Source organism: Candidatus Protochlamydia sp. W-9 (genome assembly GCF_001950615.1).
GTDB classification, from domain to species: Bacteria; Chlamydiota; Chlamydiia; order Chlamydiales; family Parachlamydiaceae; genus Protochlamydia; species Protochlamydia amoebophila.
Window position 1 is genome coordinate 1 of sequence record NZ_BCPZ01000086.1, and the last position, 92,817, is coordinate 92,817.

Consider the following 92,817-nt stretch of genomic DNA (forward strand, 5'->3'; position numbering starts at 1 on the left):
ATAATTACAGAAAGAATGATTAATATTGATTTGCTTGGTGTGCACAATTGAGTAAAATAAAAGTAAAAATAACAAAATTTGGATTATTTTTTATTTACTTTTAAAGAACAGTCAAGCATCTTAAGATTATTCATTCAGACTCTTTATCCGGATTTCCGTTATAAAGCGCCAACCTAGAAGAAGAATAGGTAAAGCTTTGCTTTTGTCATTAATATTCATCAAAAATCTAGCAATAGATGACGTGATGATTATTTAATCTGATGAACATTGTTGTAAATGGTTGTGAATTTAATATAATAAAGAGTCAAATAGTAAGTTAAAATTAGATAACCCGTAGAAAAAATCGGTGTGTTATCTAACCTGAGGAGGTTATTATGTCGTTTGAAAATGCAAAAGAAAATCTTAAAGAATTCGGGAAAGAACTTGGCTTAGAGGGGTTAGAATTTGATGAAAATAATACGTGTATTTTGGGAATCGATGATGAGTTTTCGCTACACTTAACTTATGAGCCAAATTCTAAACGTCTATATCTTTACTCCCCTCTTCTAGATGGTCTCCCAAGAGATGAAAAAACGAAATTAAGGCTATATGAGCGTTTATTAGAAGGTTCTATGCTAGGTGGTCAAATGGCTGGTGGCGGAGTTGGAGTAGCAGTAAAAGAAGAACTCATTCTTATGCACTGCACATTGGATATGGAACATGCAGTTTCTTCTGCATTAAGAGCTTTTGCTCCCCTTTATGTTGAAACAGTCGAAAAATGGCGCAAAATTTGTAGCGAAGTTTCTGAAGGTCGTGATGAGGGTGCAAATGCTTCCAAAGCCCTCCCTCCACAAATTACAGGTGGCGGAAAACAAGGTCAAGGATTTATCAAGATTTAATCCTAAAAGGGGTACTTACTCCAAATGACATGAAACCTCGAGGAGTTGCTATTAACTATTTAGTTAAAAGCAGCTCTTTTTTTTAAGAAGGGTTTATTTTAAATTTATTCCTAAGAATTTTTCTTTCCAACACCCTTTGATACTTGACCGCAGTGCGTTAGTAAACTTAGATTATTCTCTATTTTCTTATTTTATCCCTATTTTCTCATTTAAAGTTTTGAGTTTTTAAATACTCAAAATTAAGATTTGTGATATCTTTATTATCTCAAGGACGAAGTCTATTATTTGAACATATAAATAATGAGGGAATGAGATATGTTTATTGTAAATATTGCCGGTCGTTTAGGTAAAGATCCTGAAGCACGTTTTACGCCTAGTGGACAAAAAGTGACTGCTTTTACCATTGCAACCAATCATAGAAAGGGAAAAGAGGACATTACTATCTGGGTACGTGTTACTGTTTGGGGAGATCGTTTAGATAAAATCATTTCTTATTTGAAAAAAGGAAGTGCTGTTATTGTTGTTGGTAAAATGAATCCTCCTTCTAGCTATACAGATAAAGAGGGCCGTACACAAATTAGCTTAGAAGTAACAGCTGATATGATTGAGTTTAGTCCTTTTGGAAATCCTGATCGTGCTGAACAAGGTAATGTTGCTACGCAAGGCTCTGAGCAAATGCCTTATGATCAAAATACTTATAACCGCCCACAACCTAATTATGGATCTTACTCAGCTACAGGGCAAGGACATAGTCAACACACGACTATTGATGATGATGCTTTACCTTTTTAAAAGGTTTTTGCAAACATTGCGAATGATGACAAAAAAATTTGTATCATTCGCATATAATCTATAAATAAAATTCATCTTACTGATTTTCTCATTAATAAAAATAAATTTTAAAGTTGAGCTAGTTTGTTTTTTAAGATCATTTTGCGGGCAGATTGTTAAGAAATGATACAAGAAAATTTACCTTATGAACGGTTCGAGTTTGCAAATTTACTTTTGGTATGCGATATAGATTTTTCTTTAACCTTTGGAGTATTTCATGGAATTTGCCTCAACTTTACACATTGAAAAAAGAAAAAAAGCTGATGTTTTAGTACTTCCTTTTTGGAAAGGCACATCTCAGCCGGAAGCAGCGATTGCTTTGCATCCTTTAAAACTTTCATTAGATTCTGTGTTTAACACAGGAGATTTTAAGGGAAAGGAAGGGGAGACCTTATTTTTATATGTAGAAGGATTAGTAGAAATGCGAGTGGCTTTGCTCGGTCTTGGGGAAAAAAATAAAATATCAACCGAAGCTTTAAGAAAAAGCTATGGATGTCTAGCAAAAGCTTGTTTGGGAAAGAAGTTAAAAACGCTTAATATTTTAATGCCTGAGTTTAATAAAACAGAAGAAGATGCATTTATTAAAGCGATAACAGAAGGTCTTTTATTACCTAACTATGTTTACGATCGACTGAAAAGTAAGCAAGAAGAGGATGATGAAGTGACTTTATTACAGAAAATTAACTTTATCAGTTCCAATAAACACGTTTTAGCTCTTGCTGAAGAAGTTGCTGCAATTTGTGATGGCGTTTATTATACAAGAGATTTAATCAATGGGAATGCAGATGAAATTACTCCTCAATACTTGGCTAAATGTGCCCAGGGTTTATCTCAAGAGTATTCCCAAATTAAGACCACCGTGTTTGATAAGAAACGATTGGAAAAAGAGCAAATGGGCCTTCTCCTTGCTGTTAATCGGGGATCAAATTTAGATCCAGCTTTGATTATTATGGAGTATAAAGGAAATCCTAAATCAAAAGATCATACCGTAATTATTGGAAAAGGAGTTACTTATGATACTGGTGGGCTTAATATTAAGCCAACCGGAGGAATAGAAACCATGAAATGCGATATGTCGGGCGGTGCTGCTTGTTTTGGAACTATGCTAGCTGCCTGTCATTTAGATTTAAAGGTGAATTTAACAGCCATTATTCCAGCAACAGAAAATAGCGTGGATGCTGCGAGTTTTAAACCTGGTGATGTTTATCGAAGCTATTTAGGTAAAACTGTTGAAATGACCAATTCAGATGCGGAAGGACGTTTAATACTAGCTGACGCCTTAGCTTATGCGAGCCAAAATTTGAAGCCTTCTCGTTTAATTGATATCGCTACATTAACAGGTGCTATTGAAATTTCGCTAGGCTCAGAAGCTTCGGGATTAATGAGTACAGATGACCAGTTAGCGAAAAATTTGATTCAGGCAGGAGAAAATACACATGAGCGTCTCTGGCGTATGCCTCTTTATGAAGGATATCAAGAAAAACTTAAATCAGATATTGCCGATCTTAAAAGTTGGAATGGCCGTTCAGGAAGTTCCTGCGTAGCAGCAATGTTTCTCAAAAATTTTGTTGGAAAAGATATTCCTTGGGCACACTTGGATATTGCAGGAACAGCTTATGTGACAGAACCTAAAAAATACATGCCGAAATATGCATCTGGAGTTGGTGTGAGATTACTTGTGGAATTTTTAAAGCAGCTTTCAATGGTAAAAAATTAATTTTTATGATGAGCGGAGATTTCTTCTTTCGTAACAAAATTCCTGTTGCGATTTTAGGGGCCACAGGTTGTGTAGGGCAAAAGTTCGTGCAACTTTTAAGCAGGCATCCATGGTTTGAAATTTTTGCTCTATGTGCTTCTGAAAAATCAGCTGGAAAAACTTATCAAGAAGCTGTTCATTGGACTTTGCCTACTCCAATTCCAGACGAAGTCAAACAAATGCAGGTGCTTACTTGCGAAACTCCTTTAGATTGTCAGCTAGTTTTTTCTGCTCTAGACTCATCGATTGCCGGATTTATTGAAACGCGCTTTGCTGAAGCTGGCCATCTTGTCATTTCTAATTCTCGCAATCATCGAATGGAAGCGAATGTGCCTCTAGTGATTGGAGAAGTCAACGCAGAACATCTAGAACTAGCCAAATCCCAATCTTTTCAACGAGGCATGATCATTACCAACCCTAATTGCTCCGTTATTGGAATGGTTATGGCTTTAAAACCTTTAATGCCTTTGGGGATAGACGCTGTTCATGTTGTCACCATGCAAGCAATTTCTGGGGCTGGCTATCCTGGTGTGGCAAGTTTGGATATTAATGATAATATTATTCCTTTTATTAAGGGGGAGGAAGGCAAGCTTGAAAGCGAACCTTTAAAAATTTTAGGGGATTTACAGGGCACTACTCTTCAGCCTGCTTCGATTAAAATTAGTGCTCAATGTAATCGTGTACCTATCATAGATGGGCATGTTGCATGCTTATCTATCAAATTAAATGGCTCGGCATCTCCTGAAACTATCATTCAAGCGTGGCGTGAATTTTCTGGTGAGCCACAAAAATTTCAGTTGCCTTCAGCTCCCTTACATCCCATTTATTATTTTGATGATCCTTTTTATCCTCAACCCAAATTTCATCGACTTTTAGATAAAGAAATGGCTGTTTCTATTGGTCGTTTACGTCCTTGTTCTCTAATGGATTATAAATTTACCCTGCTTTCTCACAATATGACTCGAGGAGCAGCAGGATCGGCTCTACTCAATGCCGAGCTTCTTGTTAAAAAAGGCTGGGTTTACTGGTCTTAACTCATAATCTTTTTATTTTTAAATACATATAAATTACTTTTTTTACGTTGCTTTTGTTGGCACACGTTTTGCATTGCTATATCCAGATCCTTGAGTTTCTTTTAAAACCTAAGTTTTAGATATCGCACAAGGAGGTGCTAGATGGCTAAAAGAAAACTAGGTTGAAAAGATTACTTAAAAGGTAAGTGGAAAACAGGAGTCAGAAAAATTTAAGAAAGAGAAATTAGAAAGCTAGTTAATTTTTTTATCTGACTCACCTTCAACAATTGTCCATCAGTAAGATGAGCTCATTCAGGAGGTGTATGATGGTTGTCAAAAATTTTGTTCAGGTATCAACAGAAAATAAACAGATCATAAAACTTACTTCCAAAAATGAAATAGACATAGAAGCGCCTATTGAAGAACAAGTGAATGAAGTTTTGGAAATAAAAGAACAAGTCGCTTCAAAAAATCTTTCTAGATCCCATCGCATTCAAACAGCTGAAGGATGGAAAAGAGAGCAACTTCGCCGACGATTAGAAAAGCGAAAGGTCTGAGGTTGAAAGTTTTTCTCCAATGAGCTATCCTTATTCTTCTTAATTTGTTAACAGATCAGCTATTGTAAATTTATAGATAGCGTAGAGTAAGGATCTCTCATTTATTGTGAAATACGATAATAGCCGTGCTTTTGAAAAACATTTAGAAGGAGCGGCTCCCCACCATTTTAGTCGATTATACTTTATTTTAAGCAAAGATCCTATTGAGCAGCAGGAAGCCATTGAACATACTCTTCATGCCTTACACCCCTCTCCAAATGTCTTAGAAGAGTCAATTGAGATAATAGATGGAACGCAAGCTACGTTAGATATGTTGCTTTCAGAGCTCTACTCGCATAATTTATTCGCAGATAAACGCCTTTTTTGGATTCAAAACGCAGATAAGTTAAAGAAAAATCTTATTGAGGCTTTAGAAAAATATTTTCCCCAAATCCCTTCCTCACAATATTTAATTTTGAGTGCTCCTAGCTGGAATAAGCAAACTAGTTTTTATAAGGCTGCGGAAAAAGAAGGGATTATTTTAGAATTAACGGAACCAAAACCCTGGGAAAAAGAGAAGAAATTAATCGAATGGGCGTCTAAACAATTATCAGCTAAACGAAAAATTATTCCTTATCAGGTCTGCCAGCTTTTGGTTAAACAAACAGGCTTAGATTCCTCTCTTCTCATACAAGAAATAGAAAAATTGCTTTGCTATATTGGAGATCGAAATGAAATTACTCAGCAAGATATCATTAAAATCTGCAATTATCAACCTTCCGATACTATTTGGCAGTTAGGAGAAGCTCTTTTTAAACGGGATGGTTTGGCAGCGATTTTGATTGCACAATCGCTTTTGACAGAGGGACAATCACTTTTACCTTTACTTCGACAAATTCGCTCTCAGTTTCAAACGCAATTTCATATTTGCGTTATGTTAGCTAATGGGAAAGCTGCCCAGGAAATCTCTCACGAATTTCCTTATTTAAAAGGAAATCTTTTAGACCGAACCATTCAGCAAGCTCAAAGATATGGATTGGATTCACTGAGACAAGGAATTTTATCTATTGATAATACCGAAATGCGTGTAAAAAATTCGCATGCTGATGAAAAATTATTGATGGAACTATTAATGATTCAATTAACCCGCACAATTTAGTGATATTTATGAGCGATAAACCTGCTTTACTTCTATTACCTAACCTTTTAGGTGATCATCGTCATGCTGAAGTTTTTTTACCAGCTAGTGTTTCGAAAGCTGTTCAATCCATTGATGGCTTAATTGCTGAAAGCGAAACAGAGGGAAGACGTTATTTAAAACGATTTGCAACCAAAAAACCAGCAGTCGAAATTCCGATTGCTTTGTTTAATGAACATACTCCCGATGAACATATAGACTTTTTCTTAGAACCAATTCTAAAAGGGGAGCGATGGGGATTAGTTTCTGATGCAGGACTTCCTTGTATTGCAGATCCTGGTTCAAAATTGGTGCATCGTGCCCGCCAACAAGGAATACACATTCAAACATTTGTAGGGCCTTCTTCTTTATTAATGGCGCTTATGCTATCTGGTTTACCAGGTCAAAAGTTTTTCTTTCATGGTTATTTAGACAAAGAACCTACGAAGAGGCAAATTCAGTTAAAAAACCTTGTTCACAGAGCACAACAAGATCAGGCGACTCAGATTTTTATGGAAGCCCCTTATCGAAATGCCCATACACTAGAATCGACTTTAAAATCCTTGCCTGATCAGGCTTGGTTATGTATTGCCTGGGATTTAACTATGCCTACACAAGGAGTCATTTGCCAAACGATTGAAAGTTGGAAAAAAAGCACTCTTCCTAATCTAGAAAAAAAACCAGCAATTTTTCTTGTGCATGTTTAATCTATTTTTGATTTTTTAATAAACTGACTAATCGACTATAGGTAGGTTTGAGAGAAAAAGAAAAGTTGCGATTTTAAAACTTTTTAGTGTCAATCATAGCATGCCTTATTTATTCAATATGGCCGTGCTTTTTGTTACCCATGATTTTTCAAAACCTTTGATTTTTTCTCTTTTTCCTTTATGGAAAATAATTATGAAAACCCATATTGATCTATGTACAAATGCTACTATTTAATAACCCTTGTTTCGTTTTTTTTAAGTATTCATTCAAAAAAACTTGTCAACAAAGTAAAGCTATTATTCTTCATGCATTTTTTTAGAAAATTTTTCTAAATAATAATTTTGAATTTCACTATCCTGTGAAAAATTGAGGGAGCCTCCAACTTTGTCAGCAACTTTTTCTTTGAATAATTTTGTTGTGAGGTAAGTAAAAGTAATCTCTTCTTCATTTTCTCCAATCAATTTAAATTGTCGAGGAGGAACTTTTTCAGAATTTTCGTCTATAAAATTGGCTGTTTCATAATAAAAATAAGCTCCGCGATCTGTATCAAGCCATTCGCAACGTTGCTCAGAATAGTTTCTAGTTTTATAGGAAAAAAACTTAGGTTGAATGGCAACAAGATTATAGGCTTTTCCAAGATCGGAAGACTCTACATAATAGACAGCATCAAATATTTTATTCATAAAGCATCATTCCTTATTTATTTCCACATTTCACTGGTAAAATATTTTCCCACAACAAATAATTCCTCAATACTTTTACTCTTATAACCTTTTATATAATGTTTTCCTTTTTCTTCTATAATAAGATTTTTATCTTTTAAGTCATCTATAAGTATTTGTTTTTTACTTTCGCTTGAAAAAAGTATTTTACAAAGTTTATCAGGAGGAAGCCGATCTCGAATCATCACCTCATTTTTTATACTGTTTTCATCTAATGATTTTGTAAATTCAATGAGGTTATTTCGTTTACCATAGTGTTCTATAGACTTACTTCCATAGCGATCTTGATTATAGGCATAAGATCCAGTATTAATAACTGAAAGATCATAAAGTAACTGATATTCTCCGTAATGTGGATAGCGTTGGACAAGACTGCTAGGCCTTTTTTCATAACTTTCAGACGATTCTATCCATTGTTCTTGCAGTGTATTTACCATTTTTTGATTAATTAACCGACTAAAAACAAAACCTGCTCCTCCATGTCTATGATCTTGCCCAGCACTTGTTCCATCAAAGTTATGGCCTTTCTCAAATCTTTCCTGAGAGCATAAAGAGCCTTGGGTCAGCACAGATACTAAAACTTCTGGATCCCCTGTAAAACCAGCCATTAAGCCAATTGCTCCTTCGTGGCGCATTAAATCTGCTAAATTAGATACGCTCCATACAGAAGCATTTGGAGCAATTTCTACTTTTTTCATTTTTCCTTCACCTGATAAATAATCTTTAAAAACTTCCTTCATATCTGGTTGTCGGTCAATTATCATTTGTTTAAGGCTTTCGATAGAAATTTCGTATGTGTCTTGCAAATTCTCTAATGGATAGGCTTCTTGAGGATAAAATGTACGAAAGAGCAACATAATTTTTTTTCTTTCTTCTTCTTCTAAACTTTCAACTCCAAAAATAGGTCCTAATCCCATCATGGTAGAGATTTCGCTCATTTGTTCTAATCCTGAAGAGGTGTTTTTATTAACTTCAATTACAATACGATCACGCATAGAGTGAAATTCATTATCTGCAGCAACGCGAATCACTCCAATATCTTTGAATTCAATTTCTATTGCTTTTCCTAGCCTCATCCCTTGACTGATGTCACTGCTGTAGACATCGCTTATTTTTTTAAAATATCCATTATCAACATCACGTATCGTTAACTGGCTTTTCAAATGTTCTGGCAAGTTTTTAATAAATTCTTCTTTATTTTCGCGAATAGCTTTTATCGTGCTGAGTAGTTTTTCCTTAGCAAAATGACTGATATGGAAATTAGCCACTAATTTTTCTTTTCCATCCAAATTACGTTTTCTAATGGATAACATTCCACGCTTTAATATACCTGAATCTAAATGATCAAATTTAGCCCCATCATCCGGATTAATATTAGCGTTTTTTACATAGTCATCAACTTTAGATTCTAATTCGTAAAGAGGGTGGGTATGGGGGATTGTTATTTCGTTTGCAATTTTTGCGCGAATTTCAAAAGCTTGGCTATAATTTTTATTTTTTTCGTATAATTCAGCAGCTTTTTCCCAGCATTGATGCGCTCTAGTGAGAAGCTCTAGCTGGGTAGGATTTTTTTGATATAATTCAACTAAAGATTGGCCCATTTCTAAAAAAGATTCAGGAAGGACGTTCTCTTTTTGCCATAGTTTATCAAAAAGAACATAGCTATTGCTGAATTCGTTTTTTGGTTCAGTTGTATGCAATAAAGAAGGCATATGGTTTTGAAGAATTTGTAGAGATAATTGATAGCTTTCTTGTGCATTTTGAATGAGTAACCTGCTAGAATCTAATGCTGTGAAAATATCTTGAGAATTCGCAGTATTCCAAACTTTTTTAGATAATTCGTCATCTTTAGAGATTATTTTAATTTTTTCGATATCTTCTTTAAGTTTTGCCATGCTATGGTCTAAATTTGTTAATGCATCATGCATGATAACAAATTCTTTACTGTTTTTTGATGTTTTAAGTTGTTCGTAAATCTTGTCGAGTTGAATTTTATTTTGAATCACATGCTCGCGGTTAGTCTGATAGCTACGAGGAACATCTGAAAAGCTAGAATCATTTTTTATCATGGTTGTTTGCCTCTTTTATTTCTTATTCAGAAATGCAAGTTGCATGCCATTGTAAAATTTGCTGATACTAGAATAAGCAGGGATTTTTTCTTTTACATTTTTAACTTAAAAATCGATTGAATTGAAGTTAGTGAAAATGATTTAGACGCTCTTTATTGAGTTCTAAATTGGTAAATTGCCCTTAAGTAAAACAGCAAATTTTCATAAATCTTAAATTAATTCAGAAGCCACGGTGTCATAAAAAAGGACACCTTTTTTTGTTAAGCTTAAAATTTGATTCGATTGGGTGAGAAAACCATCCAAAATGAATTGTTCTATTGTTTCTAACGTTTCTTGTGATAGTTTCCCGTGTCTTTGCTCGAAATCTGCGATAGAAATTCCTTGGCATAGCCGAATTTGAATGACAAACAATTCCTTTAAATGGGCAATGGGATCTAATTGCTCATTAAAATCAATCGGGGATTGATTAAGAGTTAATGATTGATGATATTTTTTTAAGTTAGCGACATTGCGAAAGCGTTTTCCTTCCCAATAACTAAATGCAGAGGGACCAAATCCTATGAAGGGGCGCGCTAACCAGTAGCCTGTATTGTGTTTAGAATAGAATCCTGGCTTTGCAAAAGCGGAGATTTCATATTGTTCTAATCCAAAACTAGTTAAGTGCTCGATGGCAGCATTATACATGGCTAAACTGGTCTCTTCATCGGGTAATAGGGGGCGTACAAAATTTTGTTTTTTAAAAAAGACGGTAAAAGGTTCAATTGTGAGATTGTACAAAGAGAGATGAGTTAGGGGGAGGGTGCCAATCTCTTGTAAAGTCGTTTCCCAATTTTTGAGGGACTGACGTGGTAAATCGTACATGAGGTCAATAGAAAGATTGGTGATGCCTGCTTCATATGTTTCTAAAACGGATCGTTTTGCTAAGGAAGGACTATGCAAGCGGCCTAATAGATGAAGAAGTTCTTGATCTAGAGTTTGAATGCCAATGCTGACTCGATTAATTCCCGCCTGAGCGTAAGCTCGCATAAGGGAGAAACAACCATTTTCAGGGTTTACCTCCAAAGTAATTTCAGTTGTTGAGTAGTCAAAGGGGAGATCTTGATGTATCGTTTCTAGTACAGCCTGAATGCGATCTGGGCTGAATAAGGAAGGAGTTCCCCCACCAAAATAAATAGAGATAATACATTTATTTATTAAGAGAGGAAGCATACGCTTCCACTCTAATTTTAAAGCAATCAGTAATTGATTTTTTAAAGGCTCTTGATCAGGAAGGACATAAAAGTGGCAGTAATTACACTTTTTTGTACAAAAAGGGATATGAAAATAAAGACTGATTTCCGATGAAGTGGGGTTACCAATCGTTAGCATCTGGGTCTACGATTCCTCCACGCCGCCATCGATTGCGATCACTGAAATAGGATTCGTCATCTTCATCATCCTCTTCCTCATTTTCGCCATCTTCATCATCTTCTCTTGCACCAATTGTATTTTCAACTTCAATGGCATCTGTTTCCATATCGAAGCCAGTTTCATTTCCACCCATCGTTTCCCCAATGTCAATATCTGGGATTGTAGGCATATCATTGTAACCGGCTCGACCAGGGATTCGCTTGGGAGTGATATATTCTTCCGCTTCTCCACTTTCTTTAAGAAACTGCAGCCTTTCTTTTTCTTCTTCGATTTTTGTCCTAACAGCTAAAATTTCTTCTTTGTGTTTATCTACATCTTTTTTGGGAACTAGTCCAAGTTTTAACCATTGTTCGAGATCATTAAGCTCTGTCTCGAGTTTTTTTAATCTTTCACTTTTGATATGTTTCATGATACTTCCATTAATTAAAATCTGTCCACGTTTCTACATTATTTAAAGAGATAGCCATTAATCTCAAAAAACCAATTTATGCAGATAACGAAATGACGTGGAACGGAAATAGTAGGGTTTTTGGCAACTTTTTTCAATCTTTTTAAATAAATAATGAAGGAATTAAAAGAAAGGCTTCTCTTTTTAAAATAAAATTCCAGGGGAAACTAGAGAGGAAAAAAATCAAGGCTTATCCTCCTTTTTATTTGAATAAATTGATCTAACTTTGAGAATGGATAGTGAAATTAAGAAAAGAATTTCACTTAGCAAGAAACTGTAGTAATATTTCTCTCCTCCAGAACCAAATCCATAGCTATGAAGTCCTGTTCCTAAAATGTAATTGACTCCATACCAAGTAAAGCTAATCGCTAAAAATCCAATGACAGCCCCAAACGCTAGACCAAACTCTCTAATCTGATGAAAACGATAGGCATGAATACAGATGAGATATAAACAAATCGAAATAAATGCCCAAGATTCTTTGGGATCCCAGTCCCAAAAACGGCCCCAACTCTCAGCTGCCCAAACACCTCCTAAAATTGTACCTGTAATTAAAAACGCTGTTCCCACATATAAAGTTTGTAAAATTAACTGTGCTAAAGTGCGCATGGTTGAAGTTTTGGATGAATGCATCAAAGCTAAACAGAGATAAAAATGGCCTAATACAGAACCTAAAATAAAGATACCGTAACTTCCTACAACAATTAAAACATGAATAAGAAGCCAAAACTGTGAGTCTAAAACAGCTTGTACTTGGTCCAAACTTTGATTGAGATCGGTAACTTCAAGGATAACTAATAAAACAAATGAGGAAAGTGAAGCGCTAAATAAAACAAACGTATTTCGTCGTAAAAAAGCTAAAGTAAGGCTAAAGAGAGTCGCCACCCAAGGGATGTAAATGACTGTTTCAAACATATTTGTCACGGGAGGGCGATTTAGAATATAGCAACGACATAGTAGTAAGCCCGTATGAAGCATAAAAGTAACAATTAAAAGCATAAGAATGCTTTGTTTTACTTTTGGATTTAAAATATTTTTAAAGCACATCAAAAAAATAGCTGAAAAACCGTACAAAACAATGAGCAGTTTGATCCAGGGGAATTGGTAATACGCATATTCAGCATAAAGTTGATTCAATGTCGGATAACAGAGCGCCTTACCCATAGCTTCCTGATAAGGGTGTCCTGCAATTGTTGCATACGCTTTTTTTAAAGAAAAGCCAAGATAATGATATGTTTTTTTTTGATCATCGAGATTTTCATGGCTGACGGCTTTTTCCCATGCAAAATAGGCATCGCGAATTCTCTCAAAGTTTTCGTTAGAATAAAGAGTAAAATTACCAATAGGTTTTAAGCAGTTGGTTCGTTTGTCAAAAATTTTAATTTTAAAAGCTTTTAAAGAGATCCAGTCTCCCTCTCCATATTTTCCTGGAAGGGCTTTAAATAGCGTTCCTGCTTGTTTTAAACGTTCAACCAATGGAAATTCTTGTTCTAAAGTAGCTTCAATTTGTTGAGAGGATAACTTTTGTACTTGCAAAGACTTTAATCGTTCTTGAAATAGCTGTTCTTGTGGGTTTTCTTGCTCAATCAAACTAAATTGTTTGAGCTTTTGAGCTAGTTGAGAAAACTCTGCCCCTTCTTTATTTGTCAGATTTAAAGAGAGAGTAGGAGTAAGAGAGTTCAGTTCTTGATAATTAAATCGATTACTTAAGATATCTAAATTCGCTAGTTGTTTAATTTCTGCTGAAGAAACCCAAAAAAGAGGGGTGCAAATAAACGATTGATGTCCTAAGCGGTCTAACCGCCAAAGAAAAGGTAATGCGGAAGAACAAGGAGTGCGAAAAGTTTTTAGATCTTCATTTTTAATCGATTGCGAATGATAAAAATCGTATAACCACAGCCTGGCGTAAACATCAGCAGGCCGAAAACGCCCTTTATAAAGGACTGGAAAATCTTCTATTTCCCCTTTAAGATCTCCATATAGGCTCATTCCACTCATTAGAATTAGCCACAATAAGCCTATTTTTAGCGAGTTAGGAAAATTTTGAAAAAAAATTATAAATTTATTTTTAATAATCGAAATATACAAACTTATCCTTATCATATTGCTAATTTTTGATCCAAGACTTGATAAAGCTCGTGGAGAAAAATAAAAATTTATTTCTGTTTAAATTTTTGGATTCTAGTTAGAAAAAGAGCTTCGAAAATAATTTTAAAATATATTTAAACAAGTATTGCTGAAATAGCAATAAAAAGTGAATATTTAAAGAGCTTAAGAAAGCTAATTCTCTTTAGGTACATTAAAAAAATAACAAGTATTAATTTTTATTTAATGAGAAAGGGTTTGCCATGAAAGATCGTGAAATCGTCTATGAGGTAGATAATCAAATATTCAAAGGATATTTTGTTAATTTTTCTGAAACAAAACAAAAAAAACCGGCTATTTTAATTGCACATACATGGATGGGAAGAAATGCGTTTGTGTGCGAAAAAGCTCAAGAATTAGCTAAATTAGGATATATCGGTTTTGCAGCGGATTTATATGGTGAGGGAAGAGTAGCGCAAAATGGGGAAGAAGCTGGCGCATTGATGAAGCCTCTTTTCATGGATCGGCAACTTCTGCAAAAGCGTATTTTTGGTGCTATGCAGGCTTTAGTCCAACAACCGGAAGTTGATGCAGGAAAGATTGGCGCAATTGGTTTTTGTTTTGGAGGGTTGACAGTGATAGAACTATTACGTAGTGGGGCTGATGTGAAGGGTGTTGTCAGTTTTCATGGTATATTAGGAAGTCAAAAAGAGGGGAATAATGTGAAAACCGTTTCGATTGCAAAATCTATAAAAGGTTCCTTATTAGTGTTGCATGGATACCACGATCCCTATGTACCTGTAGATAATGTGCTCCATTTGCAAAAGGAAATGACCGATGCCAATGTAGACTGGCAATTTAATACTTATGGAAATGCTGGGCATTCTTTTACAAATCCTGAAGAGAACGATAAAAAAGGTGGAAAGTTTTATGAGCCTAAAACGTGTGATCGAGCTTGGCTTGCCATGAAAATTTTTTTTGAGGAAATCTTTTAATCCCTTTTCCGGTAAGGTTTCAGCCAAAATAAAAGAATTGTCCCTATGGTCACGATTAATCCACCTGGATAAGTTAAAAGATATTTAGCTGGATCTTGATTGACAATGACTTGTACATGATTAGCCGTTTGTGAAGAAGCTGTTGTCATTCCCGCTAGGTAAAAGCGAAATCCGTCCCAGGTTTCATAAACTTTATTCATGCTCAAGGTTAAGGCTATTTCTTCTTGATTATTATTAGTGATTAAAACATCCCCCTCATAACTATAAGTTTGTTGCGTATGAGGATAATTAATTTGCCTTGCTTGTCGAAGCCTTAAGCGATAAGGAAGCGAAATTTGTTGAGGTTGAAAACGAATAAGGTACTGTCCATTTAAAATGGGCCATTTCAATCCAGTTGCTGACTCATCGTAGGCGAGGGAAACAATTTGTTTTTTATCATTTTCTATAGCCTCTAAGAAAAGAGCTGGGCGATTATTCTCTTTTTTTTGCAGGGGTTCTTTTGTTTGATGATAGTAAGTCAAAGGTGTCTCTAATAAAATTTTTTCTTTCGCTGTAGGATGCATCGCGTGTAAACGTTCATAATTCTCTTCACCAACTTCTCCTCTTTGAATTAAAGTATGATAATCAATGTCATAGGCTTTAAAATAAGCTGAGAGTAGTTGGGCTTGATAGAGCACATTTTTTTCTTCAATGAGGGGAAGGGGTAAATAAGAGGAAGCAGAAAAAATTTGTTGGATAAGATGAGTTAATAAAATTTCATTTTTGCTTTCTTCTGTCGCTAAAGTTTTCAAACCAGGCCATGATTTTTCATGCAGAATAACAAGCAAATCTTGATCAGCTTGTAAAGTTTTTTGAAGATCTTCAAAAAAAAGGCACGTCCATTGACATCCATGATAATCCTCTTTTGGAATTAATTCCCAATTTAAATGAGAAAGTGATTCCTGTAAAGTGGGAGACGCTAGCGATAAAGAGGAAAAAAGAGGGGTGTGGTTGTCATTCCAGACATGCAAAAATTCCACAAAGGCATCAACAAAGTTATACCCAGACCGCTGGCAAGCTTGTTGAAATAATTTTAAAGGAGGAATAAGCGTGGTTGTTGAAGAAAAAACTTGTTGAAGTTGATTCTGTAAAAAATATTCATCAGCTTTTTCTTTGTCTAGGCGACTTGCCGGGAAAGAAGGAAATGGAATTTCTGCTTGAACAACATATCCTCCATGCCCTTGTGCATAAGCAATCAAGTTATAAAATTGATTTTGTTTAAACGATTCTTCATGAACTCTCCCGTATTTATCAAATGCAAATAAATAAGTATTTTTTTGCCAATCTTCTACGATGAGAAGGGCAGGGGTTGGGCGAATCAAGTCAACATTGAAAGGAGCGGAAAGAGTCCATGAGTTTTTATATTGCATATAAAGTGAGTGATTGCCTTGAAGCGCAATTTGAATAGATTGTTCTATATCGGAAGGTGTTTTCCAAGATAAATTAAGCGTTGGAGGCGCCAATCCTTGAATGGAAGAAAAGTTCAAATTCAAATCAAAGTGAATCTTTCTTTGTTCAAATAAAATTCCTTTTTCTAAAGCAAGTTGCAAAGGAATCTCTAATTCAATGTCTGGTTGGGTTTTGGAAGTAAGTCGAACTGTTAAATTTTCCAAATAAAAATTCTGTAAACTTTCTTTTAAATGATCTGTTCGTAAAGCTAAGGCTAGCCAAGCAGAACTAGAGGTTGATAAAGGAAGGAGAATCCCTTTGGGAAAAGGAATGTCTGTCTGCCAGCTTTGAATAGGAAAAGGAGGAATACCTGAAAAATAAGCTTTTTCTCCTTTAATCCAGGTTTCCCATTGTTCATTGACATGAGGAGCATGTCCTAAAATTTTTAATTTTAAAGTGGGAAATTGCTCGAATTGATGGAGATGAGGTCCTCCTTCTAAAGCCACTTTGCGAATCTCTTGACGAGATATTTCAAAAGGAGGATTTAATTGTTCTACTTTCAGTGCAAAAGTATGGGGAATCAAAAGCGTTTGACTTCCACTTCCTTCTGTTAAACTTAGATTTCCTTGTATTCCCATTTGTTGTTTAATTATTGTTCCTCCAATGACCATCAATAATCCAAGATGCGTAATGAGAAAAGGAATATGCTTTTTTTGAAAAGGCCATCGGCGAAGAGCAGAAATAAGGATATTGACAAACATCAAACCAAGTAAACTTAAAAAGAAAGGGCTATGATAAGTCCATTCAGCGGCGAAGAGGTGAGAATTAGTATAAGATTCTAAAAATGTACCGGCAATCACAATTAAGGCGAGAGCACTAATCAAAAAAATCGCCAGATAGACGCCGCCTAAAAAATGAAAACAACGTCTAGTCCAATTGTTCATGGGGAAGGAAGTTCTTCAATAAGTTCAAAACTATTAGCAAACTGAAGAAAAACTTTACGTTGTTTATTAATCAAAGAAGCCGGGCCAACAATTTTTATGGTATAATCTGCTCTCATCAAACGGTATTTTAATTGATCTTTTCGATTATTTAATTGCCTGTCATATTCAGGAGATAAATGCATACTCCAAGCCAACATTTTTTGCAATTGTCCTTGATAAGTTCCTTCTGCTTCTAAGCAAAGTCCAATAAATCCTCCATGTGATTGAGTTGTCACTTTGACAGACAAAAGATCTAAATCTTCAAATTGCTTTTTCCAGCGTTCAATTTGGGCCAGGGGTGAAATTCTTAATTTTTGTTCATTAATAGGAAATGTATGAATTGTGATACGTGCTTGATCAGTGCCTTCTTTAGCATAAAACTCACAAATAGGCAAAGTCGTATCGATTAAGGAGTCTTTTAAAGAAGGGTCTTGACGTATCCAAGATTGAGGAATAAGCGCTCTATAAAGAAGAATTCTTTTTTTGTCTTTCATCTCTTCACGGGCACAAAACGTTTGCCAAAAGTAAGAAGGAGGCAAATGCGAAGTTGATCGAGAACAACTACAAAAGAAAATTAAAAAAAATAAAATCCAAGTGTGTGGTTGAAAAAAGTTAGCCATTGTTTTTAATCGTTATATTTAGGACTCAGAGTTTATTCTTTCAAAATATTTATCACTAAGCTAAATCTTTAAATAATCAGAAATATTTCAAAAAATTGATCAGATTGAGCGAATATAAGGATTTAGATAGAGGGGATGATGAATGGATGGCCATCCAATCGTTGAAGGGGAGCTTGCAAATATAGAGCTGCTTGAAAATTTATATCAAGATTATCAAAAAAAATATGACAGCTTAGATCCTTCTTGGCATTGTTATTTTCAGGAATTAGAAACAGCTTCTTCTTTCACAACTACTAATAAACAATCCTCTTCTTCCAATCATGTTGAGCATGTAATGGATGTATTGCGCCGGGATGGTCACTTAATATCTTCAGTAAATCCCATATCATTAAATCCTTCTTCATTTACATTTTTTCTAACAGAATATCTAAAGCCATGTGTTGATACACAAGCTATTATTCAAACTGCCAAGATTGAATATTTACGTAAGATTTATTGCGACCGCATCGGATTCGAGTATAAACATCTTAATGATAAAAAAATGGAAGTATGGATACAAGACTTTATAGAACAGCAATTTTTTAAGCAAACTTTGACCAAAGAGCAAAAACAACATGTTTTAGCGTGTTTAAGTCGATCCGAACTTTTTGAAACTTTTCTACACACTAAATATATTGGGCAAAAACGTTTTTCTTTGGAAGGGGCAGAGACCTTAATTCCTATGCTAGATCTGTTGATCGAAGCAGGAGCTGAACAAGGGGTTCAAGAGTTTCTAGTTGGAATGGCCCATCGAGGACGATTAAACGTTTTGGCGAATATTCTTAACAAATCTTTAGATACTATTTTTTCCGAATTTGGGGAAGAATACATTCCGACTTCTTTAGAAGGAATGGGAGATGTGAAATATCACAAAGGATATACTGGGGAAAAAATAAAAACTCGGTTGGGTAAATCCGTCAAGATTTCTTTAAGTCCAAATCCTAGCCATTTAGAGTCTGTCAATGCAGTTGTTGAAGGAAAAACACGAGCTAAACAATTTTTAGCTGGTGGTGAAAAAGCTCGGAAGAAAATTATTCCCATTTTAATTCATGGAGATGCTGCCGTATCTGGGCAAGGTGTCGTTTATGAGACTCTACAGCTCTCCCAGTTAAAAGGCTATGAAACGGGTGGAACCATTCATTTTGTGATTAATAACCAGATTGGATTTACCACTATCCCACGCGATTTGCGTTCAACAAGATATTGTACAGATATTGCTCGTGCATTCGGCTTGCCTATTTTTCATGTAAATGCCGAGGATCCCGATAGCTGCGTTCAGGTAACTTTGCTAGCCTTAGAAGTTCGGCAACGATTTCATTGTGACGTTTTCATTGATTTAAATGGATATCGAAAATATGGGCATAATGAAGGAGATGAACCTGCTTATACCCAGCCTCTAGAATGTCGTTTAATCAAAGGTAAACAATCGATTCGGAAAATCTATTACGATCAACTATTAGCTCAGGGAATTTTGGATCCTCAAATGATGGATCAGCTGGAAGCAGCTTATAAAGCAGGATTGCGAGAAATGCATGAAAAAATAAATCAGCCACAGGCAATTTTTTCTGTCGTTAAACAGCCCTTCTCAATTCCCCAAAGTTTTTTTCAATCTGTTGAAACGGGTGTTAACTTGGGAAAACTTATCTCATTGGCAGAGCGTTTTAGCCAAATTCCTCAAGAATTTACCCTTCACCCCAAAGTTGACTATTTGGTAAAAGAAAGGCTTCGTCAAGTGAAAGAAAATAAACTTATTGACTGGGGACTTGCTGAGCATTTAGCTTATGCTTCTCTTTTAGAAGAAGGAGTATCAATACGTATATCTGGCCAAGATTGTTGTCGCGGCACTTTCAGTCATCGCCATGCGATTTGGGTCGATCAACATACAGAAAAGGATTATTATCCACTTGCTCATCTAAAACAAGGACAAGGAAAGTTTGAGATCGTTAATTCACCTCTCTCGGAAATGGCAGTCTTGGGCTTCGAATATGGATATAGTGTCATTTGTGTAAAAGGTCTAAATATATGGGAAGCTCAATTTGGCGACTTTAATAATGGAGCACAAATAATTATTGATCAATTTATTGCAAGTGCCGAACAAAAATGGGGACAAAAGTCAGGATTAATTCTCTTTCTACCTCATGGGCTTGAAGGGCAAGGACCTGAGCATTCTTCAGGGCGACTTGAGCGATTTTTAACTCTTGCAGGACATGACAATCTTCAAATCGTTAATACAACAACTCCCGCTCAGTTCTTTCACTTACTTCGTAGACAGGTGAAACATCAATTTGAAAAACCTTTGATTGTATTTACCCCTAAAGGTCTCCTTCGCTATCCGAAATGTGTCAGTACATTACACGAATTCACACAAGGTACATTTCGAGAAATTATTGATGATGGTTTTGTCAATCAATCAGAAATCAAACGTCTGGTTTTATGTTCGGGAAGAATTTTTTATGATTTATTAGCTGAAAGAGAGAAATTGAATCGAAAAGAGATAGGTTTTATCCGCATTGAGCAATTGTATCCTTTGCATATGGAAGAGCTAAAAAAATTAGTTTTTCAATATCCTCATATTCAAGAGGTTGTTTGGGCTCAAGAAGAACCTCAAAATATGGGGGCATGGAGTTTTATGTTTCCTTATCTTAACGAGTTAATTTCATCTTCTATTCAGCCATCTTCTATTCAGCTAAGTTACGTAGGTCGGGAGCGAAGTGCCACTCCAGCAACCGGATCTTATTGCCTTCACAATCAGGAATATGCAAACATTTTAAAACAGGTCTTCAAAACATGAGAACTGACATTAAAGTCCCTTCTATGGGCGAGTCGATTACAGAAGTAATGATTGGTCAAATTTTAGTGATTAATGAAACTTTCGTTAAAACTGACGCCGAAATTTTAGAGCTAGAAACCGATAAGGTTAACCAAGTGTTATTTGCCCCAAAAACGGGAGTAATAACCTTATCTGTACAAACTGGAGATCGCGTTAAAATTGGAGCTTTGATTGGATTTATTGAGGAAGAGTCTCAAATAGAAAAGAACGTCCCTCAAAAAGAGAACAAAGAAATTTCTGCTGAAATTCATGAACAAAAAGATAGTATAACATCTAGTAAACCTTCTTTTGAAACTGTAGAAAAGGATGCGTTGGGAACTTTGCGGCTGACGAAAGAAACTTATCTTTCTGATTTACAAATAGAAGAGCTTTCACCCTCGCAAATATCTCAAGATTTAGAGCAAACTGCAAAAACTTTTGAACGTCAAGAAACAAGGCAACCATTGTCTAAAATTCGACAAGTGATTGCCAATCGTTTAATAGAAGCTCAGCAAACTATGGCGATGTTGACAACGTTTAATGAAGTAGATTTGTCAGAAATCATTTGTCTAAGAGAAAAGCATCAAGAGATGTTTATAAAAAAATATGGAATAAAATTAGGCTTTATGTCTTTTTTTGTAAAAGCCGTTGTTTCTGCTTTAAAAGCTTTTCCTACAGTTAATTCCTATCTCGATCATCAGGACATTGTAGAAAGACATTACTACGATATAGGAATTGCAGTTGGAACAGACCGAGGAACATTTGTGCCTGTGGTCAGACAATGTGATCAACAAAGCTTTGCTCAAATTGAATTAGCGATTGACCTTTTTGCTAAAAAGGCAAGAGATGGAAAAATTGCTATGGATGACCTTCAAGGAGGTGGTTTTACGATTACGAATGGAGGTATATATGGTTCCCTTCTTTCCACTCCCATTTTAAATCCACCTCAGTGCGCAATTTTAGGCATGCATAAGATTGAAAAAAGGCCGGTTGTCATGGAAGATCAAATTGTGATTCGGCCGATGATGTATCTTGCTTTAAGCTATGATCATCGTTTGATTGATGGAAAAGAGTCTGTTGCATTTTTAGTTCATATTAAAAATGCTTTAGAAGATCCTTCTCGCTTATTGTTAAATCTTTAAAATGTAAGGAAATCACAAATATGGTTGAACACTATGATTTAGCAGTTGTTGGAGCTGGGCCAGGTGGGTATGTGGCAGCTATTCGAGCCGCTCAAATGGGTTTAAAAACGATTTGTATTGATAAACGAGAAACGCTTGGAGGAACGTGTTTAAATGTGGGATGTATTCCCTCTAAAACCCTTCTTCATTCTACAGAACTTTACTCAACATTGAAACTACATGGACTCGAACAAGCCATTGAAGTATCTAATTTAAAAGTCAATTTTACAAAATTGATGGAACGTAAAAGAAATGTTGTCAAAGGATTGATTGAAGGGATTGCTTTACTTTTTAAAAAAAATGGAGTGATTTATTTAAAAGGAGAAGCGCAATTTTTGGATGCTCATACACTTCAAGTGAAAAATGGAACTCATATAGATGAAATTAAAGCTAATTATATTTTATTGGCAACAGGATCGGAGTCTACTTCATTACCTCATTTGCCTTTTGACGAAAAAAATATTGTTTCTTCAACAGGGGCTTTAAATCTCTCTACTGTCCCTCCACGTTTGCTCGTCATTGGAGGAGGGGTGATTGGGGTAGAACTCGCTTCTGTTTATAATCGTCTGGGGTCTTTAGTGACAATTATTGAAATGTCAGATCGCCTTTGTCCTGCCATGGACATCGCATTATCAAAATACCTATTCCAAATTCTCAAAAAGCAAGGGATTGAAATTAAGTTGTCGACGAAAATGATGACAGCTGTTTTGCAACCTAATGAAACGATTTTAACCATTGAACAAAACGAACAATTGCAAAATATTAGCGGGGAAGTGGTATTAGTTGCTGTTGGTCGAAGACCCTATACCCAAGGATTATCTTTAGATAAAGTTGGAATTCAAATAGATAAAAAAGGATTTATTCCCGTTGATGGATTTTTTCGTACATCTCAACCACATATTTTTGCGATTGGAGACCTTATTGAAGGTGTGATGCTTGCTCATCGAGCTTCTCAAGAAGGAATCACTGTTGTGGAGTGGTTAAAAGGGGAAAGGCAAAGCATTAATTATCTAGCTATTCCAAATGTAGTCTATACGAATCCAGAAGTTGCTTCTGTGGGACTGACAGAGCAAGAAGCTAGCGAATCAGGACTCACTCTTTTAACAGGAACAACCTATTTTAGAGGTAATTCTCGGGCTCGTTGCACGGATGAAATAGAAGGATTTGTGAAATTGATTGGCGAAAAAAAATCGGGCCGTCTATTGGGAATGCATATCATAGGGGCTCATGCATCTGAGCTCATCGCAGTAGGAACTCTTGCCATTCAAAAGCAAATCAATTTAAAAGATTTAGCCGAAACCGTGCAAGCTCATCCGACTCTCAGTGAAACTATCAAAGAGGCTGCTCTGCAAGCTCTGGGAAAAGCCGTTCATGGGTAATATTTGAAAATTATTAAACCCTGTCTGTTGAAAAGTTAATAATCTGGGATGACGGACTTTGAAAATTAAGGTTTTTTAAGAAGTTTTATAGTTGCATAAAAAAACAGCCAAGGTGTTTCACCTTGGCATTAGTTATTACTAAATAGCTAACCCAGTTCTTTAGAATCAACTGACATCGGGATTTTTCTTGCCCAGATATTCGAAGCCCAGATATTTGAAGTACGACGAAATAAATGGTGATGGTTAAAGTGATTTAAACAAATTATCTTGAAGATATTCCATTTAAATAGAGACCGAAAAAAACTAAAAGTTAAAATATTTTTTGAATTTGACTGATCAAAAGAACTCTCTGAAATTTGAGGTAGGCTCGTTGGCTGTACAAGTTTGTCCTTATTCATCTGAGCTGCAAGTTGATCAAACGCAACTTGCATTTTTTCTAATCGATCCGCAATAGCTTTGTTGCTAATATCTTCTCGGCGGTCCAATTCTTCTATTTCGGCTCTAATTACTCGAAAATCTTGAGTTAAGCTGTTCATCTTTTCTTTAAGACGTTTAAAATCTTGTCTAATGTCTTCAAGATCCTTTCTCATGTAGTCTAATTGATTTTTAATAAGTTCTAAATCTTTGCGAATTTGGCCAAATTGTTGCCTAAGAAGTTGAAAGTCTTTGAAGTGTTGCTTATATTCTTGTCCAAGAAAGTGAAAGGATTCTTTTATTTTTTGGACCTGTTCATTGAGTTGACCAAGTAATTGCATATCCTGCTTATGTAATAATTGTAAGTCATCACATTGCTGTTGCATTCTTTTGAGTTCCTGAAGTTGTTTAGCATCATTTTCGCGCAACTTAGCAAAAGATTGGGAGATAGAAGCTACTTTTTGATCTGCTTCTTTCTTAAACTGCGCATGTTCTTCGCACTCCTTTTTACACGCAGCTAATAACTTTTCGCTTATTTTTATGATTTGTTGTAATTCCTGCTGATTTTTGTTTTCCAATTCCTTATTTTCAATTTGCTTGCTAGTTATATTACACTTGATATCTGTCAATTGCTGAGTAAGTTTTTCTTGGTCTTTTTTTAAGAAAAAATTTTCCAAAACTAATTCTAGTTGTCGTTGTCTTTGTTGAGTAAGAACTGCATTAGGTCTTAAAAAAGTATCTATACTTCCTTGTAGATCGGTTAGAGCAAAAAAATAATCTTTTGGCTTGGGAATCATAATAATACCTCTTAATTGGTAAATTATTGGTTCACTTAATTTTAAACTTTTATTTTTAAAAAAACCAGCCTTGGTTTATAAGTTGGCTTTTTCCAATTGCAATAAAATTATTTTCGCAAATAACCTAATACTGTTATACCACCGCCAACTATACCAAGTATAAAACTTAAAGCATTGAGAGTCTCAGTTCGCATGCCAAAAATATTAGGATTTTTAGCACTTTGCTTTAATTGGCTGACAATTTTTATAATTTCGGGATTAATTTTTTTTAGTTTTTCTTCTGGGAGATTTAATAAGCTTACAGTTTCTAATAAACATTGTTGATATTTGTCTAAATTTTGTGGAGTTAAGGGTAAAGTAAAAATCTCCAACAATTTGGTTTTTAAATTATTCAGTTGAAGTTGACTGTTGGCATTAACGGCAGAAAGCTCGTCAAATTGCTTTTGCAATTGATTTAGCTGCTGATTAAATTTAATTTCATTATCTACAAGAGCATTTTGCTTATGACATACTTGCTGTGTCAAGTTGTTTTTTTCTTCTTGAAGTTGGCTGAAGTTTTGTTCTAGCTCATTTTTTGACTCTCGAAGTTGCCAATTGTCACGATTAAGAAGTTGATTTTGTTCCAAAAGTTGCAAATTATCGTTAGTAGTTTGATCTTTCTCTTGTTTAAATCGCTGTTTTTCAGCAGTAAGTTGAACTTTTTCTCTCTCTTTTTTTTCATTTTCATTTGTTAATCTGATAATTTCTTTTTGTAATTCATCAATCGTTCTTTGTTTTGCATCTCTTTCATGTGTGACATCCCTTAATTGCCCATTGAGCTTATTGATGACTTCATCCTTTTGATGATTACTTCCTTCCAATGTCTTTTTTTCTTTCGATAACTTTTCAATCGTTGCATTTAGTTCATCACGTTCTTCATAAAATCTGACAAACATATTCTCCATTTCTCGCAATTGAGTTTGGACCTCTTCATACTTATCCTTTAATGTCTGATATTCTGTAGAAATTTGTCGATTCTCTTTTACTACTTCTTGCTGACCTTCTGTTAAATGAATAATTTGCGAATGTAAATGTTCATTATTGGTTCTCAATATGCCATTCTCTTTTAATATTTTCTCTATAACTTCACTTTGAGCGGTAATTATTTTATCTTGTTGTTGGGTTTTATCTGACAAAGAATTTAATCGAGCGTAAACGTCTTGCATTTGTTCCTGAGGAGACATGATATGCCAGTCATTTCCTAAATCCCAATTAGAGGTTGTAGTAGGGCTGCTTAAATTCATAAAAATTCTCCTAAATTTAATCTAAAAATTGCCTATTTTTAGATTTGTTAAAACTAAAACGTGTTTAAATAAATCAAACAACTTTCATTTCTTTTTGGAAAAATATATTTTTAATTTTGCGCCTCCTTACTAAATTTTATGTGTTTTATTTAAAATTCATTTTAACCTTTTTCTTTATTTAAACTTAAAAATAGCTTAACCATTTCTTAATTTAATTGACTAGTTATTTTCTTTATTTTTTAGGAAAATTAATCATAAATGTTTGATTATAAATCGATTAAAAAATAGTTGAGCGACTGGTAAAAGGGGGAAATAAATTATTTAAATTATATTTAATATTTAGTTTTATACATTTTGATATGAAAAAACAAATTTTTTTGAATACATTTGAAAGGCCACTCAGAACAGAGTGGCCTTAAGAATTTTAATAGTTGTGAGAACTTCCACATCCGCAAGAAGAGCGAACATTGGGATTAGAAATTTTAAAGCCTGATCCGCGAAGACCGTCAACAAAATCAATTTCTGACCCTAAAAGTCGGGGAACCATTGCTTTTTTCACATGAATTTCAATTCCGTTGGAAGAAAAAATTTCATCTTCAGCGTCTGCTTTTTCAGAAAAGTCGAGCACATATTCAAAGCCATTGCAGCCAGCCATTTCTTCAGCAAAGCGCATGCCCCAGCCTTGCTTATTTTCATCCGCTAAAATTTCTAAAAATTTAGAAGCTCCCCGTGGTGTGATGCAAATAGAGGATTGATCGACAGGTTCTTGTAATAAAGCATTTAAGCGCCGAACGAGCTCATCAATTTGCGCATCTGTTTTACCATGAGTCATCATTCCAGCTTCTAACGTTTCCCATACGGCCGCGTGACAACCTACACAATGAAGCCCAGCATTCGTAATTTCTTGGGAAAGTTTTTGAGCTTTGTAAGGAAACATGCCTAAAATATCTTCAATAGTCATAGAGCGAGAAATTTCAGTTGCTGCTTTTTTCGGTTGTTGAGAGCAGCATCCTCCAGAATGTTGATGCTCTTGCGGGGAAGGAGCAGGCGAACAACAACCTCCAGAGTGCGAATGGGAATGAGAGTGAGAATGATGATCATCTTGGTGGGGTTTTGAACAACAAGACATAGTATTAACCTCTTTGATAACAGTTAAAGTGTCTTCAGATTCTAAATTAAGACAGGCAAAATCTGAATCGGCACTTAAATAATTTTAACCTGAGTTTTTTAAATAGAAGAATCCTATGTTCTTCTAAAATGCTTAATTAAAAAATAATACGCACGCGACCTTGTTTAATGCGACATTGGCAAGCTAAACGTTCATGGCAAGTCCCTTCTCCAAGGAAATCTTCTTCTTCTTTGGTGGGAGGAGAAAGATTTTCTTTTCCCTCTTTAACTTCTATTACACAAGTTCCACAAACACCTTCTGTGCAAGCAAAAGGGACTCCGGCTTCTTCGCAAATTTCAGCTATCGGTGAATCATCTGGTAATTCGATTTCTTCTTCATTATGATCAAAGACTAGCGTCGCCATGCTTGTTTACTCCTAACAACAATTAAAACTTAATGAATTCGTAATTAGTTATTTAATATAAAAATTATCGTTTAATTTAGTTATAAAATCAAGGGGTTTATGAATCATGCTCAGTTTAAATTTACACCTAACTATCTGTGACAGCAAAATAAATTTTGCCAGTTTTGTTTTCTCCAAACAAGACAAATCCCAAATAATATGAAAGGGATGCTAAGCAATTGTCCCATTTGCAAGATAGGGTTTGTTAAAATGGAATCTAAGTTGGCTTTCCAAAATTCTAAAAGGAAACGACTAGAAAAGTTAAAGATAAATAGAAAACCGGCATAGGTGCCTGCCGCGAGACAAGTGTTGCATTTTTTCCAAAGAGTAAATAATAAGAAAAAAGTCATTAAGTAAGCAAAAGCTTCATATAATTGTACAGGATGTCTAGGGATGGGTAAGCTGCCATCAGCTGGTTGAGCAAATAACACAGCCCAAGGATAGTCAGAAGGAGTTCCTATAATTTCTTGATTAAAAAAATTTCCTATTCGAATAAATACAGCCGTTAATGCACTTGGAATAGCGACAAAATCTAACACCCTAAGGAATGATAAAGTTGGCGCCCATTTTTTTATATAACTAGTATAAAAAAAGAGGGCTAACATCACTCCCAAGGCTCCACCATGGCTTGCTAATCCCCCTTTCCAAACTTCAAAAATTTCTAAAGGATGACTTTTAAAATAGTTCCAATCATAAAAAAAAACAGCGCCTAAACGAGCTCCAATCAATGTTCCGAAAACAATGAACCAGCAAAGACGATCTGCTAAAAAATAACTTATTTGTTTGGCAGAAGTTATGGCTCCTTGAAAGGTTTGTTCTAAATCTTTTCGTTGAATTGAGTTTTCTTTTAAAACGGTATTTAATTTGTTTAACAAAGCATTTTTGAGATCGGAAGAGATGTTTAATGGCTGAATTTCAGAGTTTAAATTTTGTCTCTCTTGTCTATTTAATGCATTTTGACATTTTTGAATTAAGGGTGAGGAAGAAGTTTTTAACTGGTTAACTAATAATTTCCAATCTTGAATATCCATGGAGCTTAGATGTTTTGATTGATTGACAAACAGAGCAATAATGGGGACAATAATAAAATAGCCTAAGATAAAACCAGTAATAAAACAGATGCCATACCACATGACAGGATGATCAATAAAAGGTAGAGTAAATGCTTCTCGAGGAGGATTCCAATAAAGCCAAGCAAGCCAGTGTTCAGTTAACATGAACATCCTTGAAATAAAAGAGTCAAAAAAAAGCCCTATCTTTGTTTCCAAAGATAGGGTGGAATCGGAGTAGAGGGATTCGAACCCCCGACCTACTGCTCCCAAAGCAGCCGCGCTAGCCAAGCTGCGCTATACTCCGAATTTTCTCAAAGAGAATAAAAAATTAGCATAAGATTGAATTTTTTGACAAACGAAATTGTATTTTTTTTTAAGGATCTTTTTACATAAAAGTAAATTTTTTTTTAGCCAGTTTATGTTTTTTTGAGAAAGTGAACTATCCTTGTAGTTTTTTCAAAATGATATGACAAATTCCTGAGATTTCTCGATCATCTTGCTCTAATGATTTTTGTATACTCTTCACACTTGACATTACGGTGGAATGATCTCGAGAAAAAAGATCTCCAATTTTCATGAAAGGCATTTTTAGTTGTTCACGACATAAATGCATAGCTAGTTGACGAGGAAGTGCGCATTCTCTTGTTTGAGCCTTACCTAAAATATCTTCTGTACGAATGCCGTATTGTTCAGCGACTGCTTGAATAATTTTTTGAGGGGTAATCGCAGTTTTCTGTTCTTCTTCGATTAAGTCGATTAATAGTGCTTTAGTTGCTGTTACAGATAGAGCTGTTATGGAATGTTTTGCGTCCAGATGCAGTCGGAGAACGAGGGCTTCCAAACCTTTTATTAATGCTTTGGCATTGCTTTTGAACGTGTCGATAAGATAATCGGCAATCTTTAAGGGAAGTTCAAAATGTAAAGCTTTAGCTTTAGCTATAAGAAGATTGCGCATTTCCCCAGGCCTTAACGGTTTTAAAGGAAGAACAATTCCCCATTCAAAACGACTGACCAAGCGCGGTTCAATGAGCTGTAGATCTTGAGGGGAACATTCAGAAGCTAAAATAATTTGCTTACCTTCTAAATGCAATGTATTAAATGTGTGGAAAAATTCTTCTTGCGTGGCGCCTTTTCTAGAAAAAACATGAACATCGTCCACTAGCAAGACATCGATATTGCGATATGCTTGTCTAAATACACTCATTTCTCCTGCACGGATGGCGGTAACGACGTGATCAGTAAATGTTTCTGCTCGAACATAAATAACCTTTAGCCCCTGTGCCTTTAAAGCATGAGCTAAGCTCATCAATAAGTGAGTTTTACCCGACCCTCCGCTCCCATACAAATAAATGGGGTTAAACGTACCAAGTTGGGTTGAATGAATTTGCGGAGAAAGACCGGCAATTTCTAGAAGTAATTGATGAGAGAGGAGATTTTCTTCAGTTGAAATGAAATAGGGAAATAAGCAAAGAGGATCTAATTCATCGAAGGTTAGTTCAAAAGGAGCTTTAAAATCTTTTTCTTTATTGATCGTTTTAGTTTTTTTTGCTTTTTGGGGGGCATTAGCAACGGAAAGATGAATTTTAATTCGCTTATTATTTCCATTAATAAATTTTTGTTGAGCTTTATTGCGAATGTGTTCCTCAAACCAGAGTGCTTGAAAGGAATCTTTGGCTTCTAAATAAAGATTACAAGCATCAAAACGTTGTATTTTCAACGTTCTGAGCCATTTTTGAACCGTTTCTAAACCAAGTTCAACTTCTTGTGCCTTTAGAAATTCTTCCCATGCTTGCATAGTTTTTACTCTTGTCAATCTCTCAAAATTAATTAGAGGAAGAGTTTTCTTCCTCTAAAATTGTTTTAACGAGACCGAGCTTTTTTAGGAACAGTTTTCACTGCAATAGGGTTAGGCGTTTTTTGTATTTGTTTAGATACAAACCATTGTTGTACCATTCCTAATAACATAGAAGAAAGCCAATAAATATTTAATCCTGATGGGAAGTTATAAAACATGACAGCAAAAACGACTGTCATCATGGTTCCCATTGCTCGTTGTTGTCTTTGCTGATCTGTCATCTGACTTAGGTCTTTAGGACCAGAAGACATAAAACGCTGTTGAAGAAACATGACTAAACCTAGCAATATGGGCAGCAGATGAAATTCTGTTCCAATAAAAAAAATAGGCTTGCTCCAGCTAAATAAAACATCGGGAGCTGTCAAGTCGTCAATCCATCCAGAAATAAATGGAGCACCGCGAAGAGCGAAACTAGATTTTAAAAGATCAAACATTCCAATCAAAAAAGGCATTTGAATCAAAAGAGGTAAGCATCCAGAAGCTGGATTGACTCCTCTTTCTCGATAAAGAGACATGATTTCTAATTGAGCTTTTTTTGGATCTTTCTTATATTTTTCTTGAATAGCAGTAACTTGTGGTGCTATTTGTTGCATGCGAACCATAGATTTAGTGGACCACGTATTCAATGGGTAGAGCATCAAACGCAAGCTAACCGTAAGGAGAACAATGGATAGTGCCCAAGAGTTCGTTAAATAATGAAAAAATTTCATTAAAATTAGAAGAAACTTGGCAAACGGTTCAGAAATAAAAGTAAACCATCCGTGCATCGTTTGACAAGCAATATAGTCGGGGTTATAACCTGTTTCAGAATTGGAGTACTTAGCATCGATCGTTTTTAAAGTTTCATCATCAAATGGCCCTGCAAAAAACCGGAAATTCATCAACCCACCTTGAGATTTTAAGGGAAGATAAGCCATGTAGCCCGGTAAATTAGCAGCTTGATAAAGATTGTATTCTTGATCAATTTCTATTAATCGAGATGGGACATTTGTTCCTGAAACAGCTTGAATTTTAAATCCGGGATCGATTTCTTTGAGAGGATCTAAAATCATTCCTAAAAATCCATTCGAATTGCAAATCCAATCAGGATAGATGGAAGTGATTGTTGACGCATCTTTAGGTAGATCAATCTTTTCCACTTCAGATTTTTGATTACGAGTGATGCGATATTTTAAAGAGGGGGCGGGTCCACCAGAAATCCATTCTACCTCTGGAACCCCTGACGTTAACCATAAACCCCTCGCATCCCCATCAATTTGAACGGCAAGATTAAGGCAATAAGGCCCTTCTTGTAAGGAATCACCAAAAGAATAAGTTTTAGTAATGCGACGTTGATTTTGAACAGCTTCAAAAGTAATGGATCGATTGTTAAAATGAATAACTTCGTAGATAAGCTCAGCTAATTCTGGATATTCAGATACAATATTCAAAGCATAGTGTTGAGGTTTAATTTGAACACTTTTTCGAGGAGGAATTTGGATAAGATCGCGTCTAAGTAGGGGATAGTATCCTCCTAATTCTCCTTTTTCATGAAAAATAAAATCTTTTCCTTGATCTTTTGCGTGGGTATAATAAGCGTGGCTAGGGAACAAGGCGTTATAAGGGTGATGTTTAACCATATTGCGATCAAATTCAATTTCTCTGACAACACTTGCTTGATTTTTGTCTGTTCTAAAAGGAAGGTTAATCTCTGCTAGTGCCCCTCCATAGTTTGAAAAAACCAGTTGTTGGTAATTATTTTCTAGGACGTAAAATTTTTGTTCTCTTTTACCATTGGTTGCAGAATTGATTTGAGTGTCTTGAGTCGGAGCGATAAAGGAAGACAATTCTTGTATTTTATTAAAGCGAACAAGTGATTGACTAGTGAAATCATAAAATCCAACTGGTAAATAGCCTTGAGAAGTTTTTAATAAAGCAATTGCGGCATAGTAATTTTGTTGAGAATTTTTATTTTCTTTATCAATTTGTAAATTTTGCGGATTTAAAATAGAAAGGTGTCCGTCTGTATACTCTCCAAGTGCAATGTGTGCAGGATATTGACTATCAGAAGAATTAAATGAAACGAGTTGTAAATCATAATGTCCAAAATCGAGAATGGTTGCAATGGGTAAAAAACTTGAGCTTGTCTTCGTTTTATAAATAGCAGGAGTTTGTTGTTCCGATTCATTATAGATTAATTCATAAGCTTGCATTTCATTCGAGGGACTAGTACGAATGTAAATTTCCATCGGAAGATTTTCACTCCAGCGGAAAGTTAAAAGGTAATTATCTTTCACTAATCCACGTGCAATCGCTTCTTTTTGCTCTCCATCATAAATAGTTGTTAAAGAAAAGGACTCAGGATTAGCTGTCCGTGATTTAATTTCTTCTTCTAATTTTTTACTTTTTTGAATTTGTTTGGCTTGTTGCTGTGTAACCCATTCTTGCTTTTGCTGAGTATTTTGATGCTGAAAGAAAAGATTCATTCCAAATAACGTTAAAGAAAGAGCTATCACGAACAAGGTGGTGCGTTTATCCATGAACAAATAACCTGTAAATTTTTTAAATAAAATTGTAAAACGAAAGTTTAAAAGGAGGAGGTTAGCATACCTGACTGAAAGAGACAAGAAAAACTCAAGTTTAGTGTGTTAGTACGGTCGCTCAAATTATCATTTTTTATTAGCTGCCAACTTATTTGGTCACGAAATTTAAATAATTTGAAGCGATTTTGCTTATGTCATTATTAATAGACAAGAATCATCAAAAGTTATTGTTTAAATTTTTTTGATGAGAGCTGTTTTCAAGAGGTTTGAAATTAATTTAAAGAGAGGTTATCTTTTATAACTTATGTAAGATTTAAATAAGACCAAAACTTTAAATTAAAACTTACACATCTAAGAGTTAAGATAAAAGGATTTAGCATGGAACAGCGTATTTTAGGCGATTACATAATCATAAAATCGATTGGGCATGGAACTTTGGGGGAAGTTTATTTAGCTGAACACCGTTTTATGAAAACTCAATATATCCTTAAGATCCTTCCGGAAGAATTATCTACAGATCGTAGTTTTATTCAACGCTTCCAAGAAGATATTAATTTTTTATCTACGCTAGATCATCCCAATATTGTTAAAACACATAATATTTCTTTTGCTCAAGGGGTTTATTTTCTAGTCACTGATTGTGTTGTAGATCAAATGGGAGAAATGACAAATCTTGCTCAATACTTAATAGGGCTTGGCCGGAGATTAGAAGAGGATGAAATTATTAATATTCTCATGCAAATTGCAGAAGCTTTAGATTACGCTCATAATAAAAAAATGGGAAATAGAGAACTGATTCATCGAGGGTTAAAGCCTAACAATATATTAATTGGGAAAAGGCGTCAAAACTTAGAAGTTCATTTGTCTGATTTTGGTTTGTCTTGGATAATTGGACCAGGCGCAGTTTTGACCAGAACTTATAAAAATGTGGCAGAAGCCCTTGAGATTGGTTCCCAAAATTTATGGCAAAAAATGGGCCAAGATCGCTATCCTAGTCCCTCTATCGATTCTCAAAAATTAATTCCTTTACATACTTCTTTTTTACAAACGCATGCTTTTTTTGCTCCAGAACAAAAAAGGCTGGATTTTCCCCATTCGATCAGCATGAAGACAGATGTGTTTGCATTTGGTGTGTTAGTGTACTATTTATTGATGAACGAGCTACCGGAAGGAATTTTTGAAATGCCTTCCAACTCTTCACGCTATCGTTATCAATGGGATACTTTATTAGAAAAATGTTTACAAAATCAACCTGCTAAACGAACAGATTCTTTAGTAACTGCTTTAAAAGAAACTCTTCAAGAGCCAAAATCAAAAAATGCCAAAATTGAAGAATTAACTCTTGGTAAAGAAGAACTTTTTTCCAATAATGAACCATCAATTATTTTTGAAGAGGTAAAATGCAATGTTCAAAAAGGTGTTAGCGAGTCTCTAGTTGCATTAAAAATAGAAGAAGCTCCACCTGCGATTGAAGAGGCTGTTTCAACTTTAAGACCAGTATTACAAAATCCATTACTCGAACGCCCTCAAACTGATCACGATCCTGCAGCAATTTTTCAAATTAGTTCAGCTGTAAAAGTTTATAACCCCGAAAGAAAAGATGTGACCAATGTTAAACCGATTTTAACTGATATGGTTATCATTAAAGGGGGGGATTTTTACCGAGGAAGTCAAGATGGAAATCGCGACGAAATGCCAAGGCATCAAATCACTCTTTCAAGTTTTGCTCTGGATGTCCATCCTGTGACTAATGAGCAATTTGTTCGTTTTCTAGAAGTAATGGGAGGAGAAAAAGACAGCAACCATAATGACATTATTCGTTTACGTGACTCACGTATTAAAAGAAGTGGAGGTAAGCTTAGTATTGAATCTGGATATGCGAAACATCCAGTTGTTGGGGTGACTTGGTATGGAGCGATTGCTTATGCTAAATGGATAGGGAAACGCCTTCCAACTGAAGCTGAATGGGAAATTGCAGCTAGGGGTGGACAAGAAAATGTTCTTTATCCGACGGGTGAGGAGATTGAAAAAACACAGGCCAATTTCTTTAGTTCAGATACCACGACTGTGATGAGTTATGCTCCAAATAATTGTGGCCTTTATGATATGGCAGGTAATGTTTATGAGTGGTGCCACGATTGGTATGGCTATAATTATTATGAATTATCCATGCAAGAACCAGATTTTCCTCAAGGACCTTTACAAGGCGTTTATCGTGTTTTAAGGGGAGGTTGTTGGAAGAGTTTAAAAGAAGATCTTCGATGTTCTAGAAGACATCGCAATAATCCCGGCACCGTAAATGGAACCTATGGCTTTCGCTGTGCGGCTGATGTGCAAATTTCTTAATAATTTGATTGTAAAGAAAAAAACCAAAGCTACAGCGATACTTTTAGTAAATTTTAATTAGGAATAGATGAATGATGGAAACAATAAATGTACTCTTTGTCTGCATGGGCAATATTTGTAGGTCTCCTGCTGCGGAAGGAATTTTACGTCATTTTGCAAAGAAAGAGCCTGATCTAGCCTTCCATATCGAAAGTTGTGGAATGGGAGATTGGCATGTTGGTCATAGTCCTGACGTGCGGATGCAAGAAGCTGCGAAATCAAGAGGAATCATTTTGACTAGTCAAGCTCAGCAATTTCAAAAAGAATTTTTTAATCGATTTGATTACATTTTAGTGGCAGATAAAGAAGTTCTTGAATCACTTTATCAACATGCTAAATCTACTGAGCAAAAATCTAAAATTATGTTCATGACAGAGTACAGTCAATTTTATCAAGGACAGGAAGTCCCAGACCCTTATTATCAACCCGGTGGTGCTTTTGAATTAGTCCTTGATATTTTAGAAGATTCTTGTGTGGGTCTATTAAATCATATTCGAGTGAAAAAAGAAAAAAAATGATAAGGATTGTCAAATACTCCCATTTTCTTTATGATTCCCCTTCTAATTTCAAGAGATGTTTAGGTTGAAAATGAAACTGTTGTTATCTAAGCCCCGCGGTTTTTGTGCTGGAGTCGAGCGAGCGATTGAAACAGTTGAAAAAGCTCTTCTTCTTTGGGGATCTCCTATTTATGTCAAGCATGAGATTGTTCATAATCGACATGTTGTTCAAGGTTTAAAGACGAAAGGAGCTATTTTTATTGAAGATGTAGAAGATGTACCAGTGGGAGCTAGGTTAATTTATTCAGCACATGGTGTATCGCCTGCGGTTAGAGAACAAGCTAAAAAAAGGCAACTGGTAGAAATAGACGCCACATGTGGCTTAGTAACTAGAGTTCATTCTGCAGTAAAACGATATGCTTTACAAGGCTATCAAATTATCTTGATTGGCCATCATAACCATGTCGAAATTATTGGAACCGCAGGTGAAGCACCTGATGTAACAACAATCATAGAGTCTGTGGAAGATGTCAAAAATTTAGATTTCTCTTCTCAGGACAAGCTTTTTTATATTACACAAACAACTTTGAGTTTGGATGATGTGAAAGAGATTACGCAAGCTCTAATTGTTAAATATCCTCATGTAGAAACATTACCGAGTTCTTCCATTTGCTATGCGACAACAAACCGCCAAATGGCCCTTAGGGAAATCACTGACCTAACAGATCTTGTGTTAGTCGTGGGTGATCCGCAAAGTTCTAATTCAAATCGATTGAGAGAAGCCGCTTCGACAAGAGGAATAGAATCTTATTTAATTAATGATGAAAAAGAAATTCATCCTGAATGGTTGTTAGGAAAGCAAGTCATAGGCTTGACTGCTGGTGCATCAACTCCTGAAGAAATTGTTCAAAAATGCATCCAGTGTTTGATAGAATTAGGTGTAAATGAGGTGGAAGACATCGTTTATACTCACGAAGATGTTGTCTTCCAATTACCAAAACCTATTGTTAACGCACGTTTTAGTGTTGATTAATTCTAGAATTTATTGTTAAAGTGTATTTTTTTAAGATCCCTGAACCATTAAAAACCATTAAGAGGACATATATGCGCAAAATCCTTTTGACAATTATGGCATCCCTTTTAAGTTGTTCTGCTGCTCAAGCATTTTGGCCTGAAGCAACAGATTCATCTTTAGAAGTTGGCTTTGGCTATCGTAGAGATGAACTTAAGTGGAAAACCCGTACTGGTCTCGACAGCTCAGATAGTGGCTATTCGGCAGCATCACCATTTGGAGCTCAATCGACATTAAAATGGAAAAATTTAAATATCTGGCAAATCGAAGCTAGAGGTGAGTATGTCACTTGTGACAATGTTTACTTGCGTGCTAGTGGAGATTACGGTTGGATCGTGAGTGGTAAGAATAGAGATTCTGACTACATTAATGCAGGTGAAGAGTCTCAATTAGAAATTTCTCGCACGCATGCTAAAACAAGAGGTCATGTTTACGATGTAGACGTTGCTCTTGGATATCAATTTAAATTGGGTGACGATAGCTTTTCTGTTACACCAGTCGTTGGTTATTCTTGGAAAGGCCAACACTTGAAAGATCGTCATTTAAGATTTGCAACTAACTCTATAGGTGAAAGCAGCAGTAGCAGCAGCCTTCTTCGTGCTTCTAGCGACTACTACGATTACAGCTCTTCTTCTTCTTCTTCTTCTAGTTCAAATTTCCATAACCGTTATAACACACGTTGGAATGGACCATTTGTTGGAGTTGATTTTGACTATCGTATTAGCTGTGATTTAGAATTGTTCTTAGATTATGAATTTCATTTTGCAAAATATCATGCAAAAGCTGATTGGAAATTACGTAATGATCTTCCAAACGGTTTTCACCACCGCTCAAAAAGTTCTCAGGGGCATGTGCTTGACTTTGGTGTGAAATGGGATTTGGATGAGTGCTGGACGCTTGCTTTAAAAGGTGGAATTCAGTATTTCCATGCAAGACGTGGACATGATCGTTCTTTAGTTACTAAAACTGAAGTGGGTAATGTTGACACAAAATGTTTCGTATCAATCCCACTTAGAGATGTTAAGTGGTGCTCTGGTAGCGTTACATTTGATGTAGGAATGGCATTCTAATTCCTTTTTTCTCTTTGTTTCTGAGCCTCATTAAGTTTTCTTGGTGAGGCTCTTTTTTTTATGTTCAAAATTTAGCAATTTTTTTTAAATTTAAAAAAAATTTAATCAATTTAATAGTGCTAAGAAGGGGTTGGACTTTGACAGAATTGAATAAAAATTTTTTGGGTTTTGCTTTACTTCAGCTCTATTTACATATAAGTATGAGTTAAAAAGTTTGTTTATTCGATAATAATAGAAATTAATCATAAAAATGTTGTTTCAGACAGGGTTTTATGATATTATTTGGCTTTAATTTTTCTCTTAAGAGCTTTCAAATCAAGGCGGAAATAAAGCTGTGAGCAAGCCCTATTCTCGCACATCTAGAAGTTATGATGGAACAGAGGTGACGAGTCATCATATCAACGATTTACTGCCAAATGTTCTATCAAAAATTGGTAAAGCTTACGAACAACGATCTGATTTGATTTTGGCGATGTGGCCTATCATTATAGGCCCCAAGCTTTCTGCGTTGACACAAGCCGTTTCTTTTTCATCTGGAGTGCTTGTTGTTAAGGTGAAAAATTCAACCCTTTATAGTTTGCTAAGTCAAAATGATAAGCCGCGCCTCTTAAGCCAGCTTAGACAAAAGTTTCCTCGAGTAGAGATCAAAACGATTTTATTTCGAATTGGTTGATACAGAGATAAAGTTTCAATATTTAAGGTAATCGAATGTCTCAAGATACACTTAGTTCAGATAAACCCAAGATTCAACTCAAAGAGTACGATGCTAGCTCCATCACTGTTTTAGAAGGACTTCAGGCTGTTCGAGAACGCCCTGGTATGTATATTGGTGATACAGGTGTCAATGGTCTTCATCATCTTGTCTATGAAGTAATAGACAATTGTATAGACGAAGCAATGGCTGGTTACTGTACAGCTATCGACGTTGTTTTACATAAAGATAATTCTATTAGTATTGAAGACGATGGACGAGGGATTCCAGTTGAACGCCATGAGAATGAGTCTCGCAAGCAAGGAAGAGAAGTGTCTGCCATAGAAGTTGTTATGACTATTCTGCACGCCGGGGGTAAGTTTGATAAAGATACTTATAAGGTTTCAGGGGGCTTGCATGGCGTCGGTGTTTCTTGTGTGAATGCTCTTTCAAAAAAAATGATCGTGCAAGTTTGTAAAAATGGCCTTATGCACGAAATTGAATTTTCTCAAGGGAAGGTTGTTAAACCAGTTCAAGTAATTGGAGAAACGACAAAACGAGGAACTAAAGTTTGGTTTTGGCCTGATTCTGAAGTGATGACAACAATTGACTTCGACTATGACATTTTAGCTAAGCGATTCAGAGAATTAGCTTTTTTGAATAAAGGAATTAATATTTTCTTTAGAGATGAAAAACATGCTGAAAAAGAAGATGTCAATTTTTGCTATCAAGGGGGGTTAAGCTCATTTGTTTCTTACCTCAATGAAAATAAAGAACCTCTTTTTCCTAATCCTATTTATTTTCATGGGGTAAAACCTGGGGATGATGCTCCGATTGAATTTGAAGTTGCAATGCAATGGAATGATGGATATTCCGAAACCATTTTTTCTTATGTAAATAACATTCCAACAAGGCAAGGTGGATCCCATTTAACTGGTTTTTCTACAGCTCTTACCCGTGTTTTGAATAATTACATTAAAAATCATAACCTATTGAAGTCGGATAAAATCTCCATTAACGGAGAAGATATGAGAGAAGGATTGACAGCTGTAATTTCTGTCAAGGTCGCTAATCCTCAATTTGAAGGGCAAACAAAACAAAGACTTGGTAATAGTGATGTAGGTTCTGTTGTTCAGCAAATTGTCGGAGAAGAGTTAGCGATATTTCTCGATGAAAATCCTTCCATGGCTAAATTAATTACAGATAAAGCTATCATAGCGGCGCAGGCACGTGAAGCTGCTCGCAAAGCAAGGGAATTAACTTTACGTAAATCAGCTTTGGATAGTGCGCGGCTTCCTGGAAAATTGACTGACTGCCAAGAAAAAAATCCAGCTCTCTGTGAAATTTATATTGTTGAGGGGGATTCTGCGGGTGGTTCTGCTAAATCTGGAAGAGATAGGCGTTTTCAAGCAATCTTACCGATTCGAGGAAAAATTCTAAATGTTGAAAAAGCACGTTTAGAAAAAGTATTACAAAACACTGAAGTAGGAACCATGGTGGCTGCTCTTGGTTGCGGGATTGGGAAAGACGGTTTTAATCTGGAAAAACTTCGTTATCATAAAGTCATTATCATGACGGATGCGGATGTAGACGGATCTCACATTCGTACACTCCTTTTAACTTTTTTTTATCGTCATATGCCGGCGTTGGTAGAAAACAATTTTATTTATATTGCTCAACCTCCTCTTTATCGTGTGTCCCGTAAAAAAACGAGTCGTTACATACACTCGGAAAGAGAAATGGATGATTATTTACTAGAGCTTGGATTAAGCGATATACAAATAAAGCTAGCTTCCCGAGAAAATATTTTAAGTCTGGAAGAAACTAAAAAACTAGTTTCTACAATTTTGAATGTTGAGATTTTTATAGATCGCATAGAAAAAAAAGGAATTCCTTTTAGAGAATTTTTAGCTTTAAAAAATGAGAATGGTCTACTTCCTCGTTTTCAAATGAATTTAATGGAGGGAGCTCGTTTTGCTTATTCAGAAGATGAATTTGTAGCTTTGAGACAGTCTGAAGAAGAAAGTCAACGTCAAAGACATCAAGAGACGCTAGCTTCCATTCCAGCAGATGAAATTACTCCTGAAATGCGTACTTTTAAACCTAGCCGACTTCATTTTATTGAGCTTTATGAAGAAGGTGGAATTGAAGATATTCAAGAACCTTTACAAGAATATGGACTGGATTTTAGTTACTACATGTGTGCAAATGGAGTGATCTTGGATATTGTGGAAGAAGGGGGGAAAACTTACACTTATTACACACTACGCGAAGTCATTGATTTTTTGCGAAATAATGGACGTAAAGGAATTGAAATTCAACGTTACAAAGGTCTTGGCGAGATGAATGCGGACCAGCTTTGGGAAACCACAATGGATCCTGTTAAGAGAACTCTTATTAAAGTGACATTACCGGATGTAATTGCAGCCGATCACATGTTTACGATGTTAATGGGAGAAGATGTTCCTCCGCGACGTGCTTTTATTGAACAACATGCTCTGTCAGTTAAAAATTTAGATGTTTAATCGTGAATCAGTTCACTTTCTTTTAGTCACAAAACTTGTTGATGCGAGTGATAAAAGAATTTTGCAACTGGCCTAAATAGAGGTTATATGTCCTACACTAAAGACGAAGTCATCGTTTCTCGAAACGTAGAAGATGAAATGAAAGATAGCTATTTACGCTATTCAATGTCAGTCATCATTTCTCGCGCTCTTCCGGATGCACGTGATGGTTTAAAACCCTCTCAGCGTCGAATTCTCTATGCTATGCGACAACTTAATCTAGGTCCTAATGGAAAGCATAGAAAATGTGCCAAAATTTCGGGTGACACGTCGGGTGACTACCATCCACATGGAGAAATGGTCATTTACCCAACTCTCGTTAGAATGGCTCAGAAGTGGATTATGCGATACAATTTGGTAGATGGACAAGGAAACTTTGGTTCTGTTGATGGAGATCCTCCGGCTGCGATGCGTTATACTGAAGCTCGTTTGACAACAGCAGCTGTCCAACTGATGGACGATTTGGATAAAGACACTGTCGAAATGGTTCCTAACTATGATGAGACTAAGAAAGAACCTACTGTTTTTCCTTCTAAATTTCCTAATCTTCTTTGCAACGGTTCATCTGGAATTGCGGTGGGGATGGCTACGAATATTCCTCCTCACAATTTAAATGAGTTGATCAAAGCAACATTACTCTTGTTAGAAAATCCTACAACCTCAATTGATGACATTATGAAGGTGATGCCCGGCCCAGATTTTCCGACAGGAGGGATGATTTGCGGTTATCGAGGGATTAAAGAAGCTTTCCATACAGGAAGGGGAAAGCTCATTTTAAGAGGAGTCATTCGAGTTGAGGAAAACGAAGATAATCCGGATCGTTCTCGTTTAGCCATCGATGAAATTCCCTACAATGTAAATAAATCCCGTTTAATCGAACACATTGCAGAACTCATCAATAATAAAACAATTACAGGGATTTCAGATTTACGCGATGAGTCCGATAAAGATGGAATGCGTATTGTTATCGAATTAAAGCGTGGAGAAGTTCCAGAAGTCATTATCAATCAGCTTTATAAGTTTAGTGATTTGCAAATTACTTTTGGATGCAACATGCTTGCATTAGATAAAGGTTTACCTCGTACCATGAATGTTAAACAGTTAATTTCTGTTTGGATTGAACATCGCATTGATGTGGTACGTCGACGTACTCGATTTGAGCTTAATAAAGCAGAAGCGCGAGCTCATATTCTAGAAGGATATTTAAAAGCAATTGATCATTTAGATGAAGTTGTTCGTCTGATTCGTGCAAGTAGTAATCGGGATGAGGCTCGCATTGAATTAATAAAACACTTTGAATTCACTGAACGTCAAGCCAATGCAATTTTAGATTTAAGACTATATCAGTTAACTGGGCTTGAAAGAGATAAAATTAATGATGAATATCAAGAATTGTTAAAAAAGATTGATTATTTACGAGCCGTTTTAGCAAGCGAAGCAATGGTTAAAGAGATTATTCGTGAGGAGCTATTAGATATTCAAAAGCATCATAAATCTGAGAGACAGACACAAATCATTGCGGCAGAAAGTGAAGTCAATATGGAAGACTTAATCGCGAATGAGCCTGTGATTATTACAATTTCTCAAGATGATTATATTAAGCGTATGCCTGTCAATACATTTCGTGAGCAACGAAGAGGTGGCCAAGGCGTGACAGGAATGCAGCTCAAGCGAGAAGAAGATGTGATTAAGGGTCTATACGTTGCAACAACGCACGATTATTTGCTCATTTTCACTAATCTAGGTCGTTGTTATTGGTTAAAAGTATGGCAAATTCCAGAAACGGGACGCAAATCCAAAGGAAAACCTCTTATCAATCTTTTAGAAGATATTCGTCCGGAAGAAAAAATTGCGACTATTCAACGCGTCTCTTCTTTTGAAGAAGAAGCGTGTATTTTGATGGCTACTAAGCGTGCTGTTGTTAAAAAGTCGCTTCTCAATGAATTTAGCAACCCCAGAAGAAAAGGGATTTGGGCTCTTGACATCGATGAAGGAGACGAACTTGTTGCCGCTCGCCTTGTTAAACCTGAGCAGCAAGTAATGCTTTTTACTCATCAGGGGATGGCAGTCCGTTTTGAAGAAAGCAACGTTCGCCCAATGGGAAGAACAGCACGCGGAGTCAAAGGGGCAACCTTACGTGGTGAAAATGATTATATCGTAGGATGTGAAGTTGTTAACGGTGATGAGTCTATCTTAGTCGTCTGTGAAAATGGCTTCGGTAAACGTTCTCAGGTAGATGATTTCCGCCAAACAAATCGAGGTGGGGTAGGAGTTCGCTCTATTATTACAAGTGAACGTAATGGGAAGGTAATCGGAGCTCTCTGTGTCACAGATGAAGATGGCATGGTTATGATGTCTGCAACTGGACAAACAGTTCGTATTAATATGAATGATCTTCGGGTCATGGGGCGCAATACGCAAGGCGTCAAATTAGCAAATTTAAAAGAGAATGATTATCTTGTCGCTATTCAGAAATTACAAGGTAGTGAAAATCAAAGTGAAGAGTTATTAGCTTCAGAAACAATTGAACCTAACGAAAATAACGTTTCTTTTGAACCATCAGAAATTAAAATGTCAGTAAAGCCCAGCTCAGAAAAAATTACTGATCAATCGGAATAGTCATGTCTTCAACGAAATTTAAGGGGTATTTTATCACAATCGAAGGAGGAGAGGGGTCTGGTAAATCGACTCTTCTCAACCAACTAGGAGACTATTTTCGGAATAAAGGGTTTGAAGTCATTCAAACACGTGAACCTGGAGGAACAAAGCTTGGTGAATCAATTCGACATTTGTTGTTGAATCATGAGGATAGCATCTCTATTGGACACCAAGCAGAATTATTATTATTTTTGGCTGCAAGAGCTCAACATGTTGAAGAGTTAATTCAACCAGCGCTTAAAGCTGGAAAAATTGTGCTTTGTGATCGTTTTAATGATTCTACGATTGCTTATCAAGGAGCAGCACGAAGTTTAGATGCTAAAAAAATACAAAATTTTTGCCAACTTGTTTGCGCAGAGATACTTCCTGATTGGACATTATTTCTAGATGTGTCTCCAGAGATTGGCTTAGCACGTACTCAAAAAATCCAAAAAGATCATGCGCAAATGGGGCAATTAGATCGCATCGAATCCGAAAAAATTGAATTTCACGAACGTGTTCGTCAGGCTTTTTTATCTCTTGTCCAGCAAGAACCTCAGCGAATATATCGTATTGATGCTAATGAAAGTCAATCAAAAGTTTTACAAAAAGCGCTTGAATTTTTAGAAGAGCAATGGCCTGACTCGGAGTTGAAAATTTGAACAAATTTCCCTCTTCTTTTTCTTTTCTCGTTGGTAATGATCCTATTAAAATTTATCTGCAAAGAATGCTTGTAAAAAAAGCTATCGGAAATTCTTTACTTTTTGCTGGACCAAATGGAGTTGGGAAAGGGCTATTTGCCTATGCATTAGCGAGTCAATTAATCTGTGAACAAGAAGAAAAAAATAAGCATAAAATAGAAAGTGGGTTGCATCCTGATATTCATATTTATCGTCCTGAAGGAAAGTTAGGCCTACATAGTATTCAGTCGCTTAGAGAATTAAGTGAAGAAGTTCACTTACCTCCTTATGAAGCCCCTTGGAAGATTTTTATTATTCATGATGCTGAACGCATGTTGAGTGTTAGTGCTAACACGCTATTAAAAACTTTTGAAGAGCCTCCACCAAAAACAGTGATCATTCTACTAAGTCAATCACAAGCAGCCCTTTTACCAACAATTGTCTCTCGTTGTCGAACACTTCATTTTCAACCAATTCATGCAAATGAAATTGAAAAAGTATTGGTCAAACGAATGTATTTAGAAACTGAATTTGCTCAAAACATAGCAAGCTTATCACAAGGATCTTTAGGAAGAGCTGTTCAATTGATTCAAAAAAAAGGGGATGAAAGTCGTATTTTTCTATTGAATACACTTTCCCAATTGCCTTTAACGAGTTATAAAGAATTTACTCAAATTGTTGGAGAATTAGTGGCACAAATTGAACTTTCTAAAAAACTCTTTGAAGAAAAAGCCAAAGAGGAATTTCTAAAGTTATTTAGTGAGCAATTATCCACAGCGCATCAACAACATCTTGAAAAAGAAATCGAGGGAAGGTGCACGCAGATTTTTCTACAAGACGTAGAAACTTTATTTGATCAACTTTTCGCTTGGTATCGGGATTTGCACCTCTTACAACTGACTCAAAACAAATCATTGTTAATTCACAGCGATTATGCTGAAAGCATTGAGCAGATATTACAAAGAGGAAAACTTTTACCCTTAGAAATAGTTCAAAAAAGTATTGAAGAAGCCCGTCTATTACTTCAACGTTCGACATCTTTAAATATTTGTTTAGAAAATTTATTTTTAAAATTGGCCTGGATTTAACATCTTTGACCTTTTTCCATTATTTCGTACTTAGAGAAAGTTTTTAAGTTAAAAGTTTGATTATAGATCTTTAATGTTTATTGTTAAAATTTATTTTAAATTATAAAAACAAACATTAATATTACTTTTGTAGATGGAATATAATCACAGGGAAACTGACTATTTCTAATAGCCTCGTTGCTACTGCGATGGTTTTGGCTAAGTAGTTTTTACTGGATAAAAATTTATGAGGTTATCGTACTTCTAATAGTTTTCTAGAACAAACTGGATACTACAGATGTATTGAAATGAAAAAATTCCCTCTGCAGGAGAAATTCCAACTGAATATAAAATTTTTTTTCAATGTTTAGATTGAAGAAACTTGTTGCCAAAGTTTCTGGTTATCATATAACAGAGTATCGCATTCATAATCGCCACAAACACCGGCCTTATACTTATTACATGGCTTCAGAGGACCAATTTGGAAAAATGTCGGCGGCCGATTTCAATAAAAATTTATAGCAAAAAATAATTAAACGAAGAAATTAAAGATGAAATTTGATATGGGTTTTCAAAAGTTCCGTATACTTCGCGAAGCTAAAAAATCCATATCAAAGGAGAACAATGAAAACCTATTTCATCTATCCAACCAGATTATCGACTTTTTTATTGTTTTGGGTAAGTCTATTACTTAATCAGTATTTGAGTGCTTCAACATCTGCGCTTGAGACAAACCACCTTTTATTAGACTCCAAATCCTATCTTGAGCAAGAAGAGCCTTTCAATTTAACGATCACTGCCGATCATTCCACTTTTGTAAAAACGGGTCAGGTCATTAATTTTACTTTTGTTGTATCAACAACTTCACCTACTTTGACTTTCAAAGATGTCAACGTCACTTGTCAGTTGTTGGGATGGGTTGTTCTGCTCGACCAAAAGACAGTTAGCCTTAACCAATCAGCAACAGGTTCTGGCCTCTATCTTGCCTCGGCAGAGGATATCAGCCAACAAAAAATTGTCATCACCGCACTAGCGGTAGGTTCTACAGAGTCAGGTGAGACATTTACTGCGTCGGCTTCTCTCACTTTACCCTATGTTCCGCTTAATTTGACAAAAGAGGCTAGTCCTATGCTATTTTCTACTATTGACGAGAAAATCACTTATACTTATCAAGTCACGAATTTAGGAGATGAGAACTTTCAATCCGTTGAAATTGAAGACGATAAATTAGGAACTATGAAAATCGCCCCACTCTTAGAAGTAGGTAAATTAGCGACTTTAACGCAAACTTATCATGTGACTCAATCAGATTTAGATGCTGGAGAAATCGTTAATATTGCCCGAGCATCGGGTAAAAATCAATTTGAGGGTGAAGTATTTTCTAACAACGTGACATGCGTTGTCAATGCTCAAGAAACGTTTGATTTTGCATTAGCTAAAACAGCTGTTCCGGCAGTTATCAGCACCATAGGAGAAATTATTAATTATCGATATGATTTAACCAATCAGGGGAATGTGACCCTTGAAAATATTGTAATTGAAGACGATAAAATCTCATTTGTCAATCTTCCTGTTACAACATTACTCCCTAGACAGTCTTTGACAACTACTGCCTCTTATGTAGTCACTGAAAGTGATATTTTGCAAGGAAGCATTACGAATATGACAATTGCTAGAGGAACTAATATGCGTTTAAACCCGATTCAATCTAATTCAGCAATAACGACTGTGATGGTTGATGAAACTCAGACAATATTACCACCTAGAGATTTACGGGGTTATCGAACTTCTAATCAATTTGTCAATCAAACGGATTATATTGACGTGTTGCAATGGCAAATTCCCTCTGCAGGAGAAGTTCCAACTGGATATAAAATTTTTTCCGATGTTGGGTTAAAGAAACTTGTTGCCAAAGTTTCTGGTTATCATATAACAGAGTATCGTATTCATAATCGCCACAAACATCGGTCTTATACCTATTACATAGTTTCAGAGGACCAATTTGGAAAAAAGTCGGCGCCGATTTCAATAAAAATTTATAGCAAAAAATAATTAAACGAAGAAATTAAAGGCGAAATTTGTTATGGGTTTTCAAAAGTTCGTGTGTTTCGCTAAGCTAAAAAATCTATATCAAAGGTGAACAATGAAAGCCTATTTCATCTATCCAACCAAATCATTAACATTTTTATTATTTTGGATAAGTCTATTTCTTAATCAATATTTGAGTGCTTCAACATCTGCGCTTGAGACAAACCACCCTTTATTAGACTCCAAATCCTACCTTGAGCAAGAAGAGCCTTTCATTTTAACGATTAATGCTGATATCCCTTCTTTTGTAAAAGTGGGCCAAGTAATCGGGTATACATTTATTGTATCTACGACATCATCAACACAGACATATACAAATGTCACTGTAAGTTGTCCATTGCTGGAAGGAGACATTCTTCTTGACCAAACAACAGTCAAAATAGATCAACCCGCAACAGGGATGGGCGAATACGTCGTGACACAATATGATATTGATCTAAAAGAAATTGTTTGTGGTGCAATAGCAGGAGGGGACACAAGTAATGATAATACAGCGGTTGCAAACTCTTCAATCACTTTGCCATTTCTTCCTCTTAATTTGATAAAGAAAGCTAACCCTACGCTATTTTCTGCAGTTGGTGAGCTAATCACTTATACTTATCAATTAACTAATTTAGGAGATGAAGAGATTGAATCTATAAAAATTGAGGATAATAAAATTCCCTTTGTCAGTCTTCCTAGCACAACATTATTCCCTAATCAATCGTTGACAACTACAGCCTCTTATGTAGTCACTGAAAGTGATATTTTGCAAGAGACTATTACGAACACAGCCATTGCCCAGGGAATTAATTTGAACTTAAATTTGGTCAATTCTAATGAAGTATTAGCAACTGTGACGCTCAATCAAAACCAAGTAATTTTACCGCCAAGAAGTTTACATGGTTATCGAACTTCTAATCGATTTGTTAATCAAACGGATTATATTGACGTGTTACAATGGAAACTTCCTTTAAGTGGCGAAAGTCCTATTGGATATAAAATTTTCTCTGACGAAAATCTGAAAAAATTGGTCGCGAAAATTCCTTATAATACAACTGAGTATTATATTCATAATCGCCGTAAACAGAGTTCTTATACCTATTATATTGTTTCCGTCGATCAGTTTGGAAGGGTGTCGTTACCTATTTCAGTAAAGATAAAACCTTAAAGTTAGTTGATTAATGCCTAAATTAATTGGTAAAACATAAAAAATATATCGTTAGGTAGAATTAGGATTTTTTTCCTCGTTGAAATTCAGTATTTATGCTGATATTTTGATAGAAGCAACTTTTGAAAATAGTAATTGATTCATAACCTGAATAATCTTTTGGGTTATGATCTTTAAATTGATTCTTCAGAGGAATTTTGTGATAATAAATCAACGGTTTTTGAAGTCAGGAGCTATCGCAAGTCTGAGTCCAGATTTGATTTTGGTGGCTTTTGGCTCTCGGCAATCATACGCTTCTTCTAAAAATTTGGATCCGACTATGCCGGCTTTCTATTATCCAGATTTTTTTTTGAAGTCTTCTTTTCCTTGGATTCAATTTTCTGATTGGAAAATAATTGAAACTAAATACTTAATCAACTTTTTGAATCCACCCGCTATTTTACGGCCGGAATGGATGATTGAAAATCAATTCTTATTTCAAGAAAACTTCTATCAATTAAAGCAATTATTCGAACAAAAACAATTAGAAAAAGCCGTTCCCTATATTTTTGCCCACTCTCATACAAAGATGACATTGAATCAATTAAAAACATCTCTTAAAAAAGCATTAGAACAGCTCTCTATATCATCCGTTCATTTATATGGATGTTGGGATAGCGAAAAAGGCATCTTAGGTCTAACTCCGGAAATATTATTTGAATGGAATAACCAAAATACCCATTTAGTCAAAACAATGGCTTTGGCAGGGACGAAAAAATTGGAAAATGCAAATCCTTTTTCATTAGATAGAAAAGAGTTGTTTGAACATCAGGTAGTTGTTGAAGGAATTTGTGAAAGTTTAGCATCACTTGGGAAAGTTTCTATAGGACAGCGACAGCTTTTACAACTTCCTATATTAACTCATTTAATGACTCCTATTGAAATGTCTTTGTATCAACCGACTTCTTTTGAAGTTCTAGTTAGAGCTTTGCATCCGACACCTGCTCTTGGAGCTTTTCCGAGACAAAAAGGAGAGGAGTGGTTGTGCCACTATCAAAACCAATTGGATCGAAATTCGTTTGGAGCGCCAGTCGGGCTCTGTTTTCCAGAAAAAGGAATTAAAAATTGTTATGTCGCTATACGCAATGTCCAATGGAATGATCAAGGAATGAAAATAGGAGCTGGTTGTGGTGTGGTATCAGAAAGTCAGTTAGATCAAGAGTGGGAGGAACTTTGTTTAAAATTACAAGCTGTTAAAAATGGATTAGATTTATGAATCATGAGTTGGCTTTACACGTTATTGAACAAGCCCTTCAATATGGAATCAAAGAATTTTGTGTAGCGCCCGGGGCTCGTAATGCAGCTTTCGTTTATCTTTTAGCGCAAATTTCAACTATTAAAGTTTATTATTGGAGTGAGGAAAGATCAGCGGCATTTTTCGCTGTGGGTCGAATTAAAGCCACTTATCAACCTATTGCTGTCGTGACAACTTCAGGAACAGCTGTTGCAGAGCTCCTTCCAGCAACCATTGAAGCGTATTATACAAGCCTACCTTTGCTGTTGATCACAGCTGATCGTCCAAGGCGATTTCGATTGTCTGGAGCACCTCAATCCATTGAGCAAGTAGGAATTTTTAGTTGTTATACAATTTTAGAGAAAGACTTAGCAGAAAATGAGTTTTTTCAACTTGATCAATGGTCAGGTAGAGGCCCTTGTCATTTAAATGTCTGTTTTGAAGAACCCTCCAAAAATGATAACCTGGAATGTGCTCGAAGTTTTTCGAGGGGAATTTTTACACCAAAACCTATTTTGTGTGATGATAGTCATTTACTCGATGAATTTATTCAAAAGTGTCAGTTTCCATTGGTGATTGTTGGAGCTTTAAATCAAAATGAAACAACACCCATTCTCTCGTTTTTACGCCATTTAAAAGCACCAGTGTATTTAGAGGCGCAATCAGGTTTAAGAGAAAACGTTTTGCTAGAAAATTTGAGAATCGAATCGATAGAAGATGCCTGGAATTGTTCGAGTCAGCATGGTTATCCTATTGATGGAATTCTTCGGATTGGAGGTATTCCAACAGCGAGATTATGGAGAGATTTGGAAGAGACAAATAACGTGAAGGTTTGCTCTGTTAGTGAAAATCCGTTTGCTGGATTAACGAACGGAAATATTATTCATACTTCTTTAAGAGAATTTTTTAAAAACTATAAACTCTCTTCTAAACCTATTTATTCTTTTCAAGCTTGGAAAAATGCTAATCGATCGTATCAATTAAAATTATTGAAACTTTTCGAAGAAGAGCCGCTTGCTGAGCTAAGCCTTTTTCATTTACTATCTAAAAAAATTTCGGAAGAATCGAAAATTTATGTAGGTAATAGCCTTCCGATTCGAGAGTGGGATCAAGCTGCAGACTGGACAAATAAACGCTTCCAAGTTTTTGCTAATCGAGGTGCCAATGGAATTGAGGGACAGTTATCAACATTTCTTGGATTGGCAAGTCCTGAGCAAAACAATTGGGCAATTTTGGGAGATTTAACCACTCTTTATGACATGATTGCCCCTTGGGTGATCCATCAAATTCAGCCACTAAAAGTGAATGTTGTGGTTGTCAATAATAGTGGTGGACAAATTTTTGCACCTAAATTTGCTCATCCGTCCTTTCTTAACTCCCATCAATTAAATTTTAAAGCTTTCGCAGATTTTTGGGGTTGGGAATACGATTGTTGGCATGAAATTCCTACAACTATTCTTGGTAGTCAAACAAGTCGATTAATTGAACTTGTCCCTGACCCCTCTGCTACAGATCGATTAAGAAAGAAAATGCAGAGGTTGTAATGGGGGATCTTCCTTATATTTTATGGGCAATTCCCGGCTTTTTAGGCCTTCCATCGGATTGGGACCTGTTTAAATTTACACAAATAAAAAAAATCGATGTGAACTCTTTTTCGTGTACAGATTTATCGATTTGGGCAGAGCATTTTAATGCATTTGTTAGAAAACAACCTCCTCATTTTCCTATTTTGCTCGGCTATTCGATGGGGGGAAGATTGGGATTACATGCGTTGTGTCAAGATCCAGTTTTATGGAAAGGAGGAATTCTGATTTCTACCCATCCAGGTTTATCTCAAGAAAACGAAAAAGAAAAACGATTGGATCAGGATGAAAAATGGGCCGTTCTTTTTGAAACTGAAGAATGGGAATCTTTAATAAAGCAATGGAATGCACAAGATATATTTGCGAAAGACCTCATTTTTTATCGTTTTCATAATGATTATCAACGGTCGAATCTAGCTATGCACCTAAGAAACTTTTCATTGGGGAAACAAGAAGATTTAAAAGAAAAAATAGGCCTAATTCCTTTTCCCATTTTATGGATGACTGGTGAGAAAGATAAAAAATTTTCTCAATTAGGCCAACAGCTTTATTTTAAACATCCGTTATCTTTCCACTTATCTGTTAAAGGAGCGGGGCATAGAGTTCCTTGGCTCTGTCCTGATATCTTTAAATTGCAGTTATCAATTTTTGTTGAAGCATTGACAATTTGATTTTATTCATAGGTTTTAATCAATTGTTGTGTAAGTAGAAAATTTCTTTCCATTTTCCTGAGCGATCAAGTGCAGAAAAAATGAAGAAGGCCAGTTTAACGTAAAAAACCCTCGAAAATATTCTAGGAACCTAGCAGCTTCGATTTCAATATTTGAAAAGAACAGGTGAGGATTGGATGGATTCAAGCAATAATTAGCAAGACCTGCCAATAGATGGCTAAGAAAGTTCCATCGACTTCGGTGCCGATGCTGTTCTCTCTGACAGCTACTTTTCAATAGAGTATTTACACTTTCAATCATAGCCCTCTTTTTCAACAAAGATCCCTCAAAAGTTAGCCGAAAGATAACTGACGTTAAACTGGCGTTAATTTAAATCTGTGAAAAAACCATCTTGAGGTTATTTTCCCTTTCTTTATCAAACCCTTGAAAACCTTATTCCTTTCAATGCGTTTGCTTATGATGGCAAACATCTATTGCGGTAGAATCAATAAAAACATTCCTTAAAATTAATTCTTGTTATTTCGCCTCTTACGCCTAGAAGTTAAGCAAATAAAAGAATAAAGAGATTCTTCTTTAAATAAGCAAAGCGGCTATAGCTCATTAAGCTTGGGAATTTTTTGTCTAGGTACTTACAACCTATCCATAGAAGGACTTAAATATTCGATAATGCAATTGATAAAATAAAATAATAATCCTCATTTAAACATTGTTTGTTAAAAATAAATATTTGAGAAAGGAATTTTAAAAATTGATAATCATATTCAGCAGCAGCTTTTTTTACAGCCTTTATCTAGACAGCAGACGGTAGCTAAAAATAGAGGCTTATTAATAGAGAATTAAATTTTAGTTCTTTAGTTTATGTTGTCCATTTTTGTTCGCCTTAAAATGCACTCAGAAGTTCTAGCCATACAACTTATTAACTTTACAGCAGCTATTTAAACAACAAATAAGGAAATATGGACTTGTCAATTTAAATTACACCTCATTTAATAGTGATAGCTATTATTGAAGTGTTTCGATTGTTTTGTAATAACTGTTTCGATTAAATCGCTAATACTCGATAGCTTTCATCAAAAATAACTTCATGACTTAGCTCAGCAAGAGCTAGCCTTCCTCTTTTGTTTAATGGATTTCCGTAAAAATAAAACGTACTCAGAGTAGTATTGGAAGTAAGAGCCTGGGCAAACGCTTCGGCTCCACTATCACTGATTTGATTATTTTCAAGATAAATTCTCCTCAGAGTAGTATTGGAAGTAAGAGCCTGAGCAAGTGCTTCGGCTCCACTATTGCTTATTTGGTTATTACTGAGATCAATTGTTTTAAGAACAGTATTGGAAGCAAGAGACTGAGCAATTGCTTCTGCTCCCTCATCGCTGATTTGGTTATTTCCGAGTTGGAGGTGCCAGAGAGCGGTATTGGAAGCAATAGCCTGAGCGATTGTTTTTGCTCCCTTATCGCTGATTTGATTATTTCTGAGATCGAGTATATTAAGAGCAGTATTGAAAGCAAATCCATTAGCAATAACTTCCGCTCCCTCATCACTTATTCTTTTGTCAAAAAAGTTAAGCATGGTGAGGTTCGAATTATTCATATAAAGTTTAAATAATTGTATATGGTCAATTTCTAAAGTTTTTATTTCTCTTAAAGTTTTGCTCACTACTTCTTTTTTGATTGTTTCTAAATCTAACACCGGACATTTTGTGAAATTTCCTCTGACATAGGGAGCAAATGCTTTGAAAAAAAGCATTTTTAACTGGGGATTTTTATCTGCTTTTAGGGTATGCAAAAGAGGGGCATCTAACTGGATTGAGGCAAGCGTCTCACACCGCGTGAGTTGTAATTCTTCTAATTTGGCAAACTGCAAATAGGTCGGTGTAAGGGGAAAGCGTGATTTTTCAAATGCACGTAACTGCGCACAACGGTTTAAATAAAGCGTTTTAAGGTTAGGACAGCTCTTTTCAATTTCCTGAATGGTCTCTTCTTTAACAAAAGGGCAACCGCTTAAATTTAAATATTCAAGCTCAACATGCAAAAAAGATTTTAAAGTGGTGTGATCTAAAACAGCACAGTTCATCAAAGTGACTTTTCTGGGTCGAAGACCTTTATTTTTCATTAAAAAGATTAAGGCATTTAAAACGAGACCTTGCCGCTCTCGATCGAGACTTTTCCCTTTGGCCATGCGTTTAAAATCTGCTTCAATCCATTCCCCTTCTTTGTTTTCGCCAAACAGAACATGGGAAAAGCACCGACTTAAGGTAAAAGCAAAAAGCTCGCTTTGGGCTTTTTCGGGGGAGTATTCTTCGCGCTGTTGAATTTCTTCAAACGTTGGGGGCTTGCCAAAGCTGGCTGCGTCGGCTTGGGCGGAAGTGAGAGAAATGTCTACCTGACGATCGATCGCTTGTTGTAGCCTTTGTCTGGGATTTAAGCTGCTTGCGTTAGCTTGCTTATATTTAGAGTAAACCCAGCGGTCTAAAGCTTGCTTTTGACTGCCCCGCAAGTTGACGAGATAGTGTAAAAGATCGAGAGAGATGAGATCCTTTTTGTCTTTTAAGGCTTGGTTCAAGCAGTCTTGCAAATGGTAAAATTGAATAAGTAGATTCGTCACCGTCCCGCTGCGTAAAAGAAGCGTTCCTTTAAAGCGATCTTCACGATCTTCCTCATATAAATTTTTTTCCTCTTCGGTGGTAAAGAGGTGAAGAGTACGATAAGTCTCGTCTTTTTTGATTAAGTCTTCGAGCCAACTATTGAGGATGAGGTTGGGCTCTAAACGAAGAAAAGCCTGCAACACTTCAGGATCTAGGTGGTAGTTAGAAGGTAAGCAAAAAAGAGCTGAGGAAAAATGTACCTTATGTCCGACGAAGTGGTGGATGACGGGTTCTACAAAAGAAATATCGTTATCCACGCAGAAAATGCGTTGCGTCTCTTCTTCGACAACATAGTTGGGAAACCGTCCATCTCCTGGGCGGGTCAATAAGGCACACAGGCAAGCCCAGGTCAGTTGCTTGACATCTAGCTTTTCTGCGTTTTCTAATGTTTGCCCTTGAATTGTTTTTGAAATTAAGACGGGATAGATTTGTTTCTTTCCTTTTACGTCGACCTCAAAGCGTGCTAGCTCAGTCGGAGGACTTAGATGACCCGCAATGCGTGCCGTCAGCGCATGGATGGCATATTCCAGCAGAGGATGGGTTGGTTTTTGTTTAAAATGTAGATGGTAGCCTTCATAGGAGGCACCTACCACGCGGTGAGCGCTATTTTTGTATTGCCGTTTGAGATTGCCTGTTTCTTCTAAAATTTGTTCGCTTACTGCTTGTCTGAGATACCGGGGGGTATCAGGCAATGTCGGGCAGCGGACCTTGACTTGGAAGGGATCGTCTGGATTCGGCTGGTCGGTTGTCATCGCTAGAATCGCTTGTTGGAACCGCTCTTCTTCTAAGCGCTGACTTTGTCTAATCCCGCTTGGATTAGGGATAGAGGCAAGATAAGCGCTTAACGCAGCAAAGTTTCCCTGCTCTGCATAACTATTCAAAATATTAAGATAGATTTCTCTTAGAGGTTCTGTAAATGTCATCTGGGAAAGTTTGTGGTAGTAAACTTCATGCCAATGCCAAGCCTGATCAAACGCATTAGTTCGTTGTCTGGAAACTAGATAATGCACGAAATGAGCTATCCATGGCTTTAGATTTTCTATTTTATCGGGGTGTAGCTCCTCTTTATAATAAGCCTCTTGAAGTAGATCGATTTGTTGAAAATGAGAGTCCAGATTGGAAATACAATGCTTTAATTTGCGGTAAAGAGGGCGCAGCACAAGCCAATAAATTTTTGCAAGGATTTCTTTTTCACTACCAAAATCTTCTAGGCTAACGTCTTCTTTTTGTTCCTCATAAATAAAATGCAGGTCCACTCTTTTTAGGTAAATGGCTACGGCCGCTTCTTGCAATAAGAAGCCACTTTCGACCGTGAAAATTTCTTTTTTCACGAGTACGTCGATGAGGTCGAGGGTATTGGATTCTTCCATGCCAAAATAAAGAGATAAATCATTTAAAAGGTGATGGAGTAGCTCCATGTAGCTCTTTTTTAGATCGATGAATTTTTCTTTAAAGGGGTGACACCAAATCTCTTCATAGGTCTGTAGTCGATCTGTCAGCAGCTGTAGCGCCTGGCTCTTGCGCCTGATTTCTCTTGCTTGTGGCAACTCTTCATCGAGATAGGTGCGCATTTTCGTTTGGTAGAGGTCAAAGAGCGTAGGGGTGTTTTGATGTAAAGAAATTGTCTTACGCAGCGTATTACTAGGCGAATTAGAGGAATAGCCCTCCATTTTCTGCATTTGAGCCAATCCATCGGGCGTGTTGATAAGATCGATGACAACAGCTGGATTACCGCCAGAATCGATATGCAAACCGGAGCGGTGTTTAGCTGCGATGCAAGTAAAAACGGGCAAACCTTGTGCTGGATCTTCTCCTAAGCCTATCACCTGTAGCTCTAACAGGCGAGCTAATTTTACAAAGTACGGGCGATGCTCAATCCCTTCAATGAGAATGCACCATTCCAAGTCGGAGCGGGGACAAACCTCTTCTTTTGCCAAAGATCCCATCGCCCGTAAATTATATAAGCAAGGAGGATCTCCTAAAATGGCAAAGGCATCCTCGATTAAAGCGTGCAGAAAAGTGATCAAGCGCGCAGAAACTTTCCTTTGAAAAGTACGCACTTCTTCTATCTTAAACTTTTGCAGATCGATCATCTGATAGAACGTGTGAAAATCTTCGCGATAAGTATCTAGTTCTTTTCGATATTTAGCCGTGACAAAACAGTTAGTGGGAGGGGAGTCACTTTTTAAGTAATGGCGCATCGTTTCATGCAGAGTACGCAGCCCACTTGTCTCTATCCGTTCTAGTCCCCGTGTTATTAACGTATGCGAGACAACTGCATGCACTTGTTTATAGAATAATTTAATAAAAGCATACTTTTCACTCGTACAGCAAATAGGTTCAAAGCGCGTTTCGAGATTTGTGACGAGTTGCACGACTTGCTGGCTATCATTTTTCCCCACCGCTTGTTCTAAACGCTGCTTAAAAATGCCAAGAGATGTTGAAGCGGCTTTAAAAAGTCGCGAAGCTAAATATTGGAGATCTGAGGAATCCTTCGAGATAATCTGAGCTTTTCCTACATAGTGAATGGCATCGATGAAATATTTAATTTGTTTATTCTCTTGCTCCTCTTCTTTTCCTTTTTTATAGTGCCACTTGGCCAGCTCGATAGCCAGTAGCTGTTGGTGTTGTGTAAAACAAGAGCTTGATGTCATATAAAGTAGTAAACGTAAACTCTCTTCCACCTCTTGAGGAGCATTTATAACAGGGATGAGCGTGCAGAGGCAGTCAAAAGCCTTTTCAAGCACTTCTTTTTCTACATGAAGTGGTAAATAGGCCATGAAAACGTTAAACTGCTCGATGGCTTGGGAATATTTTTTCTTTGTGATAGTCGCCGCAATCGCATCGAGGCTATCTAAGTATCGAAATTTCGATGGTTGGTCACTAAACGATAGGGGTGAGAGAGAATAAGTGCTTTGCATGAATTGACTATCCTTTGGTTAAGAAAAATTCGTGCTAGGAGGATATTATCAGAAAAAAACACCCCAATTCAATTTAAAATTTGAAAAATTTACTATGAAGATTTAACAAAGAATGAAAAAAATTAGGTTGCTAGAATTTCGTCCAACTGTTTAAGCTTGTGAATCTAGACCCCTAATCGATCGACCCAAAATCTTATCAAGCTAAAAAATAAAAATTTTATTCAATATTTTACTTTTCAATTCCAACTTGTGACAAACCTTCTGAAATTCCTTCGCAGCTAACGAGATGCCTCTTTCAACTTTCCACCTCCGCTTTTATAGCTGAAACACTTTTCTCAATTACCCATCTGGGCTTTTTACGCCTATACATCCAGGGATAAATTTTACCCTTTAATAACTTGTCTTTTAAGTGCTCAGTATCATCACATCGCCCTTATTTGCTTCAAAAACTGGGAAAAACTCTAGCAAATTTCTGGCATTATCTACACGCTTTCCACCTTAACAGTTGATGTTGATTTCCAATTTCTCTTTTTCAGTAGTCATATTTAATTGAGTTTTTTCAACAATCATTCAAATTGTTTAAGAGCTTACGTAAACTATGGATTTGAACTAATCCAATTTCTTCCCGATTTTTATTAAACGCTTGCTGAGCTTGAGCAAATAATTTTTGCGCTTCTTCATAAAGTTTAGAGGTTTTATTTTTTTGTGATTCAAATTCACGTCCAATTTCAGCTACTAATAATTAAATATCAAAAAATTCTGCTGTCAACTTTTTCACACTTGAAATCATAAGTATAAAATTATCATTAATCTTCTTTAAAAATTTTCTATTGGCTTCTTCTAGTATCTAGATCATTTCTATTCCAGCTTGCGCAACTGAATAACCTGTTAAACTTTAAATTGATTGTTGACCTGAGCATAAATTCTAAAAAGTTCCTTTCCACTAGAACAAATGTTTTATTTTACTCGTGAGAAAATCTTCGTCAAAATATTTTTAACGCACTTAAAAAAACAGTACTTGTACATAAAATACAAGTGCTATGTTGGCTGATAAATTTATTGCTTTTTCTAGGCAAACAGCAGCCAAGCAACTTTTTCAGCTGCATTATAAATGCGTTAGGGGAGAAAATGCCTTTTTTTATCGATTTTCAATTAGACTAGATTTAATTATGTTCATTTTACCTTTTTTAATTCTATGTAAACAAGATAATATTAAAATTTAGTTATATAAATTCAAATTTTTTATTTATTTTATATAAAATAACACATTTAAAATATATAAAATTTATTTTAATTTTTATATTGGAAAACAAATTCAAGTATTTTGTGCATAAATACATAAAATGATATAGATCTTTTCAATCACAGATAATTCCATAGGAATTGTAATTGCATTTTTAGCATTTTAAGGATAAGAGGGGATATGTTAACGACAGTAAGTTGGGAAAAAATTAAAACTTATCAGGATATTAGGTTAGAAAAAACAGAAGATGGAATAGCAAAAATTACTATTAATAGACCTGAGGTGCGAAATGCTTTTCGTCCTGAAACAATTCAAGAAATGCAAGAAGCTTTTGATATTTGTCGTAATGACTCAACAATTGGCGTGATTATATTGACGGGAGAAGGGCCTCACGCGTTCTGTTCAGGAGGTGATCAAAGAGTTCGTTCAGAAGAAGGCTACATTGGACAAGACGGTGTTCCACGTTTAAATGTCTTAGACTTGCAAAAACAAATTCGCTCTTTGCCAAAACCTATCATTGCCATGGTGGCTGGTTATGCAATTGGAGGTGGACATGTCTTACACATCGTTTGTGATTTAACAATTGCAGCAAATAATGCACGTTTTGGGCAAGTTGGGCCAAAAGTTGGATCATTTGACGGTGGATTGGGAAGCAGTTATTTAGCTCGTATTGTAGGGCAAAAAAAAGCGCGAGAAATTTGGTATTTATGCCGTCAATATGATGCTAAAGAAGCTTTAGAAATGGGACTTGTCAACTGTGTTGTCCCTTTAGAGCAGCTTGAAAAAGAGACTTTAAAATGGTGTCGTGAAATTTTACAGCATTCTCCCTTAGCTCTTCGTTGTTTAAAAGCTTGTTTGAATGCTGATTGTGATGGACAAGTAGGCCTTCTTGACTTAGCAGGTAATGCGACCATGCTTTATTACATGACTGAAGAAGCTCAAGAAGGGAAACAAGCATTTTTAGAAAAACGAAAGCCTAATTTTAATCAATTTCCTCGGTTACCTTAAAAAAAGGTAAAGGTGTTTCTAATGATTGATCAATTGACAAGGCTAAAGCCATGGATGTTGGCAAGCAGGCCAAGAACTTTACCGATTTGTTTAGCGCCTATCATGGTAGGAACTTTTTTGGCGTTTGCTATTGTGCAGAGAATCGACTGGTTTTTAGCAACTTCCTCATTTTTAAGTGTATTATTCTTACAAATTGGAACGAATTTAGTCAATGATGCCCTTGATTTTCCAAAAGGAGCGGATACAAAAGAGCGTTTAGGGCCGAAAAGAATGACTCAAGCAGGCTTACTGTCATTTAAACAAACTTTTAGAGGTGGATTGATGTGTTTTGGAGTAGCCACCTTGATTGGTACTCCTTTAATGATAACAGGGGGATGGCCCTTTGCCGCTATTTTATTTTTTTCTATTCTGTGCGGTTATCTTTATACGGGAGGTCCCGTTCCATTAGCTTATCATGGTCTTGGGGAGCTTTTTATTTTTATTTTCTATGGACTCGTTGCCATTCCCTCTGCTTTTTATTTGCAAACAAAGTTTGTCAATCAAACAGTATTTATTGGTGCGATTCAAATGGGATTTTTAGCCATGATTCCTAATGCCGTGAATAACTTAAGAGATAGACAAAGCGATGCGAAAGTTGATAAAAAAACGCTTGCGGTTCGTTTTGGAACAACATTTGCATGTTGGGAAATTACTTTCTTTGCAATTATTCCTTTCATTATCGGCATTGCTTGGTGGTTTGTTAACCAACCTTATTTAACACTATTTCCTTTAGGATCATCGCCTCTCGCTTTTCGATTAATCAAAACAATTTGGGAAACTAAACAAGGAACTTCTTATCAAGCTAGTTTTGCGCAAAGTATTTTGTTAATTTTTAGTTTTGGTTTATTGTTGGCCGTAGCTTGTTTGATGCGTATAGCCGAATAAAAGTTGGAAATAATTTGTATGAAAATTGATTGGATAAGTTCCGAATCAAGAGTTTTTTTAAATCCCAGTTATGGCGTTGAAAAACAACAATTTTACTTAAAAATACTCAAGGAAACTGAAAATCTTGATAGCCACTTTTGGCTTTCTACGTCAGGTTCCACTAGCCAAAAATGGGTTGGTTTATCCAAAAAAGCAATTTTAGCTTCCGCTGAGTCTGTGAATAAACATATTGAAGCCAACTTTTGTGATCGCTGGGTGACTGCCTTACCCGATTTTCATGTCGGGGGACTTGGAATTTGGGCTAGAGCCTTTTTGAGTGACTCTCAGGTTTTTGATTTTAAAACAATTCAAAATGGGAAGTGGGATCCTAAAATTTTCTGTAGTTTTGTAAGGGAAATGAAAGGAACTTTAACGGCTTTAGTCCCGACTCAAATTTATGACTTAGTGCAATTAGCTTTACCAGCTCCCAATAGTTTAAGGGCCGTTATAGTAGGAGGGGGAAGGTTGTTACCTGACTTATATAAGAAAGCTGTTGAATTAGGATGGCCTTTAATGCCAAGTTATGGTTTGACAGAATGCTGTTCTCAAGTCGCGACAGCTACCCTTGGAAGCTGGCAGTTTTCCACTTATCCCTCTTTGCAAATTTTAACTCACATTAGTGTGAGAGAAAGAGATGGACATTTGGAATATAAAAGCCCTTCTTTACTTACCTGTTATGCCTATTTTGAGCAAGATCAAATTTATTTACACGACCCAAAAGTTGAGGGGTGGTTTAGATGTGGGGATCTAGGCAATCTACAAGGGAATATATTGAATGTGAAAGGTCGCTCTGATCATTTGCTTAAAATTGGGGGGGAAAGTGTTGATTTGAGTCAATTAGAGGCTCATTTGGAATCAATTTTACTAAAAAATTCTTCTGCTGGAATGGCTGTCTTAGTGGCGGTACCAGATGAAAGATTAGGAAATATTTTATATTTAGCTGTTGAACAAAATAAGCGGGAGATATTAAAGCCATTAATAGAATTTTATCAGCAAACAGTTCTTCCTTTTGAGCGGATTCGAAACGTTATTGCTGTTGAAAAAATTCCCCGTTCACCTCTAGGGAAAATATTAAAAAGCGAGCTGATTAAATTAATAACTTTGAACGAATAAACAAATTCTCAAAAATATAATTCTAATTGGCTTTTAATTTCATTGGGGATTAGAAGTTTATCCTTACTTTGTCGATTACAAAATACGTGAATGGTTTTGACCATGCAACAAAGTTGATCATTTTGAATAAATTCATAATGAACAGAAAAAGAGCTTTGTTTAATTTCTCCAATGTTTAGTTGAACTTGACACGAAAGTCCTGCTAATAAAGGAGCTTGGAAAGAAGCTTCAGCGTTTTTGATAGGGACAATCCAAGAGGGATTTTGAAACCATTTTGCCCACGAGCAACAAAGTGCTTGTACGACGAAGCTTTCAAAAACTTGATGAGCTAAAGTAAAGGTATGTCCAAAAAATAGAATCCCTGCGGCGTCTACATAATGAAAAGGAATGAAAATTTCTTGTTTAAAACTAACAGAGGGCATCTTTTCTCAACACGGAATATGTTTATATATCGTTTATTTCATGGGTTTAAAACCAGTAATGATCGTTGCAATACCTCCTGCTAATGAATAACGACTCGTATTAATGAATCCCGCTGTTTTTACAAGTTCTTCCAATTCACCTGGGGGAATGAAAGTATGGATGCTTTTTCTTAAATATTGATAAGCATTTTCATTGGCCGTTAGCCATTTTCCTAATAATGGAAGTAATGTCTTTAAATAAAGTTGATGCCCTATTTGAAGAAATTTATTTTCGGGTCGTGTTAATTCTAAAATTCCCAGGCAACCACCGGGCTTTAAAACTCGATAAGTTTCTTGAAGAGATTGAAGAGGGTGGTGAATATTACGAATTCCATAAGCCATCGTCGCACAATCCATCGTTTGATTCGAAAAAGGAAGGCGCTGAACATCTGCTAAAACGTATTGAAATGAGTGAGGTGTTTTCCCAAAACTTTTTGCTTTTTCTTCAGCACAAGCTAACATTTCAGAAGAAAAATCAACTAAATAGGCTTGACAAGGGGCTGAAACTTGGTTGAGATAGCTAAAAGCTACATCTCCTGTCCCTGCACAAAGATCAAGCAAGGTATGAGGAATTTGTTGGGATTGAACTTTTTTGACAAGTTCTAGATTCCATCGTCTATGAAGACAGAAGGAAAGAACAGCATTTGTCCGATCATACTGTTTAGCAATACTATTAAACATGATTTGGATCGTCTGAGGGCGATTTTTATTGTAGGTCGACATGAAAATAGCCTCGTATTTAAAAAATCTAGGAAACAATCATTTTTTTATTGTTTGGATAAAGGATTATTTAATTCATCGGAGGTTTCTTGTAAGTTTTCCTTCATTTCAAGAATGTTTTGTTCGAGGGAATTTGAACAAAGATCGCACGAAAGTACTGATCCACAAGTATCCTCTCGTTTTTGATGAGGATCTCTACCGCAAGCTCCTCTTTCAATTTTTGTCTTGCCTGTAATCAACCAACCAATAGCTAAACAAGCAATTGCGATAACAATCACTACAAAAGCAATGACTAAAGTAACAAATAAATTGGACACTCAAATCTCCTGGTAAATTTGAAGATAAGATAGCAAAGGAGGGGATAGTGTGCAATCTTGAATCTTATAGCTTGGCCATTTCTTAGGAATTCTTTTTGCTTTAGCAATCTGTGTTTAAATTTTTTTGCTAAAATTTAGTTTTTTCTGACATTGTAAAATACAATTGAAGCATAGATAGAATGTTTTAGCTTGCATACTTAATAAAATTTTTTTATTTAATAAATTGTTTTTAGAAATATTTTATTTCGATTTAACTAGGTATGTTGAATAAGATAAATTTAGTTCGAATTTGTTTTGAATAGATAGCGATAAATATAAGATGATGACTATCAGATTTTATTATCCCAAACCAGAGGAAAGATATGAAACTTCAGCTATTTTTATTTGCAACTATTTTGAATATTTTGCCGCTAGTTTATGTGTCCGCAACTGAAGAAAAAAAGTCTGCCAATAGTGAAATACCACAAACCCAAGATCTGGTTAATCAAGTCCTTACATTTGCAAAAAATCATCAAGACTTTAAAAATCTTTATTTTAAAGAACATGAGCATGAATTTATTCGTTTAGCTGAACAAGGGCAAAATCCCCATACGTTATTTATTGGCTGTAGCGATTCTCGCATGGTACCAGATTTGATTTTAGGGACAAAACCTGGAGAATTATTTGTTATTCGTACGGCAGGAAATTTTGTGCCTCCTTATGATCAAAATGGTTGGGATGGGGTTTCTGCCACTATTCAGTATGCTCTTGAAGCTTTAGATATTAAGCATATCATTATTTGTGGTCATTCGCATTGTGGAGCTATTAAAGGTTTATTTCAGACGATTAATTCAACTCAGCTTGGCATTTTAAAGCGATGGCTTCAATTTGGTAATGAAGCTAAAGAGACTACAATGAAAATTGTTAAACCAGAAACGTCTGAAAAAGATTTGTATACTGTTGCAGAACAAATCTCAGTGGTGTATCAACTAGCACATCTTATGACATTTCCCGCTATTAAGAAAAAAGTAGATGAAAAAACTTTAGACTTGCATGGTTGGTATTACAAAATAGAAACAGGAGAAGTTTCATATTATGACCCAGAAACTTTTGTTTTCAAACCTTTAAAAAAGTTAAAAGCTCAAGATTTTCAGTCGATATTGAATTAATTTCATTTTATTAAAAACAACTCTGTTTAGATTCAATTAAATCTAAACAGAGTTGTATTTAAATAATTAAAGTTGGGAGATGACTTAGCTTTTATTCTTCGTAATCATCAAAATCGTCTTCCTCATCATCTACATCAAAATTCTCTTCTATAAGAGGTTTTTTTGGAGCTATTTTGTGGTTTATTTTTTTTGCTGCCTTAGGGATAGCAGACAAGGGAATGTAATCAACCCAAATAGGAGAGCTCCAAGCGATATGACCGTCTTCTTGTATTGCTCTGAGGTAATAATAAACAAACGGTGGTTTTTTATCTTTTGCGTCAACGCAAATTTTTTCTAATGAAGATAAATCATCAAAAGTAAATTCAAAATGATAATCATCAGGCTCGTATTGTTTTAAAGCTTTACCATTACGAATAATTTCTACTGTTTTTAATTTTGTGGTTCCGGCTACATACCCTGATAAATGACGGTTGACTGCTAAACCAGGTTTTTCCATCGTACTAATCTCTTTACCCATTGGAATTCCGGCTAAATAGAGACCAACAATCATTCTTTCCCCAGTTGTGGCGTAACAGGAACGCTGGTAGAGAGCTTCAGCTAAAGCTTCTCGAGAATGAGAAGAAGCAATGATAGCTGTCAAACCAGGAGAGTACTGCTCTTGATCGCTTTCGTATAATCCACTATAAATGCCTCTATCATCTAATCCACCTGCTGTAAATCCAAAACGACAATTCTTTGAAAGAGCTTTTTGAATCGATCCTTCAGCTGTCTCTTGTACTCCGTTTGAATTCGATTTAATAGGGCGAGTATTTCCTTCTTTTTTAGTGGTTTCTGAAGAACCCCAGGCGTTATAAATTTCAACTACTCGCTCATAATCTGGATCGAAATTCTCAAAATTATACTCCATCCCTTTTGCCATTGTAAAACAAGGAATTGAAATTAATTCTTTTGGAGAAAAACTTTTGTAGATTTTTTTGAGAGTATTATATTTTAAATCTTTTTTTCGAAGAATAGGCTTATTTTCTTTTGAGTAAACAAATAATCTTATCCCTTCTGACTTGTTTTCCCCACTCCATTGAAAGCCTAATAGTGTGGAAAACCGCTCATCTTCATCAAATTCTGAAACGTTTTGAGAAATCAACTTCCACATATCATTAGAAGTCTCTTCTTGACTTTCAAATGGAGATACTCCGAAATAGTTAAATGCTTTATCGTCACGAAAATGTCGCATACAGTTTTCTATGTTTTCAGTCGAATCAAAGCGATCAGATTCTCCATGTAGAAGGCCCCAGAATAGATGTTTATTATTGTCTGAAAAACATCTAATAGGCGCAGAGCGAAAAATTTGATTAGTTTTTGTATTCAATAGTTGAATTGTATAAATTCCTTCTTCATTAAAATAAAGATTGGGGAGAGTGATAAATCCCGTTTCAGGAATAAATAATTTCCAATTTAAATTTTCACGCAAATGTTCATGAGATAATTCAATTAAAGTGTCTTCAGGAGCATTATTAGTCAGATTTCCATATTGATCTTCGAATCGAACAACAACATCGAAGCGTTTATTTTTAACTACAAATGAAGGCGTTAAAACGCGTATATTAGCTAAATCTCCTCCTCGAATGTCCAGTGAAAAAGTTTCGGGTTCATCATAATTGCCTTTACCAGTGGAATCTATGTACAGGAAAAAAGGTTTTCTTCGTTGCGCACTTGTTTGAGCACGAATTGTTCCTTGCCCTTTTTTTCCAACTTCGCCATCTTTCGCTCCCAGTATAATAGTAAGGTGTTCACCCGCTTCTAGAATAGTAGGGAGAATAAATTCATAGTGAGGTGCAAAACTATCAGGAACCTCAATTTCTGTGGCTTGAAGAATTTTGCCATTCTCCATCTTTGCATAGATAACGCCGCCATTCTTTTTCATATTTACGCTAGGAATTTCCCAGTCTATTTCTCTTCCTTTGGATTGGAGATCAAACTTAAAGCGGGTTCCTTTAGGCAATTTAATGGAAGGTGTATAGATAAATTTCCATGTTCTAGTTTCACCTGCAGATGCATGTGCGGGTTCGCAATAACAGATCGATCGACGCATGAAAGATGAACTCCCTTTAGATCTTAAATTGAAGGTATTTTGCCTCAAAACTAATTGTTTTTCAAGTAATACCGATTAGTTGATGCTGAATTAATTGATTGAAAATAAATTTTTTATTCGGTCATCATATTTAGATTAGACAGCATATTCAATCACTCTTTTTTCCCTAATAACTGTCACTTTAATTTTTCCTGGATAACTTAATTCTTGCTCTATTCGTTTTGTAAGATCACGAGCTAAATTGACAATGCCTGCATCATCAACTTGGTCAGGTAGGACAACAATGCGTATTTCTCGACCTGCCTGCATCGCATAGGCTTTATCAACACCTGCAAATTCAAGAGCGATTTCTTCCAGTTTTCTTAATCGTTTAATGTATTCTTCAACTGCCTCTATTCGAGCCCCTTCCCGGGAAGCTGAAATAGCATCTGCAGCGCTACATAAATCCGCTTCAATGGTTAAGGGCGCCATTTCATGATGGTGACAACCTATCCCGTTAGCAACTTCTTTATTTTCGCCTAATTTAAGAGCCAAATCATGTCCAATAATTGCGTGAGATCCTTCAATTTCATGAGTAACAGCTTTTCCTAAGTCATGTAATAAACCAATTCTTTTTGCAAGTCGAATATCTAATCCGAGTTCCGCTGCCATTAAACCCATTAAATGGGATACTTCAAGGGAATGATCTAAAACATTCTGACCATAACTAAAACGGAATTTTAATTTTCCTAATAAATTAATCAGGTCGGGATGTAAGTTCATCGCCCCGGCTCTTAAAGCCGCGTCTTCACCATATTGCTTAATTTGTTTATGAACATTAATAGTCGCTTTTTCCACGACTTCTTCAATTCTTGTTGGATGAATCCGTCCATCTTGAACAAGTTCTGTTAAAGCCATTTTAGCAATATGTTTTCTAACCGGATCGAAACCTGATAAGACAACCGCACCTGGTGTATCGTCGATAATAAAGTTAACGCCTGTTTCTCTTTCTAAAGCTCGAATATTACGACCTTCACGTCCAATAATACGACCTTTCATGTCTTCATTTGGAATAGTGACTGTACAAACAGTAGATTCAGAGGCACAAGAAACAGCCAATCGATTAATGGATGTTGCAATAATTGTTGAAGCTATTTTCTCAGCTTCTTCTTCAGCTTCCTTTCGAATTCTACGAATTAAATTAGCAGATTCAGTTTTAACTTCATTACTTAAACGTGATAAAAGTATTTCCTTAGCCTCAGAAGAAGTTAAACCAGAGGCTTTTTCTAAAATAGAAAGTAGTTTTGAATGAGATTCAATTGTTTGTTTCTTTTCCTCATCCAATTGAGCTTTACGCCCAATTAATATGGCCTCTCTTTTTTCAGTATCCGACAATTTTTTTTCTACGAGATTCATGCGACTTTCAAGCTTATCTTCTCGTTGCTTTAAACGCTCTTCTTCTTGTTGAAGTTTTTTTCGTTCTTGCTGCCACATATGTTCAAGTTCACGTTGATATTCCACTTGTTTTTGTTTTAGGCTTAACTCGTTTGTTTTTCTCAGCTCAGATGTTTCTTGCTCGGCTCGACTGATTATGTCTTTCGATATGCGTTTGAACCCTCCTAAGGCAAATCGATGATAAGCCCAAAAGGTTAATACTCCCAAACCAATTCCAACCAGAAAAATCAGGAGATAAAAAGGGACTTGATTTTCAATCATTGATTGTTGTGTCCTTAATCATCAAATCAATTTGAATGGGCAATTCATGTCTTATGTTATAGGCGATGCAAAAAGCCGTCTAAATTAAAAGTAATTGTGATTAGACTCGTATTCGTTAGGTCGTTTAGCTCAAAATTCTGTTATTCATCAAATATGTATGAGAATAAATCAACTAATTGATGCGAAATTAGGCCCTGTTTAATCAGAAAAAAGATTTGTCTTTAGCTGGTATAGACCATATTTAGAAGAAAAATCTATTTTTTTCAGTTCAATAACTAAATCTACCACCTCTCATTTATATGTGAGGCACTATCACACAAACTAGACACAAACATTTACAAATGATTCGATTGTTTAAATTTAAATAATTAATTGGATTTATCTCTATTAAGTCTTGGATTTATCGTGATTCAAGTTAGATGTAGCATAAATAATTTTGATTTCCAAATCTAGTTTAAACCTAAAGGGATTAATCTGAACTTTTTGAGATTTTGCTAAGCAAAAAATTTTTTTTTGGAAGAGGGAAAACCAATAGCTATGATGAAAATTCATCCTTTTCTTCCGAATCTAATCGAATTGATCTGATTTTAAGTTTTTCTACACGCCTATCATTTGAGCGTATTACTTTTAATTCGAAATTTGGTTTTGTTAAAACAAATCCTTTAGAAGGAATATTTCCTGTTTCATGAAAAATATATCCTCCAATTGTATCGTAGTCACCATCTTGAGCAATTTCAATATCAAATTGCTCTTCGATATCAAAAATAGTCATTCTGGCATCAATTAACCATCCTCCTTCAGGTAAAGCAACAAAAAGAGATTCTTCACTTTCATCATATTCATCAGCGATATCCCCAACAATTTCTTCTAAAATATCCTCAATAGTGACAATTCCTTCTGTCCCTCCATATTCATCAACAATGATTGCAAGGTGAACTTGTTTTTTGCGAAATTCTTGTAAAAGGTGGGAAATTTTTTTTGTTTCAGGTGTATATAAAACATTTTTAACTAAACCTGAAATAGGTGCTTGTAAGATTTTAGTATCTTGCGTGCGAGAATATTCCATATATTTAGCTAAAACATCTTTGTACATTAGGACCCCAATGATGTTATCAAGAGTATGTTTAAAAACTGGTATGCGGCTATAGCCTTCATTATATATTAGAACTGCGGCCTGTTCTATTGTTGTGTCGTGGGCTAAGCTAAAAATATCAACGCGAGGAACCATCACTTCTCGAGCAATGCGATCTTTAAAATCCATGACCCCTTCAATTAATTTTTTGTCATGGGGGTCCAGGCTTGCTGTAAAATTGGATTCTTCAATGATTTCTATAATTTCTTGTTTGGCCTTAGAAGCAGTTTCAGATAAAGGATTAAAATAAATAGTTCGTGTAAATGCTTGAGAAAATTTCAAAAACAAGAAACTTAGTGGAAAAATAAGAGCCATAAATAGAGAGGACACTAGAGCACAGGCCTGAATAGCTATTTCAGGATAACGTCCACCAAGAATACGTGCGAGATAGTCTCCTACAATAAAAAAAAGGAAAAATAAACTTATTAAGCACAACAAACCGGCAGGCCAGTTAATGATCAAAGATGAGCTGTGTGTTATAGGATTGACTAACCAAGAAATTAAATTTAATTGGATTAAAATTGTTAATGAAAATATGACGTAAATAAAGCGCAAAATATTTTGCGCAAGGGTGGTTATAAAAAATAATTCTTCTGCTTCTTGATTACGGAAGAAAATAGCGTGAAAACGTCGATAGAAGAAAAGTTTACCACTTAAACTCAATTGTTTTTTTGAGTTCTTTTTATGGAGTCTACGAAGAGCTGTATTAATCGCTGTAAGACAAAACAATCCGATGATTAATATAATAAGTAAGAAAAGGGTAAGATTGAGAGGCAAATCGATTCTCCTGTTAAAAGGAACCTTGTTATGAAGTTTAATAAAAATCTAAAAGTTTTTTAAAAGTTCATTTATGTAAAAGAATGAGATACAGTAGATTAAAAAAACTTCAGTTTTTAATATTGCATTTATTGATTTATTTCGTTCAAAGTATACAAAATTTATTTTGTGATATTCGGATCACTTTAACCTGTTTCCTAATATAAAACATTTAAAATTTTAGAAAATATAAGCCAGTCAAAAGAGATATTTTTTTCTTTAAATTAGTTGTTTTGTGAAGAAGGTAAAAAGAGGGAGAATTAGTAGTTAATTTTTCAAAAACTAGATTTTTTAAAGTAATGGCAAAAATTAAATTTCGCAAGTTAAAAATCGATTATTTTATATATAGCTCAAGTTTTTTTAAATGGGTCATATGTCTTGCCTCCGCTTCTTTCATTATGAGGAAATCATTTTCTTTTAAATCATCATATCCCATTAAATGCAATAGGCCATGAACAAGATATAGTGTTGTTTCTTCGTATGGGTCTAGTTCATGGGAAAGAGCGTATTCAATTGCGGTTTGAGGGCAAACAAAAATTTCCCCTAAGATCTTATAGGGGGAATTTTCGTCTTTATCCATGGGAAATGAAATACAGTCTGTGGGGGTGTTGTCATTAAAATAATCTAGATGAAGCTTACAGATAGTAGCAGTATCGACAAAGTAAATATTGACTTCATCACATGTTTGCTGCTCTTTTTGAATAACTTCTTTAACAATAGCATCTAAATTTGCAAGCGAAAATTTTAAATCATGCTGTTCGTTGGAGGCGTTAATAATCACAATCAAAAAAGATTTGTTGGTTTATAAAAAAAATAATTTAAGTTTATGTGTAGAAAAATATCAATAACCTGGCGAGAAGTTTAATCAGAGTTTTGTATTTCTTTTGAGGGTCCATAATCTTTTTTGGCAAATCGAAAATCAACTTAATAAAAACTATTTTTTAAGTCTTCATAGCGAATTGGGTTCAAAAAGAAAAACAAAACTCTGGTTTCTAAAAATTGAGGAAGATAAATGATTATAGAACAGGTGTTTTAGGAAGTCCTGTAATCCGCTTGTTTTCTGAATCTTTCCAACGGCCAATTTTCTTCAAAACATCAATTCTTTCAAAGCGTTTAAGTACATTTCGCTTTGTGGCAGTTTTTCCTGCCTTACCAAAACTTGGGTGTCTAGACATTGTTAAACCTTATTTCTGTTTTTAAGCAGTCAATTATTTAATTTTTGGAATAAAAACGGCTGCAGCAAGATCACCTTCGATTGCATTAGTATGATCTTTAAAACCGTTTGGCAAATTGTCTTTAACTGGGCCTGTTTTAGTGCTGGGCTGACGATGTTTGCGAGGAAAACGATTTCGTCTTTCGCCTTGTTTGCTCATGCGGGTCATGTGAATTCTCCTTATAAATACAAGGAATCATTATAAGGAAGGGGATTGAAATGCGCAAGATATTTTTCTTAATAATCTGAATAATCGAATCATTTGAACTTTCCGTTTCTCCTTCTCAGTTTATGAATTTTTTTATTTTATTTTTGAATTTAGCAAATAAATTTTTGATAAAATTTAATTACGTAGTTTAAAAAATCAATTAAATATGTTATTATTTTAAAAAAAAGGAGCTACGGTGGGAATTTATAAGACATCTGATCGTTTAACGCAGTGTGATCCTCAAATTTATTCCAATTTCTATGATGCTTCTAAAAAGATAGATCTTCGACATTCATCGATTCAAAGTACTGAATTCATCTGTAAAGACACGTGGGAACTAAGTCGTGAAAATTTAAAAAAAGAGGCACTGAATCGATTACGCCATCATTCAAAATATACGATTATTCACACAGGATTTATGCGGATTGGAAAATATTTATTTTTAGCGGTAGCTTTTCCTCCTTATCTTGTGATTTATGGTCTGCCTAAATGGATCCTGGTAGAAGGAATCCCCGCCCTTGTGCATACTTTAGCCACATTCTTGAAAAAAACTAAACAAAAAGTACAAAAGCAAGTAAATGCTTTAAAGCAGAAAATAAAAGAAGTTGTTTTAGTTATGCAACAAGCTCTACAAAAATTAATTAGCCCGATTATTCATTTAAGTTTAGATATCAATCAAGCGCTTCAACTTTTACGATTAAAAACAATTGCACAGGTAAAACTGTGGAATCATCAATTAAAAAAAATAGCTCCAAAACGAGTATTAAACCCTTTAAAAAAGAAAATGGAGCATTTCTTAACAAGAACTTATGAAATGATAATAAAAGGAATAAAAAAAGCACAAAATTGGAAATTACAATCAGTTAATGCTTCCCAAACTTTATTATCAATGCTCCAAATTTCAAAATTAAGTGCGTATACATTTCATTTCGTGAATAAACAAGCTTTTGCATGGAAGGAAAAATGGTACAGTAAATATGAGTTGGCTCAAACTTTTGCTGAAAAATGGTTAAGTGCATCAGAGAATTTATTAAAAATGGGCTTTCAAAAGACTGCTTATCAGTTTTATCCGATCAAAAAAATTTATTTGCAATCTATCAAACCTTTTTGGGATAGTTTGAAAGTAAGTTATTTTAAGAAAAAACAACAATTATTGAATTGGACGGAAGAACATCATCAAAAAATTTTGCAGTATCTAGCAGATCAACAAGAGCAATTAAAAAATTTAACATTTGAACAGGTTAGAGATTATATTTTACTGCATTTAGAGTTTAATTTTTGTCCCCACTTTTTGCGAAGAAATTTTCAACGCTTCGCCAAGAATAAATTCATTGAATTCATTCTAAGGAGTTTATTTAGAAGCATTGCTTATGGAATCCACCTCTCTTTAAAAGGGAGTTGCTATTTTATTAAGTTTATCAGTAAAGGAATTCAGGTTATCAGTAAAGGATTAGGAATTTTATCCCGAATAATTAATTATATTTTCAATTTTCTTTATAAAATTTACGCTCTTTTCTTACGTTGTTTAATACTAATCCTCAATCATGGAAGAAAATACCTACGAAAATTCGTTTATTCATGTTTGCTTGTTTTTATGATGATCAGCATTGTGACAATTTGGGGGATTAATTTATTAGGTGAGCAAATGTCTTCTTTAGTCAAATTATTTCCACGCGCCACAAAATCAAGTGCCGATTGCTAAATTTAAAGACTATTTGAGAAGAGATAAAGCCAGCCCCCAATCTTGGTAATTCTTAAAACGTAATTTAGAATTTTCTAATTTTTGAGGGTGGCTTTCGTCGTATAATTCGTAAATTTCTGCGAATAAAGAAAAATATTTGACGGGGTGAGGACAAAGATTAAGCAAACGAGCAGCTAAATTAAGGTTCACAGTTTCCTCTGTTGTAATTACAATCCATTCAGAAGATAAATTTGTAGTCAATATATGAGTTAAAAAGCTGTCTTCGGGATAGCGCCAAAGAAGCGAATCAATATATTGGCCCGCTTCTATTGTTGGGACGAGGATTTGTAGTCGTTTCTCTTGCTCAAAAGATTCCTTTGCTTTTGAGCAAATCAAATGAATTTTAGCTTGGTTATCTTTAACATTAAAAAAATAAACTTTAGATTTCATGGCATTTATTTGGGTCGAGAAGTTTAAAATCATGCGTTATAGTTCCAAAAGATATCACAAATTTCATTGCTTCATCAATCTTCATATCGAGAAAAAGAAGATCCTTCTTTTTAAATTTTAACGTATATCCAATAGAAGGATTAGGTGTTCCGGGGATGAAGACAGAGATTAAACGTTCATGCTCTTGAAAATTTAAAAGACTTTTCGAGACAAATCCTAAGCTTAAATGGTTTACAGAGGGATATGGAACTAGTACTACATAAGCAAAGGGTTTAGAGTGGGAGGAAAACAAACTGAAGACAAATTCTTGAGAAAACTTATAAATTTTATTGATGTAGGGGATGGCTAAAATTAATGTATTCCCTAATTTTAAAATGTAATTAATTAAAAAAAATTGTCCTAGTAATCCAACGCCAAAAATAATACCTATGAGTAATCCTAAAATTAATAATTGACTGATAAAATGAGTGATCCCTAAATCTGCAAATAGGATAAAAGAGTTTTCATACCAATTAAATTGATTTAACCAAAATTTAGTAAGATTCAAAAAAGGATAAGTCAAAAAGTTGATGAAAAAGCCAAGGATAATGATAGTGAGTATCACGGGAAATAAAATAGCAAAACCAGTCAAAAAACTTTTTTTCATATCTCATATGTTTCTTGAAAAGAAATTGGAGGCGTATTTAATTCGTAAGAAGGGGTGCTATCGGGCTTTTTTTGAATAGGATGGAATGAAGGTGTAATCATTCCGCAAGAAATAATATATTTAAATGCTTCTTCAACTTTCATGTCTAAATAAAGGATGTCCTCCTGACGATAGACTAAAAGAAAACCAGATGTAGGATTAGGGGTTGTTGGAATGAATACTATAGAAGAATTTTCAAAAGGAGTGTTGTGAAGGCCTAGCAAACCTTCTTTCGTGATAAATCCAATCGAGTAAGTAGAAGGATTAGGAAAGCGGACAAGAACGACTTGTTTAAAGGAATTAGCCTTTGAATTAAAGAGCGTTTTAATCACGTCTTTACAGGTATTGTAAACTGTATTAACTAAAGGAATATTTCTAAAAAGATATTCGGCAAATTTTATTACACTACGAAAGAAAAACCACCTTCCAATTAATCCAAGCAAAATTGTGATAAAAAATAGACTTGTTAAGATTAATATTTGTGCCAAAATATTTTGGAATTGCTCAGAATTCAGGAATAAAAAACCTCTCTCGAATAGTCCATATTGTTCAAATACTATTTTAACAATCCCTAAAAATGGCGTCGTCAATAGATTAAAAATAAAAATAACGACACCTATGGTTAGAGCGGCAGGAAGGAGAATGACTAGTCCCGTGATAAAATATTTTTTCATGAATCCTATATATTAAATACTTGGATAAAATCATTGTAAACAAAAATGAGATAATCGAATAGTTTAAATCATTTGTTATCAAATGTTTGAGCTTTCATCATCTTGCTTCACTTTTAATTTTTTATCTTTTCCGTTTTTTCTTCCCAAGTTTAGTCATAGAAGCCGCTTGTTTTTTTTTGAGATTATATTTGCCAGTTGAGCATTTCTTGTTTAAATGTTTTTGATATTCTTTGGACGCAGATCTTTTACGTGCAATGGATTCCTTAGGTGTAGAAACGGAAGGTAAAACATACCATTTTGTTTCCTGAGAAATAAAATCGATTTTTTCTAACATAACAACGAGATTATCGCCAGGAGAATATCTTGCTCCGTGTTTAGCACCTCTCAAAAGCATTTTTTCTTCTTCATAGACAAAATAATCTTCACCCAAATCGGAAATATGAATAAATCCTTCTAAAAGAAGATCAATGATCTCAAAATAAATGCCGAAATTTTTGACTCGAGTAATGATAGCTTGATACTCATGTTCCGGGGCCTTTTGATGTCTTTCTTCTAGGAGTCGAAGTTTTTTTAATATCACAACGCTATTTTCAGCTTTTGCGCTGATTCTTTCTTGCTCCGAACAATAATTAGCAATTTCTTGAAGATCATCAAAATGATCACTTTCGCCAAATAAAATACGGTGAACAACTAAATCAACGTAGCGTCTAATGGGGCTGGTAAAATGGCAGTAATGGGTTAAGCTTAATCCATAATGACCAATATTTTCTGCTGAATAAGCAGCTAAACGCATTCGCCTAATGTAGCTTGATGCTAAATAATTACTGTAGGCTGTCTCTGCAGCTTTTTCAAATAATTTTTGAAGATCTTGAGGAGTTGGAAGATCAGGTAATTTGAATCCAAAAGCGGCAGCTAACGTGGAAAAATCACGAAGATTTTCTTCTGAAGGTTCATCGTGAATACGATAAGTCAAATTTTTCCCTTTCTGGCTTAAATCCCATGCAACGATTTCATTAGCCTTCAACATGAATTCTTCAACCATTTGATGTGTAATATCATAAGTAATATATTCAGTTGAATAAGGCTTTCCTTTTTCATCTACTAAAATAACGAGTTCCGGTAGAGAAAATTCAATACTACCGCGTTCGTAACGTTTTTGTTTTAATAAACGACATAATTCAACCATTAGTTCTAAGTGCGATTTATAAGGGCTGTTTTTTTGCCCATCTAAGACTTTTTTGGCTTCTTTATAGGTAAAGCGTTTCGCGCTTTTAATCACAGAGCGGGTAAAACGATAGTCAAGTAAATTTCCCGAACTGTCAATGCGCATTAAAACAGAAACAGCTAATCGATTTACATTTGGTCTTAAGCTACATAAATTTTCAGATAATGCCCCAGGAAGCATGGGGACGCAATATCCTGGAAAATAAGTAGAGTTACATCGTGCTTTAGCTTCTTCATCGAGAGCAGTTCCAGGCTGCACATAATGAGAAACATCGGCAATGTGAACGGCTAAATTATAGATACCTTCTGCGTCACGTGTTAAACTAAGAGCATCATCAAAGTCTTTTGCTGTATCTGGGTCAATAGTCAGAGAAATCAGTTCTCTTAAATCTTCTCTATTTTGAATATCTTTTTTAGAAACACTCTTTCCCAGGCTATTAGCTTCTTCAATCGCAGCTGTTTGAAAGTCAGACCTTAACTCAAATTCTTCAATTGCTGCATAGACATCACATGAAGGATCTGAAATGTGACCTAAATAATGAGAAAATCGACAGATGGTTTCTGTTTCTTTTGATCCCCAATCGATGACTTCCATGACAATGCGATCACCAATTTGCAATTGACGTTCTTCGGTTGGATGAACAACGACTCGTTGTTGAGTACCAAGTAGCGGAACATGAGCAATGAACATCCTATCTTTATCAAGCTGGCGGATGATTCCAGCCATATGAGTTCTTCCACGAGAAAGAATAGCAACAATTTTCCCTTCAGGTCCCTTATCAGAGATAACTTCTTGGTTAAGGATAACTTCGACCACGTCTCCATCTACACCATTTTTTGTTAAATGTTTGGGAATAAAAATGTCTTGTTCAAAATTTTTAGGGATCGTAACTTGAACGAAACCAAATCCTCGGGGATGCATTTTTAAAATTCCCGTCACCACATCTGCTTGGGATTTTTTCCATTCATATTTCTCTTCTTTCGATTCAATTAATCCCTGTTGCTGTAATTTATTAAGAACTTCTTGAAAAATTTCCTCGTGTTGAGGAGGAAGGGCGAGTCGTTGCATCAAAACTTCTAGGGATAAAGGCATAAAGCTTTTACCGCGCATAAACTGTTCTGTAATTTTTAATAAATTATTGAATAGTTTTTCTTCTTTTGCACTCCACATTGTGGGAGCCTTTTGTTTTGACTTTTTGCTGGTTTTTACCATAGAATTAATCAAATACCTTACGATGTGATTTAAAAAACGCGAGAAAATACAGATTCTGAGCTTTTAAACTCTTTCTTAAACATATCCTCATGATAAAAACTAAATGTTTTAAACTTAAATTGCTTAAAATATTTTTTGTTTTTTTATTCATCATTTCATGTTTAGCAGTTAAAATACTCATTTTCGGCATTTTGTGTATAACACAGATACCTAATCTTCGCTAGAAAACTTAATTAACTTATGGAACAAAATGAAATACGATCATCAACAAATTGAAGCAAAATGGCAAAAGTTTTGGCAAGATAATCAAACCTATCGTTCAGACGATAATTTTCAGAAACCCAAATACTATGTTTTAGATATGTTCCCTTATCCTTCGGGAGCTGGGTTACACGTAGGTCATGTTGTAGGGTATACCGCAACGGATATTATTGCCCGTTATATGCGAACTAAAGGCTATAATGTGATGCATCCAATGGGATGGGATAGTTTTGGTCTTCCAGCAGAGCAATATGCAATTCGAACAGGAACACATCCTGCCGAATCTACACAAGAAAATATTAATAATTATCGTCGCCAACTTCGAGCTCTAGGATTTAGCTATGACTGGAATAGAGAACTGGCAACAAGTGACCCAAATTATTATAAATGGACGCAATGGATTTTCACAAAGCTCTATGAAAAAGGCCTGGCCTACGAAGCTGAAATGCTTGTTAATTATTGTCCAGCTTTGGGAACTGTATTAGCAAATGAAGAGATTGAAAATGGAAAAACAAAAGATGGAGGCCATCCTGTTGAAAGAAGGCCTCTTAAACAATGGATTTTAAAAATTACGGCTTATGCAGATCGTTTGCTTCAAGATTTAGACTTATTAGATTGGCCTGAAAGTTTAAAAAAATTGCAGATTAATTGGATTGGAAAAAGCGAAGGAGCTTATGTTCAATTTATCGAAAAAACAACCCAAGAAGCTTTTTCTGTCTTTACAACGAGACCGGATACTTTATTTGGAGTCTCTTATTTAGTTTTAGCTCCCGAGCATCCTTTGGTATCTCACATTACAGCTTCTAGCCAGCAGCAAGCAGTTCGCGCTTATCAAGCGCAAATAGCAACTAAAAGTGATTTGGATCGAACCGAGCTTAATCGGGATAAAACAGGGGTGTTTACAGGAGCTTATGCAGTCAATCCCGTTAATCATAAGGAAATACCCATTTGGATTTCTGATTATGTATTGATGAATGTCGGGACAGGGGCTATCATGGCCGTTCCCGCTCATGATGAGAGAGATTTTGAATTTGCGATGACTTTTAAGCTTCCAATCATTCCTGTCTATGATCCTGTTTGTGAAGAAATAACCATTCGAAATCAAGTCTTGGCTGGACAGCAATGTTGGTCGGGCCATGGTGTTTGTGTCAATAGTGCTTGTGATGATCTATCCCTCAATGGTTTAAATCTAGACCAAGCAAAGAAAGTTGTTATCAACTGGTTGGAAATTAACCATAAAGGAAAGTCTGCCACGACTTATAAATTACGCGATTGGTTGTTTTCTCGCCAGCGGTACTGGGGGGAGCCTTTTCCCTTACTCAAATTTGAGGACGGATCGGTTCGACTTCTTGATGAAGATGAGCTTCCCCTATGTCCACCTGCAATTACAAATTACAAACCCACTGGCGATGGAAAAGGACCATTAACGCAAATTAAAGAATGGGTAGAGATTATTGATACAAAAACAGGAAAAAAAGCCTTTAGAGATACAAACATTATGCCACAATGGGCAGGATCTTGCTGGTATTATCTTCGTTTTTGCGACCCACACAATACAGAAGAAGCATTTGCTCCCGAAAAAGAAAAATATTGGTTACCTGTTGATTTGTATATAGGTGGAGTAGAACATGCTGTCTTACATCTTCTTTATGCACGATTTTGGCATAAGGTTCTGTATGATTGCGGTTACGTGCATACTCTAGAACCTTTTCAAACTCTTCGTAATCAAGGTCTCGTTGTTGCCCGTTCCTATCAAAATAAGATGCGTGCGTATGTTGAACCTCGCTATGTGGAACAAAGAGATGGCAAATATTTTGATAGCCGAACAGGAGAAGAGTTAACTAGCCAAATTGATAAAATGTCTAAAAGTAAACTCAATGGGGAAAGTCCGGATGAAATCATCCAAGAATATGGAGCTGACGCACTTCGTTTATATGAAATGTTTATGGGCCCTCTTGAAAAAGAAAAAGTTTGGAATACAGATGCTGTGTCAGGAACAAGGCGGTTTCTTAATCGATTTTATGAAATGGCATTTTCAGACAAAGTCACCAACGAAACATCTGAAGAAGGGCTTAAATTGGGACACCGTCTTGTTCATAGCGTAACGAAAGATATGGAATTGCTTCAGTTTAACACGGCAATTGCTAAAATGATGGAATTTATAAATGACTTTACTAAGTTGGTTACTTATCCAAAACAAGTTATTCAAATGGCAACTCAAGTATTAGCTCCCTTTGCACCTCATCTTGCAGAGGAAGTGTGGGAACATTTAAAATGTGAAGGATCTCTTTCTTTTACTCCATATCCACAAGTGGAAGAAAAATACTTACAAGAGAATGTAATTACTTATGTTGTGCAAATTAATGGTAAGGTAAGAGGTCGATTTGATTTACCTAAAGATCAAACGCAAGAAAATGTCTTAGAAGCGGCTAAAAATAACCCTCATATTCAGCAATACATTAACAAAAAAGAAATTGGGAAAGTTGTTTTTATTCCTAATAAACTCTTAAGCATTGTTTTAAGATAAAAATATGAGCTGATGTTGGATGAATAAGAATTTTTAAATTTAAAAAATTCATTCAACATCAATTCATCGGTGCTAAATGATAAAATATTATTTTAATACAAATTATCCTTTTTTTCTTGCAATGAGTGCCATAAAAAGGGGAAATTCTTCGCGAGCTCTATTTTCCATCTTTGCAGCTTTCCCTTCACTGTTTTTATTGGAGCACCATTCTTCTATTCGATCTAGTGTAAAGCCAGCTTCTTGAAGCCAGTATGTATAAGTAGAAAGGGGATAATGAAATGACCATGTTTGTTGAGATTCGATTCCTTGGCCTGGATGCATTTGGATAGGAATTTTCATTTCACTCATATAACGATCCATTCTTCGGTATTGAATTTTGTTTTCTGTGTCAATTTTCCAAGATGATTGGCGGGGAATGCGAAAGCAAGGATGATTAATGACAATAACCAAAGGGGATAAAGGTTTTAAATGTTTGGAGGCATTTTGAAAAACTTTTAAAGGAAGCTGGATGTTTTGCAAAGCTAAGATAATAGTAGCATGCGAAAAGTCTACTTTTTGTATAGGTAGTTTTTCGGTCACATCCGCACAAAAAAAATCACATTGAGCGCGACGATTATGTTGTCTTGCTGCCGTAATCAATTGTTTAGCAAGATCAATACCAGTGTATGAAATTTGTGAGGGAAGATGTCTACTCAAAACTCCTTGGCCACAAGCTAAATCTAATAATGATGCCTGTTCTTGGTCTGAAAAATTAAGTAGTTTGGTGACTTGTGGAATAATGACTTGTTGGTGGTAATAATGTCCTTGTTCACCAACTGAGTTGTCATACCAACGACCGACTGAATTCCACGACGTATCACGATTTTTTGTCATATAATCCTTATCTAAATGTATAAAATTACGTCATTATATATTTTTTTTAATAAGACTTTCAAAGAAAAAAAAATAGTCAATAGTATTTTTTATGTAAAATATATTTTAAGTCTATCAGTTGACTCATTAGATAAAAATTGATACTATGCTGCTATAGTTAAAAAGTTTTTATTGAAATTTATATTTTTCCTTTTGGCTTGCAGATTTCTAAGTATGGGTTATTGTTAATTAAAAGTTTAATCACTTTAATAGTAGTGGATAAGCAAGCGTAGGACTAAGCGGAGTATGCTATATGTTCAACAATACCTCTTTAGACGAAGTACCTTTTCTCAAGCAATTGGACGAAGTAGCCAATAAAATTGAATATTTCCAAAAAAAATATTGCCAACCAGGGGATTCTGTTACTAACCACGAAATTTCTGAATTTATAAAAGACCTTGAATTATATAATACATTGATCGAAGGAAACTTAGAGAATAGAAAATTAGTTTTGGCAAATGGACAAAAAAATAATCAACGAATTGAGCAAGCTTTAAATGCGGTTCTATTATTTCAAAAAGTGAATCCTGATGAAGGAACTAAAAAAAATATTCGACAGGTAATTGCTTCTTTATTTAATGATTCTGAGAAAGAACAAAGACGTTTTGAAGAATCTATCAAAAATTTAAGAAGTAAATGGGATAGTTACATGAAAAAAGTTCATGAAATCGTTAAGAGTAACAAAGTTAATTAATCTAGTTTATCTTTTTGAAAGTCATCACATGCAATTTCAACAACAGTTATTTTATCTTTTTGGATCTCTTTTTGGTATGTTGTCAATAGCTGCGGGTGCTTTTGGCTCACACCTACTCAAGTCAAGATTGACATCTGATTATTTAGGAGTTTTTGAAGTTGCCGTACGTTATCAAATGTACCATGCTTTAACGCTAATTCTAATCGCATTTTTGATGAAAAGTTCTCAATCATCTTGGTTACCAAAAGCTGGTTGGACATTTATTATCGGCGTGTTTTTGTTTTCAGGTAGTTTATATGCACTTGTATTAACTAATGTAAAACGATGGGGAATAATTACACCTATTGGTGGGGCAGCTTTGCTCATAGGCTGGTTTTTTTTAATGTTATTTGGTTTTTTTGACAAATAATTGATTAATATAGATTTATACATGCAACAGCATAGTGTCATTTTAAAGCCTGGTAAAGATAAAGCGATTAGGAATTATCATCATTGGATTTTTTCTGGAGCTGTGCAATCCTATCCTTCATTTAAAGACGGCCAGATTCTTCCTGTTTGTGCTTCCTCTCACCAATTGCTAGGTTATGGATATTTTAATCGTCGTTCGGGAATTGTTGGTAGAATGGTTTCGTTCAATAGCGTTCCGCCATTAGAAACTCTTAAACAACGACTCATTTCAGCATGGAAATTTAGACAGCAGTTATTTGATTTCAGACAAACTAATGCTTATCGTTTTGTGCATGGCGAAGGAGATGCGATTCCTGGGTTGACGATAGACGTTTATCAAGATGTCTTTGTCTTACAAAGCTCAACTAAAGGAATTGACGAATTGAAGCCGTGGATTATTGAGACTCTCAACGAACTCTTTCAACCAAGATCGATTTTTGAAAAATCGGTGTTACCCTCTCGTAAAGAAGAAGGATTAGCAGATGTACAAAAGCATTTATCAGGAGAAGAAATTGGCGATATTTCATTTTTTGAAAATGGTTTAAAATTTACAACGGATTTACATAAATCTCAAAAAACAGGTTTTTTTCTTGATCATCGCGAAATGCGGCAATGGATAAAAACTCTATCTTTCAACAAAAAAGTATTAAATGCTTTTTCTTACACTGGTGGTTTTAGCGTATATGCTATGGCTGGAGGAGCTAAACGGGTAGATTCAGTAGATATTTCTCAAGAAGCTGTAAATGCTTGTCAAAAACACTTTGTTTTAAATGAACTTTCCGAATTTGACAACCGATTCATTTGTGCTGACGTCTTCAAATTTTTACGTGAAGATGTTCTTGATTATGATCTTGTTATTTTAGATCCTCCTGCTTTTGCAAAAAAGCAAAAAGATGTCATAGCTGCTTGCCGTGGTTATAAAGACATTAATCGATTAGCGATGCAAAAAATGCCTAGAAAATCTCTTCTTTTGACCTGTTCTTGTTCACATCATGTTAATGAGCTTCTATTTCAAAAAGTTGTTTTTCAAGCGGCGGCAGAAGCAAACAGAAATGTACGCCTCATCGGTAAACATCAATTAGCCTGTGATCACCCCATTAATCTGTTTCATCCAGAAAGTGATTATTTAAAAAGCTTTCTTCTTTACCTAGATTAAACTTTTAGTAAATAATCTACTCGAAAGGAATTGTCGAATTGTTTGATATTTTGAATTTTTAACATCTTGGCTTTTTTTAGAGTCGGAATTTCCTTAGAAAATAGTGGAAGACCGCTTTTACCGATTAGTAATGGCCCTGTATAAACTGACAGACAATTGACAAGACCGATTTCTAACAAAGCACTTTGTAACGTAGATCCACCTTCGACAAGAACTTGAATAATTCCTCTTTTCGCAAGTAATTGCCATGCTTCGCGTAAGTTGACATGCCCATTTTTTGTTGCAGAAATCACAATGACTTCTGCCCCAGTTTTTAACCATTCATTCTGCCTCATAATAGATGAAGCTTTCGTTGTTAAAACAAGAGTTGGAGCTAACTTTTGGTCAAATAAGAGGCCTGTTGCAGGAGTTCTGCCGCTAGAATCAATTAAAATTCTTTGTGGTTGTTGAAATAGATGAATAGTTGGATGTCGAACTGTAAGTTGAGGCGAGTCGATAGTTGCAGTTCCAGATCCGATTACAACCGCTTGGGAATAAGCTCTTTGTAGATGCGCATCTAATCGTGCTTCAGAAGACGTTAACCATTGAGAAGTTCCATCCACAGCAGCTGTTCGACCATCAACGCTTGTCGCTATTTTTAAGACTGTATAAGGGATTTGGCTTTCACGTTGATATAAATAAGGGGTTAATACAACGTTTGCTTCTTTTTCACCAATTCCAACTTTAACCTGAATACCTGCTTCTCGAAGTTTTTGAATTCCTTGCCCTCGAACTCGTGAATCAGGATCTTTTAAAGCCACATAGACATTTAAAATCCCTGCGCGAATAATCGCTTCTGTGCAAGGTGGTGTTTTTCCATGATGAGAGCAGGGCTCTAAAGTTACGTATAAAGAAGCTCCTTTAGCATTTTCGCTAGCTGATTTTAAGGCATTGATTTCAGCATGAGCTTGTCCTGATGGATATGTATAACCTTTTCCAATAATTTTTTGATCTTTGACAATGACACATCCCACCCAAGGATTAGGAGGAGCATGAAGACGTGCTTTCCAAGATTCGGCGATGGCTTCTAGCATGAACGTATGATGTATTTCAAAGTTTTTCATTGAAAAATTATCCTAAAATTTAAATAAACTTAACTTAATTAACAAATGTTAACAATAAATCTAGAAAACTCAAAGCTCGAGTCACTTAAATAATATGAAATTACGGTTCTTATGCTCACATAAAAGTTTCAAAAAAAATTACTTACCCTTGGAAAAAGTAAGATATAAAAGTTGAGAAGTTGAGAAAGAAGTAATCCTTATTGAACCTTTTAATCAAATGGGGAAAACTTTTTTAATCTTTTCTTATGAGTAATGAATTTTTCAGGAAATATTAAATCAAATTGAAAATATCACTAGTTTGAGTATAGTCCTTGATTAAGATTTTTATTTTGTCTATTCTATTTTTTTATTTAACTTTCCAATGATTTTATGATAAAAAGCACAAAACCTCTAGTCAGTACTCAAGCAGCCGTTGCTTTAATTTTACTTGGCCCTCCAGGCTCGGGAAAAGGAACTCAAGCAAAAAGACTTGCGCATGAATATCAAATTCCTCATATCTCTAGCGGCGATCTTTTTAGAGAGCATATGTCAAAAGAAACGATTATCGGTTTGAAGGCAAAAGAATTTATTCAAGCTGGAAAATTAGTGCCCGACGAATTTGTAATGGATATGCTGTTTGATCGACTTGCCCATCCAGATTGTGCTAGAGGGTATTTACTAGATGGTTTTCCTCGTACTGTCGCACAAGCAGAAGCTTTAGCTGGTAAACGGGATATAAAAATCCCTCTGATTGTTTTATATTTAGAAGTTCCCGATGCAGTGATTGTTAAGCGAGCAGAAGGTCGGCTTGTTTGTAAGAATTGCGGAATGGTTTATAACCTTTATTCTTCTTCTCCTCGTCTTCGTGGAGTTTGTGATAAATGTGGAGAAGAGGTTTATCGTCGTCCAGATGATGATGCTAATATAGTTTTAAAAAGATTAGAAGTTTATCATGAGTTGACAAGCCCTCTTATTCAATATTATACTAATCAAGGAATTCTGTTAAAATTTGATGGAAATCAAGATCCTGATACGGTTTATTACCGGTTAAAAAAATCTATTAACGAAAAGTACTTATAACTTCTAGTAGATTTTTCAATTCTGTTAGAATGTGTGTTAATGAGAAGAATTCATGCTCGAGTTAAAATAAAAGTTTATCGCGTTTTCACGTTAAAATTTTTCATTTGTTAAATCCGTAAGGTCTAGCAAGTGCACATGATCATTAATTTAAACTAATTTTTTAAATTTTTTATTTTTAACTACGCTAAGTTGATTTAAATTATTTTGTACAATTTTGAATAAAATTTATTAAAAAATTTAAATATAAATACTGCACGTACTTATTAAATTCTAACCCAACTGGCCTTTATTACTAAACTTTAGAAACAAAACAAGTTTTCCATAGTCTGAAAGATACCAAATTGAAAATTTAGTTACAGCTCTTAAAGTTGAATTTTCGCTATTGTAAGATGTAACCTATATCTACAGGATTTTGTTGAATTATAAAAACTTGAAATAGTTGTTGATTTAAAATAGCATAAGTCTCCTGATAGACTCAATGTATGGTAAACCAACTTGAAATTGCAGTTTGTGAATTAATTGTTTTTTATACGAACTTCATCTATAGATTAAGGCGATTTGAATTTTATAAAATTACTTAAGCATAATCTTTAAGAATTATTAAATGGCTATGTAATTAAATTATAATGAAAAGATAGTATTTCTAATAACTTCTAATTTTTCTATTTCTAATTTTTTATAATTCTAGAAGCTTAAAATTTATTTTAAGTATTTGTGTTAATTTAAACTCTGCAATTGTTAAGAATTAAGCAAAAAGATGCCTACTTTTATTAGGTTGAAAATTGGTTTTATTTTTCTTTTTTTTACTATCATATTTTCTATATGAAAAATGTGACATATTATTTATCAAAAATAGCAGTTGAGCTGATTCATCCAAATTAAAAAGGTAGACTTATTCGATTATTAATAAAAAATTAACAATATGTTTATCCCATCTTTTTTTTCTTGAGATAGATTGCAGTTCTCTATATGAATGAAAATTTGGATTAAATTCTATCTAAAAAATAGTTAGTATTTAATTTTTATTTCTAATATGTATTATATTAAGAATTTATTGGATTTTCAAAATTATTTAATTTAATTATTTTTTCCAGTTAAGAAGGGATAATATGTTGATTGGTGATCTATATACATCTATTCAATTTGGACGAGATTTTCATCCTTTCCCAGCAGTCAATTCATTTGTGGAGACAGTAACTTTTATATTTTTTAATACCCTCACCCTAGGTATTTACGGTAGTTTGGAAATTTTAGCGAAAAAAAATAAGGTAAATAATCTTCAACGCGTGCAAAAACAAATACAAGAGAAATCATCTAATTTCATACAGAAATGGAACGATTTAGAAAATCGCTTGACATCTGTTCGTGAAGAAATTTTAAATAAACCTCAAAGTGCGACTTTCATTTCAGAGGAAAATTTAACTACCTTAGAAGTCGAAGCTAAAAACTTGAAAAGACAATTTAGCTTATTATTTCCAGATTCAGATTTATCTATCAGTTTTGCTAATTTTTTAAAAAATTTAATAACAAATTTCCTAACTTTAGGTATTTACAGTGCCTATCAAAATTCTCTACTAAATAAAAAAGTTTCGCTTTTGATAAAGCAAAATAATTACATTAAAGATAAATCTCAAAGGGATAACGAGCAAAAAGAGCATCAAATTTTATCAAATATAAAAATTGCAAAATCATTTGTAAGTTGGCAAAAAGGATTACAAGCTTATAGCCAAAATCCCCATATCATAGAAAATGAAATTTCAGAAATTAGACAAAAATTAACTGAAGACGAAGCTTGTTTAAGGAAACTAGAATCTAATAAAAAGAACTGGGAAACGCTTCATATTGATTTAACAAGATTACAGGAGCAGTGCGCCAAACTGGAAAGGCAACGTTTAGCATTAAAAAAAGACTATCCAGCCGTTTTTGAACAAATGACTTATGAAAAAACTTTAGAAGTTGTTGGACAAGATAAGGCTAAAGTAAAGCAATTACAGCAACAATTAGACCAAATCTCTCGTATAAAAAAACAATTGGGAACGTCTATTCTTGGACAGTTAGAACCAATAAATCCCGCAGACAAAAAGACATTAGATCAATATGGAATCGTTTTAGCTGATGAAGAAGTACAAGGAGATTACGGTTTAAATAGTAATGATGATGAAGAGAATTTGTTTACAGATTACGTTAAACGAAATGAAAAAACAGTAGCTCCAGAGAAATTCATAAATGAAAGTTTGACATACATTTTAGACAAAATGCTTAAATTAGGCAATGACTCAAAATCGAATGTTAAATTTAATGATAGTGAAATGATTTATCTAGATCCAGACTATTTATATAGTAAAATGGCTATTTATCAACTTCTCGTATTAGATATATTAGAGCATGGTGCTATTGTCAGAGACTGTCAAGGAATAAAATTGAAAATCGGAAGAGCATCTGAGTTAGAAATGAAGCCTTCTAATCCTGCTCAAGTAGGAACTTTTGAAAATGGCCGATTTGGAAGCAAAATCATTTTGAGAAATGAAGACCCATTTGGCCCAGTTTCGGGGACGGCAGGTTTACAATATGGAATAGATCCTGTAAGAGCAAAACGAATTTGGATTTTATTGACTGAAGAAGAGCAAAAATATCTTTATTATTGGCTTATGGATCCTTTTTTCGAAGAAGGAAGTCAAGAAAGTAAAAGTTTGAGAGGATTTGTTACAAGGGGGGATAAAAAAAGAGTTGCGCTTGTTAATCTTGTTTATGACCATGTTTGTGATATAGCTGCCTCTATTATGAAAAATTTTGAAAAGCATACAGGAGTTGTTTGGCAGGAAAAAATGACAAATGATAACCCTCTTGTAACTCCTTATAAGAAAGTAAGCATAAACATTTTGGATCAAATCGAAGACTCTGCACCTATTGTAGCATGGCAAATGAATATTGAAATTCTTGCGAAATATCCTTTGCTTTATACTGCTTTGCAAGAGGCTCAAGCAGATCATTCTATCTTACAAATGATGCAAATGATTCCTGGTTATTTGCAAAATCCTTTAAATAAAGCATATGCAGCTCAATGGAAGAGTGATGATAAAATCAAAGGACTCTCTGAACAATACTACGGGAGTCATGAATTATTAGAAGGCTATGATTACGATGCTTCTCCTCGCGGGTGTTTGTTCTCCAATCTCTTAGCTATCATTATGACAAATAAAAATTATATTAATAATCGATATTTAAAATTTTTAAAAGAAGCGGTGGCAGATTGTTTAGATAACGAAGAAACAGCAAAAGAATTTAAAGATAGAATTAAACAAGATTATCATTGGTCTCTCAAACAATACCAAAAGTGGTTGAGAGGAGAATCGATAGAAATGATTTCCGAATATTCTGATATTGAGATTGAATTGACTGCTCGATTAATTGGAGTGAAAATAGGTGTATTTGTGCTTGGCCAAAATACGGTTCTTGATGAATCTGGAGCTATGATTCCAGCTGGTCAAATCAATTACTTTGGACCAAACACAAAAGAAGTTTACTACCTTTATAATCATCCGAGTGTCACTTACTATGGATTATTTCCAAAATATCATAAAGGTGAGAATTTAAAAACTTATCTAAGTTCATTTGATGAAAATGTATTTGGAGAGGGGATTGTCGAAAGGATTGAAAGCACTGTTAATAAATTACACCTTTATTGGAGATTGTTAGCTCAAGCTAAAGATTAATTGCTTTAGGGTGTCTAAGGTATGAGAGTATAAATTAATACGAATTATCATAAGTATATAGGAATTTATGAGTAACTTGTCAGTACAACCAAGCAGTTTAGGAAACGTTTATACTCCTCAGTCTGAATTACTTATTGCATTCAATCATGTGACGTTTATTGTTTTAAATATCTTAAGTTTAGGTAAATATGGAGTCAGGCGTATTGTTGAACAACAACGAAAAATTCAACACATCAAATGTAAACAGGCACAGTTAGTATCTAACACGCGAGAACTTCTGGAAAGATTTGAAAATTTAAAAAATAAGATCTTTACATTAGAAAAAGAAGTTCAACAAACTCATTTGACCTTAAATTTTGATAACAGAATTGAAGATATAAATATAACGAATGAGCAGTTAAAGAAGTGGTCATTAGAAAGCATTTTGAACAACGAGCAAAACCTTGTTATGCAAAATTTTGCAGTCCCACGCATAACTTTTTTAGGTCTTCTATTAGCTAATATTGTTTCTATCGGATTTTTTAGTTTCTATCAATTTAGACAAAATGAATTACATATCGCGAATTTAAAAAAAGAAACCGAAAATTTTCAGCTTATTATTTCTCAACGACAAATAGAATTAGCTAAACAGATTAATAATCAATTAAATTTTTTACGAAGAACCAAAAGTTTAAAAGTTAAAATTGCTAGGTTGCCTATCGGGAACGATTTTTTCCAAATTAATGAGAAAAAAGAGAGGCTTAAATGGCTGGCGCAAGAAGTTGAAAGATTGGATTCGGAAGTGAAAAACTTGGCTAAACAAAATGCTAGCTATGAGGTGGAAAAATTAGGATCCGTGGCTTTCTTAAAGTGCAGAGTAAAAGATTTAGAAAATTTAAATACTCTTATTATGGAAAAAGCTAAAAAAATGCTCTCAAAAAAAACTTCAGATAATCCAACATTAGCCTTAGAAGAGTTAAAAGTAAAAATTCGACGTGAGCAAGAACTGACACAGAAGTTATTCCAATTAAAAAAAGATTTGGAAAGAGAAAGTACAGATTTGACACCAACTGAAAAGATTTATAGTCAAATAGGCCAAATCAATCAAGCATATGCCCGAGTTGAAAATCAAGGCGTCATTCCAGGGGATTATGGACTAAATTTTGACGGAGATTTTGACCCATCTAAAGAAACAGAGTATGTAAAAAATTATAAAGGAATAAAGACAGCTCGAGAGTTTTTAGAAGTTCTTTACGCTAATTCATTTAAAGAATTAGTGGAATTAGCTAAACATGGAAAGATTAATTTTAATAAGCATCTCTATACAGTTATCGATGAATTGAATTGCCAAGCCTTGTATCGATTTATGGTATTAAAATTTATGACTCATAGTCGATTAGAAGAAAATGGCTGTAGAGGATATTTATTAAAATTGAATGTAGACGGAGTTTCCCTTGCTGCTCCTGCACCTGAAATAGTGCTTGATTGCCCTTGTGGTGAAACGGCTAATTCTGACCATTTACGAAGAATTAATCGAGTTGTGGATGAATTTACTTATGCAGTGGAGCCATGTCAAAATAATTTACTACCATCCTATGATCCTGAAAGTTTAAAAAGGTTGTTAGTTGATTTATCTGAGGAAGAAAAACTGCATTTATTTAATTTAGTAATGGAAGACTTAATTGAAGAAGATCATCCAGAAATGATTAATACGCGAAAATTTTTGCAGCAAAAAGATAATCAACGAGTTGAAAAAATAAAAACAACTTTTCAATTAATTTGCAATCTTTCTTTGACGCTTAAAACAAAATTTGGTCCTCAACATTTACTCATTTTAAGGGATTTATATGACGATGAAGGGGTTAAACCTTTCAGAAAATTTAAAGTAGAAACTGGTGAATTGAAAACTGCCTCGACTTCTCAGACCGTGACAATTCCCTGGACTCCTAATCATGCTTGCTTAGACTCAAATTTGAAACATGTTATTCAGGATACAGTAAAAACCTATCAGGATTTTTATAGAGGCTTGAATCGTGAAGCTGTTAATTCAAAGGGACAAATCTGTCCCACGAATTATGTTGGAATAGATATGCAATATTGGCATAAACATCCCTATTTTAGCCCGCATGGGTGTTTGATGAGTGCGTTTTCCGCTTTATTGACAATTGAAAGGGAGCTTATATCGGAATCAACTGTAAAACAATTGAAAAATGCCATTGCTGCTTATCTTGATATTCCTGAAAAGACGGCACAGTTTAAAAATCAAATTTATAATGAATATAAACTCTCTGTCGAGAAATACCAAAGTTATATGAGAGGTAAGAATTATCCAATTATTAATGTAAGTAATTTTGGCGATCTGGAAATTCAATTAATGGCTGAGGTCATTGGAGTGAAAATAGCGGTAATTATAGATTCAGGGATAGCGGCCAGGCAGGGATTAAATCAACCCCTCATTTTAAATGAATTTGGTTTAACGGTTCCTGAATCCAGCTATTACTACTTCGGTCCCAATACCTTCGAGGTTTTATATTTGTATAAAACTACCCTCCATGGGAATGGGGAAACGCCTACTTATGAGCCACTTTGGCCTAAGGTGAAAAATTCAGCTTTGCTTACCCCAGAGTCAAAATCAGCTTATGATAAAATTTATCTGCATGCTTATTCTAATAGAGCTTTTTAATAAGCTTAATCATCAAGTTATCTGTCTTTCTTTTTCTATATATACGACTTCTTGAGTAGAAATTATAAAAATTGGTTTGGGTGTCTCTGATACCTTAACCTTTTTAAATTTACTTTAAGTAGCAATCGTTTCCTTTTTAAAATTTTTTTAACTTTTCTCCCGGATAAATTTTCAAAAATTTTTAAATGAAATTTATTTTTTACTCAAGTTATTTATATTTAATGGTTTTAATTGCTCTTGTCCTCCTTTGCACGATTCAAAACTATAAGTAAAGGTTGCAATTGCGATTGTGCAATGTTGGTATTAAAGCTTAAACTGACGGGAAGTTTGTCTGTAAAAAGATAGAAGGTAAAAAAAAAGGAGCTAGTAAAGAAGAAAGAACTGTGGTGAGAGCAATACACTCAAGTTTTATCAACTCATAATAAGTTGTTTGTGCATTTTTTAAAGAGTTTTATTTTTTAGCTGTTGCATTAATTCCTTCATTTCGCTAATCTTTGTGTACTCTAACGATAAATTAATCGTAAGAATAGCGATCGCCTTGAGCGATGCGAGATTGTTTTGACAGTATAAGAAAGACAATGTGCAAGCAAACAATAGAGCTTGTGTGAGGCATGAAGATGTCGCACATATAGCACTACTTTTAAGTAGTGCAGATTATATATAATCAACTCAGGT

General features: G+C 35.0%; 67 protein-coding genes, 1 tRNA gene and 1 pseudogene. 37 read left to right on the forward strand and 32 right to left on the reverse strand.

All coding sequences use genetic code 11. The annotated features are described in order from the left end of the window. Positions 1–374: 374 nt before the first annotated feature. From BU804_RS02215 to BU804_RS02250, 7 genes are all read left to right on the forward strand, one after another. Complete coding sequence (locus tag BU804_RS02215) at positions 375–878, forward strand: CesT family type III secretion system chaperone (RefSeq protein WP_039359057.1); 504 nt, start codon at positions 375–377, stop codon at positions 876–878. Positions 879–1,193: 315 nt separating this feature from the next. After that, on the forward strand, positions 1,194–1,670 hold the full coding sequence (locus BU804_RS02220; RefSeq protein WP_075882805.1) for a single-stranded DNA-binding protein: 477 nt from the start codon (positions 1,194–1,196) through the stop codon (positions 1,668–1,670). A gap of 256 nt (positions 1,671–1,926) precedes the next feature. Beyond that, positions 1,927–3,426 (forward strand): leucyl aminopeptidase, encoded by a 1,500-nt coding sequence (locus BU804_RS02230; protein WP_075882807.1) that lies wholly within the window; start codon positions 1,927–1,929, stop codon positions 3,424–3,426. Between the two features lie 5 nt (positions 3,427–3,431). Beyond that, positions 3,432–4,499 carry an aspartate-semialdehyde dehydrogenase gene (gene asd, locus BU804_RS02235; RefSeq protein WP_075882808.1) on the forward strand — a complete coding sequence of 356 codons (1,068 nt, stop codon included), beginning with the start codon at positions 3,432–3,434 and terminating at the stop codon, positions 4,497–4,499. A gap of 302 nt (positions 4,500–4,801) precedes the next feature. Further along, the gene (locus BU804_RS02240) at positions 4,802–5,035 is read left to right on the forward strand and encodes a hypothetical protein (RefSeq protein ID WP_143298914.1); all 234 of its coding nucleotides are present in this window, start codon (positions 4,802–4,804) and stop codon (positions 5,033–5,035) included. 106 nt (positions 5,036–5,141) lie between these two features. Continuing rightward, a complete protein-coding gene (gene holA / locus BU804_RS02245) occupies positions 5,142–6,173 on the forward strand; it encodes a DNA polymerase III subunit delta (protein WP_075882810.1) in 1,032 nt (343 codons plus the stop codon). Between the two features lie 8 nt (positions 6,174–6,181). After that, a complete protein-coding gene (locus tag BU804_RS02250) occupies positions 6,182–6,898 on the forward strand; it encodes an SAM-dependent methyltransferase (RefSeq protein WP_075882811.1) in 717 nt (238 codons plus the stop codon). Between the two features lie 297 nt (positions 6,899–7,195). On the opposite strand, the gene BU804_RS02255 is transcribed toward BU804_RS02250, so the two are convergent. The 5 genes from BU804_RS02255 to BU804_RS02275 form a co-directional block, all read right to left on the reverse strand. After that, complete coding sequence (locus BU804_RS02255) at positions 7,196–7,582, reverse strand: hypothetical protein (RefSeq protein WP_075882812.1); 387 nt, start codon at positions 7,580–7,582, stop codon at positions 7,196–7,198. Positions 7,583–7,599: 17 nt separating this feature from the next. Then, positions 7,600–9,690, reverse strand: a complete 2,091-nt coding sequence (locus BU804_RS02260) for a hypothetical protein (RefSeq protein WP_075882813.1) — start codon at positions 9,688–9,690, stop codon at positions 7,600–7,602. A 210-nt stretch (positions 9,691–9,900) separates the two neighbouring features. Next, the gene (gene hemW / locus BU804_RS02265; RefSeq protein WP_075882814.1) at positions 9,901–11,058 is read right to left on the reverse strand and encodes a radical SAM family heme chaperone HemW; all 1,158 of its coding nucleotides are present in this window, start codon (positions 11,056–11,058) and stop codon (positions 9,901–9,903) included. Next, a complete protein-coding gene (locus BU804_RS02270; RefSeq protein WP_039359086.1) occupies positions 11,042–11,500 on the reverse strand; it encodes a hypothetical protein in 459 nt (152 codons plus the stop codon). Before BU804_RS02270 ends, hemW begins: the two co-directional genes overlap by 17 nt. 231 nt (positions 11,501–11,731) lie before the next feature. Continuing rightward, positions 11,732–13,537, reverse strand: a complete 1,806-nt coding sequence (locus BU804_RS02275) for a cytochrome c biogenesis protein (protein WP_158024998.1) — start codon at positions 13,535–13,537, stop codon at positions 11,732–11,734. A gap of 359 nt (positions 13,538–13,896) precedes the next feature. Between BU804_RS02275 and BU804_RS02280 the strand changes: the two genes are divergently transcribed. Continuing rightward, the gene (locus tag BU804_RS02280) at positions 13,897–14,628 is read left to right on the forward strand and encodes a dienelactone hydrolase family protein (protein WP_075882816.1); all 732 of its coding nucleotides are present in this window, start codon (positions 13,897–13,899) and stop codon (positions 14,626–14,628) included. Here the strand turns inward: BU804_RS02280 and BU804_RS02285 are convergent. Further along, the gene (locus BU804_RS02285) at positions 14,625–17,000 is read right to left on the reverse strand and encodes a hypothetical protein (protein ID WP_075882817.1); all 2,376 of its coding nucleotides are present in this window, start codon (positions 16,998–17,000) and stop codon (positions 14,625–14,627) included. The genes BU804_RS02280 and BU804_RS02285 overlap by 4 nt on opposite strands. Then, positions 16,997–17,659 (reverse strand): hypothetical protein, encoded by a 663-nt coding sequence (locus BU804_RS02290; protein WP_075882818.1) that lies wholly within the window; start codon positions 17,657–17,659, stop codon positions 16,997–16,999. The genes BU804_RS02285 and BU804_RS02290 overlap by 4 nt, the downstream gene beginning before the upstream one ends. 142 nt (positions 17,660–17,801) lie before the next feature. Between BU804_RS02290 and BU804_RS02295 the strand changes: the two genes are divergently transcribed. The 3 genes from BU804_RS02295 to lpdA are packed head-to-tail and all read left to right on the forward strand — an operon-like array spanning position 17,802 to position 23,067. After that, entirely contained in the window at positions 17,802–20,489 is a 2,688-nt protein-coding gene (locus BU804_RS02295; protein WP_075882819.1) for a 2-oxoglutarate dehydrogenase E1 component, read from the forward strand. Then, complete coding sequence (gene odhB, locus BU804_RS02300; protein WP_075882820.1) at positions 20,486–21,649, forward strand: 2-oxoglutarate dehydrogenase complex dihydrolipoyllysine-residue succinyltransferase; 1,164 nt, start codon at positions 20,486–20,488, stop codon at positions 21,647–21,649. The genes BU804_RS02295 and odhB overlap by 4 nt, the downstream gene beginning before the upstream one ends. Before the next feature lie 20 nt (positions 21,650–21,669). Further along, positions 21,670–23,067 (forward strand): dihydrolipoyl dehydrogenase, encoded by a 1,398-nt coding sequence (gene lpdA, locus BU804_RS02305; protein ID WP_075882821.1) that lies wholly within the window; start codon positions 21,670–21,672, stop codon positions 23,065–23,067. Between the two features lie 146 nt (positions 23,068–23,213). Here the strand turns inward: lpdA and BU804_RS02310 are convergent, their stop codons facing one another. From BU804_RS02310 to yidC, 8 genes are all read right to left on the reverse strand, one after another. Further along, complete coding sequence (locus BU804_RS02310; protein ID WP_075882822.1) at positions 23,214–24,278, reverse strand: hypothetical protein; 1,065 nt, start codon at positions 24,276–24,278, stop codon at positions 23,214–23,216. Positions 24,279–24,385: 107 nt separating this feature from the next. Further along, the gene (locus BU804_RS02315) at positions 24,386–25,561 is read right to left on the reverse strand and encodes a hypothetical protein (RefSeq protein WP_075882823.1); all 1,176 of its coding nucleotides are present in this window, start codon (positions 25,559–25,561) and stop codon (positions 24,386–24,388) included. A 424-nt stretch (positions 25,562–25,985) separates the two neighbouring features. Then, positions 25,986–26,690: an iron-sulfur cluster assembly accessory protein gene (locus tag BU804_RS02320; RefSeq protein ID WP_011175635.1), complete on the reverse strand. Its 705-nt coding sequence runs from the start codon at positions 26,688–26,690 to the stop codon at positions 25,986–25,988. A 136-nt stretch (positions 26,691–26,826) separates the two neighbouring features. Further along, positions 26,827–27,093, reverse strand: coding sequence for a 2Fe-2S iron-sulfur cluster-binding protein (locus BU804_RS02325; RefSeq protein ID WP_011175634.1), 267 nt, complete (start codon positions 27,091–27,093; stop codon positions 26,827–26,829). A 131-nt stretch (positions 27,094–27,224) separates the two neighbouring features. Further along, positions 27,225–28,349: a prolipoprotein diacylglyceryl transferase gene (locus tag BU804_RS02330; RefSeq protein WP_075882824.1), complete on the reverse strand. Its 1,125-nt coding sequence runs from the start codon at positions 28,347–28,349 to the stop codon at positions 27,225–27,227. A 64-nt stretch (positions 28,350–28,413) separates the two neighbouring features. Further along, positions 28,414–28,488, reverse strand: a tRNA-Pro gene (locus BU804_RS02335). A gap of 135 nt (positions 28,489–28,623) precedes the next feature. Continuing rightward, entirely contained in the window at positions 28,624–29,979 is a 1,356-nt protein-coding gene (dnaA, locus tag BU804_RS02340) for a chromosomal replication initiator protein DnaA (protein ID WP_075882825.1), read from the reverse strand. Positions 29,980–30,044: 65 nt separating this feature from the next. Continuing rightward, entirely contained in the window at positions 30,045–32,558 is a 2,514-nt protein-coding gene (gene yidC / locus BU804_RS02345; RefSeq protein WP_075882826.1) for a membrane protein insertase YidC, read from the reverse strand. A gap of 381 nt (positions 32,559–32,939) precedes the next feature. On the opposite strand from yidC, the gene BU804_RS02350 reads away from it, so the two are divergent. The 14 genes from BU804_RS02350 (at position 32,940) to BU804_RS02415 (ending at position 51,989) form a co-directional block, all read left to right on the forward strand. Beyond that, positions 32,940–34,907 (forward strand): bifunctional serine/threonine-protein kinase/formylglycine-generating enzyme family protein, encoded by a 1,968-nt coding sequence (locus tag BU804_RS02350; protein ID WP_075882827.1) that lies wholly within the window; start codon positions 32,940–32,942, stop codon positions 34,905–34,907. A gap of 71 nt (positions 34,908–34,978) precedes the next feature. Next, on the forward strand, positions 34,979–35,464 hold the full coding sequence (locus BU804_RS02355) for a low molecular weight protein-tyrosine-phosphatase (RefSeq protein ID WP_226988457.1): 486 nt from the start codon (positions 34,979–34,981) through the stop codon (positions 35,462–35,464). A 70-nt stretch (positions 35,465–35,534) separates the two neighbouring features. After that, positions 35,535–36,476, forward strand: coding sequence for a 4-hydroxy-3-methylbut-2-enyl diphosphate reductase (ispH, locus tag BU804_RS02360; protein ID WP_075882828.1), 942 nt, complete (start codon positions 35,535–35,537; stop codon positions 36,474–36,476). A 71-nt stretch (positions 36,477–36,547) separates the two neighbouring features. After that, a complete protein-coding gene (locus tag BU804_RS02365) occupies positions 36,548–37,585 on the forward strand; it encodes an autotransporter domain-containing protein (RefSeq protein ID WP_075882829.1) in 1,038 nt (345 codons plus the stop codon). 334 nt (positions 37,586–37,919) lie between these two features. Continuing rightward, on the forward strand, positions 37,920–38,258 hold the full coding sequence (locus BU804_RS02370) for a DUF721 domain-containing protein (protein ID WP_011175626.1): 339 nt from the start codon (positions 37,920–37,922) through the stop codon (positions 38,256–38,258). Positions 38,259–38,293: 35 nt separating this feature from the next. After that, positions 38,294–40,801, forward strand: a complete 2,508-nt coding sequence (gene gyrB / locus BU804_RS02375) for a DNA topoisomerase (ATP-hydrolyzing) subunit B (protein ID WP_075882830.1) — start codon at positions 38,294–38,296, stop codon at positions 40,799–40,801. Between the two features lie 87 nt (positions 40,802–40,888). Beyond that, complete coding sequence (gene gyrA, locus BU804_RS02380) at positions 40,889–43,459, forward strand: DNA topoisomerase (ATP-hydrolyzing) subunit A (RefSeq protein WP_075882831.1); 2,571 nt, start codon at positions 40,889–40,891, stop codon at positions 43,457–43,459. Positions 43,460–43,461: 2 nt separating this feature from the next. Beyond that, the gene (gene tmk / locus BU804_RS02385) at positions 43,462–44,139 is read left to right on the forward strand and encodes a dTMP kinase (RefSeq protein WP_075882832.1); all 678 of its coding nucleotides are present in this window, start codon (positions 43,462–43,464) and stop codon (positions 44,137–44,139) included. Next, positions 44,136–45,245: an AAA family ATPase gene (locus BU804_RS02390; protein ID WP_075882833.1), complete on the forward strand. Its 1,110-nt coding sequence runs from the start codon at positions 44,136–44,138 to the stop codon at positions 45,243–45,245. The genes tmk and BU804_RS02390 overlap by 4 nt, the downstream gene beginning before the upstream one ends. A gap of 603 nt (positions 45,246–45,848) precedes the next feature. Continuing rightward, positions 45,849–47,276: a DUF7507 domain-containing protein gene (locus tag BU804_RS02395; protein ID WP_075882834.1), complete on the forward strand. Its 1,428-nt coding sequence runs from the start codon at positions 45,849–45,851 to the stop codon at positions 47,274–47,276. Positions 47,277–47,367: 91 nt separating this feature from the next. Next, entirely contained in the window at positions 47,368–48,462 is a 1,095-nt protein-coding gene (locus tag BU804_RS02400) for a DUF7507 domain-containing protein (protein WP_075882835.1), read from the forward strand. Positions 48,463–48,661: 199 nt separating this feature from the next. Beyond that, positions 48,662–49,717, forward strand: coding sequence for a chorismate-binding protein (locus tag BU804_RS02405; RefSeq protein ID WP_158024999.1), 1,056 nt, complete (start codon positions 48,662–48,664; stop codon positions 49,715–49,717). Continuing rightward, positions 49,714–51,279 carry a 2-succinyl-5-enolpyruvyl-6-hydroxy-3-cyclohexene-1-carboxylic-acid synthase gene (menD, locus tag BU804_RS02410; RefSeq protein ID WP_075882837.1) on the forward strand — a complete coding sequence of 522 codons (1,566 nt, stop codon included), beginning with the start codon at positions 49,714–49,716 and terminating at the stop codon, positions 51,277–51,279. Before BU804_RS02405 ends, menD begins: the two co-directional genes overlap by 4 nt. Continuing rightward, positions 51,279–51,989: an alpha/beta fold hydrolase gene (locus BU804_RS02415; protein WP_075882838.1), complete on the forward strand. Its 711-nt coding sequence runs from the start codon at positions 51,279–51,281 to the stop codon at positions 51,987–51,989. The genes menD and BU804_RS02415 overlap by 1 nt, the downstream gene beginning before the upstream one ends. A gap of 162 nt (positions 51,990–52,151) precedes the next feature. On the opposite strand, the pseudogene BU804_RS14470 reads toward BU804_RS02415, so the two are convergent. Together BU804_RS14470 and BU804_RS02425 are read right to left on the reverse strand one after the other, a co-directional pair. Then, positions 52,152–52,688 (reverse strand): annotated as a pseudogene (locus BU804_RS14470) (transposase); the annotation flags it as partial. A 343-nt stretch (positions 52,689–53,031) separates the two neighbouring features. After that, a complete protein-coding gene (locus BU804_RS02425) occupies positions 53,032–57,555 on the reverse strand; it encodes a hypothetical protein (protein ID WP_075882840.1) in 4,524 nt (1,507 codons plus the stop codon). A gap of 1,423 nt (positions 57,556–58,978) precedes the next feature. Between BU804_RS02425 and menB the strand changes: the two genes are divergently transcribed. The 3 genes from menB to BU804_RS02445 are packed head-to-tail and all read left to right on the forward strand — an operon-like array spanning position 58,979 to position 61,882. Next, positions 58,979–59,806, forward strand: a complete 828-nt coding sequence (gene menB, locus BU804_RS02435) for a 1,4-dihydroxy-2-naphthoyl-CoA synthase (RefSeq protein WP_075882842.1) — start codon at positions 58,979–58,981, stop codon at positions 59,804–59,806. 21 nt (positions 59,807–59,827) lie between these two features. Continuing rightward, positions 59,828–60,730, forward strand: coding sequence for a 1,4-dihydroxy-2-naphthoate octaprenyltransferase (gene menA / locus BU804_RS02440; protein ID WP_075882843.1), 903 nt, complete (start codon positions 59,828–59,830; stop codon positions 60,728–60,730). An 18-nt stretch (positions 60,731–60,748) separates the two neighbouring features. Then, positions 60,749–61,882, forward strand: coding sequence for an AMP-binding protein (locus BU804_RS02445; RefSeq protein ID WP_075882844.1), 1,134 nt, complete (start codon positions 60,749–60,751; stop codon positions 61,880–61,882). 8 nt (positions 61,883–61,890) lie between these two features. On the opposite strand, the gene BU804_RS02450 is transcribed toward BU804_RS02445, so the two are convergent. Genes BU804_RS02450 through BU804_RS02460 form a run of 3 tightly spaced genes read right to left on the reverse strand, consistent with a single transcriptional unit; the run spans position 61,891 to position 63,380 of the window. After that, entirely contained in the window at positions 61,891–62,304 is a 414-nt protein-coding gene (locus BU804_RS02450; protein ID WP_075882845.1) for an acyl-CoA thioesterase, read from the reverse strand. 33 nt (positions 62,305–62,337) lie between these two features. Then, complete coding sequence (ubiE, locus tag BU804_RS02455; protein ID WP_075882846.1) at positions 62,338–63,066, reverse strand: bifunctional demethylmenaquinone methyltransferase/2-methoxy-6-polyprenyl-1,4-benzoquinol methylase UbiE; 729 nt, start codon at positions 63,064–63,066, stop codon at positions 62,338–62,340. A 44-nt stretch (positions 63,067–63,110) separates the two neighbouring features. Then, positions 63,111–63,380, reverse strand: coding sequence for a hypothetical protein (locus BU804_RS02460; RefSeq protein WP_075882847.1), 270 nt, complete (start codon positions 63,378–63,380; stop codon positions 63,111–63,113). 362 nt (positions 63,381–63,742) lie between these two features. Between BU804_RS02460 and BU804_RS02465 the strand changes: the two genes are divergently transcribed. Continuing rightward, positions 63,743–64,528, forward strand: a complete 786-nt coding sequence (locus BU804_RS02465; protein WP_079988568.1) for a carbonic anhydrase — start codon at positions 63,743–63,745, stop codon at positions 64,526–64,528. A 91-nt stretch (positions 64,529–64,619) separates the two neighbouring features. Here the strand turns inward: BU804_RS02465 and BU804_RS02470 are convergent, their stop codons facing one another. From BU804_RS02470 to BU804_RS13940, 6 genes are all read right to left on the reverse strand, one after another. After that, entirely contained in the window at positions 64,620–66,617 is a 1,998-nt protein-coding gene (locus BU804_RS02470) for a DUF3604 domain-containing protein (RefSeq protein ID WP_075882848.1), read from the reverse strand. Positions 66,618–66,752: 135 nt separating this feature from the next. Next, a complete protein-coding gene (gene rny, locus BU804_RS02475; RefSeq protein ID WP_075882849.1) occupies positions 66,753–68,312 on the reverse strand; it encodes a ribonuclease Y in 1,560 nt (519 codons plus the stop codon). Positions 68,313–68,847: 535 nt separating this feature from the next. Next, positions 68,848–70,221 carry a hemolysin family protein gene (locus tag BU804_RS02480; protein WP_075882850.1) on the reverse strand — a complete coding sequence of 458 codons (1,374 nt, stop codon included), beginning with the start codon at positions 70,219–70,221 and terminating at the stop codon, positions 68,848–68,850. 373 nt (positions 70,222–70,594) lie between these two features. After that, a complete protein-coding gene (gene ybeY / locus BU804_RS02485; RefSeq protein ID WP_075882865.1) occupies positions 70,595–71,041 on the reverse strand; it encodes an rRNA maturation RNase YbeY in 447 nt (148 codons plus the stop codon). A gap of 235 nt (positions 71,042–71,276) precedes the next feature. Next, positions 71,277–71,435 carry a small basic protein gene (locus BU804_RS02490; protein WP_011175603.1) on the reverse strand — a complete coding sequence of 53 codons (159 nt, stop codon included), beginning with the start codon at positions 71,433–71,435 and terminating at the stop codon, positions 71,277–71,279. Between the two features lie 33 nt (positions 71,436–71,468). Beyond that, positions 71,469–71,642 carry a hypothetical protein gene (locus tag BU804_RS13940; RefSeq protein ID WP_162831831.1) on the reverse strand — a complete coding sequence of 58 codons (174 nt, stop codon included), beginning with the start codon at positions 71,640–71,642 and terminating at the stop codon, positions 71,469–71,471. 235 nt (positions 71,643–71,877) lie between these two features. Between BU804_RS13940 and BU804_RS02495 the strand changes: the two genes are divergently transcribed. Beyond that, on the forward strand, positions 71,878–73,383 hold the full coding sequence (locus BU804_RS02495) for a hypothetical protein (RefSeq protein WP_075882851.1): 1,506 nt from the start codon (positions 71,878–71,880) through the stop codon (positions 73,381–73,383). A 9-nt stretch (positions 73,384–73,392) separates the two neighbouring features. Here BU804_RS02495 and BU804_RS02500 read toward each other — a convergent pair whose 3' ends face one another. The 4 genes from BU804_RS02500 to rnr all read right to left on the reverse strand — a co-directional run bounded on the left by BU804_RS02500 (position 73,393) and on the right by rnr (position 77,566). Beyond that, on the reverse strand, positions 73,393–73,812 hold the full coding sequence (locus BU804_RS02500) for a DNA polymerase III subunit chi (protein WP_158025000.1): 420 nt from the start codon (positions 73,810–73,812) through the stop codon (positions 73,393–73,395). Continuing rightward, positions 73,802–74,458 carry a DUF502 domain-containing protein gene (locus BU804_RS02505; RefSeq protein ID WP_075882853.1) on the reverse strand — a complete coding sequence of 219 codons (657 nt, stop codon included), beginning with the start codon at positions 74,456–74,458 and terminating at the stop codon, positions 73,802–73,804. The genes BU804_RS02500 and BU804_RS02505 overlap by 11 nt, the downstream gene beginning before the upstream one ends. Next, a complete protein-coding gene (locus BU804_RS02510) occupies positions 74,455–75,171 on the reverse strand; it encodes a DUF502 domain-containing protein (protein WP_075882854.1) in 717 nt (238 codons plus the stop codon). The genes BU804_RS02505 and BU804_RS02510 overlap by 4 nt, the downstream gene beginning before the upstream one ends. Before the next feature lie 121 nt (positions 75,172–75,292). Next, the gene (gene rnr, locus BU804_RS02515) at positions 75,293–77,566 is read right to left on the reverse strand and encodes a ribonuclease R (RefSeq protein WP_226996109.1); all 2,274 of its coding nucleotides are present in this window, start codon (positions 77,564–77,566) and stop codon (positions 75,293–75,295) included. A 292-nt stretch (positions 77,567–77,858) separates the two neighbouring features. Here rnr and leuS point away from each other — a divergent pair, with 292 nt between their 5' ends. Next, positions 77,859–80,396 carry a leucine--tRNA ligase gene (gene leuS, locus BU804_RS02525; RefSeq protein ID WP_075882857.1) on the forward strand — a complete coding sequence of 846 codons (2,538 nt, stop codon included), beginning with the start codon at positions 77,859–77,861 and terminating at the stop codon, positions 80,394–80,396. Between the two features lie 102 nt (positions 80,397–80,498). Here the strand turns inward: leuS and BU804_RS02530 are convergent, their stop codons facing one another. Next, positions 80,499–81,269 carry a class I SAM-dependent methyltransferase gene (locus tag BU804_RS02530; RefSeq protein WP_075882858.1) on the reverse strand — a complete coding sequence of 257 codons (771 nt, stop codon included), beginning with the start codon at positions 81,267–81,269 and terminating at the stop codon, positions 80,499–80,501. Between the two features lie 292 nt (positions 81,270–81,561). On the opposite strand from BU804_RS02530, the gene BU804_RS02535 reads away from it, so the two are divergent. From BU804_RS02535 to BU804_RS02545, 3 genes are read left to right on the forward strand one after another with little or no spacing between them, the layout of a single operon-like run. Beyond that, positions 81,562–82,002, forward strand: coding sequence for a hypothetical protein (locus BU804_RS02535; RefSeq protein ID WP_039358888.1), 441 nt, complete (start codon positions 81,562–81,564; stop codon positions 82,000–82,002). A 28-nt stretch (positions 82,003–82,030) separates the two neighbouring features. Beyond that, complete coding sequence (locus BU804_RS02540; protein WP_075882866.1) at positions 82,031–82,411, forward strand: DUF423 domain-containing protein; 381 nt, start codon at positions 82,031–82,033, stop codon at positions 82,409–82,411. Positions 82,412–82,432: 21 nt separating this feature from the next. Next, positions 82,433–83,605 carry a class I SAM-dependent rRNA methyltransferase gene (locus BU804_RS02545; RefSeq protein WP_075882859.1) on the forward strand — a complete coding sequence of 391 codons (1,173 nt, stop codon included), beginning with the start codon at positions 82,433–82,435 and terminating at the stop codon, positions 83,603–83,605. Here the strand turns inward: BU804_RS02545 and ribD are convergent. Beyond that, the gene (gene ribD, locus BU804_RS02550) at positions 83,602–84,708 is read right to left on the reverse strand and encodes a bifunctional diaminohydroxyphosphoribosylaminopyrimidine deaminase/5-amino-6-(5-phosphoribosylamino)uracil reductase RibD (RefSeq protein WP_075882860.1); all 1,107 of its coding nucleotides are present in this window, start codon (positions 84,706–84,708) and stop codon (positions 83,602–83,604) included. The genes BU804_RS02545 and ribD overlap by 4 nt on opposite strands. A gap of 369 nt (positions 84,709–85,077) precedes the next feature. Here ribD and BU804_RS02555 point away from each other — a divergent pair, with 369 nt between their 5' ends. The 3 genes from BU804_RS02555 (at position 85,078) to BU804_RS02565 (ending at position 92,142) form a co-directional block, all read left to right on the forward strand. Then, positions 85,078–85,767 (forward strand): adenylate kinase, encoded by a 690-nt coding sequence (locus BU804_RS02555; RefSeq protein ID WP_075882861.1) that lies wholly within the window; start codon positions 85,078–85,080, stop codon positions 85,765–85,767. Positions 85,768–86,876: 1,109 nt separating this feature from the next. After that, on the forward strand, positions 86,877–89,480 hold the full coding sequence (locus BU804_RS02560) for a hypothetical protein (RefSeq protein WP_075882862.1): 2,604 nt from the start codon (positions 86,877–86,879) through the stop codon (positions 89,478–89,480). 67 nt (positions 89,481–89,547) lie between these two features. After that, a complete protein-coding gene (locus BU804_RS02565) occupies positions 89,548–92,142 on the forward strand; it encodes an OTU domain-containing protein (RefSeq protein ID WP_075882863.1) in 2,595 nt (864 codons plus the stop codon). The last annotated feature ends 675 nt before the right edge of the window (positions 92,143–92,817 follow it).

Coding starts and splice junctions, on each gene's coding strand:
- BU804_RS02215 (WP_039359057.1), top strand. CDS start 375: ATGTCGTTTGAAAATGCAAAAGAAAATCTTAAAGAATTCGGGAAAGAA.
- BU804_RS02220 (WP_075882805.1), top strand. CDS start 1,194: ATGTTTATTGTAAATATTGCCGGTCGTTTAGGTAAAGATCCTGAAGCA.
- BU804_RS02230 (WP_075882807.1), top strand. CDS start 1,927: ATGGAATTTGCCTCAACTTTACACATTGAAAAAAGAAAAAAAGCTGAT.
- asd (WP_075882808.1), top strand. CDS start 3,432: ATGATGAGCGGAGATTTCTTCTTTCGTAACAAAATTCCTGTTGCGATT.
- BU804_RS02240 (WP_143298914.1), top strand. CDS start 4,802: ATGATGGTTGTCAAAAATTTTGTTCAGGTATCAACAGAAAATAAACAG.
- BU804_RS02250 (WP_075882811.1), top strand. CDS start 6,182: ATGAGCGATAAACCTGCTTTACTTCTATTACCTAACCTTTTAGGTGAT.
- BU804_RS02255 (WP_075882812.1), bottom strand. CDS start 7,582: ATGAATAAAATATTTGATGCTGTCTATTATGTAGAGTCTTCCGATCTT.
- BU804_RS02260 (WP_075882813.1), bottom strand. CDS start 9,690: ATGATAAAAAATGATTCTAGCTTTTCAGATGTTCCTCGTAGCTATCAG.
- hemW (WP_075882814.1), bottom strand. CDS start 11,058: ATGCTAACGATTGGTAACCCCACTTCATCGGAAATCAGTCTTTATTTT.
- BU804_RS02275 (WP_158024998.1), bottom strand. CDS start 13,537: ATGAGCCTATATGGAGATCTTAAAGGGGAAATAGAAGATTTTCCAGTC.
- BU804_RS02280 (WP_075882816.1), top strand. CDS start 13,897: ATGAAAGATCGTGAAATCGTCTATGAGGTAGATAATCAAATATTCAAA.
- BU804_RS02285 (WP_075882817.1), bottom strand. CDS start 17,000: ATGAACAATTGGACTAGACGTTGTTTTCATTTTTTAGGCGGCGTCTAT.
- BU804_RS02290 (WP_075882818.1), bottom strand. CDS start 17,659: ATGGCTAACTTTTTTCAACCACACACTTGGATTTTATTTTTTTTAATT.
- BU804_RS02295 (WP_075882819.1), top strand. CDS start 17,802: ATGGATGGCCATCCAATCGTTGAAGGGGAGCTTGCAAATATAGAGCTG.
- odhB (WP_075882820.1), top strand. CDS start 20,486: ATGAGAACTGACATTAAAGTCCCTTCTATGGGCGAGTCGATTACAGAA.
- lpdA (WP_075882821.1), top strand. CDS start 21,670: ATGGTTGAACACTATGATTTAGCAGTTGTTGGAGCTGGGCCAGGTGGG.
- BU804_RS02310 (WP_075882822.1), bottom strand. CDS start 24,278: ATGATTCCCAAGCCAAAAGATTATTTTTTTGCTCTAACCGATCTACAA.
- BU804_RS02315 (WP_075882823.1), bottom strand. CDS start 25,561: ATGAATTTAAGCAGCCCTACTACAACCTCTAATTGGGATTTAGGAAAT.
- BU804_RS02320 (WP_011175635.1), bottom strand. CDS start 26,690: ATGTCTTGTTGTTCAAAACCCCACCAAGATGATCATCATTCTCACTCT.
- BU804_RS02325 (WP_011175634.1), bottom strand. CDS start 27,093: ATGGCGACGCTAGTCTTTGATCATAATGAAGAAGAAATCGAATTACCA.
- BU804_RS02330 (WP_075882824.1), bottom strand. CDS start 28,349: ATGTTAACTGAACACTGGCTTGCTTGGCTTTATTGGAATCCTCCTCGA.
- dnaA (WP_075882825.1), bottom strand. CDS start 29,979: ATGCAAGCATGGGAAGAATTTCTAAAGGCACAAGAAGTTGAACTTGGT.
- yidC (WP_075882826.1), bottom strand. CDS start 32,558: ATGGATAAACGCACCACCTTGTTCGTGATAGCTCTTTCTTTAACGTTA.
- BU804_RS02350 (WP_075882827.1), top strand. CDS start 32,940: ATGGAACAGCGTATTTTAGGCGATTACATAATCATAAAATCGATTGGG.
- BU804_RS02355 (WP_226988457.1), top strand. CDS start 34,979: ATGATGGAAACAATAAATGTACTCTTTGTCTGCATGGGCAATATTTGT.
- ispH (WP_075882828.1), top strand. CDS start 35,535: ATGAAACTGTTGTTATCTAAGCCCCGCGGTTTTTGTGCTGGAGTCGAG.
- BU804_RS02365 (WP_075882829.1), top strand. CDS start 36,548: ATGCGCAAAATCCTTTTGACAATTATGGCATCCCTTTTAAGTTGTTCT.
- gyrB (WP_075882830.1), top strand. CDS start 38,294: ATGTCTCAAGATACACTTAGTTCAGATAAACCCAAGATTCAACTCAAA.
- gyrA (WP_075882831.1), top strand. CDS start 40,889: ATGTCCTACACTAAAGACGAAGTCATCGTTTCTCGAAACGTAGAAGAT.
- tmk (WP_075882832.1), top strand. CDS start 43,462: ATGTCTTCAACGAAATTTAAGGGGTATTTTATCACAATCGAAGGAGGA.
- BU804_RS02395 (WP_075882834.1), top strand. CDS start 45,849: ATGAAAACCTATTTCATCTATCCAACCAGATTATCGACTTTTTTATTG.
- BU804_RS02400 (WP_075882835.1), top strand. CDS start 47,368: ATGAAAGCCTATTTCATCTATCCAACCAAATCATTAACATTTTTATTA.
- menD (WP_075882837.1), top strand. CDS start 49,714: ATGAATCATGAGTTGGCTTTACACGTTATTGAACAAGCCCTTCAATAT.
- BU804_RS02415 (WP_075882838.1), top strand. CDS start 51,279: ATGGGGGATCTTCCTTATATTTTATGGGCAATTCCCGGCTTTTTAGGC.
- BU804_RS02425 (WP_075882840.1), bottom strand. CDS start 57,555: ATGCAAAGCACTTATTCTCTCTCACCCCTATCGTTTAGTGACCAACCA.
- menB (WP_075882842.1), top strand. CDS start 58,979: ATGTTAACGACAGTAAGTTGGGAAAAAATTAAAACTTATCAGGATATT.
- menA (WP_075882843.1), top strand. CDS start 59,828: ATGATTGATCAATTGACAAGGCTAAAGCCATGGATGTTGGCAAGCAGG.
- BU804_RS02445 (WP_075882844.1), top strand. CDS start 60,749: ATGAAAATTGATTGGATAAGTTCCGAATCAAGAGTTTTTTTAAATCCC.
- BU804_RS02450 (WP_075882845.1), bottom strand. CDS start 62,304: ATGCCCTCTGTTAGTTTTAAACAAGAAATTTTCATTCCTTTTCATTAT.
- ubiE (WP_075882846.1), bottom strand. CDS start 63,066: ATGTCGACCTACAATAAAAATCGCCCTCAGACGATCCAAATCATGTTT.
- BU804_RS02465 (WP_079988568.1), top strand. CDS start 63,743: ATGAAACTTCAGCTATTTTTATTTGCAACTATTTTGAATATTTTGCCG.
- BU804_RS02470 (WP_075882848.1), bottom strand. CDS start 66,617: ATGCGTCGATCGATCTGTTATTGCGAACCCGCACATGCATCTGCAGGT.
- rny (WP_075882849.1), bottom strand. CDS start 68,312: ATGATTGAAAATCAAGTCCCTTTTTATCTCCTGATTTTTCTGGTTGGA.
- BU804_RS02490 (WP_011175603.1), bottom strand. CDS start 71,435: ATGTCTAGACACCCAAGTTTTGGTAAGGCAGGAAAAACTGCCACAAAG.
- BU804_RS13940 (WP_162831831.1), bottom strand. CDS start 71,642: ATGACCCGCATGAGCAAACAAGGCGAAAGACGAAATCGTTTTCCTCGC.
- BU804_RS02500 (WP_158025000.1), bottom strand. CDS start 73,812: ATGAAATCTAAAGTTTATTTTTTTAATGTTAAAGATAACCAAGCTAAA.
- BU804_RS02505 (WP_075882853.1), bottom strand. CDS start 74,458: ATGAAAAAAAGTTTTTTGACTGGTTTTGCTATTTTATTTCCCGTGATA.
- BU804_RS02510 (WP_075882854.1), bottom strand. CDS start 75,171: ATGAAAAAATATTTTATCACGGGACTAGTCATTCTCCTTCCTGCCGCT.
- rnr (WP_226996109.1), bottom strand. CDS start 77,566: ATGTGGAGTGCAAAAGAAGAAAAACTATTCAATAATTTATTAAAAATT.
- leuS (WP_075882857.1), top strand. CDS start 77,859: ATGAAATACGATCATCAACAAATTGAAGCAAAATGGCAAAAGTTTTGG.
- BU804_RS02530 (WP_075882858.1), bottom strand. CDS start 81,269: ATGACAAAAAATCGTGATACGTCGTGGAATTCAGTCGGTCGTTGGTAT.
- BU804_RS02535 (WP_039358888.1), top strand. CDS start 81,562: ATGTTCAACAATACCTCTTTAGACGAAGTACCTTTTCTCAAGCAATTG.
- BU804_RS02540 (WP_075882866.1), top strand. CDS start 82,031: ATGCAATTTCAACAACAGTTATTTTATCTTTTTGGATCTCTTTTTGGT.
- BU804_RS02545 (WP_075882859.1), top strand. CDS start 82,433: ATGCAACAGCATAGTGTCATTTTAAAGCCTGGTAAAGATAAAGCGATT.
- ribD (WP_075882860.1), bottom strand. CDS start 84,708: ATGAAAAACTTTGAAATACATCATACGTTCATGCTAGAAGCCATCGCC.
- BU804_RS02555 (WP_075882861.1), top strand. CDS start 85,078: ATGATAAAAAGCACAAAACCTCTAGTCAGTACTCAAGCAGCCGTTGCT.
- BU804_RS02560 (WP_075882862.1), top strand. CDS start 86,877: ATGTTGATTGGTGATCTATATACATCTATTCAATTTGGACGAGATTTT.
- BU804_RS02565 (WP_075882863.1), top strand. CDS start 89,548: ATGAGTAACTTGTCAGTACAACCAAGCAGTTTAGGAAACGTTTATACT.